This window comes from Zhouia amylolytica AD3, assembly GCF_000511935.2.
GTDB lineage: Bacteria > Bacteroidota > Bacteroidia > Flavobacteriales > Flavobacteriaceae > Zhouia > Zhouia amylolytica.
Map to the genome: position 1 here is coordinate 1 of NZ_AYXY01000002.1, position 115,343 is coordinate 115,343.

General features: G+C 35.3%; 114 protein-coding genes (1 of these 114 running past the window's edge). 55 read left to right on the plus strand and 59 right to left on the minus strand.

The genetic code is table 11. The features are described from left to right. Nucleotides 1–449 precede the first annotated feature (449 nt). Nucleotides 450–1,673: an IS256 family transposase gene (locus P278_RS02595; RefSeq protein WP_200909596.1), complete on the minus strand. Its 1,224-nt coding sequence runs from the start codon at nucleotides 1,671–1,673 to the stop codon at nucleotides 450–452. Between the two features lie 757 nt (nucleotides 1,674–2,430). On the opposite strand from P278_RS02595, the gene P278_RS02600 reads away from it, so the two are divergent. Further along, nucleotides 2,431–3,462: a bestrophin family protein gene (locus P278_RS02600; protein WP_038261937.1), complete on the plus strand. Its 1,032-nt coding sequence runs from the start codon at nucleotides 2,431–2,433 to the stop codon at nucleotides 3,460–3,462. Between the two features lie 39 nt (nucleotides 3,463–3,501). Here the strand turns inward: P278_RS02600 and P278_RS02605 are convergent, their stop codons facing one another. The 4 genes from P278_RS02605 to P278_RS02615 all read right to left on the minus strand — a co-directional run bounded on the left by P278_RS02605 (nucleotide 3,502) and on the right by P278_RS02615 (nucleotide 6,738). Beyond that, entirely contained in the window at nucleotides 3,502–4,341 is an 840-nt protein-coding gene (locus P278_RS02605; protein ID WP_038261942.1) for a hypothetical protein, read from the minus strand. Between the two features lie 18 nt (nucleotides 4,342–4,359). Then, entirely contained in the window at nucleotides 4,360–4,554 is a 195-nt protein-coding gene (locus P278_RS16480) for a hypothetical protein (protein WP_152973875.1), read from the minus strand. A gap of 578 nt (nucleotides 4,555–5,132) precedes the next feature. Further along, nucleotides 5,133–5,234: a hypothetical protein gene (locus P278_RS16880; RefSeq protein ID WP_152973879.1), complete on the minus strand. Its 102-nt coding sequence runs from the start codon at nucleotides 5,232–5,234 to the stop codon at nucleotides 5,133–5,135. A gap of 220 nt (nucleotides 5,235–5,454) precedes the next feature. Then, the gene (locus tag P278_RS02615; RefSeq protein WP_051413370.1) at nucleotides 5,455–6,738 is read right to left on the minus strand and encodes a hypothetical protein; all 1,284 of its coding nucleotides are present in this window, start codon (nucleotides 6,736–6,738) and stop codon (nucleotides 5,455–5,457) included. Between the two features lie 388 nt (nucleotides 6,739–7,126). On the opposite strand from P278_RS02615, the gene P278_RS02620 reads away from it, so the two are divergent. From P278_RS02620 to P278_RS02650, 7 genes are all read left to right on the plus strand, one after another. Further along, nucleotides 7,127–7,558: a hypothetical protein gene (locus P278_RS02620; RefSeq protein ID WP_152973876.1), complete on the plus strand. Its 432-nt coding sequence runs from the start codon at nucleotides 7,127–7,129 to the stop codon at nucleotides 7,556–7,558. Nucleotides 7,559–7,662: 104 nt separating this feature from the next. Further along, nucleotides 7,663–9,891 (plus strand): TonB-dependent receptor, encoded by a 2,229-nt coding sequence (locus P278_RS02625; RefSeq protein ID WP_038261951.1) that lies wholly within the window; start codon nucleotides 7,663–7,665, stop codon nucleotides 9,889–9,891. Between the two features lie 345 nt (nucleotides 9,892–10,236). Continuing rightward, complete coding sequence (locus P278_RS02630) at nucleotides 10,237–10,713, plus strand: hypothetical protein (protein WP_038261954.1); 477 nt, start codon at nucleotides 10,237–10,239, stop codon at nucleotides 10,711–10,713. A gap of 54 nt (nucleotides 10,714–10,767) precedes the next feature. Beyond that, a complete protein-coding gene (locus tag P278_RS16850; RefSeq protein WP_038261957.1) occupies nucleotides 10,768–10,995 on the plus strand; it encodes an SHOCT domain-containing protein in 228 nt (75 codons plus the stop codon). A 152-nt stretch (nucleotides 10,996–11,147) separates the two neighbouring features. Then, nucleotides 11,148–12,215 (plus strand): glycoside hydrolase family protein, encoded by a 1,068-nt coding sequence (locus P278_RS02640; RefSeq protein WP_038261959.1) that lies wholly within the window; start codon nucleotides 11,148–11,150, stop codon nucleotides 12,213–12,215. Nucleotides 12,216–12,327: 112 nt separating this feature from the next. Continuing rightward, nucleotides 12,328–13,719: an alpha-L-fucosidase gene (locus P278_RS02645; protein ID WP_038262244.1), complete on the plus strand. Its 1,392-nt coding sequence runs from the start codon at nucleotides 12,328–12,330 to the stop codon at nucleotides 13,717–13,719. A gap of 7 nt (nucleotides 13,720–13,726) precedes the next feature. Further along, nucleotides 13,727–14,434, plus strand: a complete 708-nt coding sequence (locus tag P278_RS02650) for a GDSL-type esterase/lipase family protein (RefSeq protein ID WP_082436069.1) — start codon at nucleotides 13,727–13,729, stop codon at nucleotides 14,432–14,434. Between the two features lie 23 nt (nucleotides 14,435–14,457). Here the strand turns inward: P278_RS02650 and P278_RS02655 are convergent, their stop codons facing one another. Then, nucleotides 14,458–14,652 (minus strand): helix-turn-helix domain-containing protein, encoded by a 195-nt coding sequence (locus tag P278_RS02655; protein WP_262507895.1) that lies wholly within the window; start codon nucleotides 14,650–14,652, stop codon nucleotides 14,458–14,460. Between the two features lie 151 nt (nucleotides 14,653–14,803). Then, complete coding sequence (locus tag P278_RS02660) at nucleotides 14,804–16,750, minus strand: M1 family metallopeptidase (protein ID WP_038261965.1); 1,947 nt, start codon at nucleotides 16,748–16,750, stop codon at nucleotides 14,804–14,806. 337 nt (nucleotides 16,751–17,087) lie between these two features. Between P278_RS02660 and P278_RS02665 the strand changes: the two genes are divergently transcribed. Both P278_RS02665 and pfkA read left to right on the plus strand, forming a co-directional pair. Then, nucleotides 17,088–17,825, plus strand: a complete 738-nt coding sequence (locus P278_RS02665; RefSeq protein ID WP_038261968.1) for an LOG family protein — start codon at nucleotides 17,088–17,090, stop codon at nucleotides 17,823–17,825. Nucleotides 17,826–18,221: 396 nt separating this feature from the next. Further along, nucleotides 18,222–19,208, plus strand: a complete 987-nt coding sequence (pfkA, locus tag P278_RS02670; protein ID WP_038261971.1) for a 6-phosphofructokinase — start codon at nucleotides 18,222–18,224, stop codon at nucleotides 19,206–19,208. A 64-nt stretch (nucleotides 19,209–19,272) separates the two neighbouring features. Here the strand turns inward: pfkA and P278_RS02675 are convergent, their stop codons facing one another. Then, entirely contained in the window at nucleotides 19,273–19,968 is a 696-nt protein-coding gene (locus P278_RS02675) for a Crp/Fnr family transcriptional regulator (RefSeq protein ID WP_038261974.1), read from the minus strand. A 301-nt stretch (nucleotides 19,969–20,269) separates the two neighbouring features. Further along, on the minus strand, nucleotides 20,270–20,776 hold the full coding sequence (locus P278_RS02680; protein WP_038261977.1) for a nicotinate-nucleotide adenylyltransferase: 507 nt from the start codon (nucleotides 20,774–20,776) through the stop codon (nucleotides 20,270–20,272). Between the two features lie 223 nt (nucleotides 20,777–20,999). Here P278_RS02680 and P278_RS02685 point away from each other — a divergent pair, with 223 nt between their 5' ends. Continuing rightward, nucleotides 21,000–21,680 carry a hypothetical protein gene (locus tag P278_RS02685; protein WP_152973878.1) on the plus strand — a complete coding sequence of 227 codons (681 nt, stop codon included), beginning with the start codon at nucleotides 21,000–21,002 and terminating at the stop codon, nucleotides 21,678–21,680. A gap of 57 nt (nucleotides 21,681–21,737) precedes the next feature. Here the strand turns inward: P278_RS02685 and P278_RS02690 are convergent, their stop codons facing one another. Continuing rightward, a complete protein-coding gene (locus P278_RS02690) occupies nucleotides 21,738–22,574 on the minus strand; it encodes a universal stress protein (RefSeq protein WP_038261981.1) in 837 nt (278 codons plus the stop codon). 145 nt (nucleotides 22,575–22,719) lie between these two features. On the opposite strand from P278_RS02690, the gene P278_RS02695 reads away from it, so the two are divergent. Next, nucleotides 22,720–23,475 (plus strand): SDR family oxidoreductase, encoded by a 756-nt coding sequence (locus tag P278_RS02695; RefSeq protein ID WP_038262254.1) that lies wholly within the window; start codon nucleotides 22,720–22,722, stop codon nucleotides 23,473–23,475. Between the two features lie 20 nt (nucleotides 23,476–23,495). Here P278_RS02695 and P278_RS02700 read toward each other — a convergent pair whose 3' ends face one another. From P278_RS02700 to P278_RS02740, 10 genes are all read right to left on the minus strand, one after another. Then, nucleotides 23,496–24,344: an alcohol dehydrogenase catalytic domain-containing protein gene (locus tag P278_RS02700; RefSeq protein ID WP_262507896.1), complete on the minus strand. Its 849-nt coding sequence runs from the start codon at nucleotides 24,342–24,344 to the stop codon at nucleotides 23,496–23,498. Nucleotides 24,345–24,365: 21 nt separating this feature from the next. After that, a complete protein-coding gene (locus tag P278_RS16650; RefSeq protein WP_200909598.1) occupies nucleotides 24,366–24,527 on the minus strand; it encodes a hypothetical protein in 162 nt (53 codons plus the stop codon). An 8-nt stretch (nucleotides 24,528–24,535) separates the two neighbouring features. After that, the gene (gene ppsA, locus P278_RS02705) at nucleotides 24,536–26,923 is read right to left on the minus strand and encodes a phosphoenolpyruvate synthase (RefSeq protein ID WP_038261985.1); all 2,388 of its coding nucleotides are present in this window, start codon (nucleotides 26,921–26,923) and stop codon (nucleotides 24,536–24,538) included. Nucleotides 26,924–27,020: 97 nt separating this feature from the next. Next, on the minus strand, nucleotides 27,021–27,650 hold the full coding sequence (locus tag P278_RS02710) for a phosphoribosyltransferase (protein ID WP_038261988.1): 630 nt from the start codon (nucleotides 27,648–27,650) through the stop codon (nucleotides 27,021–27,023). Nucleotides 27,651–27,655: 5 nt separating this feature from the next. Beyond that, a complete protein-coding gene (locus P278_RS02715; protein WP_038261991.1) occupies nucleotides 27,656–28,306 on the minus strand; it encodes a dienelactone hydrolase family protein in 651 nt (216 codons plus the stop codon). 311 nt (nucleotides 28,307–28,617) lie between these two features. Then, nucleotides 28,618–29,454 (minus strand): universal stress protein, encoded by an 837-nt coding sequence (locus P278_RS02720; protein WP_038261993.1) that lies wholly within the window; start codon nucleotides 29,452–29,454, stop codon nucleotides 28,618–28,620. A gap of 371 nt (nucleotides 29,455–29,825) precedes the next feature. Continuing rightward, the gene (locus P278_RS02725) at nucleotides 29,826–31,235 is read right to left on the minus strand and encodes a TolC family protein (protein ID WP_038261998.1); all 1,410 of its coding nucleotides are present in this window, start codon (nucleotides 31,233–31,235) and stop codon (nucleotides 29,826–29,828) included. After that, complete coding sequence (locus P278_RS02730) at nucleotides 31,235–32,587, minus strand: HlyD family secretion protein (protein WP_038262001.1); 1,353 nt, start codon at nucleotides 32,585–32,587, stop codon at nucleotides 31,235–31,237. Before P278_RS02730 ends, P278_RS02725 begins: the two co-directional genes overlap by 1 nt. Continuing rightward, nucleotides 32,568–34,265 (minus strand): peptidase domain-containing ABC transporter, encoded by a 1,698-nt coding sequence (locus P278_RS16910; protein WP_038262003.1) that lies wholly within the window; start codon nucleotides 34,263–34,265, stop codon nucleotides 32,568–32,570. The genes P278_RS02730 and P278_RS16910 overlap by 20 nt, the downstream gene beginning before the upstream one ends. Further along, nucleotides 34,265–34,936 carry a TetR/AcrR family transcriptional regulator gene (locus P278_RS02740; RefSeq protein ID WP_038262005.1) on the minus strand — a complete coding sequence of 224 codons (672 nt, stop codon included), beginning with the start codon at nucleotides 34,934–34,936 and terminating at the stop codon, nucleotides 34,265–34,267. The genes P278_RS16910 and P278_RS02740 overlap by 1 nt, the downstream gene beginning before the upstream one ends. 326 nt (nucleotides 34,937–35,262) lie before the next feature. Here P278_RS02740 and P278_RS02745 point away from each other — a divergent pair, with 326 nt between their 5' ends. From P278_RS02745 to P278_RS02790, 11 genes are all read left to right on the plus strand, one after another. After that, on the plus strand, nucleotides 35,263–35,835 hold the full coding sequence (locus P278_RS02745) for an RNA polymerase sigma factor (RefSeq protein WP_394331289.1): 573 nt from the start codon (nucleotides 35,263–35,265) through the stop codon (nucleotides 35,833–35,835). Between the two features lie 2 nt (nucleotides 35,836–35,837). Continuing rightward, on the plus strand, nucleotides 35,838–36,020 hold the full coding sequence (locus P278_RS02750; RefSeq protein ID WP_038262011.1) for a hypothetical protein: 183 nt from the start codon (nucleotides 35,838–35,840) through the stop codon (nucleotides 36,018–36,020). Between the two features lie 21 nt (nucleotides 36,021–36,041). Beyond that, nucleotides 36,042–36,857: a mechanosensitive ion channel family protein gene (locus P278_RS02755; protein ID WP_051413374.1), complete on the plus strand. Its 816-nt coding sequence runs from the start codon at nucleotides 36,042–36,044 to the stop codon at nucleotides 36,855–36,857. Between the two features lie 517 nt (nucleotides 36,858–37,374). Continuing rightward, the gene (locus tag P278_RS02760; protein WP_038262014.1) at nucleotides 37,375–41,028 is read left to right on the plus strand and encodes a metallophosphoesterase; all 3,654 of its coding nucleotides are present in this window, start codon (nucleotides 37,375–37,377) and stop codon (nucleotides 41,026–41,028) included. Between the two features lie 89 nt (nucleotides 41,029–41,117). Continuing rightward, nucleotides 41,118–42,212 carry a sensor histidine kinase gene (locus tag P278_RS02765; protein ID WP_038262016.1) on the plus strand — a complete coding sequence of 365 codons (1,095 nt, stop codon included), beginning with the start codon at nucleotides 41,118–41,120 and terminating at the stop codon, nucleotides 42,210–42,212. Continuing rightward, the gene (locus P278_RS02770) at nucleotides 42,209–43,534 is read left to right on the plus strand and encodes a sigma-54-dependent transcriptional regulator (protein ID WP_038262021.1); all 1,326 of its coding nucleotides are present in this window, start codon (nucleotides 42,209–42,211) and stop codon (nucleotides 43,532–43,534) included. The genes P278_RS02765 and P278_RS02770 overlap by 4 nt, the downstream gene beginning before the upstream one ends. 336 nt (nucleotides 43,535–43,870) lie before the next feature. Beyond that, nucleotides 43,871–45,145, plus strand: coding sequence for a Glu/Leu/Phe/Val family dehydrogenase (locus tag P278_RS02775; protein ID WP_038262259.1), 1,275 nt, complete (start codon nucleotides 43,871–43,873; stop codon nucleotides 45,143–45,145). Nucleotides 45,146–45,162: 17 nt separating this feature from the next. Further along, nucleotides 45,163–45,582, plus strand: coding sequence for a GreA/GreB family elongation factor (locus P278_RS02780; RefSeq protein ID WP_038262262.1), 420 nt, complete (start codon nucleotides 45,163–45,165; stop codon nucleotides 45,580–45,582). A 6-nt stretch (nucleotides 45,583–45,588) separates the two neighbouring features. Then, nucleotides 45,589–45,954 (plus strand): hypothetical protein, encoded by a 366-nt coding sequence (locus tag P278_RS02785; protein ID WP_038262024.1) that lies wholly within the window; start codon nucleotides 45,589–45,591, stop codon nucleotides 45,952–45,954. Nucleotides 45,955–46,138: 184 nt separating this feature from the next. After that, a complete protein-coding gene (locus P278_RS16385; protein WP_082436070.1) occupies nucleotides 46,139–46,279 on the plus strand; it encodes a helix-turn-helix domain-containing protein in 141 nt (46 codons plus the stop codon). Between the two features lie 95 nt (nucleotides 46,280–46,374). Beyond that, nucleotides 46,375–47,430 carry a sialidase family protein gene (locus tag P278_RS02790; RefSeq protein WP_038262028.1) on the plus strand — a complete coding sequence of 352 codons (1,056 nt, stop codon included), beginning with the start codon at nucleotides 46,375–46,377 and terminating at the stop codon, nucleotides 47,428–47,430. A 65-nt stretch (nucleotides 47,431–47,495) separates the two neighbouring features. On the opposite strand, the gene P278_RS02795 is transcribed toward P278_RS02790, so the two are convergent. From P278_RS02795 to P278_RS02805, 3 genes are read right to left on the minus strand one after another with little or no spacing between them, the layout of a single operon-like run. Then, nucleotides 47,496–49,163, minus strand: a complete 1,668-nt coding sequence (locus P278_RS02795) for a sodium:solute symporter (RefSeq protein WP_038262031.1) — start codon at nucleotides 49,161–49,163, stop codon at nucleotides 47,496–47,498. Nucleotides 49,164–49,174: 11 nt separating this feature from the next. Further along, the gene (gene xylA / locus P278_RS02800) at nucleotides 49,175–50,500 is read right to left on the minus strand and encodes a xylose isomerase (protein ID WP_038262034.1); all 1,326 of its coding nucleotides are present in this window, start codon (nucleotides 50,498–50,500) and stop codon (nucleotides 49,175–49,177) included. A 2-nt stretch (nucleotides 50,501–50,502) separates the two neighbouring features. After that, nucleotides 50,503–51,981: a xylulokinase gene (locus P278_RS02805; protein WP_038262037.1), complete on the minus strand. Its 1,479-nt coding sequence runs from the start codon at nucleotides 51,979–51,981 to the stop codon at nucleotides 50,503–50,505. Between the two features lie 256 nt (nucleotides 51,982–52,237). On the opposite strand from P278_RS02805, the gene P278_RS02810 reads away from it, so the two are divergent. From P278_RS02810 to P278_RS02850, 9 genes are all read left to right on the plus strand, one after another. Then, nucleotides 52,238–53,272, plus strand: a complete 1,035-nt coding sequence (locus tag P278_RS02810; protein ID WP_038262040.1) for a LacI family DNA-binding transcriptional regulator — start codon at nucleotides 52,238–52,240, stop codon at nucleotides 53,270–53,272. A gap of 322 nt (nucleotides 53,273–53,594) precedes the next feature. After that, the gene (locus P278_RS02815) at nucleotides 53,595–53,771 is read left to right on the plus strand and encodes a histone H1 (RefSeq protein WP_038262043.1); all 177 of its coding nucleotides are present in this window, start codon (nucleotides 53,595–53,597) and stop codon (nucleotides 53,769–53,771) included. A 354-nt stretch (nucleotides 53,772–54,125) separates the two neighbouring features. Continuing rightward, entirely contained in the window at nucleotides 54,126–55,151 is a 1,026-nt protein-coding gene (locus tag P278_RS02820) for an XdhC family protein (protein WP_038262046.1), read from the plus strand. Beyond that, nucleotides 55,144–55,749: a nucleotidyltransferase family protein gene (locus P278_RS02825; protein WP_051413375.1), complete on the plus strand. Its 606-nt coding sequence runs from the start codon at nucleotides 55,144–55,146 to the stop codon at nucleotides 55,747–55,749. Before P278_RS02820 ends, P278_RS02825 begins: the two co-directional genes overlap by 8 nt. A 135-nt stretch (nucleotides 55,750–55,884) precedes the next feature. Then, nucleotides 55,885–56,292 carry a hypothetical protein gene (locus P278_RS02830; protein ID WP_038262049.1) on the plus strand — a complete coding sequence of 136 codons (408 nt, stop codon included), beginning with the start codon at nucleotides 55,885–55,887 and terminating at the stop codon, nucleotides 56,290–56,292. Between the two features lie 21 nt (nucleotides 56,293–56,313). Beyond that, nucleotides 56,314–57,144: an ATP cone domain-containing protein gene (locus P278_RS02835; RefSeq protein WP_038262052.1), complete on the plus strand. Its 831-nt coding sequence runs from the start codon at nucleotides 56,314–56,316 to the stop codon at nucleotides 57,142–57,144. Further along, nucleotides 57,144–58,526, plus strand: coding sequence for an MBL fold metallo-hydrolase RNA specificity domain-containing protein (locus P278_RS02840; protein WP_038262054.1), 1,383 nt, complete (start codon nucleotides 57,144–57,146; stop codon nucleotides 58,524–58,526). The genes P278_RS02835 and P278_RS02840 overlap by 1 nt, the downstream gene beginning before the upstream one ends. Before the next feature lie 148 nt (nucleotides 58,527–58,674). Further along, a complete protein-coding gene (locus P278_RS02845) occupies nucleotides 58,675–59,619 on the plus strand; it encodes a formylglycine-generating enzyme family protein (RefSeq protein ID WP_161808332.1) in 945 nt (314 codons plus the stop codon). A 27-nt stretch (nucleotides 59,620–59,646) separates the two neighbouring features. Then, on the plus strand, nucleotides 59,647–60,996 hold the full coding sequence (locus tag P278_RS02850; protein ID WP_038262061.1) for a Gfo/Idh/MocA family protein: 1,350 nt from the start codon (nucleotides 59,647–59,649) through the stop codon (nucleotides 60,994–60,996). Nucleotides 60,997–61,037: 41 nt separating this feature from the next. Here P278_RS02850 and P278_RS02855 read toward each other — a convergent pair whose 3' ends face one another. Continuing rightward, nucleotides 61,038–61,487 (minus strand): hypothetical protein, encoded by a 450-nt coding sequence (locus P278_RS02855; protein WP_038262063.1) that lies wholly within the window; start codon nucleotides 61,485–61,487, stop codon nucleotides 61,038–61,040. A gap of 200 nt (nucleotides 61,488–61,687) precedes the next feature. Between P278_RS02855 and trxB the strand changes: the two genes are divergently transcribed. Then, the gene (gene trxB / locus P278_RS02860) at nucleotides 61,688–62,656 is read left to right on the plus strand and encodes a thioredoxin-disulfide reductase (protein ID WP_038262066.1); all 969 of its coding nucleotides are present in this window, start codon (nucleotides 61,688–61,690) and stop codon (nucleotides 62,654–62,656) included. 68 nt (nucleotides 62,657–62,724) lie between these two features. On the opposite strand, the gene P278_RS02865 is transcribed toward trxB, so the two are convergent. Then, on the minus strand, nucleotides 62,725–63,735 hold the full coding sequence (locus tag P278_RS02865; RefSeq protein ID WP_038262069.1) for a dipeptide epimerase: 1,011 nt from the start codon (nucleotides 63,733–63,735) through the stop codon (nucleotides 62,725–62,727). Between the two features lie 266 nt (nucleotides 63,736–64,001). Here P278_RS02865 and P278_RS02870 point away from each other — a divergent pair, with 266 nt between their 5' ends. From P278_RS02870 to P278_RS02880, 3 genes are all read left to right on the plus strand, one after another. Next, nucleotides 64,002–64,583 (plus strand): YceI family protein, encoded by a 582-nt coding sequence (locus tag P278_RS02870; RefSeq protein WP_038262072.1) that lies wholly within the window; start codon nucleotides 64,002–64,004, stop codon nucleotides 64,581–64,583. Between the two features lie 23 nt (nucleotides 64,584–64,606). Beyond that, a complete protein-coding gene (locus P278_RS02875) occupies nucleotides 64,607–65,878 on the plus strand; it encodes a hypothetical protein (RefSeq protein ID WP_038262075.1) in 1,272 nt (423 codons plus the stop codon). A 93-nt stretch (nucleotides 65,879–65,971) separates the two neighbouring features. After that, the gene (locus P278_RS02880) at nucleotides 65,972–66,559 is read left to right on the plus strand and encodes a YceI family protein (protein WP_055725801.1); all 588 of its coding nucleotides are present in this window, start codon (nucleotides 65,972–65,974) and stop codon (nucleotides 66,557–66,559) included. Nucleotides 66,560–66,635: 76 nt separating this feature from the next. On the opposite strand, the gene P278_RS02885 is transcribed toward P278_RS02880, so the two are convergent. The 4 genes from P278_RS02885 to P278_RS16495 form a co-directional block, all read right to left on the minus strand. Next, nucleotides 66,636–67,364, minus strand: coding sequence for a head GIN domain-containing protein (locus P278_RS02885; protein WP_038262079.1), 729 nt, complete (start codon nucleotides 67,362–67,364; stop codon nucleotides 66,636–66,638). Nucleotides 67,365–67,394: 30 nt separating this feature from the next. Continuing rightward, complete coding sequence (locus P278_RS02890) at nucleotides 67,395–69,125, minus strand: PspC domain-containing protein (protein WP_038262082.1); 1,731 nt, start codon at nucleotides 69,123–69,125, stop codon at nucleotides 67,395–67,397. Further along, nucleotides 69,118–69,462 (minus strand): PadR family transcriptional regulator, encoded by a 345-nt coding sequence (locus P278_RS16490; protein WP_038262085.1) that lies wholly within the window; start codon nucleotides 69,460–69,462, stop codon nucleotides 69,118–69,120. The genes P278_RS02890 and P278_RS16490 overlap by 8 nt, the downstream gene beginning before the upstream one ends. Before the next feature lie 63 nt (nucleotides 69,463–69,525). Continuing rightward, a complete protein-coding gene (locus P278_RS16495) occupies nucleotides 69,526–69,996 on the minus strand; it encodes a DUF4870 domain-containing protein (RefSeq protein WP_038262087.1) in 471 nt (156 codons plus the stop codon). A gap of 217 nt (nucleotides 69,997–70,213) precedes the next feature. On the opposite strand from P278_RS16495, the gene P278_RS02905 reads away from it, so the two are divergent. The 3 genes from P278_RS02905 to P278_RS02915 all read left to right on the plus strand — a co-directional run bounded on the left by P278_RS02905 (nucleotide 70,214) and on the right by P278_RS02915 (nucleotide 72,062). Continuing rightward, nucleotides 70,214–70,639 (plus strand): DUF4442 domain-containing protein, encoded by a 426-nt coding sequence (locus tag P278_RS02905; protein ID WP_082436071.1) that lies wholly within the window; start codon nucleotides 70,214–70,216, stop codon nucleotides 70,637–70,639. A 321-nt stretch (nucleotides 70,640–70,960) separates the two neighbouring features. Next, nucleotides 70,961–71,761, plus strand: a complete 801-nt coding sequence (locus P278_RS02910) for a TIGR00266 family protein (protein ID WP_038262094.1) — start codon at nucleotides 70,961–70,963, stop codon at nucleotides 71,759–71,761. Between the two features lie 103 nt (nucleotides 71,762–71,864). Continuing rightward, on the plus strand, nucleotides 71,865–72,062 hold the full coding sequence (locus P278_RS02915; protein ID WP_038262097.1) for a hypothetical protein: 198 nt from the start codon (nucleotides 71,865–71,867) through the stop codon (nucleotides 72,060–72,062). 36 nt (nucleotides 72,063–72,098) lie between these two features. On the opposite strand, the gene P278_RS02920 is transcribed toward P278_RS02915, so the two are convergent. Next, on the minus strand, nucleotides 72,099–73,049 hold the full coding sequence (locus P278_RS02920) for a LysR family transcriptional regulator (RefSeq protein WP_038262099.1): 951 nt from the start codon (nucleotides 73,047–73,049) through the stop codon (nucleotides 72,099–72,101). Between the two features lie 112 nt (nucleotides 73,050–73,161). Between P278_RS02920 and P278_RS02925 the strand changes: the two genes are divergently transcribed. Further along, nucleotides 73,162–73,641, plus strand: a complete 480-nt coding sequence (locus P278_RS02925) for a Dps family protein (RefSeq protein ID WP_038262102.1) — start codon at nucleotides 73,162–73,164, stop codon at nucleotides 73,639–73,641. Between the two features lie 58 nt (nucleotides 73,642–73,699). On the opposite strand, the gene P278_RS02930 is transcribed toward P278_RS02925, so the two are convergent. The 7 genes from P278_RS02930 to P278_RS02960 form a co-directional block, all read right to left on the minus strand. Beyond that, nucleotides 73,700–74,110, minus strand: a complete 411-nt coding sequence (locus P278_RS02930) for a VOC family protein (RefSeq protein ID WP_038262104.1) — start codon at nucleotides 74,108–74,110, stop codon at nucleotides 73,700–73,702. Nucleotides 74,111–74,229: 119 nt separating this feature from the next. Next, nucleotides 74,230–75,561 carry a DUF58 domain-containing protein gene (locus P278_RS02935; protein WP_038262106.1) on the minus strand — a complete coding sequence of 444 codons (1,332 nt, stop codon included), beginning with the start codon at nucleotides 75,559–75,561 and terminating at the stop codon, nucleotides 74,230–74,232. A 5-nt stretch (nucleotides 75,562–75,566) separates the two neighbouring features. Continuing rightward, nucleotides 75,567–76,577, minus strand: a complete 1,011-nt coding sequence (locus tag P278_RS02940) for an AAA family ATPase (protein WP_175496589.1) — start codon at nucleotides 76,575–76,577, stop codon at nucleotides 75,567–75,569. Nucleotides 76,578–76,579: 2 nt separating this feature from the next. Next, complete coding sequence (locus P278_RS02945; protein ID WP_038262109.1) at nucleotides 76,580–77,818, minus strand: DUF4350 domain-containing protein; 1,239 nt, start codon at nucleotides 77,816–77,818, stop codon at nucleotides 76,580–76,582. After that, the gene (locus tag P278_RS02950) at nucleotides 77,815–78,552 is read right to left on the minus strand and encodes a hypothetical protein (protein WP_051413376.1); all 738 of its coding nucleotides are present in this window, start codon (nucleotides 78,550–78,552) and stop codon (nucleotides 77,815–77,817) included. Before P278_RS02950 ends, P278_RS02945 begins: the two co-directional genes overlap by 4 nt. A 5-nt stretch (nucleotides 78,553–78,557) precedes the next feature. Then, nucleotides 78,558–79,484: a hypothetical protein gene (locus P278_RS02955; RefSeq protein ID WP_038262112.1), complete on the minus strand. Its 927-nt coding sequence runs from the start codon at nucleotides 79,482–79,484 to the stop codon at nucleotides 78,558–78,560. Continuing rightward, complete coding sequence (locus P278_RS02960) at nucleotides 79,471–80,448, minus strand: stage II sporulation protein M (RefSeq protein ID WP_038262115.1); 978 nt, start codon at nucleotides 80,446–80,448, stop codon at nucleotides 79,471–79,473. The genes P278_RS02955 and P278_RS02960 overlap by 14 nt, the downstream gene beginning before the upstream one ends. 24 nt (nucleotides 80,449–80,472) lie before the next feature. Here P278_RS02960 and P278_RS02965 point away from each other — a divergent pair, with 24 nt between their 5' ends. Together P278_RS02965 and P278_RS02970 are read left to right on the plus strand one after the other, a co-directional pair. Beyond that, on the plus strand, nucleotides 80,473–81,216 hold the full coding sequence (locus P278_RS02965; RefSeq protein WP_038262119.1) for an RDD family protein: 744 nt from the start codon (nucleotides 80,473–80,475) through the stop codon (nucleotides 81,214–81,216). Continuing rightward, nucleotides 81,216–81,833, plus strand: coding sequence for a trimeric intracellular cation channel family protein (locus P278_RS02970; protein ID WP_038262122.1), 618 nt, complete (start codon nucleotides 81,216–81,218; stop codon nucleotides 81,831–81,833). The genes P278_RS02965 and P278_RS02970 overlap by 1 nt, the downstream gene beginning before the upstream one ends. Before the next feature lie 20 nt (nucleotides 81,834–81,853). On the opposite strand, the gene P278_RS02975 is transcribed toward P278_RS02970, so the two are convergent. Continuing rightward, nucleotides 81,854–82,573 (minus strand): peptidylprolyl isomerase, encoded by a 720-nt coding sequence (locus tag P278_RS02975; protein WP_038262125.1) that lies wholly within the window; start codon nucleotides 82,571–82,573, stop codon nucleotides 81,854–81,856. Between P278_RS02975 and P278_RS02980 the strand changes: the two genes are divergently transcribed. After that, nucleotides 82,572–83,213 carry an NUDIX hydrolase gene (locus P278_RS02980; RefSeq protein ID WP_038262128.1) on the plus strand — a complete coding sequence of 214 codons (642 nt, stop codon included), beginning with the start codon at nucleotides 82,572–82,574 and terminating at the stop codon, nucleotides 83,211–83,213. The two genes, P278_RS02975 and P278_RS02980, sit on opposite strands and share 2 nt — an antisense overlap. Nucleotides 83,214–83,255: 42 nt before the next feature. Continuing rightward, nucleotides 83,256–84,059 carry a lysophospholipid acyltransferase family protein gene (locus tag P278_RS02985; protein WP_038262131.1) on the plus strand — a complete coding sequence of 268 codons (804 nt, stop codon included), beginning with the start codon at nucleotides 83,256–83,258 and terminating at the stop codon, nucleotides 84,057–84,059. Nucleotides 84,060–84,113: 54 nt separating this feature from the next. Here P278_RS02985 and P278_RS02990 read toward each other — a convergent pair whose 3' ends face one another. Both P278_RS02990 and P278_RS02995 read right to left on the minus strand, forming a co-directional pair. Beyond that, nucleotides 84,114–84,731, minus strand: a complete 618-nt coding sequence (locus tag P278_RS02990; protein WP_235444239.1) for a hypothetical protein — start codon at nucleotides 84,729–84,731, stop codon at nucleotides 84,114–84,116. Then, on the minus strand, nucleotides 84,728–85,222 hold the full coding sequence (locus P278_RS02995) for an RNA polymerase sigma factor (RefSeq protein ID WP_038262134.1): 495 nt from the start codon (nucleotides 85,220–85,222) through the stop codon (nucleotides 84,728–84,730). The genes P278_RS02990 and P278_RS02995 overlap by 4 nt, the downstream gene beginning before the upstream one ends. 244 nt (nucleotides 85,223–85,466) lie before the next feature. Between P278_RS02995 and P278_RS03000 the strand changes: the two genes are divergently transcribed. Continuing rightward, entirely contained in the window at nucleotides 85,467–86,744 is a 1,278-nt protein-coding gene (locus P278_RS03000; RefSeq protein ID WP_038262137.1) for an NAD(P)/FAD-dependent oxidoreductase, read from the plus strand. Between the two features lie 95 nt (nucleotides 86,745–86,839). Here the strand turns inward: P278_RS03000 and P278_RS03005 are convergent, their stop codons facing one another. Both P278_RS03005 and xerD read right to left on the minus strand, forming a co-directional pair. Then, nucleotides 86,840–87,541 (minus strand): lysoplasmalogenase, encoded by a 702-nt coding sequence (locus P278_RS03005; RefSeq protein ID WP_051413377.1) that lies wholly within the window; start codon nucleotides 87,539–87,541, stop codon nucleotides 86,840–86,842. A 55-nt stretch (nucleotides 87,542–87,596) separates the two neighbouring features. After that, complete coding sequence (gene xerD / locus P278_RS03010; RefSeq protein WP_038262140.1) at nucleotides 87,597–88,496, minus strand: site-specific tyrosine recombinase XerD; 900 nt, start codon at nucleotides 88,494–88,496, stop codon at nucleotides 87,597–87,599. A gap of 195 nt (nucleotides 88,497–88,691) precedes the next feature. Here xerD and P278_RS03015 point away from each other — a divergent pair, with 195 nt between their 5' ends. From P278_RS03015 to P278_RS03030, 4 genes are all read left to right on the plus strand, one after another. Beyond that, the gene (locus P278_RS03015) at nucleotides 88,692–89,201 is read left to right on the plus strand and encodes a hypothetical protein (RefSeq protein ID WP_316930398.1); all 510 of its coding nucleotides are present in this window, start codon (nucleotides 88,692–88,694) and stop codon (nucleotides 89,199–89,201) included. A gap of 186 nt (nucleotides 89,202–89,387) precedes the next feature. Continuing rightward, a complete protein-coding gene (locus P278_RS03020; protein ID WP_038262145.1) occupies nucleotides 89,388–89,999 on the plus strand; it encodes a porin family protein in 612 nt (203 codons plus the stop codon). 88 nt (nucleotides 90,000–90,087) lie between these two features. Continuing rightward, entirely contained in the window at nucleotides 90,088–90,507 is a 420-nt protein-coding gene (gene aroQ / locus P278_RS03025) for a type II 3-dehydroquinate dehydratase (RefSeq protein ID WP_038262147.1), read from the plus strand. Between the two features lie 71 nt (nucleotides 90,508–90,578). Then, nucleotides 90,579–91,094: a hypothetical protein gene (locus P278_RS03030; RefSeq protein WP_038262149.1), complete on the plus strand. Its 516-nt coding sequence runs from the start codon at nucleotides 90,579–90,581 to the stop codon at nucleotides 91,092–91,094. Between the two features lie 72 nt (nucleotides 91,095–91,166). On the opposite strand, the gene lpdA is transcribed toward P278_RS03030, so the two are convergent. From lpdA to P278_RS03055, 5 genes are all read right to left on the minus strand, one after another. Continuing rightward, the gene (gene lpdA, locus P278_RS03035) at nucleotides 91,167–92,555 is read right to left on the minus strand and encodes a dihydrolipoyl dehydrogenase (protein WP_038262152.1); all 1,389 of its coding nucleotides are present in this window, start codon (nucleotides 92,553–92,555) and stop codon (nucleotides 91,167–91,169) included. Between the two features lie 161 nt (nucleotides 92,556–92,716). After that, nucleotides 92,717–94,138, minus strand: coding sequence for a glycosyltransferase family 2 protein (locus P278_RS03040; protein WP_082436072.1), 1,422 nt, complete (start codon nucleotides 94,136–94,138; stop codon nucleotides 92,717–92,719). 11 nt (nucleotides 94,139–94,149) lie between these two features. Continuing rightward, nucleotides 94,150–95,181: a HEAT repeat domain-containing protein gene (locus tag P278_RS03045; protein ID WP_038262158.1), complete on the minus strand. Its 1,032-nt coding sequence runs from the start codon at nucleotides 95,179–95,181 to the stop codon at nucleotides 94,150–94,152. A 17-nt stretch (nucleotides 95,182–95,198) separates the two neighbouring features. Beyond that, nucleotides 95,199–95,576: a response regulator transcription factor gene (locus tag P278_RS03050; protein ID WP_038262161.1), complete on the minus strand. Its 378-nt coding sequence runs from the start codon at nucleotides 95,574–95,576 to the stop codon at nucleotides 95,199–95,201. Next, nucleotides 95,551–97,545: a response regulator gene (locus P278_RS03055; protein ID WP_051413378.1), complete on the minus strand. Its 1,995-nt coding sequence runs from the start codon at nucleotides 97,543–97,545 to the stop codon at nucleotides 95,551–95,553. The genes P278_RS03050 and P278_RS03055 overlap by 26 nt, the downstream gene beginning before the upstream one ends. 134 nt (nucleotides 97,546–97,679) lie before the next feature. On the opposite strand from P278_RS03055, the gene P278_RS03060 reads away from it, so the two are divergent. Together P278_RS03060 and P278_RS03065 are read left to right on the plus strand one after the other, a co-directional pair. Beyond that, a complete protein-coding gene (locus P278_RS03060) occupies nucleotides 97,680–101,198 on the plus strand; it encodes a PAS domain S-box protein (protein WP_051413379.1) in 3,519 nt (1,172 codons plus the stop codon). 9 nt (nucleotides 101,199–101,207) lie between these two features. Beyond that, entirely contained in the window at nucleotides 101,208–101,618 is a 411-nt protein-coding gene (locus P278_RS03065) for a response regulator (RefSeq protein WP_038262164.1), read from the plus strand. A gap of 44 nt (nucleotides 101,619–101,662) precedes the next feature. On the opposite strand, the gene P278_RS03070 is transcribed toward P278_RS03065, so the two are convergent. The 7 genes from P278_RS03070 to P278_RS03100 all read right to left on the minus strand — a co-directional run bounded on the left by P278_RS03070 (nucleotide 101,663) and on the right by P278_RS03100 (nucleotide 106,530). After that, a complete protein-coding gene (locus P278_RS03070; RefSeq protein ID WP_038262167.1) occupies nucleotides 101,663–102,220 on the minus strand; it encodes a DUF1572 family protein in 558 nt (185 codons plus the stop codon). A gap of 84 nt (nucleotides 102,221–102,304) precedes the next feature. After that, complete coding sequence (gene msrB / locus P278_RS03075) at nucleotides 102,305–102,706, minus strand: peptide-methionine (R)-S-oxide reductase MsrB (protein WP_038262285.1); 402 nt, start codon at nucleotides 102,704–102,706, stop codon at nucleotides 102,305–102,307. Nucleotides 102,707–102,870: 164 nt separating this feature from the next. Next, a complete protein-coding gene (locus P278_RS03080; protein ID WP_038262171.1) occupies nucleotides 102,871–103,386 on the minus strand; it encodes a hypothetical protein in 516 nt (171 codons plus the stop codon). Nucleotides 103,387–103,504: 118 nt separating this feature from the next. Beyond that, a complete protein-coding gene (locus P278_RS03085) occupies nucleotides 103,505–104,002 on the minus strand; it encodes a hypothetical protein (RefSeq protein WP_038262174.1) in 498 nt (165 codons plus the stop codon). 137 nt (nucleotides 104,003–104,139) lie between these two features. Then, a complete protein-coding gene (locus P278_RS03090) occupies nucleotides 104,140–104,676 on the minus strand; it encodes a hypothetical protein (RefSeq protein ID WP_038262177.1) in 537 nt (178 codons plus the stop codon). A gap of 75 nt (nucleotides 104,677–104,751) precedes the next feature. Beyond that, entirely contained in the window at nucleotides 104,752–105,519 is a 768-nt protein-coding gene (locus tag P278_RS03095; protein ID WP_038262179.1) for a hypothetical protein, read from the minus strand. A gap of 150 nt (nucleotides 105,520–105,669) precedes the next feature. Next, nucleotides 105,670–106,530: an alpha/beta fold hydrolase gene (locus P278_RS03100; protein WP_038262182.1), complete on the minus strand. Its 861-nt coding sequence runs from the start codon at nucleotides 106,528–106,530 to the stop codon at nucleotides 105,670–105,672. Nucleotides 106,531–106,693: 163 nt separating this feature from the next. Between P278_RS03100 and P278_RS03105 the strand changes: the two genes are divergently transcribed. The 3 genes from P278_RS03105 (at nucleotide 106,694) to P278_RS03115 (ending at nucleotide 109,524) form a co-directional block, all read left to right on the plus strand. Next, nucleotides 106,694–107,509 carry a M48 family metallopeptidase gene (locus P278_RS03105; RefSeq protein ID WP_038262185.1) on the plus strand — a complete coding sequence of 272 codons (816 nt, stop codon included), beginning with the start codon at nucleotides 106,694–106,696 and terminating at the stop codon, nucleotides 107,507–107,509. 110 nt (nucleotides 107,510–107,619) lie between these two features. Continuing rightward, nucleotides 107,620–108,951, plus strand: coding sequence for an MFS transporter (locus P278_RS03110; RefSeq protein WP_038262188.1), 1,332 nt, complete (start codon nucleotides 107,620–107,622; stop codon nucleotides 108,949–108,951). Nucleotides 108,952–109,035: 84 nt separating this feature from the next. Beyond that, nucleotides 109,036–109,524 carry a DUF6252 family protein gene (locus P278_RS03115; RefSeq protein ID WP_038262191.1) on the plus strand — a complete coding sequence of 163 codons (489 nt, stop codon included), beginning with the start codon at nucleotides 109,036–109,038 and terminating at the stop codon, nucleotides 109,522–109,524. A gap of 99 nt (nucleotides 109,525–109,623) precedes the next feature. Here P278_RS03115 and P278_RS03120 read toward each other — a convergent pair whose 3' ends face one another. The 5 genes from P278_RS03120 to thiD form a co-directional block, all read right to left on the minus strand. Further along, on the minus strand, nucleotides 109,624–110,355 hold the full coding sequence (locus P278_RS03120; RefSeq protein WP_038262194.1) for a head GIN domain-containing protein: 732 nt from the start codon (nucleotides 110,353–110,355) through the stop codon (nucleotides 109,624–109,626). Between the two features lie 24 nt (nucleotides 110,356–110,379). Next, on the minus strand, nucleotides 110,380–111,459 hold the full coding sequence (locus P278_RS03125) for a DUF4097 family beta strand repeat-containing protein (protein ID WP_038262196.1): 1,080 nt from the start codon (nucleotides 111,457–111,459) through the stop codon (nucleotides 110,380–110,382). Between the two features lie 61 nt (nucleotides 111,460–111,520). Next, complete coding sequence (locus P278_RS03130) at nucleotides 111,521–112,084, minus strand: DUF4179 domain-containing protein (protein ID WP_038262198.1); 564 nt, start codon at nucleotides 112,082–112,084, stop codon at nucleotides 111,521–111,523. Beyond that, nucleotides 112,075–112,632: an RNA polymerase sigma factor gene (locus tag P278_RS03135; RefSeq protein ID WP_038262201.1), complete on the minus strand. Its 558-nt coding sequence runs from the start codon at nucleotides 112,630–112,632 to the stop codon at nucleotides 112,075–112,077. The genes P278_RS03130 and P278_RS03135 overlap by 10 nt, the downstream gene beginning before the upstream one ends. A gap of 122 nt (nucleotides 112,633–112,754) precedes the next feature. Next, nucleotides 112,755–113,573: a bifunctional hydroxymethylpyrimidine kinase/phosphomethylpyrimidine kinase gene (thiD, locus tag P278_RS03140; RefSeq protein WP_038262204.1), complete on the minus strand. Its 819-nt coding sequence runs from the start codon at nucleotides 113,571–113,573 to the stop codon at nucleotides 112,755–112,757. A 260-nt stretch (nucleotides 113,574–113,833) separates the two neighbouring features. Here thiD and lon point away from each other — a divergent pair, with 260 nt between their 5' ends. Next, nucleotides 113,834–115,343 carry the 5' portion of an endopeptidase La gene (lon, locus tag P278_RS03145; RefSeq protein ID WP_038262207.1) on the plus strand. It continues 941 nt past the right edge of the window, so the window shows 1,510 of its 2,451 coding nt (coding positions 1–1,510); its start codon is at nucleotides 113,834–113,836; its stop codon lies off the right edge, out of view.

Sequence of the window (115,343 nt, forward strand, 5' to 3'; positions counted from 1 at the left end):
CCAGCTTTGTTCAGCTTAGATGGGCAACGATCCCACTTCAGGATCACCGGAGGTAATCCATCCACTGAAGCTATTCATTTTCTTTGAGAAGGAATTAAAGCGCCAGCTTTGTTCAGCTTAGTTGGGCAACAAACGGATCATGCATAATTTTGTGTTTGTACAAAAATTGTGATTGATTTTTGAAGGAATAATGAATTAAGCATCGCATCACGAGATTGTATGACGAATGAGGAATGACATGTGAGAGTGATGAGTGGAGAGTGGATTCCGCAATAAATGCGGAATGACATTGGTAAAGAACAGAATGGTCTGGTTCCGGTTACTATATTAATGGATTCTGAATCAGATCGATTTAAAATACATATGTAGTGTTCTCTGGTTTGTTTGATGGGAAACCGGATTGAAGTGGGTGATTAGGTTATGTTTAATTAAGTGTGTCATTTTTATTTCTAAGTTATTCCCAGTCTTTCCGGGTAAGTAATGATTAGGATATTAATGACTTTGGTCCAACTTCTGGGTCTCGACCATTTCCTTGTTGTTCTTATGCTTACCAAATATAGTAATTTAAGTAAGGCTCTTTCTGATGGTAATGCTCCCTTGGTTTTAGTAGCCTTTCTTATTTGACGATTAAACCCTTCTATTGAATTGGTAGTGTACATGATGTTCCTTATTTCCGGATGATAATTAAAGAATGTTGAGAGTCCTTCCCAATTGTTCTTCCAGGAACGAACCATCGCAGGATACTTCTTTTTCCACTTATCTTCAAAGTTCTCTAGGGCCAGTTCTGCCTGCTCTAAGGTATTGGCCTTATAGATTGACTTCATGTCCCTGACAACCTCCCTGGAATCCGTAAATGGTACATAACGGATGGCGTTGCGTATTTGATGTACAATGCAAAGCTGTATGTCTGTTGCGGGGAAAACTGCCTGTATGGCTTCTCTAAAACCCTTCAGGTTATCTATACTGGCTATAAGAATATCTTCCACTCCTCGCGCCTGTAAATCGCTTAAAACACTCAGCCAAAAGGTAGCACTTTCACTCTGGGAAAGATAAATGCCCAACAGATCTTTTTCGCCTTCCACATTCATCCCTAAAACCAGATAAGCTGCCATGCTTTTGATCTGGCCATCTTGTCTGACCTTGTAAAACAATGCATCCAGCCATACAAAAGGATACACCTGATCCAAAGGACGACTACGCCATTCTTCGATCTCAGGCCAAATACGGTCCGTAATGGCCGTGAGTTGGGCAGGAGAGAGTTCCATGTCGTACATCTCCTTGATATGCGAGGCAATGTCACGGTAACTCATGCCCATGGAATACAGGCTCAAGATCTTTTGTTCTAGGGCCGGACCGAGGCTTCGCTGTCGCTTGGGGAGTATCTCCGGCTCATAGGTGCCGTCACGGTCTCTGGGGGGCTCAAGGGGAACCTCTCCAAAGCTCGTTTTAACCTTTTTACTGCCTTTGCCATTACGGCGATTGGGCCGGCTGTCTTTTAGGTGAGCATCCATCTCACCTTCCATACTGGCCTCTAGTAATTTCTTTAATAATGGGGTAAACGCCCCATCAGATCCCTCTAATTTCTTAGTGCTTTTGAGCTGCTCCAATGCTCCTTCAAAGAGTTGCTCCAGCTCCTCTTTGTTGAATTTGTTTTTTGCTGACATCGTGATCATAAGATAATTATTTAATTAAAACTTATGACACACTTTTTTAAACAGTCTCGGTGATTAATACTTCGGGCAATATCAGGTATAAGAGGTCTAGAAATAATCCGAATACTATTATTTTTTTGCAAAGATCTTAATCTATTATTCAATTCGCACACAACTTTTGAGATTGATCCCAACAAAACGAATTCAGGATCACGGAAGGTTATGAGAAAGTTTGGAAACATTTTATACTTGATTGAATCTGAATCGATGTGTTCATACTTTATCCATACTTTAACTATGCTTCAACCATGCCTTAACTATGCCTGAAATGGGGTGTTTCCATCCTTGAATATTGATCAAAAACAAAGCTAAGGAAAGAGTTTGTATTTTTTTATATCATTTTATACTTCACGGCAATAAGATGCAAAATCGGCTAAATAAGGATTTTAATTCTTGCAGTTATGAATTATTATTAAGTTAGACGGTATGAAGAAAAGGAAAAGGTGCTATATTTTCAAAAAGCAAATAGTATAGGGTGCAAGTTTTTGGTGATACGCCGGTATGAGCATCCTTAGTTGTACCGATTTTATTTATACAACGATTCAGGATGAAGTAGCTGTCGGGCTAATCTAGGGCATTCTGTATTAAATGTTGAATGAAATTATAGAAGGCTTATTTTCAGAAGTTTTGTAAAAAAAAATTGTCTTAAATTAGAGGGATTGCTTTTTTTCAACACACAATCCAATAAACCTTAGCGGTAAAAAATAATCTATAGAATATGATTGTTACAAAGAATATCAGTTTTTCACGATTAATGAAAATGGCAGGACATCATTTTCTATGGCTTATTCCATTAATGGGTGGTATAGCAGCCTTATATCACTTCAATTTTATTACATTCAAAATACCCTGGGTTCCGGTTTCGGTTATAGGTACGGCGGTGGCATTTTATGTAGGTTTTAAAAATAATCAGTCTTATGACAGGTTGTGGGAAGCACGTAAAATATGGGGAGGTATTGTAAACGATAGTCGTAGTTGGGGGATGATGGTTGATGGATTTATTACTAATCAGTTCACAAAGAACGATATACCAGATAGTGAAATAAAAAGTATCAAGAAAAAACTTATCTACCGACATATTGCCTGGTTGTATGCACACAGAAGTCAGTTATTAGTGCCTACATCCTGGGAACACATCAAGCAATCAGGTCACATTGGTAAGGCAGCAGAGAAATATCAAAAGCAATTTGGAGTAGGCCTTATTGATGATGCTGAAACAAGAAGTAGCCTCGAAACATTTTTACTGCCAGATGAACACGAACGTTTAGTCAATGCAGCTAATACCGCCACACAAATAATTAACGAGCAATCAAGGGATCTTACTCAATTAAGAGGGCATAATCTAATCGATGATTTTCGGCATATGGAAATGGAAAATGTGCTAAGAACCTTTTACGCTCTTCAAGGAAAAAATGAACGTATAAAAAAATTCCCATTACCAAGGCAATATGCTAATATGAGTAGATATTTTGTCGGGATATTTATTGCTTTTTTACCATTCAGTATGGTTCCTGAAATGATTGTTGGGCAACTTGGTTTTTGGCTGTCTGTGCCCATAGTGGCTTTAGTAGGTTGGATATATATTGCTATGGAATTAGTGGGTGATTATTCTGAAAATCCATTTTCAAGTATGGCTAATGATATTCCAATGCTTTCTTTATGTAGAGTAATAGAAATTGATTTAAGAGAAATACTTGGTGAAACAGACTTACCGCCGGCTATTAAAGCTAAAAAAGGTATATTAATGTAATATTTCAAAAAAGTAAAAGGTGAAATTCTATAATTCATATTATGAATCTTTGTTTTTTTCTTTATTTCGATTTTTTCCGGTTAGGTATCCCAAATAAAAAGGTAGTCCGAGAAGTATAACGAGAAAAATAACGGCATATAAAAGAAGTGAAGAAATTGTTTTTCGTAATTCAGACATTCCGTTTTTTACACCGATATCAGCAATGATTTTAGCTTCGTCTGTAAGCGCTTTTCTTTCACGCATAATAATTGAATCTAATGCGATTCTTTCTCTTTCGATCATTAATTCAAGTGCTATCCGGTCTTCGGAAAGACGAATCATAGACTCTTCAATTTCTTGCTGCATACCATAAAACAAGGGATCGAGCTGATTTCTAAATGATATGATGGCAGTGTCGATGGTTTCCGGAGCGTTTTCGGCAACGATTAACAAACGGTTAACTTGATCATCGAAGGCTGCTATACGATTTTGTATTTCGATTGAATCTATTCCTTTTTCTTTAAGATATAACTGTGTGCTCCATTTTAATTGTTTACCCGTGAGGTCTGTTCCAAAATCAATCCTATTAGACATGTCAGCAACCACCTCTGATAGTGAACCCACAGTTTGAATGGCCAGAGAATCTGGTGTATTGGTATATAGAAGGTAATCGTCTCGTATGCTCTGATGTTCAAACTTAAAATCGTTTATGGGGTGTGTTTGGGCATAACGATAGATAAAATCCCTATAATTTTTAAATGCTTTAGGATTATATACACTTGATGCTATTTTGGCAATTTTATCAATATTCTGTTGATTAACTTGTTGTACTCTGATGGTATCAGCGCCTAATAGTATCTTATTGGTGCTTTTATTAAAAAAATCATTTGTTTCTATCATGAACGACCAGACATCACTTCAAGCTAGCTTTGGAGAGGTTTGAAAAGCAAATGATTTAAATCGTTGGGCCGAATAAATTTTCCATTCCAGCATTTTCTTTTGAACATCGAGACTGGGATTTGTTGCAATAATGGTGTCGGCAGTTTTTTCTATTTCAGCTATAGCATCTTTTGCATATTGTTGGGTAAGTAATCTGGTGTTTAGATCACTCACGGATAATGGTGTTTGTGCACTTTCTACACGTACCAAGGAACACGAACTGAAAAATATAAGATTTACAAGTATAAAAAGTACTTGATATAACAGTGTCAAATTGCCCGTAGTTTTAAACATCATTTTGAGAAATCATTGGTAAAATAGCTCGTAAAACCAATTTCCATTTTTATTAAGACTGATAGGTATTACAAGTTGAATGTTAATGGTTTGCTTTATAATATTTGTTGGTTCGGCGGCAAAATCAAAATTTCTAGTGAATAACACGCTATTATAGTTAACTAATGGGGTTTGTAACTGTTTTGCTAATTAATCTAATCCTGACTGTTTAAATACTTGAAATAGCACTAGAAAGATTAAGGTAGTAAATATCCTACTCAATAAAAAATGTTTCGTTGCTTATGTATAAATAATTATAATTTATTTTACTTTTTAATGACTGGTAGTAGCCAATTAATGACTGGTAGTAGCCAAGTACCAGTCATCACCTTTTCCTAAGGATCACAGGTTTTTATGCATAAATAAAAAGGATGTTTTGGAACTGGAAGTTAGTTTCTGGATTATTTATTTTCAGGGTTTTATACTGAATAGTTGCCGGCAATATCGTTTTGTTTATTATACATCGTGATAGACCAGAAATATTTGGCAGTGGGTATTTGATCTTTAGTCCAAAGAATGATATAAGTCTTATTTTTTCAGTTAGCGTAGATGCTTTACTTTTTACATACGCTATGGTCTGAAACCTCAAAGCAATGTTTTATCCATTGATGGAGAAAATTTCAAACTTAATTATTCTAAGTTAAACGTGTTTTCAATAGTAACTCTTTTTAGAATTGATATTCTTTATTATCGAAAATTAATTCTACAATAATGTATTAATAGTAACCATTAAAAAGGTGTTTATTCCCAAGAACCCAGGGATTGGTTTGAGAATGCTTTTAACTCCACATAAGCGGCTTCGATTTCGGAAGTACCGTCACCAACTTTGGTCCAGGCAAACAAAATTTTGTTTCCCGTACGCTCCATTTGAGGGAATCCAGAGCTTCTGGACATATCCATTTTAGAGATGATTATCGGCTCAAATTTTTCCCCAAGTTTGTTTACTTTCATCGCCTTGAGGTAGGTTAGGTTATCAATGGATTCCATCCAGCTTACGATTGCATGGTCTGAATCTGTCATTACAATGTCAACCCTTCCTAGGGTTCCGACATTACTCACCAGGATAGGTTTTAGGAAGGACGCTCCGGCATTTTCAGAAAAAGCGACCTTTACCTGGGCTTGATCATTAGCTGCAGTAAACCATGCTGCGGCCACATCATCACCAATAGCATCGACTTTCGGTCCATTTACAGGGCACCCACCTATTACCCAGCCATCATCATGGATAAATTTAGGGGTGGTCCATTCTCCATCCACCAACCTGGTAATGGCAATATCCCTTATCTCATCATCCGTCCTATCTCTATAAAGTACAATGGGACCATTACTGGTTATGGTTGCTGTAGTTTGGCAACAGGTACAGGTATTACTGTCCAGAATTTGTTCACTTATAACCGTTCCATCTTTATCAATTTCGGCAGCTCTTATACTCATCGTTCCATGGTGACCTGCATGTCCTGATTCTTTTTTAGGATCTGCCGCCATGTTTCTACCATCCAACCAGGTAACAAAAAATGAATGCTCCTTATAAGGAAGCAGGGTCATAAAACCATGTTCGGTTTTAGTTTCGTCTGAATACAGTGGCAACTCGGTTTGCCAGGTTGAATCCTGACTTTTTTGCAAGTTCAATTTGATGTCATAGGCAAAGGTTTCATCTGATGATTTCTTGAGGAAATGAGCCAATAGCGTTCCGTTATTTTCAACAATCATAGGATAATCCGCCCAATTGACGAACCAATTTTGTCCTTGGACAATTTTCTTTGGACTACTCCAATTACCATCTTCAAGGGTTGCATAATTAAGCTGGGATATGGAATCGTTTACTTTTGTCACCCAAGACATCAGGGTCGTTTCATTGGTAGAAACCATATAGGGCAAGGAAATGTTCTTTCCCTGGTCGAAATTAATTTTTTGTACCGTGGTATTGTGTTCTTTATTTTTCTTCTCTTTTGGTTTTGAATTACATGAAATCACACTTATTATGATTGATAATGACAAGCAAAATGTCGGAAATTTTTTTTTCATTGTTTTGATTGGGTTACGTCTTAGTAAAAATTTATTCTCAGTAAATTTTGAGAATGGTTCGCAAAATAAAAAATATGTTTGCCCAAAGGTTAGAAAAAGGCATTTTTTTCTAGCGTGATTGTTGTCCTACCCAATTTAGGACTCAGTTGAATCAATTAGTTTACAAGTCATCACTTCCTTATACCATGTTCTGATCATCCTTGAGAAAAGAATATGAATGTGCTGTATGTTGTGCAGTTTCCTTTTGCCCAACATAAAGATTTAATCATTTTTATGATTAATACTACTTTAAGATTAAATCTTGCGATTACCTTTGCAGGTACTCGCTTTTACCCCGAGATAAAATTAAAATACTATAGCCAGGTTATTTGTCAATATAAGGGATGTCATGTTACGATGGTTGTTAATCATTGTACTCTTTGCCTATCTATTTATGCCTTTAAAAAATCAGGTCATTACTGTAGTCCATAGTTTATCTCATGGAATTGAAAATGTTTTAAACAATCATCACCATCATACTGAAAAACATACTCATGATTTTCAGTTAGAAAAAGATGATTCTCATTATCATGAATCTGCTGATAATCATGATCATAGCCACCTTTCCTTGATAGCGTCTTTGTTTTCTCCAGAAGAAGATCGTAAAAACCAGCAAAAAGAATTTTTTGTATTTGAAATGCTCGACAAGCATTATCCATCGGGTGTTTATAATGTATTATTTAGCCATACGGCTGTTCAGAAAAAAAATAATTGGGGTGTAATCGCTAATTATTTTTCCATTGACCTCCCTATAATTATTCCACCGCCAAGAGCTTTCTAAATTTTTAAAAATAGTTGTCTGCCATTTATATGGTAAGGTAGACTATACATTCAATTTATAAGTTGGGAGGAAACTCTATAATTAATTTTTTTAATCCATTATTAATGAAAAAAATAATAGGAGCAATCGTCATGCTTACTATGAGCATGTCTTATGCTCAAACTTTAAAAGGAAGAGTATTTAATGAATCGGATGAACAGCTATCTGATGTAAGTGTTTTTAATATTACTTCCGGAAGTCATTCGCATTCGAATGAAGTAGGTCTTTTTGTATTAGATAAAACCACTACCGGCGACTCTATTGTGTTTTCCAGATTGGGATATGCTTCAAAATATGTGGTAGTGACTAAAAAGGATTTATCTTCAGAAAAGGATATTATATTAAGTGCCGCTAATATTTCTTTAGATCAGATCGTTTTGGTTTCGGAGGTGAATTCATTAAATAGTTTTGTAGACGTCGATATACAAACCAATCCAATAAAATCTTCTCAAGAGATTTTGAGAAAAGTTCCAGGACTTATCATCGGTCAACATGCCGGTGGCGGAAAAGCAGAGCAAATTTTTTTAAGGGGTTTTGATATAGACCATGGTACAGATGTGTCTATAAGTGTAGACGGGATGCCAGTAAATATGGTTTCACATGCACATGGCCAGGGATATTCGGATTTGCATTTTGTTATTCCTGAAACCCTTGAAGACATAAATTTCGGGAAAGGTCCGTATTATGCTGATCACGGTGATTTTACAACTGCAGGTTATATCGATTTACACCTGCGAAAATCAATAGACCAAAATTTAATCTCTTTAGAAGCAGGTCAGTTCAATACCAATCGTTTTGTCGGTTTGTTTAAGCTTTTAGATACGGATAAGAGCAATGCTTATGTTGCTTCTGAACTGTATTTAACTGATGGTCCGTTTGATTCCCCACAGGATTTTAATCGAATCAATGTAATGGGGCGTTATAATTACAAGCTTAGCAATGATGAAGAATTTTTGTTAACGTTGTCTCATTTTCAAAGTAAGTGGGATGCCTCAGGACAAATACCCCAGAGGGCGGTAGACAATGGAATCATCGATCGATTTGGTGCCATTGATGATACTGAAGGGGGATCGACCAGCAGAACTAATTTTTTACTTAATCATGTTAAATTATTAGACGATAGTAAGGCGGTAAAAACAAAGGCTTATATATCGCAGTATGATTTTGAATTATTCTCGAACTTTACTTTTTTTCTTGACGACCCGGTTAATGGAGATCAAATTCAGCAGAAGGAAAGCAGGTTGATTGCCGGTGCAGAAAGTATCTATGAGGAAGAACGTATATCGCTGACTGAAACCATTGATTTTGCTTATCAGGCAGGCGTAGGATTTCGATATGATAATGTTGATGATGTGCAACTTTCGCATACCTTGAACAGGAAGGAAATTCTGGAAAGATATGCTTACGGAGATGTTGACGAGGTGAATACCTATGGTTTCGTGAATACTGAATTCAAGGTCGGAAAGTGGATGATTAACCCGGCATTAAGGGTTGATTATTTTAAGTTTGATTATCACAATAAGTTAACGGAAGTCTACGATAATAAAAGTGAATCTAAAGTCGCATTAAGTCCGAAGTTGAACACTGTTTATTCTGTAAATTCAAATTGGCAATTATTCTTAAAAACCGGTTTAGGCTTCCATTCTAATGATGCCCGAGTGGTAGTAGCTAATGAGGGAGAAGATATTTTGCCAACCGCCTATGGTGCTGATTTAGGAACGATTTATAAGCCCTTTAATAAGCTTGCACTGAATGCTACTTTGTGGTGGTTGTACCTGGATCAGGAGTTTGTGTATGTTGGTGATGCAGCTATCGTAGAACCTAGTGGAGAAACCAGAAGACTTGGTGTTGATTTTGGTGCTCGTTATCAGGCGCTTCCCTGGCTTTACGTATATGCTGATGTTAATTTAAGTAAAGGAAGAAGTGTGGATGCACCAGAAGGAGCAAATTACATTCCTTTGGCGCCGGACTTCACTTCGGTTGGAGGGCTGCTCATTGATAATCTGGGGAATTTTTCGGGAAGTTTAACCTATAAGTATGTGGACGACCGTCCTGCTAATGAAGATGACTCTATTGTGGCTGAAGGTTACTTTGTTTCGGATTTTAATATTAATTATTCACTGAGAAACTGGACCTTTGGTATTATTATAGAGAATCTATTTGATACCGAGTGGAACGAAACTCAATTTGCCACTGAAAGTCGTTTATTCAATGAACCAGCACCTGTTGAGGAAATTCATTTTACTCCGGGAACACCTTTTTATTTGAGAGGAAAGGTTAGTGTAAGATTCTAATTTTTTCAGTAATATATTTACTATTATAAACTCAGGTAGTCTTTGTGTTACCTGAGTTTTTTTATGGCTGATACATACCGGAATGAGGGAAAAGGTACAAGAATGATGTTTGATACCTGATTTGCCAATCTTCTGATTGTAATTGTTTGGGAAGATAAGTTCTACTCTCCATAATGGGGTTAGTTTTTATCCAAAGAATGAAAAATAATAAAGCATGGGTCATTGATTTTTAGGAATGTTTTAGGATCTTCACCTTATGGAGGTAGTTTTAGTGATGATATAAGTCATTTTAATTCAGGTGTTTAGTTGTTAAATTGTGTTGTTTGAATTATAAAAACAAAGGCAATGAAAACTGAAATCGGATTTTGTTTGGCATTCATTATGACGATGGTTTTGCTGGGTTGTGCTCAGGAAAAAAATGTTCAGGCAGATGAAATGTTAAAAGACGAAACGAAACAAAATGAAATTATGGCAGCTATTGTAGAAGATCATGAAATGATGATGAATATGATGGACCATATTAAAAAGAACGATCATGCCATGCAAATGATGCGTGGTGATTCTGTTATGATGTATGATATGATACAGGGTAACCAAATGGTTGATTTGATGAGAGGAAACCCAAAAATGATGGGAACTATGATGCAGCATATGATGAAAATGGCTACTGAAGATACCACGGCATGCAAGGCTATGGGCAGTATGATGATGGGTAATGAACATATGATGCGTATGATGAAAGACCTCATGCATGAAAATGAAATGATGGGGAATGATAAATCTAGGCAAATGCACATGGAACAACATCACCATAATAATTAAATATGGGATATATGATTGCGTGAGCATTGAATACGTTTATAAAAAGAAATCGTAATGATGAATGACTGGAATTGGCACGGATGGGGGATGCATGGAATCGGTTGGGTATTCTGGATTGCAATTATATTAATTGTTGTATGGCTCAGTTTAAGAAGTGCTTCACAGAAGGGTATAAATAATAGTTCGAATGAAGATTCAGCACTGGAGATTTTGAAGAAGCGGTATGCCCGAGGAGAAATCACCAAAGAGGAGTATGATGAGGCTAAAGAACGAATTTCCTGATATGTTTTTGAGCAATTATGATAGCATCAAAATCGGACTTAGGTCCGATTTTTACGTATTGGTATATATGAATTCTTTCCGAACAGTTTTTCCTGATTATGAAATAGTAATATATTTAGCCTATATCGAAGCTGTAACACAATATCAAGCACATGAAAGCAATTAATTTTTTAAGGTTAATCATATGTATATTAATTGGATCTGTTCATCATTTCCTATGGGCTCAGGACTCATCTCATCAACTTTCTTTTATAGCTAAGAATCTGGAGTGGAAAGGTGTTGCGGTTGAAGATGAAAACTATACACTATGGGGGGCGGCTCCTATTATGGGTGAGGATGGTAAGGTACATCTATATGTTGCAAGATGGCCGGAGAAAAATGTAGATCCGGCATGGAGGAAGTCTTCTGAAATAGCTCACTATGTTGCGGATCATCCCGAGGGACCTTTTGAATTTTCTGATGTGGTTCTTAAGGGAACCGGAAGGGATACCTGGGATCGTTATGCTCCGCATAATCCGGAAATCAGGAAAATTGGTAAAAAATATGTTTTATTATATATCGGTAATACCGATTATCATCAACCTCCACATCCGGCCAATCAGTCAATAGGGATGGCTATTGCAGCATCTCCATACGGACCCTGGAAAAAGGTTGGTAAGGATGGACTTATTTTAAATACCGAAGATGCTTCGAAATGGAATTATAAGTCAGGGAATGGCATAGTGAATCCTTCACTATTAGTTTTTAACAATAAGTATTATTTGTATTTTAAATCTATGGGACCATCAGGTCTCAAATATGGGTTGGCTATTGCAGAAGATATTGAAGGACCTTATGTTATTCAGGACAAGCCGGTGACGGCTAATAATGGAACCCTGGAAGATGGGGTGGTTTTTTATTATAATGATTCAGTTTATTTATTAACCACCGATAATCATGGTCATAATACCGGTGTTGTGGGAGGAGGTACCCTATGGAAATCTCAGGATGGAATAACCTTTGATATTAAAGATGCTTCCATTGGATATTTAAAGATTCCGGACTATTATAAAGGATATGATCCTGACAAGGTTGTTAAAATATACGGATCAGCTCCGAAGCTGGAAAGACCCAAGATACTTATGATGGATGGAAAGCCCGCTTATTTATACGGTCCGAGTGGCTGGAATGTTTATGGTGATGAACGTACTGTTTGTTATGTTTTCAAGATCAACCTTTAATTAAAATTACAATTAATTAGGTCTTTTGTACTAAAATATTTAGTTTGGCCTTTTTAAAGCATTTTATCAATCTTGCTAATTGGATTTAATTGTTGTTATTCAAAAGAAAAAAATGAAGTATAGCGTTTACTTATTATTTGTCATATATTTTATTGTAAGTCAGAATGTTACGGGGCAATCAACAGAGAGTGTTGTTCCTCTACCTAATAAGGCCCAATTGGCCTGGCAGCAGGCTGAGCTTGTGGCTGTTTTTCATTATGATCTTCATGTTTTTGATGGGGAGCAATACAACCAGCGAAAAAACAGGATTACACCAATTCCTGATCATAATATTTTCAATCCTGAAAAGTTAGATACTGATCAGTGGATCAGGGCAGCCAAGGATATGGGGGCTAAGATCGCTATCCTTACTGCCACTCATGAGACAGGATTTGCACTTTACCAATCTGAGGTGAACCCATATAGCATGAAAGCGTTGAATTTTCAGGAAGGTAAGGGAGATATTGTTCGTGACTTTGTAGCTTCTTGCCGTAAATATGGTATACAACCGGGTATTTATATTGGGATCCGATGGAATTCTTTTTATGGTATTCACGATTTTAAAGTTCAGGGTAATAGTGAATTTTCAAAGAACAGACAACAACACTACAATCGCATGTGTGAGGGGATGGTGGAGGAATTAACCTCGAACTATGGTGATCTAGCCATTATTTGGTTCGATGGCGGGGCTCATGGGCCTGAACAAGGCGGACCTGATGTGCTTTCTATCATTGAGCGCAATCAGCCGGGAGCTATTTTCTATCATAATTTAGATCGTTCTGATATTCGCTGGGGTGGATCTGAAAGCGGGACTGTACCTTATCCGTGTTGGGGGACTTACAATCAACCTTCGTGGTTTGCAAATCGTGGAGATGATGTGGGATTCAAGCCTATAAAGCATGGTTTTCCAGAAGGGAAATACTATATGCCGGCAATGAGTGATGCCCCATTAAGAGGATACAATGGGCGACATGAATGGTTTTGGGAACCAAGAGACGAGGCACATATTTTTCCTTTGGAACATTTGATGGAGATGTATTATAAATCGGTGGGTAGAAATTCAACTTTAATTATGGGTCTTACGCCAAATCCGGATGGATTGATGCCTGAACCGGATGTACAGCGATTAAGGGAGTGGGGAAAAGAAATTAAGCGAAGATTTAATGAGCCTTTAGCTAACACTAATGGAACTGGAAAGAAATTAACGATGTCCTTTAAGAAGCCCAAGGAAATCAACCATTTTATAATTAAAGAAGATATATCGAAAGGAGAACGTGTGCGTGCATTTATAGTTGAAGCACAGACTGAACGTGGGTGGGAAATACTCTTTGAAGGATCGGTTATCGGTCATAAGTTTATTCATTCTTTTCACAGGCTCGAGGTTTCTAATATACGTCTTAAGGTTAAAGAATCGGCAGGGGTTCCGCAGATAGAGACTTTTGAAGTTTTTAATATTAATAATTAATTCACTAATGATGAATCCATTAAAAGTAATTGGATGTATTGTGCTATCGATCTTCTTTTTATTTGGAGAGGATGAAACCAAAACTACTAAAGTGGCATGTGTAGGGGATAGTATCACTCATGGTGCTCGATTGGAACAAAGAGATTTACACTCTTATCCTGCCCAGTTACAGACGCTATTGGGAGCGGGGTATGAAGTAGAGAATTTTGGAGTTAGTAGTTGTACGCTGCTCAGAAAGGGAAGGCCTACTGTATGGAATCAGCTATCTAAAATAGAAGCTTCAAATCCGGATGTAATTGTTATAAGTCTGGGCACCAATGATACTTGTGGAATGGGAACTTGTGGTGATCGTAAGTGCTGGGAGTACCAAGATGAATTTGCCGATGACTATCGGGATCTAATTGATCGATTAGAATTATTGCCAAGCAAACCAGAGATTATTATATGTGCTCCAACTCCTATGGTTTTGGAAACTCCCGGGTTGAGTGATACACGAAAAAATGGTTTGATTATAAGGAAACCTCGTCTTCAAACCCTGATAAAGATAATTAAGGGGGTAGCTAAGGAAAAGGATGTGGTGTTCATGGACTTGAATACGCCTTTGCAACATAGACCAGAATTATTTACAGAAAAGGATGGCGTTCATCCCAATAAAGCTGGGTATCTTGAAATAGCCCAGTTGATCTATGAAAAAATAAAATCTATCGGGGACTAATTTTTGACAGGATTATTGCATGCTTATAAATTTTGAAGGTAATTTATAGCTTCTTCAATACCTTTTTTGTGACTCATCTTCTTTAATTCTGAAGGAGATAAACCAAACTCTTGTTTGAAACATCGGGTGAAATATTGGGCATCATTGTAACCCACCATATAAGAGGCTTCGGAAATTCTATACTTTTGATTTAAAATGAGCATCGCAGCTTTCTTAATCTTAGAACCTAAATGCTATGAAGGTCGCTTCGCAAAAAGGTATGATTAAAGAGTAGTAGAAAACAGGCATTATGATACTAGTCTATAATACAAAGTTCTTTATAGGTAACTAAAAAAGAGGCTTCTATTAGAAGCCTCTTTTATGTGTTTATTAATTTCCTGAAGAATTTGATGGCCAACTATCGTTAGCACTATTGATATCAGGTATAAGCCTTTCGGGATCTATCTGGATGCTTTTTATTTCTTTATCTGTTTTATAAAAATAATTCCAGGTATCTCCTCGATGCCAAATTTCTACCGGCATCACCAGGGTTTTATTGGTTCCATCTTCAAACAAAATTTTCATATGTACGGGCATTGGTATTTCACCAAGGTTACTTAAGGATATGATATACCCTCCATTTTGTTTATGGGCACCTGTTATGGCGAGGTCAATATTCCCATTACCATAGAACCATCCTCTCCAAAACCAATTTAAATTTTCACCTGCTGCATTTTCTATAGTATTGAAAAAGTCTGAAGGTTGCGGATGTTTATAAGCCCAGTTTTTAATGTAGGTTCTGAATGCATAGTCAAAACGTTCCGGACCTAAGATGTATTCTCGTAACATATAAAGTCCTAATGCAGGCTTATAGTAAGCGGTATTACCTAAATTTCTGGTATCCACAATATCAGGATACGTATTAATACCTTCTCTCGTTTTTTTAGAAAAGTATGTTAAGTTGGCTCTCGGTTTTCTGGCATTGCCTTTATACTCTCCGTTGTTGAACTCGAGGTGGGCATAGGTGTTAATAAAGCTGTTGAAACCTTCATCCATCCATGGGTATAGTCTTTCATTTGATCCAACGATCATTGGAAACCAGTTATGTCCGAACTCGTGATTGGTAACTCCCCAAAGGCCATTAGTTTTTGCTGTTACTTTACAAAAGCTGAGTCCGGGATATTCCATTCCCCCAACATTCGAAGCAACATTAACGGCATTGGAATATGGGTATTCAAACCACTTATTAGAATAGTGTTCTATGGCGGCTTTGGTGTATTCTGTAGAGCGTCCCCAGGCATCATTACCAGAAACTTCAATTGGATACACAGATTGTGCGACACATTTGTTCTCACTGGCAAGCTCAATTTTTGCTGCGTCCCAAACAAATGCTTTTGAAGAAGCAAAAGCTACATCTCTGGTGTTTTCCATTGCAAAATGCCATGTAATTGTTCCTTCTTGTTTAGGACGTGTATTTGCATAGTCGGTTACTTCTTCAGGTGTAATTATATAAACTGATTTCTGGCTTTTTTCTGCCTGGCGCATTCTGTTTATTTGCGTTTTGGTCATTACTTCTTTTTCGTTGAGTAACTTACCTGACCCAGCCACGATATGGTTGTAAGGCACAGTAATTTTATAATCGAAATCGCCATATTCGCAATAGAATTCTCCAGCCCCTAAGTAAGGTTCGGTATTCCATCCTTTAACATCGTCATAAACAGCAACCCTCGGATACCATTGCGCCAGGGAATAGATAATTCCGTTTTTAGTTTTTTGTTGTCCCATTCTATCCATTCCAGATTCCGGAATTTCATAGGAGAAATTCATGCTAATAGTTGCAACCCCTCCATTGGCAGGTATTGGTTTGTCTAATGTGACCTGCATTCTGGTGTCTGTAATTATGTAGGAATTGAGGGCTTCACTTCGTCCTATTTTTGCCTTAAGGTCTGAGATCGTATAGCCTTTATCGGTATCACCAGAATACCTGTTTCCTTGTATAGGAGTTGTAAGCGTTCCTCTGGATTCTTTCTTGAATCGATTTTGGGATAGGTATAGCCAAATGTAATCTAAGTCTTGGGGACTATTATTTGTGTAGGTTAGTTTTATTTCTCCAGAAATTGTATGTGTTACATCATTTAAGGAAACATCGATTTTATAATCGGCTTCATTTTGCCAATATTCAGGTCCCGGCTCTCCGGATGCCGCTCTATATGCCGATCCTTGCCTATACATAATGGGATCAAAATCTTGCTGATTGTTTTTAACCACTTCTTGTCCTATACCCAAAAGGGGCCAAAGGAGCAAGACAACAATAGCTCTACTTACTATCTTTTTCATATGGATTAATTATTAATAATATTTGTTGGCACACAAATTAAGCTTTCTTGTAAAGACTAAGAAGGAAGACCTACCTCATTAACATATTTAGATCAAAAATCACCTTATTTTAGACGAATCATTCATTGTCTATAGGCCATCGGTTAAATTTTAGATGAGGGTTGAAAATAAAATGATTTATGTACTACTTTGATTATCGGTGCTTCACTTTTTATTGTTGAAGATTTCTTGCAGGGATCCCCAAAATTGAATGAAGTAAAAAGCATGGATAAATGTCATTGAGAATCAGGTTGATTATAAATAACTTAGTTGTTGAAACCATTTAATTTGCGCTGATATGAATACCATACCGAAGAAAACCCTTGTATCCAGTGAATCATTATTTGTTAGAGGTCCTTTATCCCGATTAAGGGAGTTGTTGTTTTCTTTCCGGGTACAATATCATTTTATAAGAGCTTTCCGGGCGATGCATTTTGTAGGGCCTTGTGTGACCATATTTGGTTCTGCAAGATTTAATAAAGATTCTGAGCATTACAAGAATGCTGAGCACATTGGAGCAGCTTTGGCAAAAATGGGTTTTACAGTAATGACCGGAGGTGGCCCGGGGATCATGGAGGCAGCGAACAAAGGGGCTTATCTGGCCGGAGGAAAATCTGTAGGATGTAATATTAAGTTACCGTTAGAGCAAATTCCTAACCCATATTTACATAAATGGATTAATATCCCTTACTTTTTTGTTCGTAAAGTTATTTTGGTCAAATATTCATATGCCTTTGTGGTAATGCCCGGAGGGATGGGTACTCTTGATGAACTTTTCGAGTCTCTTACGCTCATACAGACGAAAATAATTGAAAATTTTCCTGTGGTTATTTTTGATTCTGATTATCACAAAGAGCTATGCCATCATATTCATCGTATGGAAGAGGAGGAGAGTATCAGCAAAAAAGACAGAGAGCTACTTTTTGTAACCGATTCTGTGGATGATTTAATAAGACATATCGATAAGTTTGCAATTAAGAAGTATGATCTAAAGGAGAAACCTGCGAAGCCTAAATGGTGGTTTGGCGAGACGTAATAACATCAAAGTAATCTTTACGAAATTAAATTTATAAAATCACTGAACCAGAATGATCAGAATCACTAATGTATATAATGAATGTCATTGTATTCATGTTATTCTGACACCTATCTTTGATAGTATCAAGTTAGGGATAAAAGGTTGACTAACTCTTAGTCAAGCTAGGTGTTATATTGATTTTTGAAACTTAGGTGTTGTTTTTGCACTTATTGGAATAAGTCTTATGATTCTTAGTTAGATTCTGAAAACACTATGGTTGGATGATGAAGCCATAATAACAGTAGCTTGAAGTTTAAAATCATACTTAAAAGTGAGATTTTAAGTTAAGCGGGAATTTACGAATTCCCGCTTACTGTTTGTATCTGACAAATTGTTTTTGAGACTTTGGTAAAAATGGAGCAGAGAAAACGAAAAATAGCTGTTTTAACTTCCGGCGGGGATGCTCCGGGTTTAAATGCTTGTATCAATGCTGTTGTAAGGACTGCGATATATTATAACTATAGCGTTTTAGGAGTTCGAGATGGTTATGAGGGATTAATTACCGGGCGAGTTATGAAACTTGACCTTACTGATGTAAATGACATCATACACTTAGGAGGGACCATTTTAAAGACTTCTCGTAGTGAACAATTTAAGATTAAGGAAGGTCGATTTTTAGCATATGAGCAACTAAAACAAAAGGACATAGATCATTTAATTGTTATTGGAGGTGACGGGTCGTTGAAGGGAACTAGCATTTTTTCAAAGGAGTACAATGACATTTCCATTATTGGAATTCCCAAAACAATAGATAATGATATTTCGGGTACCGATTATTCCATTGGTTATGATACGGCTTTAAATACGGCTGTTTCAGCAGTGGATAAACTACGTGATACTGCAGAGTCCCATAATCGTATTTTTATTGTAGAAGTTATGGGTCGTGACGCGGGATATATAGCCTATGGAACTGGTCTTGCGACAGGTGCCGAGGGAATTTTGATTCCAGAGACTCATATGGATCATGTTTATTTACTAGATAATCTGAGACGAAATTGGCATGAGAAGAGAAGTTCATTAATCTTAATTGTTGCTGAAGGTGATGAAACCGGTGGTGCAAGAAGGGTGGCAGAGGAAATAACGAACTATTTAGGGAATAAGGAAATCAGAATTTCCATTCTAGGTCATATACAACGCGGTGGATCTCCTACAGCCTTTGATCGTATTCTGGCAACTCAATTAGGTAATATGGCTGTAACCTTTTTAAATAAGGGTGCTAAAAATGTAATGGTTGGTTTTCAAAGACAAGAAATTATCACTATACCTTTAAAGGATGTTGGGAGAAGGAGCATGTCTCTAAATGAAAAAGCCTTGAAGTTGTTGGAAATCATGACTTCATGAAAAAAATGTGAAATATTCTTAAAGGCCAACTTATACAATATTTTTTTCTTGTCAGCTACATCAGTTAATCATATAGATGTGAAATTTCTAAAAGTTTTTTGGCGTTTAAGATATAAATCTTGGTACCATTGGTGTCTATGATACCTTCTTGTCGAAATTCCGAAAGGATCCTGTTTACTGTTTCTTTGACTGTACCGATTAATCCAGCCATGTCTGCCCTGGTCATAAATAAACTATGAGGTATTTCTTCATCTGTACTATCATTGTTTAACTGATTATCTAGGGATAATAATAGTTGTGCAAGCCTTCCTCTCACGGGTTTATACGCCATGTTGGTTGCTTTTTGTTCAATTTTGATAATATGGGAACATAACTGTTGTATAAAATGTTCGAACAGGCCTTCCTGTTTTTTAATAGTTTCTAAGAAATTAGTTTTATGAATAAATAGAACTGTAGTATCTTCTAGTGCTACCGCAGAATTATTATATCGACTGTGATTTAATAAACTGATATGGCCGAACATATGACCATCTGAGGCTATTTTGACTACAAATTCTTTCCCATTACAAGCATTTCTGCTAATTTTTACAGTTCCATTTTTTATTATGAAAATTCCCTGAGGAGAGCTGCCCTGGAAATAGATATACTGTCCTTTTTTAAAATGAAGTATATCATCGATATCCTCAACCAGGTTCCAATTAACGGCCTTAGTCAATGGAGAACTTTGTCCATTAACTGCAAATACATCACTTTTCCACATCACTACTTATTTTTTAACGGCACTTTAATTAATTAACTGGAAAGTAGTGATTTTTGTCATTGGTGAAAATGATATATCTCATGTTTTCTTAATTTAAATTACTAAAAGTGAGGTTGTTGAAACGAATTCGGTCGATTTTATTGATGTGGTCGAAATTAGAATTATATCGATATGGTTTCATAATAAAGGATGATATGAAAAGGGTGTTTTTTGATATTATTTGAATAAGTGTTCAAATTTTTTGTATCGCCTCAATGGTTAAGAAAAGAGACTTCTTAAAAAAACACCCTTTGTGTTTATATTACATGAAATTACCTTTCTCATCTGATTTCACTTTAATGAGTTGGTCGCCATTTTCCAGTTTCAATTTATATATTTTTTTAGAAATCTCTTGTCCCTGTCGATAACTCACCCTGTAAACATCTCCTTTTACTGTCCATCCGGGAAATCTTTTATACAATGCCTGATTTACCTCTTTAGGGAGGTTAATATTTTTAAACCTTTCAATGGTTTTAATAATATTACCATCTTTATCATAAACAGCCACAATGGTACCTTGTGGGATGTAAAATGAAACGGTGTAGGTGTCGTATTCATCACTGTATAATTCTGAACCTTTAAGGTCGTAATGCGCCACTTTTTCTTCCAGTAATTTTACTGGAATAGCCGCATCTTCAGAACCAATACTTTGAAGGTATTTATAGTTAACAGCACTTACTACCACTTCAGATAGTTCAATGTCTTGTGCCCATGTTGTGGTCATACAACCAACAATTGCAATGATCATCCAGCTCCATAAATTTTTCATGATTCCAGGTTTTAATTATTAATAAAATGTTCAAGGATTATATCAAAATTAGCGAACCTAAAAGTTGAAAAAAATGACCTATATCGCTTGATTGATGATTCATATTTTATAGGTAAGTGATTGTTGGAAGTTTATATGGTTTAATGATGATAATCATTTTTTAATCAGTTTGTTGGTTGTAAATTATGTTAAGGTAAATGTACCTCATTTAATCTTTGGAATTATGGGTGAATTTTCAAAAATACAATCACATTACACGTATTATAAGACTATAGTATTGATTAGTTTTACTTTGTTATGTTTTGGTTGTTCCTCGGTAAAAATGACTGGTAGTTGGAGAAATGAATCTTATCGGGAATACACACCTAAAAAAGTCTTGATCATTGGTGTTACTCCTAATTTAACGGCACAAAGGATGTTTGAAGATAAATTGGCAAACGAATTCAGATCGCGGGGTGTTTTAGCAAGTACCAGCACATTAATTTTTCCGGAGAGGTTTATTGAAAACAAGCAATCGGAGGCACAGATTCAGGAAGAAATACAGAACTTATTAGATCGGAAGTTTGATGCAATATTGGTTTCTGCGGTTAAAGGTATAGACGAACGGCAAGCTTATAGTGAGGGTTATGCCAAAACTGATTATTATTGGAGGAGATTTAGGGGATACTATTTTGTTTATCAGGATATTTATTATAACCCTGGTTATTATGAAAAGTATAAGGTTTATCATATCGAGTCTTCATTATTTAGTTTGAATGAAGAATCCGGCGAATCTTCATTAGTTTGGGTTGCAAATTTTGATATGGTGGATCCTCAGGATCTAGGGTCTAGTGTTAATGACTATGTTGAAAGCATGGTAAAAGCCCTTGAAAAAGAGGGTATACTTGTGAGCAAAGGAAATTGATTTGAAATTAAATGCCTTTCGAGCTTCTTATGTTTAATTTTAAACAGATGAAATTAATTATGAATGATGCATTATCAGAAGAGGTATATTACTGTAATGACTAATACCTTTTAATGTTTGTTTTTCCATCAGTCTATAAAAGAAGCTATGTTTTCTGTTTACCAGTGCTATAAGGTCGGCTTCCCGACTCTGAGCAAAACAACTCACTCCTAATGCAGGCTCAATGTTTGTAAGGGCATGAACTGTATATTCCAAACCGCTAAGTTTTTCTTCAAGTAGTTTTTTGTTTTCAATTTGAGTGTTGGATAATTCTTCATTTTCATTGATATGTAAGATTTTAATTGTGGATTCATAGTCTTTGATGAAATCAATAAAGGTTTTTATTTCTCCACTTTTACTGGCAAATTCGTATGATGTTGGGAATACAACTTCTTTTAGCCCTTTAAAATTAGCTTTTTCAGGAACAACGACTACCGGACAATTCATTGTTTTTTCCATAACAGCAACGGCATTGCTGCCGTAAGAAGTACCTTTAATATTTTTTACACCTTTTGTTCCCATAATAATCAAATCAATAGCATTTTGTTCTACGATGTTGTTTATGGCATCTATAAGGAAATTATTTTTTGATTCCAGGATGAAATGATGTCTGGGATTTTCTTTGGACTTCAATTTTTTTAATATGATTTTTAATTTCTCATTGGATTTCTTTGAGGCTTCATCGTATGACGGGTTTCCGGGTTCTGGAGCCATCATGTTGGCTGTTGTAAGGGGGACTGAAAAAACATTGAGAATATAAAATGTACATTTCTTATGCTGCAATAACATTACGGCATACTGAATGGCATTCCATGCGCCATCGGAAAAATCAGTTGGTAATAAAACTCGTTTCATTGGAATATTTAATCATCTATAAATCAGTTCAATAAAATTAATGTTTTGGTTTTTTTGTTTAGGTGATTTAAATCATTCCAGGGCCTTTTTTTAGTCATTTTAATTTTTTGTTAGTCGGATTAAATTGGTCTTTTATAAAATGATAATGGAACTCCTTTTTAAAAATAAAGTGGCTTTAATTACAGGAAGCAGTTTTGGTATAGGAAAGGCCACTGCGGTGGCTTTTGCACAAAAAGGAGCTCAGGTGGTTCTTGTGGATTGTGTAAAGGATGATGAAACTTTGAATTCTATTAAAAAGTTAGGAGGAGAAGCTATTTTTATTGAATGTGATGTAGCTGATGAAAATGCAGTAAAAGCTATGATCGGCAGGGTAGCTAAGGTTTACGGGCAATTGGACTTTGCCTTCAATAATGCTGGTGTCGAGGGAGAACAAGCTAAGACTGCTGATTGCTCCGTTAAAAACTGGAATAAGGTTTTGAATATAAATTTGACGGGGATCTGGTTATGTATGAAGTATGAAATTCCCCTTATGTTGAAACAAAAGAAAGGCTCAATAGTGAATACATCGTCAGTTGCTGGAATGATGGGTTTTATGGGAATGCCAGCTTATGTTGTTTCCAAACACGGAATAATAGGATTGACAAAGACCGCTGCTTTAGAATATGCAAGAGAAGGTATTCGAGTTAATGCAGTTTGTCCGGGCGTGATTAAAACCCCAATGATAGATCGTGTAACCGGAAAAATAAAAGAGGAGGAGGAGAAGTTTGAAAATTTGGAACCTGTTGGAAGAATGGGCCTTCCGGAGGAGGTTGCGGAAGCCGTTTGTTTTCTCTGTTCTGATGCTGCATCTTTCATAACAGGTCATGCCATGGCAGTAGACGGAGGGTGGCTTGCTCAGTAGGAACCAAATAAAAGTAACTTCTATGGGTTGATTTGCAGGACTTTTGAACCTTTTGACGCTCCTTTATAAATTTTAAGGAGTGCTACGTTTGCCTGCTCTAGGGGATAGATTTCATTGGTAGGTTTAATGGCTGCAATACTTGCTATTTTTAAAAAGTCGTTTACATTTTTACCTGTAATGTTAGCAACAGTTTTAATTTCTTTTTCCATCCACATGTGTTTTTTATAAGAAAGTTTGAGTAAATATTCTTTATCTGTATTTTGCTTACGGATAGCATTAATAATGAAACGTCCTCCCTTTTGAAGGTTATCAAGACCTTCAATCACAGGTTTCCACACCGGGGTCGTATCGATGATAGCATTGGCTTTTTCAGGGGCCTTTTCTGTGATATCGCCACACCATTCTGCTCCCATTGATCTTGCAAAGTTTCTCTGAGATTCATTACGTGCAAAAACATAAACTTTTGTTTGTGGATAAAGGTGTTTTACTAATTTCATTACCAAATGTCCGGATGCTCCAAATCCTGTAAGTCCTAAAATTTGATTGTTTTTTACACCACTTAGTAATAAAGATCGATAGCCTATCGCTCCAGCACATAATAATGGAGCGGCATCAGGGTCTGTTAAATTGGATGGAATACTGTAGGTATGTTTTTCATTGGCAGTCATATATTCAGCATAGCCACCATTAACATCTCTTCCGGTAGCCTGAAAGTGATCACATAGATTTTCTTGTCCACTTAAACAGTACCAACATTCACCACATGCATTATAAATCCATGCTACACCCACGCGATCCCCAGGTTTGAATTTAGAGCAATCACTTCCAAGTTTTTCAACCACACCAATTACCTGGTGACCAGGTACTATGGGTAATCGGGGTGGAGAGGTTCATCCCTCAATTTCATCTAACTCCGTATGACAAACACCGCAGAATGAAACTTTAACAAGTAGCTCATCGGGTTTTGGAACCGGAATTGGAATATCAACCAATTCCAGGGGGTTTTGGTTTTCTTCCAGGGAGGTGAGTTCCTTTAAGATCATTGCTTTCATATGCTAAGTCATTCTTTGTTAAGTGTAATCGCCTCGGCTTTGTTAATGTTTTGAATTCCTTGTATCAATGCATCGGGATTAAAGGATATACTATTAATACCAGATTGGACCAAAAACCTGGCAAAATCAGGATAATCACTTGGAGCTTGTCCACATAAGCCTATTGTAGTATGAGATTTTCTCGCTTTTGCAATGGCCATAGCAATCATTTTTTTGGCTGCAGGATCATTTTCATTAAAGAGATCGGATATCAGGGCTGAATCTCTATCTACTCCTAAGGTTAATTGGGTAAGGTCATTGGAGCCAATTGAAAAACCATCAAAAATGGCGGCATACTCTTCGGCCAGGATTACATTGCCAGGAATTTCAAGCATACAATAGATTTCTAATTGGTTCTGTCCTTGTTCAAGGCCATTCTCTTTCATGATTTCAATGACCCTTTTACCTTCACTAAGAGTTCTGCAAAAGGGGACCATAACCTTCAAATTAGTAAACCCCATATCATCACGAACTCTTTTAATGGCTTGACATTCGAGTTTAAATCCCTCTTTATAAGCGTCACTATAGTAGCGAGAGGCTCCACGAAAACCCAGCATAGGATTTTCTTCAGAGGGTTCAAATTGCTTTCCTCCGATAAGATTTGCGTATTCATTTGTTTTGAAATCACTTAAGCGTACTATCACTTCTTTTGGGTAAAAGGCAGCAGCAATTGTTGCAATTCCCTTAGAAAGTTTATCGATAAAATATTCTCGTTTAGAATTATAGCTGCTTGTCATAGTTTTGATCTGTTGTTTTGCAGCTTCATCTTTTATAATTTCAAATGCAATTAATGCCATGGGATGAACCTTGATGAGGTGGGTAATTATGAACTCCATTCTTAACAGGCCTACCCCATCGTTTGGATAGAATGATAACTCAAAGGCTTTATCGGGGTCTGAGAGAATTAGTTTCGCTTCTGTTTTATGTTTATCAATGGTTGAGAAATCAAGATGAGATTCTTCAAAAGGTATAATGCCCGGGTAAATATATCCGGTATGTCCAGAGGCACATGAAACTGTAATTTCCTGATTATCTGTTACAACTTCTGTTGCATTTATGCATCCTACTATAGCCGGCACATCTAATTCACGAGCTACAATAGCAGCATGGCTTGTTCGTCCGCCTTTATTGGTGATTATGGCATTTACTTTCTTTAATAAGGGATCCCAATCTGGTGTAATTGCATCAGTAACGATAACGTCTCCTGTTTGTAGTTTGTATCCTTCAGCCGGGGAAGACAGCAATCTAACTTTTCCATGGACAATCTTTCGTCCAATGGCATTCCCTTTGACCAGCATATTTCCTTTTTCTTTTAATTTATAGCTGGTATAGGTCGTTTTTTGTTGACTTTTATGAATCGTTTCCGGGCGGGCTTGAATGATGTATAATTCATTATTATTTCCATCTTTCGCCCATTCGATATCCATGGGTTTTTGGTAATGATGTTCAATTAAGATACTCCAATGAGCCAGTTGTCTTATTTCTTCATCTGACAATATAAATTCACTTTGTTTTTGAATGGGAGTATCTATGTTAATAGTGGAAGCCTGATCTTGGGAGGTTGCATAGATCATGGTTTTTTCTTTTAGTCCCAGTTTTTTTTGAATAATACCTGAGAAACCCTTTAGTAGTGTAGGTTTATGTATTATAAATTCGTCTGGGTTTACCGTTCCCTGTACCATATTTTCACCCAGGCCCCAAACACCTGAAAGTAATACCACCTTATCAAATCCAGATTCAGGATCTAAGGTAAAACCTACTCCCGAACAACCTTTATCAGAACGAACCATTATTTGAACTCCAACAGAGAGGGCTACATCCTCGTGTTTAAATCCATTATCTTCACGGTATTTAATAGCTCTATTCGTATATAGGGAGGCAAAACATTTTTTTACGGTAATTAATAATTGGTCATTCCCCTTTATATTCAGAAAACTATCGTGTTGTCCGGCAAAACTGGCATTGGGTAAGTCTTCTGCCGTTGCACTACTTCGAACGGCCACTTCAATAGCTTGCTTATTATCGGTAATATCATGATACGCTTTGATGATATCGTTTATAAATTGATTTGAAAACTGACCATTTAAAATAAGTTGACGAGCCTTAGTACCAATTTCGGACAGGTTGGAGTAATTTATTCTATCAAGTTCTTTTAGAGTAATTTCAAGTTTTTTGTTTATTTTATTTTCGCTTAAAAAATTCCAATAGGCCGCTGCTGTAGTCGCAAAGCCATTTGGTACATTCACTCCTTCTTCCGATAACTCATTGTAAAGTTCACCTAATGATGCATTTTTTCCACCTACACTTGCTATATCGCTTAACAATATGTCTTTGAACTTTTTTATGTTGAGGCTCATTATTATTGTTTTTAAATGAATTTTGGTAGTAACTAATTTACTTTCAATTATTTGTGATTAAAATGAGGGATGTCATTCCATAGGGTGTTTGTTATAACTAATTTGAAAATTCTTTGAAAAGTTTGATGGCTTCACTGTCTTTAACCGGACTGAAATCTTTGTAATATTGACCTACTGCATAAAAGTCAGCGGGCTGCTCTAAGGCGATCATTTGATCTACATGAGGTGTATTCTTGATTTTATTGAAAGCGGAAATAGAGGACACAGGTACTGCTATTATTATTTTGGAAGGGCGTTCTTTTGCAATCAGGTTAATTGTAGCTATAATGGTATTTCCGGTAGCGATTCCATCATCTGTTAAAATAACAGTTTTATTGGTTAATGTTTTTCGTTTTATGCCTTGATAATAGGTATCGTATTTTTTTTGTAACGTCTCGCGTAATTGAATTATTTGATTATTAATATAATTTTTAGATACATTATCAGCGTCATGACCTAATACGACACTTTCTAAACTGAGGGCTCCAATTGCAAATTCCGTGTTGTATGGATGTCCTATTTTTTTAGTTAATACAATATCCATTGGTAGTTGTAAGATTTTTGCAATGGTTGCTCCTACGGGGATTCCACCTCTAGGAATGGCTAAGATGATAGTATCCGGCCGCTCTTTATATGACAGTAATTTTTCTGCGAGCATTGTTGCGGCTTCAATTCTGTTTTTAAACATAACAACTATTCTTTAGGTACATAATCAGTAAACCAATAAGTGGCATGTTTGGTTACTTCCTTTAATTTTCCCGGGGCTTCGAATAGGTGATTTGCTCCGGGAATGATTTCTATTTTCTTAATTCCATTGATTGCATGGAAAGCTTTTTGATTTAAGTTGATTACCGTGTGATCCAGACTGCCAATAATTAATAATACAGGTGATCTTACATTATTAAGTTCAGCGTCCAAAACTAAATCCGGTCTACCTCCCCGAGAGACCACAGCACGAATATCGGTACCTAATAAGGCGGTGGCTTTTAAAGCTGAAGCAGCGCCTGTACTTGCTCCAAAATACCCAATGGGTAGTTTAGAAGTTTCTTCTTGATGCTGTATCCACCTGGTGATGATAACCAACCTATCAGTAAGCAAGTCAATGTTAAATCTATTTTCGTATATGGCATCTTCCTCAACGGTTAGCAAATCAAATAGCAGGGTAGCAAATCCGTTATTGTTCAATTCATTGGCAACAAAAGTATTTCGTGGACTTAGCCTGCTGCTACCACTTCCGTGTGAAAATATAATAATCCCTTTTGGGTTGCTAACCAGAGTCAGGATTCCTGGGAGACTAATACCATTTACCGGAATTTGAATATTTTTTTGGTTTACAGCATGCATAATTGAATTTTAAAAAGTTTGATAAAATAAAGCCAGCTTCGTAAAAATTGAGGATGCATTTACCATTAGGAAATTATTTTAAAAAAATGCTTTATTATTGATAATTGTCATAGTTGAAACTTCGTTTTGATATTATATTTGATTTGGTTTTAAGTTGTGATTAAATAAATGATTCTTTCAGGAGAGTAAATGCATTTTTGAAATGGAAAAGCGTACTGTCGACTACTGAGTTGACCTTACACCGAGAAAAAAATGAATTTACATTTCCTGTGGAGCAGGGGTTTTTAAAGCCCCTGCTTTTTTATGAAAATTTATGATGCCTGGTGTATTACCAATAGTGGAGCTTTTGGATGATAATTAACACTCTTAATGGTTAGAGACTCTTTAAATCTTGACCAAAAACTATGTTCTTTACTTATTAGTGCCACTAAATCACCTTGCATGCTCTCAGTAAAGCATTTAATTCCCATGGCTGGATCAATATTAGATAAAGCATGGAATGTATAATGCAAACCTTCTAATTGATCTTCCAGTGCAAATTTGTTAGCTTTTTGTTCTTCTGATAATTCGTCTTTTTCCCGAATATGCAGAATTCTGATATTCGATTGATATCTTGTAATTATATCTTTGATTGGTTTTAACGAATCGTCAGTATAGGCTTCTTCATAGGAGGATGGTAAAATAACTTCTTTGAATCCATAAAATTTAGACTTTTTTGGAATTACTAATACCGGGCATTTTGTTACTTTTTCAATCACTAATACGGCATTGCTTCCAAATCCTACTCCTTTATTATTTCGGGATCCTTTAGTTCCCATAATGATCAATTCGATGTTTTTTTCTTCCACCACATCTTTAACAGCATCTAAAAAGAAATTGTTTCTGGATATTATTTCGAAACTGTGGTTAGGATTCTCTAAAAGTTCTAATTTGTGTAAAGTCTCTTTTAATGAAGCCTGACTTACGCTCATGGCTGTATCAAAGGCAGGGCTCACCTGGTTGGCGCTAACCAAATTTGAAGCATATAAAACGTCAAAAGTGTTTAGTAAACAGAAATGGCATTCTTCATCTTTTAAAAGTTTCAAACCATAATGAATCGCATTCCAGGCACTTTCTGAGAAGTCGGTTGGTAATAAAACACGTTTCATAATCTATTATTTATAAGTTTAATGCTGTTTAAAATTACAACCTTCAATTTCTTATAACTATGATTTAAATCATATAGTTAGCTGATTTTAAGTGTGTTGTGTGTTTTTGGTATGAGGGGGTTGGAAAATATTGTGACGCAAGAAGTGTAAACTTCTAGGTTCCAGGTGCTGTTTTTATATTATAAAAGTGTAATGCTTTTCAAAAATAGTATAGTCCCTGCTTAATATATAAATTTAAGTATAGTTCCAAACATTAACATCATCAAAAAGGGTGTGATTTAAACGATCAATTACTTGCTGAAGGGTATGTTGAAGCTGCTACACTAATTGTGTTTTGTAATCAAGATATTTGAGAATATTCAATGGGGTCTTCAGCCTTCTGTAAATTGAGGTATGATAGCCCACACTCTGAATAATTCAGCTTGAAGTTTTAATAATTTATTGTTTAGTTGAATCTGTTTCATATTGGCTTCTATTAGGTTGTTCTCTCTCGTGTTTATCAGGAACAAGCTACTACCGCCTAATTCAAATTTGCGATTTTCTGCGTTCACCATTGTTTGATGGCTTTTTACTAGGAGCTGCATTTGCTCTATTTGCTTTTTGAGCGTATTGATTTCAATCAATATGCTCTTAATTTTGTTTTCCAGAATAATTTCCGTGTTGATCAAATCGAACTTAGCATTTGCTTTTTTCAGTTTTGCAAGCTCTAATTCTCCTCGTTCTTTTCTTAAAAAGAGGGGAACACTAACCTGAACACCTATCTTGTAATTATCATTTATAAAATAATCCCACTGATTACTTCCGTTTAAAAAATTATACTGAAGATCTATATCCGGTAATAATTTATTTAGTTTTAATCGTCTTTCATATTCCAGGGATTCAATCTTCAACCCAAGAGATTTAATTTTGGGATGATTTTCAATGTTTTCTGATTGTAAAACCTGATTGGTTTCAAGGACCTCCTCTAATTGATCCTGTGATACTTTTGTTGGGTAGATGTTCTCCTTGAGCTCAATAGGTGTATTCTCTTCAGCCCATAAAAAACCAGACAACTTTAGGGAAGCCTTTTTCAAATTTAAATTGGCCTGCTCCAGCTCAAGTAAACGTTTTTGATGACTAATACCTGCTTCTACGGTATCTATGGCAGGTTTATCACCTGCATTGTAGCTCTGAACAACACCTTTTAATCTTACTTCGGCATTCTTAGTAAAACTCTTAAATATTTTTACCTCAGTATAAGTTTGTAGCCAATTAAAATACGTTATAGCTGCATTAAAAAGGATTTCATTAATAGCTATATCCTGATCGAATTTAGCTTGTTCCTGATATAGTTTAGCTTGTTTAAGGGTTGTTGTTCTTTCATTAATTAAAAGGTCCTGGCCTATTGGGATGGCGATTCCAGCGGTTATCATACCGTCGTCCGGCAGGGTGTTTTGAGGATTTAAATACACACCAGAATTTTTATCATAGCTTGCTTTAAGCTCAACACCAAACCAGGTTGGGATTTTAAAACTGGTGTTAAGAAGTTCGTAATACTTTTGATCTTTATATTGTTTTTTAGCCAGACTTCCTTCAATTTTTGGATCGAAGGAACCTCTGGCTTTACGAAGTTTAGCCTTTGCTGTTTCGTCAATGAGTTTTGCTTGTTTAACAATGGGATGATAAGCTTTTACCAATTGAAGGTATTCTTCAAAACCCAGGTATAGCGTATCTTTGGTCTGTCCTTGTACAGACCAGGGGAAGAAACAAAGTGTCGATATAATCAATAATAGATTTTTCATTAACCTTTTTTGGATTCAGATTGTGAATTTTTTGGGGTATAATAATTTGGAGGAAAACCATTTAATTTACGCCATAATTCATACCAGATAGGCACATTTTCTAATAACGCAATGGTGCTGGCTCCGGCTCCGATACGCATTTGTTGAGGCCATTCCTGTTCTTTTTCATCGGGAGCGAGTAAAACACGGTATTTACCATTATCACTAATGTAATTTTCTATTGCGACTATTTTAGCTCCATAGGTACCATAAGATATATTTGGCCAACCACTAAATACTATTGCCGGCCATCCATCAAATCGAACTCTTACCTTTTCTCCTATATGAAGGAGGGGCAAATCTATAGGGCTGATATAAGTTTCCACTGCTATATCATAATCAGCGGGCATAATGCTCACTAATTTTTCTCCTTCTTTGAATGTTTCCCCAATTCCACTTTGAAGAACTTTATTGATATAACCAGACTGTGGGGCTCTTACATAGTACAGATCATTCCTTTTTTGATAATTAGCATAGGAGGTTTCTAATTTACTAACATCTGCAATGGTTTGAAATCGATCTGTTTCGGCTGTTGCACGATCGCTTTCAGCCTTACTTATTTTGTCGTTGTAGGTAGCTGAAATTCTACTGATATCGAGTTCTGCATTAATCAAATCATTGCGACTTGCCAGAAGTTTGTTCTTCTGTGAAATTAATTTAGCCTGAGTCTCTTGAAGCTTTAGTTTCTTATCTTCAACACTGGCAACGGATTTCAATCCTTCTTTTTGAAGTTGTTCTGTACGATTGTATTGACTTTCAGCGATAGACAAATTGGTTTTGGCAGCTTCGAGGTCGATACTGTCACTAACCAACTTTAGCCTTGTTTGCTCAATTTTATTTTTAGCTTGTTTTAGCTTCAAATTTTTCTCGGTAACCAAAGCATTTACCTGTGAACTTAACGATTTTATTTTTTGCTCATAGGAGCCTACAGATTGTTTTTTTGCATCTAATTGTTGCTCTGTCCGATTTATTAGGTTTGGATCAAAGTATTCCTGTTTTACTTCGGATATGAATAAGATGGTATCTCCTTTTTCCACAAAATCACCTTCACTTACAAACCATTCTTCAATTCTTCCAGGGATTGGTGATTGAATGGTTTGTGGACGTTGATTTGGTTTTAAGGTCGTAACGTATCCGGCTCCTGAGACGGTTTGTGTCCAAGGTATGAAAAGGATCATAATAGCCAGGATGCTAAGTATGATCACAAACCTGTTAAATGGTTTGTACTTTCGATCTTTCAAAACCTTTTTACCAGCTTTGAAGTTTCGAAGGTCGACCTTTTCATTTAAAGCATTATGCGTTATATTCAACATGACTTCCAGATGTTTTGTTTAATATTCCATTATCAAGTTCGAAAACCTGATTGCAGTATTTTTCCCAAATCGGGTCTCTGCTAGTTACGATGATTGACCAATTGTGTTCTTTACTAAATAAAAACTCAATAATTCCTTTTTCTTCTTCAAAATCCATTTGATCTAGTGGATCGTCCAAAATAAGTACAGCAGGTTTTCTAAGGATACTTCGGGCCAATACTATCTTTTTTGATACAGAATAAGGAATGCCCAAACCTTCAGGATAAAGTACAGTGTTTAACCCATCAGGCAATTTCCTTACAAAATCAAGTAACCTCATGTTTTTAATTGCCCAATGTATTTCTTCTGTAGTAATGTCTTTATTTCCAAAGGTCAGATTGTCATAGAGGGTACCTTCAAAAGGTGTTTCCTCACTAAGGGATTGACCCAAACGAGCCCTGTAATGGTTGAGATTAATACTATGTTTAGATATATCATTCAGGTATATATCTCCTCTTGATGGTTCTATAAGACCAGCTATTAGTTTTAATAACGTGGACTTTCCAGAGCCATTTTTACCTTGAATAAGTATTTTGTCATTAGGGTTTATTTTTAGATTAATATTTTCCAGGATCGTTTTATTATTAAAGCCTTTGAAAGCTACATTATGAAGTTGAATAGATATAGGTTGATTTATGGCAAACGGAGCTTCACCTTCCTGACTTTCGAGTTCTTTGTCAACCACCTGACCAAGTTTCTCTAACGAGGTTAGTATGTCATAAAATGATTCCAGACCTGTGATCATTTTTTCAACAGAGCTAATAATTAAGAGAATTATAATTTCAGCCGCCACAAATTGGCCGATGTTCATTTGTTGATTCAGCACCAGTATTCCACCAATAATTAGCAATCCTGCGGTTACCAATACCTTGAATCCTATCATTAAGATAAATTGAATCCGTATGATTCTAAAATGACTTTCTCTGGCGTCAAGGTAATGACAGACAAGTTCATCATTTCTATTTATCGCATGATTGGTATTACCGGAAATTTTAAAGCTCACCAATGTTCTGGCAATCTCCTGAAACCAGTGAGCGACCTTATATTTGTACTTACTTTCTACAATGCTCGTTGCCAGTCCTTTTTTAGCTGTTAATCGAAATACCACATAGATAAGAAAGACCATTAGGAAACCGTAAACTATAAAGAGTGGATGATACAACGACAGTAAAATCAGTCCGAAAATTATTTGTACCAGGGCTGCAGGAAAATCCAATACAATCTTTGGTAATGCTTTTTGAATAGTAAGTACATCAAAAAATCTGTTTGCCAGTTCTGGCGGATAGAAATTTTTGAGCTGTTCCATTTTGATTTTTGGAAAACGATATGAAAACTCAAAGGACGCTCTGGTAAATATTTTTTGTTGAATATTTTCTAAAATTCGAACCTGCATCAACTGGAATATTCCAACAAAGGAAACACCGAGTGTTACCAGCAGTATTAAGACAATCCACGAGGTTGAAATTCTGGCGCCTTGTATCAGATTAACAATCGCCTGAATTCCCAGGGGAACAGAGAGACTAAGTAACCCCGCCAGGATCGCATAGTATAGAATTTGCAGGAAATCTTTTTTATCCAGTTTTAATAAACCAGTAAGTCGTTTCCAGGTATTTAGTTTTTGAGAATTATTTTCTTCCATTAATTTAAAATTTTATCAACCATGTCAACAAAAAAGTCAGATGGTTTTTTATACTCCTCGTATTCATGAAGGGATTTAAAATGCGTGATGATAAAGTGTTGATGAATTGATCCATCAATTATGTTACTGGCCAATGAACTAGGATAAGGGTACTTAGGATTTACTTCTAAAATCATTTCCCTTAATCTGTTCACCAGTCTTTTATAGGTTTGGAAATACCCTTCTTTATTTTCTTTGTCTACGTTTTTTGTCAGGAATGATTTAGCGGAATCATTAATAATGATATTATTTAAACTGACCTCGTTAATATGTTCAAATTTATTGTCTTCCTTTACGACTTCACTCAGTACTTCAATGGCCTTAATTAACTTATTTTTGGGGTCGGATATGCTATTTGTTGTAAATACAAGTTGATATTCTTTCCATCCCCAGTACCATGAGGTGAGGTATACCAAGAGTTTATGTTTATTTTCAAAGTAGCGATATAAAGAACTTTCATTAGACTTAATTCTGTTCCCCAGCTTCCTGAAGGTGAAATCTTCAAAACCGATTTCATCTATTAATTCTATTGAATGTTGAATAATTCGTCTTCCAAGATCTGTACTTTGAGGATCTTTGAGATAAATACCTTCATTAATTGAAATTTTTAAGTCTCGTAATAATGTATTCATGGCTCATTTTTTTTGCAAATAAAATACAATTCCTTTAGAAATAAAAGTAACAGTTCTATCAATAATAGTATTACTATTAAATTTATGATAGTTTTATGAAAATTTGTTATTAAAAAGATAAGCATGTGTTTTTCCAAATGCCAATTCAGGGATTAAGCAGCCTACTGCTTTTAGACGCTTCAATACTTAAAAATTAAATGAAAGGAATTTTAGATATCTTGGACTAATCGTTCATACCCTACCCAAAAAATATTTTTCTTAAAGTGACTTAATTAAATCTTATGTGTCAAAATATAGTGATAGCACTATGTTAATAATCCATAAGTTTGGAACAAGCAAAAATTGATAAGAATTTAACGGATGAAGATCTTGTAGGCCGCATTGTTAAAACGAATAACACACATTTATTTGCTATACTTTACGATCGTTATGCTGATGTTGTATATAACAAATGCCTGAGTTTTTCAAAATCAACTGAAGAAGCCCAAGATCTCACTCATGATGTCTTTGTACACTTATTCGTTAAGTTGAGAACTTTTAAGGGTAAATCTAAATTTTCCACCTGGCTGTATTCATTTACATATAATTTTTGTGTCAACTATGTACAAAGGGAACTCAAGAAACGTAAGGAGAAATTTATAAGCTCAGAAGAGATGGGGCACTTTTCCGGGGAGTCTGTTGAGATTAGTGATGAAGATATATTTGATCTTAAATCGGATAAGTTGGAGAAGGCTCTAAAGTTAATAGACCCTGATGCCAAAATGATATTGTTGATGAAATATCAGGATGATTTTAGTATTAAAGAAATAAAAGAATCATTAGATATTGGAGAGAGTGCAGTTAAGATGCGTTTGAGTAGGGCCAAGAGCCGATTGATTGAAATCTATAAAAATCTTTAGTTATGGAAAATCCTTTTAAGAAAGTAATACATAACGAAAAATTACCTGAAGTAATTAAGGATAAGGTAATGAGCGATGTTGCCATGATTAAGTTGACTCTAGACCTGGCCGATTTATTTGCTGTTAAATATCCAGAGTCTTTGGAAGAACTATTAATGATTGCCAGAAGAAATAAAAATAATTAATCCAGTAAAACCTGTTAGATAATGAAAACTACCATTGATTTAAGATTATTAGAGAATTTGTTAGAGAGTATTTATGAAGTTACCCCCAAGTTAATAGGTGGGATTGTACTAATTATTGTTGGCTGGCTTGCATTGAAAATGATATTGTTTGTGATTAAAAAGTCATTGAAATTAACGCGTATAGATGATTTGGCTAAAAAGTTTTACGAAAATAATCCCATTCTATTATCAACGATAAAATTAGAGCCAACCAAAGTAATTCTATTCTTTGCTAAATGGTTTTTAATTTTGGTTTTTGTAATTATTGGGGCTGACATGCTTGGATTAACAATGATATCAAATGAGATCGGAAAATTGATTGCCTATCTTCCAAAATTCTTTAGTGCCATTCTAATATTTGTTTTAGGAATTTATGGAGCCGGACTCCTCCGAAATGCCCTGGCAAGTCTTATTAAGGCATTTGATTTGAATGGTTCAAAAGCCATAAGTCAGATTGTTTTTTATATTTTATTTGTGATTGTTGCAATCATGTCTTTGAGTCAGGCTGGAATCGATACGAGTGTTATTACTAATAACATGTTTTTAATCATGGGTGCTTTTTTGTTGGCCTTCACTTTAGCTTTGGGACTGGGATCGAGAGATGTTATTCTTAGGCTTTTGCTTGGCTTTTACTCAAGAAAGAACTTTCAAATTGGTCAGCGAATAAAGATAGATAAGGTCGAGGGTGAAATTATAGCCATTGATAATATTTGTTTGGTGTTGATGAGCAATAATCAAAAAACAGTATACCCAATTAAACAGGTTGCCAGTAAGAAAGTGGAGATTTTAGAAGGTTAATATGTTTATTAATTGTGTGTTGAGGAATTTGTTAGAATAAAGTTTATAACAATGTGACCAATTCTACTTTTTTGTGTCTTAATAGATATAAGAGAATTAAAAAAACTACAACCCTTGGAAATCGCAATCTTATTAATAGTATCACTACTACAAATAACAGGACTTATTATTTTGATTGTTTTTAGCATAAAAAGCGTTATTGATTATAGAAGACTAAAAGAGAGATATTTGAATATGCAAAGTATCGATATCATAAAACAAAAAGATTTTACTTCGTATTTATAATATTTAAGAGTACATGGTTTTATAACTATGTAGTTTGGTTTATTTGGTTTAAGGCCCAGCGTTTGTTGGGCCTTATTTTTTATGAGTCATTCAATTACAGTTTTTACGAAATTTCCGCTACTTTCTTTTTTTGATGTAACTTTATATAAAATAAGGTACTCTCTTGTTAAAAGTATTCGTATTTCTGACATCGGGAACTTCTAATTTTTTAAGGTTGGTTAAACAATTTTTTATGGCACGTTTTTTAATTGTATTGGCACTTTTAATCCTATCATCATGCGCCACTTATAAGATTAACGCTGAAAAGGATTCTAATAATCATGTTGATCATTATGATGAAATAGCCCATACCTTTTATCTTATAGGCGATGCGGGTTATCCTAAAAATGGTAAAGCACCTGAAGCATTACTGGCAATGACAGAGCGATTTGCATCGGCATCTAAGGAGGATTTTTTGATATTTTTAGGTGATAACATTTATCCGGATGGACTTCCTGGAGATGATAATCCAGAAAGAGATCAAGCGGAATTGGCCTTGAAGCTTCAAACTGATGCAGCAAAAAAATTTCCCGGCAGTGTGTACTTTATTCCTGGAAACCATGATTGGTATAGTGGTGTTAAGGGGTTAAAAAGACAAGAAAAGTATGTAGAGGATGCATTAGGAAAAGATTCTTTTTTACCAGAGAATGGTTGTCCCATCGAAAAGGTGAATATCGATGATAAAACAGTACTGTTAATTGTCGATTCTCACTGGTATATCACAAACTGGGATCGGCATCCTACCATTAATGATGAATGTGAAATAAAGACACGAGATCATTTTTTAGATGAATTTACGAGTGAAATTAAGAAGGCACGTGGTAAGACTACATTAGTAGCTATTCATCATCCCATGTATAGTAATGGACCTCATGGAGGAAGTTATTCTTTTAATGACCATTTAAAGCCAATTCCTATATTAGGAACCTTAAAGAATGTGTTGAGAACCACCACAGGAGTTGTGAATGCTGATATGTCTAACCGTTTTTACAATGACTTGCGTAAAAAATTAATTACTGCGGCACAACACAATGAGAATGTGATTTTTCTTTCAGGACATGAACATAGTTTACAATACATCGCTTCTGATAATTTAAAACAGGTTGTCAGTGGATCGGGTTCTAAAAGTACTCCGGTAAGGAAGCGAAATAATCAAGATTTTGGGTATCCTGCCCATGGTTACGCTATGATGACCATGTACAAGAATGGCTCAATAGATCTAAGGTTTATTGACGGTAGTACAAATTCTATAGTATTTGAAAGACAAATTAAGGAATCAACAAAAGCCTCTACTTTTGATTTTCCACAACAGTATCAGGATTCTGTTATTTCAGAAGTATATAGTAAGGAAGAGACTTCGAAGTCTAAATTATATAAACTTTTCTGGGGTGACAGATACAGTAAATATTTTAGTACCCCGGTTAAGGCTAAAACAGTATTGTTAGATACTTTGTATGGTGGATTGAAACCAACAAGGAAAGGGGGTGGGACACAATCTAAATCATTGCATTTCGAAGATTCTGAAGGAAAGCGATTCGTCATGAGGGCTGTTCGTAAAAGTGCAACCCAATATATTCAGGCGGCGGTGTTCAGTGATAATTATTTGAAGGGGCAATATGAACATACAGAAACGCAAAAGCTAATTGAGTATGTTTTTACAGGTTCACATCCTTATGCCCCGATTGCCATAGCAACTTTGTCTGATGCTGCTGGTGTTTATCATCTGAATCCACAGTTGTTTTATGTGCCAAAACAACCGGCCTTGGGGAACTTTAATTCTGAATTTGGGAATGAGCTTTATCTTTTGGAGGAACATGCTTCGGAGGGGCATTTACATTTGGCTGAAGGAAATTTCACAGGAGACATAATCAGTACTCTTGATGTGATTAAAGAGATACATTCAGATGAAGATGTTGTGATTGATCAGACTAATTACATAAGAGCCCGATTATTTGATATGTTGATTGGAGACTGGGACAGACACCATGATCAATGGAGGTGGATGGAGTTTAAGGAAGATGGTAAAAAGGTCTACAGACCACTGCCACGAGACCGGGATCAGGCCTTTTCTAAAATGTCGGATGGACTTATGTTAGGGGTTGGGGTAAATTTAATTCCAGCTGCACGATTATTACGCAAGTATAGTCCGGATCTTAAAGATGTAAAAGGAGTTAATATGGAACCTTATCCTTTGGACATGGCGTTTTTAACAGATATTGGTAAAGAAGTATGGGATGCTCAGGTAAGGTTTATAGAAGAGAATGTTACTGATGAGGTTATTGAAGAAGCCATGGCCTTTATGCCTTCAGAGGTTCAAGATGAGACGGTACTTGAAATTAAAGAATTGCTCAGGCAACGAAGGGCTAATTTGCAGAAAATAGCCAACCGTTATTATAAGTTAATTAGTAAGTATGGAGTTATTACGGGTACCAATAAAGATGATTATATAGAGATATCCGCTCTGGACAATGGTAATGTGGTCGTTTCCATATTTAGAAAGAAAGATGATACTATCAAAGATCGATTTCATCATAAGGAATATGATCCTGGACAAACTAAAGAATTATGGATTTATGGGTTAGATGATGATGACACTTTTGTTGTAAAGGGAAAGAACCGGCATATAACCATACGGTTGATTGGTGGGCAGAATAATGATGATTATATGGTTGAAGAAGGGAGGAAAATTGTTATTTATGATTACAAATCAAAAAAAAACAATCTCGATAATGCTACCAAAGCTAAGGTGATTTTAACGGATGATTATGAGACTAATGTTTATAATTACAAGAAGCTTAAAGCAAATACGAATCAGATTGTTCCCTTATTGGGGGCTAATCCTGATGATGGTTTAAAATTAGGGTTCGTTGACACCTATACTACCTTTGGGTTTGAGCGAAACCCATTTACTTCGCAACATAGATTTAATGCAGCTTATTATTTTGCTACCAATGGATATGAGCTTAATTATACCGGAGAGTTTGCTCATGTATTGGGTGAATTTAATTTGGGTATTAAAGCCCAATTTAACAGTCCAAATTTTACTCTTAACTTTTTTGGTTTTGGTAATGAAACCGGAAACCCTGACGATGAACTCGGGCTTGATTATAATCGGGTTAAAACTCGAACATTTCGTCTAATGCCACAACTTATATGGAATTCAGAACGCGGTTCTAAGGTAACATTAGGGATTAATTATGAATCTATTGAGGTAGATGATACTGAGAATCGATTTATTTCCGAAATCAATGTATTACCCGTATACTTATTCGACGAAGTACAGTATGCTGGGGTGCATGCCCAATATGATTTTATTAATTATGACAACAGGGCATATCCTACTAATGGAATTAAATTTCATTTGGAAGCAGGTTATAAAAAGAACCTTGATATGAACGATCGTGGTTTTGGGTATTTGATTCCTGATTTGGTATTGGTTCAAAAGGTAGAACATTCAGGAAAACTGGTTTTAGGAACCCGAATGAAAGGACATTTCATATTAGGAGATGATTATGAATTTTATCAGGCAGCTTCGATAGGAGGAACAGATGGTTTAAGAGGGTATCGGAATCAACGATTTACCGGTAAAAATTCCGTTTATCAAAACACAGATCTAAGATATAGTTTTAGTCAGGTGAAAACAGCTTTAGTGCCTGTACGTGTGGGTATTTATGGTTCGTTTGATTATGGACGAATTTGGTTGAAGGATGATGAATCAAGCAAATGGCATAATTCTTATGGGGGCGGTTTTTTCATGAATGCAACAGAAATGATTACGGCCAATTTGGGTGTATTTGATTCTTCGGATGGAATGCGAATTGCCTTTTCATTAGGATTTGGATTCTAATTGATGATCACAGCATCTGATTACGATCTTAATGTTTTTTGGTTAAATTAAGGGCGTATCTTTGTCTAACAGTATACCCTACTTGTTTTATGACTTCAACGGAGGAAAAATTAAAAGAACGGATTAAAGAACTTACCTGTTTATATGAGGTAACATCGATCGTGGCAAATGCTAATTATAATGATATTGAGTCTTCTCTTGAATCTATAGCATTTTGTGTAAAGAAAGCCTGGAGGTATCCTGAGGATACCAGTGTAGAAATAAAAACGGGAGACTATCAGGTAAAAACTGAACTATTTAGTAGTTCGAGTGTTTTCCAACAAATGCCAATAAAGGTTTTTAATAAAGTTGAAGGAGCCATTACCGTTTTCTATCCGTCGGAGTTGTACACTTTGGCAGATTTTCTTCCTGAAGAGGCCCTTTTGCTTCAGAATATAGGTATTGAGATTGGAAATGTTCTTGAGCGAAAACAAATCAAAGAAAATGAGCAAAAGATTCAGCGACAGATCGAGCGAAATGATCGGTTAAGTATTTTAGGAGAAATTACCGCTGGAATTGCTCATGAGCTCAATACACCTTTAGCAAACATATTAGGGTATTCAGAGCTTTTGAAAAACAGAATACAAAATGAACCAGCCTTGATCTCTGATCTGGACAAGATAATCAATAGTGCAATTTTTTCTCGGGAGGTTGTAAAAAAGCTCATGTTTTTTGCCTGCGAAATGCCACAGCAAAAAGATGAGGTAAATATTGTTCCGGTTATTGAAGAAGCCATTGAGCTTTTGAAGCCTGTTTTTGCCAAAAAAGAAATTCGACATCAATTTGATCACAATAATGATCGTATCTATTTGAAGGTTGATACGATTCAATTGACCCAGGTTATTTTTAACCTTGTTCTCAATGCCATTTATTTTTCTCCCAAGCAAGGGTTTATAAAAATAACCTTGGAAGACTATCCAGAAAATATTCAACTAGGTATTAGCGATGAAGGGCCGGGTATAATTGCTGATGCGGAAAAAATATTTGATCCATTTTACACGACGAAGCCGGTAGGTGAAGGATCGGGTTTAGGTCTAAGCGTTGTTCATGGAATAATAAAAAGTCACCAAGGTTCTATTACATATCGGAAGAATCATCCAAAAGGAACTATTTTTGTGGTTGATTTCCCAAAAAGTAATTCATGAGTTTACAGAGAGAAAATATACTTGTCGTTGATGATGATGTAAATATACTTGAAATGTTACAAAGGCATTTACAGTCGCTTCATTATCATACCTATAATGCTATTTCTGTGAAAGAGGCAGTAGCCATATTACGGGAAACGGATATTGATTTACTCATTACAGACTTAAAGATGCCCGGAATAGACGGACATGAATTAGTTAAGTATGTTGCCGAAAATTATCCGTTAATTCCAATATTAGTAGTTTCAGGTTATCCATCTGTAAATGATGCTTTGAATGTTATTAAATCAGGAGCTATAGATTATCTGGTAAAACCATTTACACATGAAGAATTAAAGCAAGCTGTCTTAAAATCATTTAAAGGCAGTAAAAAGATAAAAACTAGCAGTAAGCCCAGAGATTTTAGTTCGAGTTCGAATTATGGGGAGCTCATCGGTGAATCCTCGGAAATTAAAGAAGTTTTTGAAATCATCGATCGTGTTAAGGACAACAAAGCTACAATTTTTATTAATGGTGAAAGTGGTACCGGTAAGGAGCTCGTAGCAAGAGCCATTCATTACTCCGGTAAGTTTTCCCGCGCACCATTTATTGCTGTAAACTGTGGGGCTATTCCTGAAAATTTGTTGGAATCAGAGTTGTTCGGTTATGTAAAGGGAGCTTTTACCGGTGCTGATGCGAACAGGCAAGGTTTTTTTCAGGCTGCAAATCATGGAACTATATTTTTGGATGAAATAGGTAATGCTTCTTTAGCTGTTCAATCCAGACTCTTAAGAGCGCTTCAGGAGAAAGAGATAACCAGAATAGGATCACAAAAGGTAGAGAAAGTTGATTTGCGCATTATAGCGGCTACTAATAGTGATTTGAAGGAATTAATTGCAAAAAATGAATTTAGAGAGGACTTATACTATCGTTTATCAGTGGTACAAATTAATGTACCACCCTTAAGGGAGCGTAAGTCTGATATTTCCTTATTGGTGGATAGATTTATTAAAAAATATGGTCCGGAGTATAAAGACCGAATTACACCAATATCAAAAGCTGCGCTGGAAGTTCTGGAAAGATATGATTGGCCTGGTAATATACGCGAACTGGAGAATGTTGTTCAGAGAGCTATTATTATGTGTGATAAAACAATTGAGGTAATGGATCTTCCGGATCATCTTAAATATAAAATTAACTTTTCACAAGAAGGATGGTTGCCTTTAAGAGAAATGGAAAAGGAATATATTTTAAGAGTCTTGGCTGCAGTCGATAATAATAAGACCAAAGCCGCTGAAATTCTTCAAATAGATCGTAAAACACTACGACAAAAAATACAATAGTTAATAGGGGGAAATCTCCCCACCTGGGGAAATTATCCCCACAACAAGATTCTTTCTTAAAAATAAAATAACACTCAATCGTCTGTTTTTCAGCCGCTTGTGTTTTGTTGTGCCTGAGTTCTATTCTTTATGGCATATAGCTTGCCTTATACATAGAAATAATTTTTAAAGGCCATGCAAAATCAAATTAACATTTGTGCTACTTGTATCAACTTTTCTGATTGTGTGTTTATTCAAGGGAAAGGAATGATTTGGTCATGTAGTGAATTTAATTCAGAAGTCGAGAACAATTAGACACATACTACTTAAAACAAATTGAATAAAAGAATTATTGAAATGGTTACAAAAGAGAAAAAGAAAGGCATGTTTGAGAATGTTATTCAGCAATTCAATACTGCCGCAGATCAGATCAATTTAAATCCGAATATTAGAAAGATTCTAAGTATTTCTAATAACGAATTAATTATACGTTTTCCAGTGAAAATGGATAATGGAGATGTTGAGATATTTACAGGATACAGGGTACAGCATAATAATGCTTTAGGTCCATATAAAGGAGGGCTAAGGTATCATCCAACAGTAGATATCGATGCAGCAAAGGCCTTAGCCATGTGGATGACCTGGAAAACTTCATTGGCCGGATTGCCTTATGGTGGTGCTAAGGGGGGGATTCAAATAGATCCGTCAAAATATTCACAAGCGGAACTGGAGCGAATTACCAGAAGGTTTACCTATGCTTTAGGGGAAAATATAGGACCTGAGCACGATATACCTGCACCTGATGTTAATACCAATCAGCAAACTATGGCATGGATAGCTGATACGTATATGTCTACTAAAGCGCCGTCGGAAAGATCTAAAAATCAACATGTAGTAACGGGTAAACCAGTTGGTTCAGGAGGTTTGGAAGGAAGAGACAGGGCAACAGGATACGGTGTGTTTTTAAATATAAAATTCTGGGCGGAAAAGAATAACCTAAACCTTAGCGGGAAAAAATTTATTGTTCAGGGATTTGGAAATGTAGGATACTGGGCAGCTTATTTTTTAGAAAAGGAGGGAGCACATTTAGTAGGTGTGCAGGATGCTTATGCTACTATTTCTAATGAAGAGGGTATAGATGTTGAGGATTTATTGAATTATTCCAAAAGTAATGACGGGATGATTAAGGGTTATACAAAAGCCTCTACTTTGCTTCAGGATCAGTTTTTTGAAATTAGTGCTGATATCTGTATACCAGCTGCACTGGGAAATCAAATTACTGATGAGAATGCTGATAAAATCAAGGCCTATCTAATAGCTGAAGGAGCTAATGGACCAACTAATTATGAAGGAGAGCAAATGCTCTTAGCAAGAGGGGTTCAGATCATACCGGATGTTCTTTGTAATTCAGGAGGTGTTATTGCCAGTTATTTTGAATGGTTGCAAAACAGGAATGGCGAGTTATGGTTGTTAGATGAGGTTCTTGAGAAGCTAGAAAAGAAATTAAGAACGGTTTTTGAAAATGTATGGGATACTTCTCAAGAAAGAAATATTAGTATGCGTAATGCTGCATTTAGCATTGCGATTGAGCGAATTGAAAGAGCCTATATTCAACGTGGTATATTTCCATGATATATAAAAAAGTAGCTATGAAATATGAGGGTATTGTTATAGAAAAAAAGGAGTTTGTAATTCTGAAACGTCTTTTAAATACGGCAGGTTATGGTCAAGAAGATGCTCGTGGTAAATCTATATACAGATTAAAGCAGGAACTAACAACCGCTTTAGTTTACAGCGAGGAATTTATGCCAGAGGATGTTATTCGTTTTAATTCAGTAATCACTGTTGCCTCAACTGATGGTTGGCAAAAGCAATTTACCCTTGTAATGCCGAGTGATGGTGATTTTAAAACCAATAAAGTATCGATTTTAACGCCTATGGGAGCCGCAGTAATTGGATATGCTAAAGGAGACATCATTGATTGGGAATTTCCAGGTGGGTCAAAGCAAATTACTATCACGGAAGTTAAGCAGCCTTCAGGATTTATAGATGCAAATATTATTTTATAAAAGACAATGAATATTTTAAATACAGAGGACTCTTTTGAAATAGATAGGATTAGAAAAGATTATACTGAAGTCTCTAATTGGATTGAGCATTTAGAATTTATAGCTAAAGAATTAATGACTTTAAAAGACATTGCACAACAATATCTTGTTGAGCATGCCCTGGAATATTCTTTTGATGCCTATTTGGAGGAAAACAGAAGTGATATAAGTGCTTTATATAACTATCGTTTTACTCTGGAAGGGCAGAAGGAGTGTCAGGATGTGGATTGTGATGTTTTTTATAAAGAACATCACGAGTCGATAAGAGAAAAATATCATGAAACTGTCGATAAGTATAAACGATTAAAAAATAAAGTAATTGGTAATCTCTAGGCGAGAGTTAGTTTTAGGTTAGTGACTAAAGTTGTTTTGAATTACCATCAAGCCGGGGTCTTTTTTAAAAAGTTCTATAAATCAGTAGTTTATTGGGTATACTATCTCTTCATATTCAATTACAGGGCCCCGGTATTTTTTTACAAATTACATGAACCAAACCAAACCAAGAAATTAGTCTTCTATGAAAAAGGAACCATATACTATGGATGAAATATTAGCAATGGTTAAGGAAAATAAAGATGGTAAAAGTATTCAGGCTATCGCCAAGAAATTTGACATCGATAAAAAAACTTTATACCATTGGATTGTTACTTATGGGTAATAGGGTTTTATATTGATTGTTTAATACAGCAACTGATATTTGTTATTTTACATTAGTGGATGCCGTAAATATTCCGTGAATGTTTATATTCGAGGATGAACAAACACTTATTATCACTATTATTTATTGCGTTTTCTCAATTTTTTCAGGCACAAGAAATTGAGATACTGCCGGAAGTAAAAATTTTAAAAGAGGGATTTATTTATAACAATTTTCCAATTCCCCAATGTCATTCCTCTACCGTTGTTGAGCTTGAAAATGGTACAATTATGGCGGCATGGTTTGGTGGTACTCACGAGAGGCATGTTGATGTTAGTATTTATAACGCTGTCTTCGATGGATCAACCTGGACAAAACCAGTAAAAGTAGCTGATGGCCTTGTAGATGATACCCATCGTTATCCGACATGGAATCCGGTTTTATTTAAAAACAAATCCGGCGTTTTATTTTTGTTTTATAAAGTAGGGCCATCTCCTAGTGATTGGTGGGGAATGTATAAAACATCGCAGGACGAAGGAAAAACATGGACGGAAAGCAAAAAACTTCCTAAGGGTATTTTGGGACCAATAAAAAATAAGCCATTCCAATTTGAAGATGGGACTATAGTAAGTCCATCGAGTACTGAAGATGGAGCTGTTTGGAAGGTACATATGGAAATTTCTAAAGATGGGGGCTATCATTGGGAGAAGGTATTGGTAGATCAGAAGTCTGACTTCAGGGCAATTCAGCCAACATTATTAAAATTGAATGAAGGAAGTATTAAAGCTTTAATCCGCAGTGATCAAAATGTACTTTTGGAAAGTGAAAGTTTCGATGGAGGTGAATCCTGGTCTCATCTTAAAAAGACCACTGTAGCAAATCCTAACTCTGGAATTGATGCGGTAACCCTGAAAAATGGAGGTCACTTATTAGTATACAATCCTATGGTTAGCGGTAAAGACTGGTGGGAAGGCAGGAATGAATTAAAATTAGCCTATTCAAAAGATGGTGATGTCTGGCAAAATATTTATACCCTAGAGGAGAAAGAGGATGGGGAGTATAGTTATCCGGCTATAATTCAGATGAACAATGGTAATGTATTTATAACTTATACCCATAACAGAACGAAAATCAAATATGTGGTATTAAATTTAAATTCCCAGAAGGAATAATTTATTGAAAAGGCCTCTATAAGTTCAAGAGGCCTTTGTAATATTTAGTTAATTGATACCTTCCTCTAGCCTGTAAAATATGAAAGAATTGAAATCACTATTATTACGAGAATTATGGATAGTATTATATCGATAGTGCCATAACTTGATTTCGTGATTTTTTTATCCTCGAGTGAAAGTGTTCCGAAAGATAATCCTTTAATTAATTGATAGTTAGGTTGGTTTGTGAGTAGTGTGATTGAAATACATAGGATAACAGAAAATATAAACATAAAAATGGCCATGTGTGCAAAGTTTATCGATGCAAAGCCATATAATATTCCAGAGGCGGAATGAGTTCCCGTGCTTTTGAATTGTACAATATCTTGTTGAAAATAAATCTCTGAACCCAAACGAAGTATTAAGAGAAACAGTCCTACCATAAGAGTGGTTATTGCAGCTTTAGAATTCACTCTTTTCCATGTAATACCCAAGAGAAATACTGCTGTTACCGGCGGGGCAATATACGACTGTACATTTTGCAGGTATTGATACATAACTCCACCACCTATTTTTTGCATAATAGGAATCCATATAATACCCAATAGTACTATAATTGCTGTTGCAATTTTACCAATGGACAGTAGTTGACGTTCACTTTTTGCCGGATGAAGTTTTTTATAGATATCAATTGTAAAAATAGTAGAGCACGAGTTAAATACGGAAGCTAATGAACTCATAAGTGCAGCCATTAATCCACCGGCTACAAGGCCTTTTAACCCAACTGGTAGCAATTTGGTGACCAGCATCGGGAATGCTCGATCTGCTTTTTCTAAACCAAATATTTCAGGGTTTTGGATTGATAGCGCAAATGCAATGATGCCCGGAATGAGAAAAATAAATATAGGTAAAAGCTTAAGATAGGCTCCAAATATAGCCCCTCTGCGTCCTACCTTTAAGTTATGTGCGGCCAGGGTTCGTTGTACAATATACTGATCTGTACACCAGTACCAAATCCCCACTATAGTGCCTCCGAAAAGTAATCCGGTCCATGGGAAATCGGGGTCGCTCATTGGTCGCCACATGTTAAAATGTTCAGGACTATTAATTCTAACCGTTTCTGTTAGCTGACTCCATCCACCAACTTCCTGAAGTCCCAAATAAGTTATAATACATGAACCTAAGATCAGGACAATGGTTTGCAATGTTTCGGTGTATATAACAGCTTTCATTCCTCCAATTACAGTATAAAGACCTGTAAATATCACAATACCAATGGCACCATACCAAAAAGGTATGCCTAATAACTCTGAAACTACAATGCCACCTGCATAAATAGTGATTGATACTTTCGTAAGTACATAGGCCACCAAGGAAAAGACAGACAGGAACCATCTGGAACGGCTATCAAATCTTTTCTCGAGAAATTCGGGCATAGTAAAGGCACCACTTCGAATGTAAAATGGAAGAAATAACCATCCTAATAAGAGTACAATCCAGGCGTGTAATTCATAATGCGCCATAGGCATTCCGGACTCAAAACCTGTACCTGCCAAACCTACTACATGTTCGGATCCTATATTCGAAGCAAAAATGGATGCGCCTATTACAAACCAGCCAACATTTCTTCCTGCTAAAAAGTAATCTTCGGTATTCTTATTTTTTTGTAAAACTACCCAAACAGCAACGCCAATTAGTGCTAATAGGTAAATTCCTAAAACTATCCAGTCAGCGGTTTCTAAGTATGATTGCATATGTTTCTATTTTATACGTATTGATTGATGATACTTTCAAATAGTTCTTGTTTACCGCTTTTTAGTTCAAGTTCTCCAAAATCATGGGCAAGATTGTAAAGTTCAGTTAAGTTCAATTTTCCTTGTTCAAATTCTTTTCCTTTTCCTGAATCAAAAGAACTGTATCTATCTGAAACCATTTTTTGGTAGGGTGAATGTTGTAAAATCGCATCTGCCGCCAGCAAGGCTTTGGCAAAAGCATCAGCCCCTGAAATATGTGCGAAAAACAGATCTTCCAGATCTGTAGAGTTTCTTCTGATTTTGGCATCAAAATTTACACCGCCTCCCTGCAAGCCTCCTTCTTGTAGAAATACTAACATGGCTTCGGTGATTTCCAGAACATTATTTGGAAATTGATCTGTATCCCAGCCATTTTGATAATCACCTCTATTGGCATCGATACTTCCCAAGAGGCCAGCATTTGCAGCAACCTGTAATTCGTGTTGAAAAGTATGTTGAGCCAAGGTAGCATGATTCACTTCTACATTTATTTTAAAATCTTCTTGTAAATTATGTTCATTAATAAACCCTACTACGGTTGCACTATCGAAGTCATATTGATGCTTAGTGGGCTCCATTGGTTTAGGTTCAATCAGGAAGTTTCCTTTAAAACCCTGACTGCGACCATAATCTCTTGCAATGGATAAAAATTGTCCCATATGATCTAGCTCCCTTTTCATGTCAGTATTGAGTAAAGACATATAACCTTCGCGACCTCCCCAAAAGACATAGTTTTCACCTCCAAGTTCTTTTGTAATATCCATTGCTATTTTAATCTGGGCTCCAGCTCTGGCTAATACCTTGAAGTCGGGGTTCGTTGCTGCTCCATTCATATACCGAGGGTGAGAAAAGCAATTAGAGGTGCCCCAAAGTAGTTTTATGCCAGTTTCTTTTTGCTTACTTTTTAGGTATTCAACAACTTTTTCCAGGCGTTTTTCTGTTTCCAAAAGGGATGGTGCTTCATCGACCAGGTCTACGTCGTGAAAGCAGTAATATTCGAATCCCATTTTGGTTAGAAATTCAAAACCTGCATCAACTTTGTCGAATGCTCTTTGAATTGGATCTGAACTTTTATTCCATGGTTGAGATAAGGTCGGTGCACCAAAGGGGTCGGTTCCATCTGCACAGAGAGTATGCCAGTAGGCCATTGCAAATTTAAAATGGTCTTTCATTTTTTTTCCGGCTACAACGTGTTCCGGATCATAATATTTGAATGCCAGAGGGTTTGTAGATTCTCTACCTTCGAAAGGAATATGTGAAATATTATTAAAGTAGTTCTTGTTACTTGTACTCATAATAGTTATTTAAGTATGTTAGTAAGTTTATTTTTCCAGTTTTTGTAGGCGTCCTTATAGGGAATATTAGGCGCTAGTAGGTTGTAAGTTTTTATATAATCATTTGCTTTTATTTTTTCAGAGAATTCGTCATATGAGCTGATGGTCATTAAACAAGCCCGGGCAGCACCAATTGCTCCGGTTGTATTGTAGACTTCAATTGGAATATTGGCAGTATGAGCGATAGTATTGGAGAATATTTCCGATCTGAATAAATTATCATTTCCCACTTTTAGTATGTCCATACTTACCCCTTCTTGTTTTAAAATTTCCATACCGTATACAAATGAAAATGCAATTCCTTCCAGTGTAGCTCGTATTAAATGCGATCTGTCATGGATATTAAAGTTTATGTCATGAAAGTGTCCATGTACTTGTCGATTATCAAACATGCGTTCACTTCCGTTCCCAAAAGGAAAGCAACATAGGCCAGCACTTCCAATTTCAGAAGTTGAGGCTTCCTGATTCATTAAAGTGTAATCATCAATATTTAAAATACTTTTCAACCATTTAAACGAAATTCCTGCTCCATTGATATTTAAGAGTTTCCCGATGCGGGATTCTGTGGCTGAATGATTAACATGAGCAAAACTGTTTATTCGTGTTATTTCTTTTGAAGACAGTTGATCTGTTATTGCATAAACAACTCCGGATGTACCACCTGTAGCTGCGGTTTCTCCTGGATTAAATACGTTCAATGATAAAGCGTTATTAGGTTGGTCGCCCGATCTGTAACTTATTCTGGTTCCTGCAACCAGTCCGGTCTCCGCAGCGCCTTTTTTAGAAACTTTAGCGGCACTGGAGAAGGTAGGAACTAGTTCAGGAATCATTGATTCCGGAATTCCATAATAATCCAATAAAAAGCCGGCTATGGAATTATTATTGAAATCCCATAAAATTCCTTCTGATAAACCTGAAGCTGTTGTCTGCATACTACCTGATAGTTTATAGGCTATATAATCACCAGGCAGCATGAATTTGAATGTCTTAGAAAAATTCTCAGGTTCGTTTTCTTTTACCCATCGGAGTTTGGATGCAGTAAAATTAGCTGGTGAATTCAGAAGGTTCAAAGCGCATTTTTCCGATCCCAAGTCGTTTAAAGCTTTCTGTCCAATATCAACGGCTCTACTATCACACCAAATTATTGCATCTCTAACAGGATTTCCATTTTTATCTAATGTAATAAGGCCATGCATTTGATAAGAAATACCGATATCCGTGATGTTCTTTGGGTTGATTTTAGTTTTTTGCAAAATAAGTTTCGTTGCCTGGCATACATATCGCCACCAGATTTCCGGATTTTGCTCGGCCCACCCGATTTTTTTAGCTATAATATCCATTTCCTTTTCGGGTAACTGAACTATCGTCTCACATTTACCAGTTTTGAGGTTAACTAAGGCTGCTTTGATAGATGAACTTCCTATATCGTATCCAATTGCGTACATTATGTGTATTTCAGTAAATTCCTTATAAAATTATTATATAAGTAGAATTAATGCTACTAAAATGAGATTATGGTAACTATTTAAGGTGATTTTAATTTGATGGTATTTTGTTTTGAGATTAACTCTAGGGTGCTGTTAATCAGTAAATTGTGTTTGTTTGTAGGGTTGAGAAGGTCATTTACTAAATCGGTTGAGTAAAAAATGGAATGAAGAGCGTGGGGTTAGTTGTTTCAATTAGAAATTTTATATTTAACATGTGAAAAGATCGATTACTTTAAAGGATATAGCACTGCATTTTAATGTTTCGATTTCAACGGTATCGAAGGCACTAAATGATAGCCATGATATTAGCATTGCACTTAAAGCAAAAATTAAGGAGTATGCAAGAAGTAATAACTATCGCCCTAACCCTTATGCTCGAAACCTTAGGAAGAAAGACAATCGGACGATAGGTGTGGTCATACCCAACATACTCAACTATTTTTTTGCTCAAGTTTTTAGTGGGATAGAAAAGGTTGCTAATGAAAATGGTTATAATTTAATCAGTTGTATTTCAAATGAGTCATTGGCAAAAGAAAAGAATACCATTGAAATACTGGAAAGAGGTTTGGTATCCGGGTTATTGATATCACTATCTGAAGGGACGGAAAAATCTGGGGATTATGAACATTTAAAGTCGTTTGCCGACAACGGCATCCCTATTGTTATGTTTGATAGGGTAACCGATTTGGTTGCATGTGATAAGGTGATTATTGACGACTTTAATGGTGCATTTGAGGCTACAACACATTTGATTAGAACCGGATGTAAGAATATAGCCATTATTTCGCCTCTTGATAATTTAAATATAGGTAAACAAAGACTCAAAGGGTATCTGACAGCTTTAGAGAAAAATGGACTCCCACCTAATCCAAACTTAATCATTAAAATATTTGAAGAAGAACTTTTTGAAGCTGAGGTAAGGGCACTTTTAACAAGAAACAGAGTCGATGGGATATTAGGCCTAGAAGAGTTTAGTGCAATTAATGCAATGAAAATAGCGATGTCTTTGGGGTATGAAATTCCAGAGGATTTATCTATAATTGGTTTTACAAATGGTCAACTTCCGCAATATGTGTCTCCAAGAATTACTTCTGTTAGTCAACATGGGAAATTTATAGGAGAGCAAGCGACCCACAAACTGATACAACGTATTGAAAACAACAAAGAGGATAGTATGGAGGAATTTTCCACTCAAAAACTGAAAACATCTCTTGTAATAAGGGAATCTACAAAACCCTTGAACTTCTAAGAAGTACTCATTTGACATTTTTATGGTGTTAATTTTTGAAGACGTATTTTATAAACTTGTCTTTTATTGGTAAGGTAGTTGATGTGTTACGAGCTATTTTAAGGCCTGAAACGCCTTAAGAAACTTAATATTTTAGCTGGCTTGAAGTAGATAGGGATAAATATGGAGTTGTCTGGGGTATTATTTTTTTTAATATTTTTTTGATAATAAAATAGTTAGCTCCAAGCCTACTAATATTGTTGAAGAATTCTTTTAGATTCAACTCTCAAGAATGCTAAATAAATTTATTTTCGCACTATAAAAATTTAAAACACGTATTTACATGAAAGATTTATTAGAAAAGATTGACTCGGAAATTGAGACTTTTAAAAGTGAAGCAGCATTGCAAGTTGAAAAGGGAAATAAAGCTGCAGGAACAAGGGCTCGTAAATCTGCTCTTGAATTAAGTAAACTTTTTAAAGAGTTTAGAAAAGTTTCTGTAGAAGAGTCTAAAAAATAATTAAAAAGCCGGAATTTAAATTCCGGCTTTTTTTTTAAACTAACCACGTTATTTGAATCTTCAATTAAACGAATCAAAGGCTTTTAATATTTTAATCTAAAATTTGTGCATTTCATCGATACAGAGGCATGCTCATTGATTTTGAAATACTATATTCGAACCGAATAGATTTAATGTTCACTTCTATACGGGCGCCGGGTAAGTTTGGGTAAACATTGCGCCCGTATTTTTTTTTCTTTAATTTAAGGTTATTACCTTTCGGGGGTTTGATCTTTTCCTTCTCAATTTCTTATTATTTCATAATTATGGTTTAATATTACTATCTTAGGGTGATATAATTTTAGATGGTTAAGTATGACTCACGAGTTTCTTCAACTGGTTAAAATAGCCCGAAATAAAAAAGAAAATGGCATTAAATGTGTTTTAGCATCGGTAGTGCATTTAGAAGGATCTTCTTATCGAAAGCCAGGAGTACGCATGTTAATAGATGAACATGGAAATTCTACCGGAGCTGTAAGTGGAGGATGTGTAGAAAAGGAAATATGCAGGAGAGCTCAAAGTGTTTTTCAATCTAACCGATCAAAAGTGATTACTTATGATGGTCGTTATCGGCTTGGATGTGAAGGTGTCTTATACATACTCATAGAACCATTTGATGTTTCGAAATCGTTTTATTCTGAATTCTTAATTCAAATGGAGGCAAGAAATTCATTTCAAATAACTTCTTATTTCAAAAGGCAAGAAGAGGAAATCACCGGAGATTTTGGATCGGTATTGTCCTTTTCGGATCAGCAATCTTTTAAGTTTTCCAAGGAACAAATTTCCATTTCGGATAATGATCTTTTCAAACAGTCGTTCAAGCCAAGATTCAAATTATTAATTCTGGGAGCTGAGCATGATGCTGTTAAGCTCTGTACCATGGCTTCGATATTGGGATGGGAGGTAACCGTTGTTTCATCTATTAAGGATCCAAAGTCAATCTCTGATTTTCCCGGAGCTACCAGAGTACTGGCGGAGAATCCGGAAATGATCGATTTAACTGATTTGGATATGCAAACAGCGGTGGTATTAATGAATCATAATTATGTAACTGATTTACAATATCTAATTAAGTTACATGAGAAAGAATTTTGTTATTTGGGAATGCTAGGTTCTTTCAAAAGATGGGAGCAACTTCAACATGAGCTTTTAAATTACATACCCGATATTTCATTTTCATTTTTAGAGAAAGTCTGTAGTCCAGCGGGGTTAAATATAGGATCTGAGACTCCTGAAGAAATTGCAATTTCAATATTATCCGAAATTTTGAGTGTAACAAGAAACAAGGAATCCTATTCGCTTAAGAAATTGAAATCTAATCAAATTAGTAAAATTGACTGATGTAGCAATCCTTATATTGGCAGCCGGTAGTTCTTCCCGAATGGGTGAGCCTAAACAGTTATTGTCTTTAGGAAAACAAAACCTTATTAATACCGTTATAGAAAATGCTTTAAAATCTTCCGCTAAAAAAGTATTTTGTGTGTTAGGTGCATATGGGAAGGAGATTGAAAATACCGGATTGCCGAATGGCGTAAAGATTTTGTATAACTCAGAATGGCAAGATGGATTGGGAACGAGTATTGCTGTTGGGGTTGAACAAATTTCTTTATTAGAAGAGGAATTTAGTGGTCTACTACTAATATTAGGTGATCAACCAAAAGTTGATTTTAAATATATAAATAAACTTATTGCTTTATTCAAGGAAGATCCTTCTAAAATAATCGCTTCTAAATACAAAAGTGGTAATGGAGTTCCCGTACTATTTCCTTTAAAGTATTTTGGTTGCTTAACTCAGTTAAGTGGTGATAAAGGGGCTAAGCATTTTTTGAAGGAAATTAATAGTGATCATATCGAAGTTATTGATGAAATTGGATTACTGGATGACTTAGATACTCCTGAAGATTATCAAAAATTTTTAAATCATCCTGTTAAATTGTAACTTGATGAAAAATAAAGGCTTAGTTGTTTTTAGGTGAGGAATGTCATACTAAAAACAGTTAAGATGTTTTAATTTTGGTTTGGTAGTTCTATTAAAAATTCACGAATAAATGTTTAATTATAAATCCTTAAGATTATGGCAACGAATATTGGTATATGGGTTGACAAAATGAAAGCATATGTTGTTTACCTAAAGGGTACAGAAAGGAGTATGGAAATTGTTAATTCTGAAGTTGAAAATTTTCATCCTGTAGGCGGATCGAGATCTAAAAATAAATGGGGGCCTCAAGATGTGGTTCAGGATAGTAAATATTCAGAACGAGAAAAGCATCAGTTAAAAAGGTATTTTGATGATATAGTTGAAAAATTAGAGAATGTTGATGCTATAGCTTTGTTTGGTCCTGCTGATACTAATTTGAAATTAGCCAAACATATACAGAGCCATTACAAATCTATGGCTTCCAAAATTAAAGGCGTAGAGAAGGCTGATAGTATGACCGAAAACCAAATTATGGCATTAGTGAATGACTATTATAACTCCTGAAAGGTAATTAATCCTTTTGGTATGGAAACTGAAAAAGTTTTTAAGGTTCAGAAAAGATCAGGTGAAGTAGTAAATTTTTCGTTCGATAAGCTTAGAGCTTCTTTAAAGCATACAGGGGCAGGACACGATCTGATTTCTAAAATAGTAGATACAGTTTACGATGAGCTATATACGGGTATAACCACCGAAGAAATTTATAATCGTGCCTATGCGATGTTAAAAAAAAATAAGGAGGTATATGCATCGAAATATAAATTGAAAAAAGCAATTTATGAATTAGGACCGACCGGATTTCCCTTTGAACGGTTTATAGCAGGAATTCTTACTTATTCGGGTTATGAGTGCTCGGTAGGGTTGATTGTTAAAGGAGCCTGTGTAGATCATGAAATTGATGTTGTTGCATTTAAGAATAATTCGGGGTATTTAGTGGAATGCAAATTTCACTCTGACCGTACTAACAAATGTAATGTTAAAGTTCCTCTTTATATTCATTCACGGTACAATGATGTTAAAGCCACCTGGAAAGATGACCGAACCTTAAGGGAGGGTTGGGTTGTTACGAACACTAGATTTACTACTGATGCAATTCAATTTGGTATTTGTGCCGGGTTATATTTAATGAGCTGGGACTATCCAAATGAAAACAGTTTAAAGGATAGAATTAACCGTCTTGGCTTGCATCCGGTTACTTGTTCTTCTTTACTATCCGGGAGAGAAAAAGATTTTCTTCTGGAACACGGAATTGTGCTATGTCGTGATTTAATTAACCAAGGATTTATGTTAGATCATCTAGGTATTTCTGAAGAACGGAAGGAACGGATTATTTCTTATATGAAACAGTTATGTGATTGATGAAAACTAATAAGGTCAAAGTCCATTTTTATGGTGCCGCTCAAACAGTTACAGGCTCGAAATACTTAATAGAGCTCGATGACTGTATTGTTATGGTAGATTGTGGATTATTTCAGGGTGAAAAGCTATTGCGTGAGGAGAACTGGAAGGATTTACCTTTTAATGCAAGCTCTATAGACTATATATTAATAACTCATGGTCATTTGGATCATGTAGGTTATTTACCCAAGATCGTTAATCAAGGTTTTCAAGGTAAAATACTTGGCACGGAACCAACTTTAGCAATTGCCAAGATAATTCTTGAGGACAGTGCCAAAATACAAGAAGAAGAAGCAGAAAAGGCTAATGAGGAAGGTTATTCTAAACATCATCCGGCCTTACCCTTATATACTCTGGAGGATGTGGGAAATACACTTTCATTATTTCAATCTCAACCAAAGAATAATTGGATTAATCTCGCTGAGCAAGTTTCAGTGAGATTTCGTTATAACGGTCATATTTTAGGAGCAACCTTTGTGGAGCTAGTTATAAATGGGAAGTATTTTGTTTTCTCAGGAGATGTAGGAAGGGAACAGGATGTATTGCTTGATATTCCGGAGAAACCTGAAAAAGCAGATTACTTGTTTCTTGAATCAACATATGGAGACCGATTGCACTCCAGAGAGCCTGTGGAAAATAAGTTGGTAGATCTCATTAATTCAACTATTTATAATAGGGGGAATTTTATAATACCAAGTTTTGCAGTAGAACGAATTCAAACATTGCTTATTATTCTTTGGAGAATGTATAAAAAAAATAAAATTCCTAACATTCCTATTTTTGTTGATAGCCCTATGGGAGATCGGGTGTTGGATGTTTTCCTAAATTACGAGAATTGGCATAAGATAAATGTTTCAGAGTTTAAAGCTATGATTCATCATGTGAATTTTGTTTCCTCCTACCGGGAAACATGGGAGGTTATCGACAATAAGCAGCCCAAAATTATAATTGCAGGAAGTGGAATGGTTACCGGGGGGCGAGTTTTGACTTATTTACAACAACTCATTGACGAGGAAAATACCACTATATTATTAGTTGGCTTTCAGGCAGAGGGTACTCGTGGGAGGGCTTTACAGGAAGGTGTAAAGGAGCTTAAGTTTTTCGGGAAATATTATCCTGTGAAAGCTAAAGTTGAATCGATATCTTCTTTATCTGCTCATGCAGATCAAAACGAGCTTCTTAATTGGTTGTCCAACCTTGAAAAAAAACCCGAAAGGCTTTTCTTAGTTCATGGAGAAGAGGGAGCTATGAAAGTGCTAAAAACTGAAATTCATAAACGGTATCAGTATAACGTTTATATACCTAAATTATATGAATCTGTATCTTTATCGATTGATTCGTAATGTGAAAAATATCTTTTTCTTTTCTAATTAAGTGGTATTCTTTTGAATAATTGCTTTTTTGGTAAAAAAAATGCATTTTTAGATCTTGATTAATCTAAGATCTACTAACAAAATGTTTAAAACTACACTCTCTTTATTAATTTTTTTAATGTTTTGCCATATCTCGTTTGCACAAAATCCTGATGGATACACTCAGGATATTTCAGGTTCTGATTTAAAAATAGATATGATGTCAATCCCGGGAGGGGTATTTGAGATGGGCAGTTCTTCAAAAGATGTTAACGCAAAAGATGATGAATCTCCCAGCCATGAAGTTGAAATTACTTCATTTTGGATGTCTAAATATGAAATTACATGGGATTTATTCTATTTGTATTTGAACAGAGAGATTGATAATGTAGGAAGCATTTCGGAGGATGCGGAAGTGTCAGTAGACATAGATGCTATTTCTGGCGCTACAATTCCTTATGTTGATATGAGTATGGGAATGGGTACAGGGAGTGGTTTACCCATTGTAAATGTTACGCGGCTGGCCGCATCTAAATTTTGTGAATGGCTTTCTGCAAAAACAGGACATTTCTACAGACTGCCTACCGAGGCTGAGTGGGAGTATGCCTGTAGAGCAGGTACAAATTCAGCGTATTCTTTTGGTGCATCTAATGAAAAATTAGATGACCATGCCTGGTATCAGAGTAATAGTGGTGGAAGTTATCATAAAGTGGGACAAAAGGAACCAAATGCATGGGGATTGTATGATATGCACGGAAATGTAGCAGAATTGGTTTTAGACGGATACCAGGAAGAAGCATATAAAAAGTTTAAAAAGAAGAAGGTTGTTGATCCGATTATCTTCCCGGAAGATGAATATCCTACAGTAGTTCGAGGTGGTTCATGGATAGATGAGCCGAACGCGTTACGCAGTGCTTTCCGTCTGGCTTCTACAGATCAATGGAAGCGCAGGGATCCTCAATTTCCGAAAAGTAAATGGTGGCATACAGACGCACCACATGTTGGATTTAGGATCGTTAGAGTGAAAGAGGCGCCTGATACAAAAGATTACGAAAAATTTTGGGGACCTAAAGAGATCGAATAAAATATTAACCACTATAACAATTAAATTATGAGCAAAAGTGATGAATTAATTTTATCTAAACTATCGGAGGGAAACTCCAGAAGAACTTTTTGTAAAAATACTTCTCTTCTTTTAGGAGGGATGATGTTGCCTATGTCGCAAATGCATGGTATGGTTAATGTCCTTAATAATAAAAAGCTAAAATTGGCTCTAATTGGTTGTGGGGGACGAGGTACTGGAGCTGCTGCCCAGGCACTTAAAGCAGATGATAATGTAGAACTTGTAGCGATGGCAGATGCGTTTGAAGATAGATTGCAATCAAGTTTAAGGAATTTATCTAAAGAATTTAAGGAAACAAAAAAGATAAAAGTAAAAGAGAAAAATCAATTTGTTGGCTTTGATGCTGCTCAAAAAGCGATGGATTTGGCAGATGTGGTTATTTTAACTACCCCTCCAGGCTTTAGACCGCAACATTTCGAATATGCTATTAAAACAGGGAAGCATGTGTTTATGGAGAAGCCCGTAGCAACAGATGTTCCTGGAGTAAGGAAAGTATTGGAAACAGCGAGGTTGGCGAAAGAGAAGAAGCTAAACGTTGTGGTAGGATTGCAGCGTAGATACCAAAATAATTATATTGACATGGCCAATAAAATAGCAGAGGGTTCAGTTGGTCAGATAGTATCAGGGCAGGTATATTGGAACGGAGGAGGTGTTTGGGTTCGAAAGCGTAAGCCAGAGCAAACTGAATTGGAATATCAAATGCGTAATTGGTATTATTTTAATTGGTTATGCGGAGATCATATTTTGGAGCAACATATTCATAATATTGATATTGCAAACTGGTTTGTCGGAGATTTTCCGATTTCTGCACAGGGAATGGGTGGACGCCAGGTACGAACAGGAAAAGAATATGGAGAGATTTTTGATCATCATTTTGTAGAGTTTAAATATGCCAATGGAGCGGTTATTTCAAGTCAATGTCGTCATCAACCTGGTACGATGTATAAGGTTGGAGAGGTATTTCAAGGGACGAAAGGATTTATAGAAACAAATGATGCCGGGGCAACCTATATTAAAGGCTTAGATGGAAAAGAGGTCTATAAATATGCCGGTTTCAATGATCCTAATCCCTATCAACAAGAACACAACAGATTATTTGAATCGATACGAAATGGCGGCCTAATAGCGGATGCAGAACATGGAGCAAAAAGTACCATGACTGCGATAATGGGAAGAATGGCTACTTATTCAGGGAAAGTAATTAAATGGGAGGAAGCATTAAATTCTGATTTGGCTTTGGTGCCTGACAATCTAGACTGGAATTCTGAAGCTCCGGTTAAGCCAACGTCTGATGGAACTTATATAATTCCATCACCTGGTAAAACGAAGGTAATGTAGGTATATGGGGATAAGGTACAAGCCTTATCCCTTCTTTTTTTTTAATTAAGACGTTTATAGTTTTCAGAAAAAACGCGCTGCCCATCATCATCTACCGTAATTTGTGTAAAGTGCTCCTTTCCTAATACCAGCTCAAATTTAAATACTCTTAGTGTATCAATAATTCTCATCATAGAATTAGAACCGTATTCTAAAGTTTCTACCAGTTCGCTATCTGTGTTGGTGTATGATCCATATCCAAACCATTCAATGGAGTCTTTAGGGACATAACGGGTCCACATTACCTTACCGGCCTGATACATTTTTATTTGTCTATAACCTTCAGAGGTTGGAACGGTATCAGAAATTTCATTGTCTTCGTTGTAGTTATAAAAGCTTATGAGTTCCCAAGCTCCTTCGAGCGTATGGTTTTGTGGTTGAATTTTTGGACTTGTGGCACTAATTAGAAACAGTGCGCTTAAGATGATAAATGGTAATAGGTAATTTTTCATAGTGATATATTATTAGTGTTCATTATCAGCGTGTTATTCTCTTAAATTTACGGAATTTTTGTTTAAACTTTAAATTTTGGATGTAGCAATTTTATCTATGATTGTTGTTTTCAATAATGAAATAATAACTTTTAATAACTTTTAACATTGCTATATAAACCAAAAAGTTACTTTTGTCCGAGATAGTAAATATTTAAATTATGTCTGAAGTAATTGAAAGAGTTAAGTGTCTTATAATAGGTTCTGGTCCTGCGGGATATACAGCGGCTATTTATGCTGCCAGAGCTAACATGTCACCTGTTTTATATCAAGGTTCTCAACCGGGGGGTCAATTAACAACTACGAATGAAGTTGAAAATTTCCCAGGGTATCCTGAGGGTATTACAGGGCCTGAAATGATGGTCGAGTTGAGAAATCAAGCTGAGCGTTTCGAAACTGATGTTAGAGACGGGTGGATTACTAAAGTTGATTTTTCCGGACCTATCCATAAGGTTTGGGTTAATGAAACTAAGGAAATACATTGTGACACCGTAATTATTTCAACAGGGGCATCTGCTAAATATTTAGGATTGCCTTCCGAGCAAAAATATCTTAAACTAGGTGGTGGTGTTTCGGCATGTGCTGTATGTGATGGATTTTTCTACCGAAACCAAGAAGTTGTTATTGTTGGAGCTGGAGATTCAGCTTGCGAAGAAGCACATTACTTATCGAAGTTATGTAAAAAAGTTACCATGTTGGTGAGAAGAGATGAATTCAGAGCTTCTAAAATTATGGAAGCCAGAGTTCGAAATACCCAGAATATAGAAATTATGTTTAATACCGAAACCGATGAGGTTTTAGGAGATGGACAAGTGGTAACCGGAGTTAGAGTAAAGAATAATGTTACTGGAGAAACACAAGAATTACCAGCTACCGGATTTTTTGTTGCAATTGGACATAAGCCAAATACAGATATTTTTAAGGGTTATATAGATTTGGATGAAACGGGTTATATTATAAATGAACCAGGTACATCAAAGACGAATGTAGAAGGTGTGTTCGTTTCAGGGGATGCTGCTGATCATGTATACAGGCAGGCGGTAACAGCTGCTGGAACTGGATGTATGGCTGCCCTTGACGCAGAAAGGTATTTGGCCGCTAAAGAGTCTTTCGAAGAAGTTGAACGATAATTTATAAGTTTTACCTAATAACATATGAAGTCGCATTTGATTTAAATCAAATGCGACTTTTTTAATAATTAAAGTAAGCTGATTCCACTTCCTCCCAGGGAGGGGAAAATAACTTTTCCATTGTCTGTGATTTGCACTCCTTTAGCAATATCATTTTTAAGTAACATTGCCCCGTCCATATCTACGTAATCTAATTGAGGAAGGAGTTGCGCTATGGCTGATATTCCAACAGTAGATTCAGTCATACATCCTACCATCGTCTTTAATTTTAGTTTTTGGGCTCTTTTTATCATCCTAAGGGCAGGGGTAAGTCCTCCACATTTGGTAAGTTTGATGTTAATTCCATCAAAATGTCCATAACATTTTTCAACATCGTTTTCGGTTATACAGCTTTCATCTGCAATGATAGGCAGAGCACTTTCTTTAAATACTTTTTTATTGCCTGTCCAATTTGAAGCTTCCAAAGGCTGTTCTATAAATTCAACTCCTAGTTTTTTTAAATTCTTCGAGTTATAAATAGTTTCTTCTGCATCCCAGGCACAATTTGCATCGACTCTAAAGGTACTTTTTGTATACTTTCTAAGTGTTTCAACTATTTCCAGATCATTACTAGTCCCTAATTTAATTTTATATAAAGGCCATGGGAAGCTTAACATTTTATCAATCATTTCCTCAATGGGGGCTATTCCTATGGTATAGTTTGTAATTGGATAATTATCAATAGAGGTGTTCCATATTTTATACAAGGGTTTTTGCTGTAATTTACCATAGAGGTCGTAGGCTGCCAGATCTATGGCACACCTTAAAAAATTCGAAAGATTTTTTGAACTAAGCCAATTGTGCAGATCAGAGGGAGTTGAAAAGTTGTAATTCTCCAGATCGTTTTTTAAAGAACCACATTCCTCGATCATTTCATCAACCGTAATATGATAATAGGAATTAGCAGCTGCTTCACCATAACCAGTTTTACCATTTAAACTTAAACATACTATTAAACTCTCTTGATAATCGCGTGATTGCCTTGAAATACCAAATGTATTTTTTAGTTCTAAAACATATTTTTTTAAAACAATTTCCATGAAAAGAGTACTTCTTTTTGATTAAGGAAGATAGCTAAAATTATTGTTCTATCATCCAACTTATTGATTTAGAGTATTAAATTTATTTTGGATTAGCTGTACGTAATCTTCCATAGTTAAGTTTTGAATAAAACAAACCTGAATTTGTTAAAACATGGGTAAACTGACATATATCAGTTCTATCATATTACTGACAAATATCATCTTTTCCTTCACGCATTATGAAAATCTTTGTAGTGTAAATAATACATAAATCTATTAGAGTCATGAAGTACAAAAGCAGCATATCAAAGTTATTAATTCTTTTCTGTTTGATCATGGGAGTTCATTTGGGCGTAGCTCAAGAATACAAAGTTGCAAAACAGACCTCAGCATTAATTGTTGAAGGAACTTCAAATATACATGATTGGGAAATTAAGGCAGAAAATCAATCGGGAGTAATAACTTTTAAGTCCATTGACAATGCGGAAATTGCGAAATTAAATTTCAGTGTTGAAACAGAAAGTCTGAAGAGTGGAAAGTCTGGGATGGATAAAAATACTTATAAAGCTTTAAATGCTAAAAAGTATAAAACTATAAAGTTTAACCTGATTAAAGTAAAAGAAACCACTGCAAAAGGAAATAACAAGTATGACGTAAAACTTGAAGGGGATTTAACCATTTCCGGGACTACAAAGCGCATCACCTTGCCTTTGCAGATGGAAATTAATGCAGGAACTGTAAAATTGACTGGTTCCAAGAAAATAAAGATGACAGATTACAATATTGAACCACCTACAGCCTTATTTGGAACAATAACAACAGGTAATGAAGTAACAATAAAAATAAAAACAACCCTAACCGAATAGTATAAATTAAAAATTAAACATCTATGAAATCAATTATCAAGAATTTAGTCATTGCTGTGCTCATATTAACAGGTGTCAATATGTATGCCCAGAGTAATCGTGATTTAGACAATTTTAGACAACCCGATCAAAGAGGTATTAATGATTTTGAAGCCGTAAAAGATAATAGTACTTCAAATTTTGATGGAGTACACGTAAGAATTGGTGGATCTTCAACTTTACAATTCCAAGCTTTAGATAATGAAAATTCAGGAACGGTACCATTGCAAGAAATTGGAAGCAATTTTAACCTGGCGACTGCAAATCTTGATTTGGATGTAGCTCTTTATGATGGTGTAAGAATGCATTTAAGAACCTATTTATCATCTAGACACCACCATGAACCTTATGTAAAAGGAGGGTATTTTCAAATTGACAAATTGGATTTCATAAAAGAAGGTTTTGCCAGTGATTTAATGGACCATATGAGAATTAAAATCGGACATATGGAGAACAACTATGGCGATGCCCACTTTAGAAGATCTGATAACTCAATGTCTTTATACAATCCATTCGTAGGTAACTTGATTATGGATTCATTTACAACAGAGGTTGGAGCAGAGGTATATTATTTCAGAGGTCCTTGGTTTGGAATGTTAGGATTCAGTAACGGTAAACTAAACCAAAGTGTAAAAGAATCTAACGGTACAACAGGTGGTGCTGCATTTTTAGCCAAACTTGGATATGACAAGCAAATTAATGAAGATTTTAGATTCAGATTAACCGGTTCACTTTATAACACAGGATATGCTCCAAGTGTATATCTTTATACAGCAGACAGAGCTGGTGCCAGATACTACAATGTTATGCAAGCAGAAGGGGCTTCAGGCGATAATTTTAGAGCAAGCCGTTTTGATCCTGGATTTAAAAATAAAATTACTGCCATCATGTTCAATCCATTCTTAAAATATGGCGGATTAGAATTTTTCGGAACCGTTGAATTAACTAATGGACAAGCCCTAGGGGAGACTGATAGAAGAAATACTCAACAATACGCAGGTGAATTATTATACAGATTCGGAAATTCTGAAAACTTTTATATCGGAACTCGTTACAATACAGTGAATGCTGAATTGGCAAGTGGAGATGATGTGTCAATCAACAGATTCAATGTTGGAGGAGGTTGGTTTATGACAAAGAATATACTAATGAAAGCAGAATATGTAACTCAGAACTACAACGATTATCCTACTGGAGATCTTCTTGAGGATGGTAAGTTTAACGGATTTGTTCTTGAGGCTGCTATTAGTTTCTAAAATGGAATTAGTCAGATCCACTTAAATATAACTAGATGCTCCGCAATACTTTAGGCATTGCGGAGCATTCCATAAAATTGTAAATTAACAGTTATGAAAAGTTTACTCTTAATCCCAATAGTTTATTTTGGAATGGCATTTACAACTTTAAAACCTGTGTTGGTTAATGAAAAGGTTGTGAAAATAGCTAACGAGAGTGAATTGACAATTTCAGGGTCAACTAATATAAATAGGTTTGAATGTAACTATAAGATTGAAAAGTTAACGGGTCCAATAACAGTTGTGTATCAAAGAAATCAAAAAAGTTTAGATTTCAGACAAACAGTTCTAAAATTGGATAACAATTGTTTTGATTGTGGGAGTAAACCCATTAACCGTGATTTTAATATTCTGGTGAAATCAGACCAACATCCAAGAATTCTATTAAAGATAGATAAGGTGTTAAATATTGGAGGGACTGAAGCAGATGTTTTAACTGATATAAAGATTGCCGGGATAACCAAGTCTTATAGAGTGCCGGTTGGTATTACAAAATTGAATGGAAATAACTTAAAGGTTTCAGGGGTTCTAAAATTGAACATCAGTGATTTTAAACTGGAACCACCGAAAAAAATGTTTGGTATTATTAAAGTGGATGATATTATAAATATTGATTTTCGACTCATTCTGAAAGACACTTAAACGCTTCATTATATTCAAAAATCAAAAAGGTTGAACCATATCTGGTTCAACCTTTTTTACTTGGTTGGCTATAGTTTTAATTTCCTTGGATATCACCTCCAAAGGATCCCTTTTTATCTATGACTTTGGGATTTCCGTCATAGTGAATATCACCTCCGGAGCTAGATTTCGCATCAAGTAATTCCGTGCAATTTACACTAATATCTGCACCACTACTTGCTTTGGCATATGCATTTAGTGCCGTTAGATTACTTGCTTTAATGTCACTTCCGCTACTGGCATTCGCATAAAGGCTTTCGGTTGAACCGTAGATCTTAATATCTGCACCACTGCTCGTACTGGCTTCTACTTTATTTGCTTTTAAAGTAACATGAATATCTGAACCACTACTGGCATCGAGTTTTATATGGTCTGAGTTTAATTCCCCCTCCACTTCAATATCAGCACCACTTGAACTTTCTAGGGTCGTAACAATCGGTAAAGTGACAATGACCTTTTTTGATTTAGCCCAGCCTACTGGTGATGAAGTATGTATTTTTAATCTGTTATTACTGATTTCTGTTTGTATAAGGTTAATGATGTTTTCATCAGCTTCAACCTTGACAGAAGTGTTATCTCCTTGAATAATGACAACATCAAGTCCTTCCGATGCATCAACTATTGTAAATGACTCTGAAGCAACACGATCTTCATTAACGACATTGCCATTTCCTTTTTCTCCCGATCCTAAATTTAAATCGAATTGACATGATGACAATAGTATTGATAGAATAGCTACTACTAATACTTTAATTAAAATTCCCATGATCTGTTTGTTTTTTGATTGATGAATTGATTAGTTTGATTTAATTTGAACACCAGACTCATCCACTTTCATTTTAAATGAGTCTCCTGATTTATCTTTTACATTGATATCAATGCCTTTGGCATCAATTTTAATTTTGTTAATTACAGTATCTTTTTCTTCCTCCTTCACATCATCATTCTCCTCACAATCGAGACATTCCAGTGTGTCATCATTCATTCTCCAGTAATGTTCTGATATTGCATATCCACTATGAAATCCTTGATCGTTATTATACATTCGGCTTATACCTCGCTTCGTTGTTTTGTCAAAGTATATGGTACTTCCTTCTGGGATATAAATGACAATGTTCACTTCTTGATCTCTAAATTTATTAGCGTAATCGGTTGTTAAAAAGTTGTTCAGTTTTAAGGTATTACCGGATATTGAGTAATCGTATTCAATTGCTGTTGCATTTCGATTAGCATCGTCATAGTTCATTCCATGAGATTCTTTTATTACTTTGATGGTAGCAACCGAATCTGTGGTGGATCTAACCTGAAAGTGTACGTCTTCTGAGTATATCTTTCTTTCAGAGCCATCTCTGATGATGTCGAAATCTGAATTACGGTAATATCTGTTATCGATGTTTTCTGCAACAACCATTTCAACTACCAATGTGTCGGTTGGATCCGTGAATAAAGCTTCATTAATTGTTTCACTACCTGTAACGGTGTGTACCGAAGCGGTTTTTAGTCCAAAAATTGTTAAACCGATAATCGAAATAATCCATAAACCAAGTAAAGTAAACTTTGCAATACTTCCAATTGACTTTACATTACTTACGAGGATTTTTAGGCCTAAATAAAACAAGAAAAAGAAAGGGATGCCTACCGCAAAAAACATCATGGCTGAAATTAACCAGATAGGAGCTTCTACTGATGCCTGAACAAATTCCATCCAAGGTTGTCCCATACCAAACATGTCTATAGTGCCCGCGGTGAATAATCCAATAAATAACCCTATTAATGTAGATGCTGAAATGATTAGCAATAATATACCAATGAGTTTTGCGAAAATCTTAAATATGAACATAAAGACATTTCCTATTGCATCGAAAAAGGTGTCTGTACTACTTTTTACTTTCGTCCCTACTTTTTCATAGTCTACATTTTTAACTTTGTCGGCAACATTATCGAAACCCTCTTTAATTTTTTTTTCAATATTACTAATGTTTACCTCTTCCCCGGTCATAGCTAATTTCTCGGCGGTTGTTTTTGCTTCGGGAACTAACACCCAAAACAGTACGTAAACAAATATAAAAGTGAAGCCTGAGGCGAATGTTAGTAAGATCCATAATAATCGAATCCAAATGGTGTCTATACCTAGGTAATGTCCTAAACCAGAGGAAACACCACTAATGTATTTGTTGTCAGTATCTCTGTAAAGTTTCTTCTGTTCTTTATGTGTGCCTCTAGTTCTAGCCTTAGCCTTAGGAGCATCATCAAAGATCTCTTCATCTACAAGATAATCTTCCGGTTGTCCCATGATAGTTATAACCTCATCCACTTCTTTGGTTGAAATTACCTGGCGGTCGTGTTGCTGACGCTCTGTGAATAATTCAGCTATACGCGCTTCTATATCAGCTATAATTTCATCGCGTCCTTCAGAGTCAGTAAACGACCTTCTTATTGCTTCAAGATATCGCTGAAGTTTTGCGTAAGCGTCTTCATCTATATGAAAAAACGTGTTTGCAAGATTTATGTTTATTGTCTTATTCATTGTCGTGAGTTTTATGGCTAGTTACTAGGTTTACAGCGTTTCGTAATTCGTTCCACGTATTGTTTAGTTCCTTTAAAAAGATTTTACCGTTTTCGGTTAAAGAATAATACTTCCTAGGTGGACCAGATGTAGATTCTTCCCAGCGATAGCTGAGTAATCCAGCATTCTTTAATCTTGTTAGCAGCGGATATATGGTACCTTCTACCACAAGCATCTTTGCGTCTTTAAGAGTACTTAATATTTCTGAAGCATATTTGTCTTCGCCTTTTAAAATGGATAAGATGCAATACTCCAGTACCCCTTTTCGCATTTGTGCCTTTGTGTTTTCTATATTCATGGTTTCATAATGCTTTAAGTTAAACTGTTCGTTTTTTGATTGATGATGTTGTGATTGATGAATTTATTTTAAAAAATTAATAGTTAACGGGTATTTATAAGCTATGCCATCCTTAGCTTTAATGGTAGCCAAAATGGTACAAAATACATCCAGAACCAAAAGTCCCAGAAGTAAACTGCCAATGATGCCAATAAAAAACAAACCACTACCTAGATGAAAGATATTATCCAAATCTATATCGATTTGATGCGTGTTGTGTTCAAATATATCAACGAAATGAACGAACTCCCATGCTGAGAATAATGCTATTATAACAGAAATGGCTCCAAGCGCTAAACTGTATAATAGGATACTGATCTGAAAATTTAATGCTTGTTTGCCATTGTAATCCACAAAATCGGAATCATTTTTATTCGAAGTCCAAAGTACCAATGGAAGAATAAAGTTCCCGAAAGGAATAAAATACTTCGAAAATGTCGACAGGTGGATAATAGCTGACAAGGTTTTTTGATGTTTAGTGATTGATGAGTTCATTAGTTTTTGATTGATTGAATTTATTGTTTTATGGTTTACCTATTAATTTCTTATGCAAATATATATCTAAAAGAAGGTATTATGCAAAACAAAGTACTAAAATTTAACAAAATATTAAGATTTTAGAGATGATAATTAGTTCAATTAAATTCAATACATTAGAGCAATGAAATATTCCAAATAGACTATGACTCCGAGTAAACTAAATACTTTTACAATGTTTAAATTGCCATCAGCCTGGTTATGTGGTATAAGAGTGAAAGAAATAAATGAATCTCATTGCAAAGTACGTGTGAAACATCGGTGGATTAATCAAAATCCATTCAAATCTATGTTTTGGGCCGTCCAGGGAATGGCTGCTGAAATGACCACAGGTGTCTTAGTTATGAACCAAATAAAAGAAAATAAAAAGCCGATTTCAATGTTGGTTCTAAATATGAACGCTAATTTTTCAAAGAAGGCAGTAGGAAGAATCACGTTTACTTGTAAAGACGGAAAATTGGTAAATACCGCCATTAAGGAAGCAATTGAAACTGGAGAAGGTCAGACCATTTGGATGAAATCCATAGGTGTGGATGAAAATGGCGATGTGGTATCAACCTTTAACTTCGAGTGGACGCTAAAGGCTAAAACCAACAAGTAGGGGGAAGGGGATTTAATTAAAAAATAGTCATAGTTTTCAAAAAGGCTTTAAAAGTGTTGGTTAACGCTCTATTCCTGTATTAAATGATTTTATACATTTATTCTGTATAACAGAACATTTATAATGTTAATGAGTCGATGGGTAATGTATTTTGTAAGTTGTTTTACATGTTACTGAGCATAAATTTTTTGCAGGCTTATTACCTATATGTTTTACAATAACAAAATAAAAGTCCATCACCATAGTGTATTGATATGGGCTTCGGTGTAACACCGTCGCTTTTTTGTTGACTAATTGATTATAAACTTTAAAATAATAAACATGACAGCACACGAAATTGATTTTCATATTTATGGAGAAGAAATGCAATTTGTAGAAATAGAACTTGATCCACAAGAAGCTGTAGTAGCGGAAGCAGGCAGTTTTATGATGATGGATAGTGGAATTAAAATGGACACTATTTTTGGAGATGGCTCTAATCAAACGAGTGGGGTTTTAGGGAAATTATTTTCTGCGGGTAAACGATTATTAACGGGCGAAAGTTTATTTATGACTGCTTTTTTAAATGTAGAAAGTGGAAAGAAAAAAGTAAGCTTTGCAGCTCCCTATCCTGGTAAGATCGTACCTATTGATCTTACGAATTATCAAGGGAAGTTTATTTGTCAAAAGGATGCATTCCTTTGTGCTGCTAAGGGTGTTTCTGTAGGGATAGAGTTTTCAAAACGATTAGGCAGAGGGCTTTTTGGAGGAGAAGGCTTTATAATGCAGAAGCTTGAAGGTGATGGAATGGCCTTTGTTCATGCCGGTGGTACCTTGTCTCGAAAAGAATTGGCTCCAGGTGAAGTCTTAAAGGTTGATACCGGATGTATCGTTGGATTTACACAAGAGGTAGATTACGATATCGAATTTGTCGGAGGAATTAGGAATACTGTCTTTGGAGGGGAAGGATTATTTTTTGCAAGTTTAAGAGGACCCGGAGTAGTTTATATTCAGTCATTACCCTTTAGCAGGTTGGCTGGACGTGTATTGGCTGCGGCACCTCGTGCAGGTGGTAAGGACAAAGGAGAGGGAAGTGTTTTAGGAGGTATCGGTGATCTGTTAGATGGAGATAACAGATTTTAGGTTTTTTATTTAACGTATTTTTTAAGCTACATTTTGCAATATTTCGTATATTAGATACGTTAAACTAAATAAACCATTATTACCTAAATCTAATATTCATATCATGCCAAGAGCAATGTATGAGTACACCAAAATGGTGTTACAAAAAGTAAGTTTCGATACGGTTTTGTTCTGTAAAGAATTAGAAAAGGCAGCCTCAAGGTTGCTTCCTTATGAATTGGATGAGTTAAGATTATGGCTCCAACAATTCATTAATGAAAAACCGGAATTATCTCAATGTTTAATCTATTTAAAAGCATAACAAAAGCCCTCTAAAAGAGGGCTTTTAATTTTTTGTTTAGCTGGCTTTTTTGTCAGGCATTGGGCTGATTATTTGTACATTGTGAAATGCTATTGCTCCTCTTATCACCGAGGCAATGACATCGCGCAGTGCGTCAATTATGTGTAATTTTAATTCGCTCTTGTGATATATTAAGCTAACTTCCCTTGCTGGGCTAGGTTCTTCAAAAAAGCGTAATTGTTTACGTTGCTCTCCTTTAATATCCAAGGTGTGTAAATAAGGTAAAAGAGTCATTCCCAAACCTTCGTCAGTAAGCTTAATCATAGTTTCAAAACTCCCTGTTTCTAAAAAGAATTTTTCATCTTTTAGTTTATTTTTGTTTTTACATAAATTGATAACACTGTTTCTAAAACAATGTCCATCTTCCAGTAGTAGTAATTCGTCGGTATTGATGTCCTCTATATTTAATTTTTCTTTTTTGTTTAATTCATGTCCTTGAGGTAAATAAGCAACAAAGGGCTCATAATAAAGTACACGTTCTTTAATATTGTCATTACCGAGTGGAGTAGCTGCAATTGCAGCATCTAAATGACCTTCATGCAAATTTTGTATTATGGTTTCCGTGGTTTGTTCCTCAATTTTTAAATTGATTTTTGGATACTTATTGACAAAGTTTTTTAGAAACATGGGAAGCAATGTAGGTGTTATCGTAGGAATGATTCCTAATTTAAATTCACCTCCTACAAAACCTTTTTGCTGATCAACAATGTCTTTAATTCTGTGAGATTCATTGACAATGTTTCTCGCTTGTTCTACAATTTTCTTTCCTACTTCGGTTAGTTGAATAGGTTTTTTTGTACGGTCGAAAACTTGTACTCCTAACTCTTCTTCTAACTTTTGTATCTGCATACTTAAGGTTGGCTGTGTTACAAAGCTTTTTTCTGCAGCAAGTGTAAAATTATGATGCTCAGCTACTGCTAAAACATATTGAAGTTGTGTAATTGTCATTATATATAGTTTTGAGTGATAAAAATATAAAAACTATCAATTAAACTTATAGCTATTCGCTATTAATATTTGTATTTTTATGTAGAAAATAAAATATAAAAGTAAAGTATTTATGAGCTTAAACAGTTTAGGGTTAAACACACAAAAAACAAATGAATTGGTAATAGATCTAAATAATTTATTAGCCAATTTTCAGGTATATTATCAAAATTTAAGAGGAATTCACTGGAATATCAGAGGAAAGCGATTTTTCGATTTACATGCGAAGTTTGAAGAGCTTTATAATGATGCGCAAGTAAAGGTAGACGAAGTGGCAGAAAGGGTTCTTACATTAGGAGGTACTCCATTGCATACTTTTGAAGACTATGTTAACGCGGCAAAGGTTCCAGTGGGAAAAGATATTCACGAAGATGAGAAATCTGTGAAATTAGTGATAAATTCATTGACTGAGCTGCTAAAAATTGAACGAGTGATTTTAGATAAATCTGATGAGGCCGGCGATGAAGGAACTAATTCAATGATGAGTGACTTTATTACCGAACAAGAGAAGACAGTTTGGATGATGAAAGCATGGTTAGGAGAGAAAATATAAATTCTAAAGATTATTTAATAAAGGGAGCCTGTACAAGCACAGGCTCCTTTTATATTAGTTAAAGACGATTGTCGTTTACTTCTATCCAATACCCATCTGGATCCTTTATATAGATCTGTTTAATTCCATCTGGTCTTGTATTGGTAGTATTCATTTCACCTGGCCAATTTTCAAAATGTATTTTCTCTGCATTTAAGAATTTCATAAAACCCTCAAGGTTATTTATATTTAAAGCCATGTGAACGCCTTTATGAGGTTTGAAGTCTTCTTCACTTTCTATGAGATGAATTTGTACTTTGTCATTTAGCTGATACCATTTAAAATTTTCACCTAATCCGGCGTTATAGATTTCTTTCAGACCAAACACTTTTTCATAAAAAGCAGCACTTACCCGTAAATTTTTAACTTGAATAGCATCGTGGTCCTTGTTGAATGTAAAATCTTTTGAGTTATGTGGTTTTAATTTCATGCCTTAAATATTTCGTATTAATAATACTCCCATATTGTCGTAATGCATTAATGAGAATATAAATCTGTTATGCATTGGAATCACTCATTTTAAATAAGAAGCGATCATCAAGTGTATTACTATAATAATCCTCTGGCCTTAATCTCTAAATATTTATTTATGGTATCTATGGTTAAGTTTTCCGGTGAGGTCAAAATTGAATGGATACCATATTTTTTGAGTTCGTTGACTATCAATCTCTTTTCAAAGGCAAACTTTTCGGCTATTACCTTGTCGTATACCTGTTGTACAGTTTCTGCTTTATTTTCTATTAATTGATTTAATTCTGTGTTCTTAAAAAAGATCACAACGAGTAAATGACTTTTTGCGATTCCCTTTAAGTAGGGTAATTGTCTGTGTAAACCATCCAGGGTTTCGAAGTTCGTATAAAGCAGAAATAAACTTCTTTGAGAAATATTTCTTTTTATACTTCCATAAAGCTTGCTATAATCAGATTCAAAAAAATTAGTGGTTACGTTATATAAACTTTCAAGAATAAGGTTCATCTGGCTATTTCTTCTCTCCGCTACAACAATATTGTCAACTTTTTTAGAAAAAGTAAACATACCTGCTTTATCCTGTTTTTTTAATATCACATTGCTCATGACCAGGGTGGCGTTAATAGCGTAGTCTAACAGGCTTAATTCTTCAAAGGGCATTTTCATTATCCTTCCCTTATCAATAATTGAGTACACAGGTTGCGACTTTTCATCCTGGAATTGATTAACCATTAATTGGTTTTTCTTGGCTGTAGCCTTCCAATTAATAGTTCGGATATCATCGCCTTGTACATATTCTTTAATTTGTTCAAACTCCATCGTATGTCCGATGCGTCTGATTTTTTTTATACCATACTGGTGGAGATTGTTTGTAAATGCTAGGAGGTCATATTTTTTTAACTGTAGAAATGCAGGATAGGTTGGAACCATTTCATCTTCTGAAAATGTATAACGTTTGGCAACCAAGCCTAAAAAAGACTTTACGTAGAGGTTCAATTTTCCAAAATGGTATTCACCTCTTTCCGTAGGTCTTAGATCATATTTAATTGTATATTCTTTTGATGCGGCAAGTTTTCTGTCAATTTTAAAATCTCTTATTTGAAATTGCTCCGGGATTTCATCAATTATTCGTGTAAAAATTGGAAAAGTATATCTGTTCTCTATTTTTATTGTAATAGGGTTGCTGTCACCATTTGAAAACTTTTCTGGAAGTACTCTTTTGGCATAGATTCCTTTATTGGTACTAAAAACGGTAACAATGTCTAGTAGGAAGAAAGTTAAAACAATAAATAATGATAATTGGGCAATAAAAAAAAGCTTAGGAAAAATAAAGCTCAGTACAAAAAGTACTATCACTGCCAGAAAGAAATAATAGCATCTGTTTTCTATGTAAAATGATCGAAGAAACCTCATATTAATTAGCGTGGTATTTCAACAGCCTGAATAATTTGCTGAACAATTTGCTTAGCGCTTACACCTTCCATTTCACGTTCGGGGGTTACAATTATACGATGCTGTAAAACAGGAACGGCCACTTGTTTTATATCTTCCGGTGTTACAAAATCCCTACCGTTCATAGCTGCATAGGCCTTTGATGCTTTAAGAATTGCAATAGAGGCTCTCGGCGAAGCTCCCAGATATAAGAATTGGTTGTTACGTGTATTAACAATGAGTTCTGCGATATATTTTAATAAGTGTGGTTCGACTATTATTTCATTTACTATACTTTGATATCTGGCAACCTGTTCTCCATTTAAAAACGCCGTAACTTTATCTGTTTTTTTAGCTTCCTTTAATTTGTGTTCTCTACTGATAATTTCCACTTCTTCGTCTACCGATGGATAATCTATATCTATTTTGAAAATAAATCGATCTAATTGGGCTTCTGGTAAACGATAAGTGCCTTCTTGTTCCACAGGGTTTTGGGTAGCTAAAACCATAAATGGTGGCGACATAGGAAATTTTTGTCCGTCGATAGTTATTTGTCGCTCTTCCATTACTTCAAATAATGCTGCCTGTGTTTTGGCAGGAGCCCTGTTAATTTCATCGATTAAAATCATGTTGGCGAAAATCGGACCTTTTTTAAATTCAAATTCAGATTTCTTGAGATCGAAGATCGAAGTCCCCAATATATCTGATGGCATTAAATCCGGAGTAAACTGAATGCGGCTGAAATCTACCGTTAATGCCTTGGCCAATAATTTGGCAGTAATTGTTTTAGCTACTCCAGGCACACCTTCAATTAGTACATGCCCATTGGACAAAAGCGCCGTGATAAGCATATCGATCATTCCTTTTTGACCGACAATTACTTTTGATAATTCGGACTTTATCTTACCTACCGCTTCTTGTAATTCTGAAAGATCGATTCTGTTTTCAAACTGTACATTAGCGTTATCTATTGATTTTTTATCTTCTTGATGTTCCATAATTAGTTGGTATTGTAAAATTCTTCTATCTGTTTATTCAATTCAAGTAAATGTGCCTCGCTATGTGAACCTCTGGATTTTAAATACTTAATAAGCCTTACAAGTTTAAGCATACTTTCTTTGTTTTTTCCTGCTTTTAAAGCCAGGTTTTTGGCAAATTTGTCATCCAGATTATCTGTGTCGATAAAATAATCAGTTCTTATTTTCTCAAGGAAATAGGTTATTTTTTTATTAATAAGGTTTGAGTGGTCTTTTGTTTCGTAATATAAATTGGCTACTGTTTTTGTAAAGTCAACTGTAGTGTTTGGTAAAGCCTTTATGATTCTAATGGTTCGTTGTTTTCTTTTAGCATTAAAGACCATAAATGTTATCAGAACAATTAAACAGATATACCATGCCCATTTCAAGGAAGGTTCTGATAGAATAAACCGAAAGGGTGATGAGCCTAGTTCTTTTCCTTCCTTATTTACGGAATCAAATAGAATTGTTTGATCGGGGAGGTAAGACATTACATTCTCTATATATTTAAAATTATTTTCTTTCAAAAGATAATAATTAGTGAAGGCATAGGGTTGAGTATGTAAATAAAACGTTCCACTCTTGTAGTTAATTTTAACGAAGTTGATATGATCTTTTAAGGCCTCTTTTTGATTAATGTCCAAAATGTCAGCTTCGTTTGAAATCGAATGAAATCCCAGTACAATAGTTGTCAGAGAATCCAGTTCCTTAAAATAAATATCCTGGGCATTTTTGTCAATGGTAATACTGTCACGACTAAATTGTGGATTTGCAAGTGTTAAGGTTGCTTTACCACTAAAACTATATTCGTATTTTATTTTAAAGTCTAAAGAGTCTTTAAGGGTTTGTGGGAATTGTGTGGAGGAAATAAAAATGGAATTACCTTCACCGGCAAAATCCAATAGTTTTTCGGCAGATACTTCATCTACCATATAATCATCGTGAATATATAGATAGGAACCTTTTATACCATAGGTTGAATCGACCTGATCAAATGTATTATCAAAATATTCAAAAGGAGTAATGTTTATATCTAATAGCTCCTGATTTTTAAAAAGGGAGGGGAGCTCCTGATAAAGTACTTTTAGCCCATAAGGTTTGGTGTGTTTTTCGTTGAAGGTTGGCGACCAATCAATCGGAGTTGGTTTGGTTATTTCTAAAACAAAAATTCCAATAATTAAGAGAATTAAGACTCCAATGTACACTTTTAAGGTTTTGTTCATGAGGAAACAGAATTAATAAGTTGCACAAAATTCCTGGAAACTTTTTCGAAATCTTCCTTACTTACTTTAAACTCCCCATACCAAATGTAATTGTATAAATAAGAAGCATAATTAAAATTAGCCTTTATTTGTTCATTGGTTATTTCATTTAAGTAATCACTATTGGTTTTTTCTACATCATAGGTTATCAGATGATAGTTAGTAAGCTCTTTCAAGAGCCATAAGTAATAATAACGTACTGCTAATCTATAATTCGTTTCATTAACAGCGTTAAAAATTAAAGTATTAAAATCGGTGGTGTGAATATTATTCTCAATATCGTCAACTTTTAGAATGGATTTATTAGCTGATTTACCAAAAACCCATCTACCTTCTTTATTCATTATTAACTTTACAATAATAAAAATGACAGCAATGATGATGAGTACATAGAATGTTTTAATAACCGAATCGGCTAGACTCTCAGCATCTGTACCTTGATCAATATCAAAAAGATTACTCAACGATTCTGCCAACCATTCTTTAAACCTGGTAAACCATCCTTTGCTGGCTACAGCCTCTTCGTAGTCATAAGCCTTACCCGTGTATTTTTCTTTAAATCCGTTTTCAAAGTTTCTTGAAGAAACAATACTCTGATCTATGCTTAGCGTATCCTTTAGACTAACATTGGCACTTTGAGGATATAAACAACTCAGATTTAGAATTATTAAAAAGAAAAATAAGTGGTTCTTCATAAAAATTATTCAGTAGAGGTTCCGATTTGGTCAATAACACTTTTAGTATTGATATTTTCTTTTTCTTCCTTAAGACTATAAAAAACGATCCCCTGGTTAAGTTGAATAAAGTTATTTGCAATGATGGCTAATATTAAAATCAGTGCATAAACAATTAATAATATCACCAGGAAAGTTATATTGCTGCCAGGGTTTTGATCAAGATTCTGCTCTGTTAAAACAGAAACGATGACAAAGAAGTAAAGGAATAAAAAGGGTATAAGCATGACAATACCGATCATTAAATAAAACAGCCAGATAGCTCCTGATGCATGCCAGAATTTCTTGCCGAAAATCAGGCTCATACTATATCCAAAACTTTCAAAAACCCCTTTTTTACTATGAATGTATTCAAGAAAAGCACCATTATAAATAAACATAATAATACCAACCATCCAATATACGCCCACAAAAGTGAACATTAATATTATATAAGGTATTGCGGCTACTATTGCAGTGGGAATCATTAAAAGAATACATACCAGAAAAAAGAGAATGACCTTTCCAATGTTTTCCTTGTAAGTAGCTATTATGTCTTTCGTGGAAAAGTTTTTACCATTGGCCTCATAAAGTTTTAAATAAAAAGGCGTAAATGTATAATTTACAACTGATATGATGGTAACTATTATAATTAGCAGACTTATTAGCAGGATAAAAACTCCGGCATTTTCATTGGCAAAGTTTTCAAAGTCAACACTGGAAGCCTGTACCCCTGATAAACCCAGAAAGTCACCAAAAAAGTAGAATCCCATGAATAATACTGCTATGAAAGCAAGGATAAACACACCGTTAATTATAAAGTACTGTTTAAAGAAATGTTTCCCATTTTGTTTAAGAAAAGCAAAAGTATCAGAGAAAAAATCTCCAAAAGTTCTCGACTTATATAGTTCCATGTTCTAATTTAAGTTTTCGGGTTACAATGGTTGGATAAATTAAGTAATAAAAGGATATGGCAGACAATGTAATAAGAATGATTCCAATAGAGAGCCAGTTTGTCATAATATTCGAATACCTGGTGACATAACCTTCAAGGAATCCTGCTGCAATTGTAAATGGAAATGTGCTGATTAATATTTTAACTCCGTCTTTTATACCTGTCTTAAAAGAATTGAATCGACTGAATGTTTTGGGAAATAAAATACTGGCTCCCAAAATTAATCCGGCCGCACCCTCTATCATAATGGCAAAAATTTCCATAGATCCATGTATCCAAATACCCCTAACGCTTTCCCATAAAACTCCTTCACTGTGAAACATATATTGAAAAGCTCCTATCATAATACCATTAAAACATAGCACTAAACCAGTACCTAATCCACCGAAAACACCAAATAAAAAGGCTTTAATTCCAACATAAAGATTATTTAGGGTGATGCCAATAAAGCTTCCCCAATTACTGCCACTCTTGTATACAGCCACCGGATCGCCATTTTTAATGTTTTCCTGAGTCATATTCACATAGTGATCTCCTAAAATTAACCTTACAAAGGTATCATCATGAGCTGCAGATACAGCTCCTATAGCCATAAACGTAATGAATATAAGAAAGGAGTATAATATATATCTTCGATACTGATATACGATTAAAGGAATCTCTGTTTTCCAAAAATGAACAAATCTGTTCGTATCTTCTCTTTTTGTTTTGTAAATTTTTTGAAAGGCTTTGGCTGCTAATTGATTGAGGTAGGTAGTTACCTTACTCTTAGGGTAATAGGTCTGAGCGTAAGACAAATCATTTATGATGTGCACATACAGGGAAGCCAGTTCGTCTGGATCTTTTAATTGATTTTTAAAAATGGCTTTTTCAAAATCTAGCCATTTTTCTTTATTTTGCTTGATGAACGCAACTTCTCTCATGGCGAGCTAAGGTAAAAAAATAAAATGACAGAACTACAAATAAATACTACCCAAAATGTAAATATAAACTTTACGGCGGCTTCTGTTGGAGAGCGTATACTGGCCTATGCTGTAGATCTGATTATAAAAATAGCATATTCAGTCGTTGTATTTCAATTGCTGTTTAATTTGTTTAGTGTAGAGCGGTTCATGATGGGGTGGGATGATTGGTCAAGAATAGCTTTTATATTGATTTTTTTCCTGCCGGTAATATTTTATACCTTGGTTTTTGAATCTTTGTTAGAGGGTCAGACCTTAGGCAAACGATTGCTAAAGATAAAAGTAGTGAAGATAGATGGGTACCAAGCCTCTTTTGCAGATTATATTATGCGGTGGTTCTTTAGAATCATTGATATTAATATGATGGGTGGAATTATTGGTTTGGTAACTGTAATTGTTAATGACAGAAATCAACGTTTAGGGGATATTTCGGCTGGAACTGCTGTGATCAGTTTGAAAGACAAAATAACCATCAATCACACTATATTAGAGAAATTATCCGATAAGTATGTCCCTACCTATCCCTCAGTTATCAATCTCTCTGATAATGATGTGCGCATCATTAAGGAAACCTTGCTAACTGCGAAAAAATCATTAGATCATGTTACTTTGATGAAATTAAAATCAAAGGTTGAAGAGGTGATAGGTGTGAAGGCTGAAGGATACGACACTCAGGTTTTTATAGACACCGTTTTGAAAGATTATAATTATTATACTCAGTCCATGTAATGTTTTATTATATCGTAGATATTTTAGGAACCATAGCCTTTGCTATTTCAGGGGTTTATGCAGCAATGAATAAGAAGCTCGATCCGTTTGGAGTTTTTATTATAGCATTCGTAACCGCAACGGGAGGAGGAACCATCAGGGATATAATTATAGGTAAGACGCCTGTTTTTTGGCTTATCAATTATACCTATATGTATGTAATAGTGGGATCAGTGATTTTTGCCATTCTATTTAGAAAACAATTACGATATCTGCGAACTTCTCTTTTTCTTTTTGATACGATTGGTATTGGCCTGTATACGGTAGTAGGAGTTGAAAAGGGAATGGAAGCCGGACTTAATCCTTTTATGTGTGTTGTTCTCGGAACTATAACCGCTTGTTTTGGAGGGGTAGTGCGAGATATACTATGTAATGAGATCCCGGTTATATTTGAAGGAAAAGAAATTTATGCCACTGCCTGCATAATTGGAGGTATTAGTTATTTTGTTCTGAATGAACTTCCTATCAAGTCGGATATAATCTATGCTGCACCTATAGCCATAGTAATTATTATTCGATTATTGGCGGTTAAGTATAAGTTAGCCCTACCTTCTATAGAGAATAAAGAAAAAGATTAAATTAATAATGCTAATTGAAATTATTCAATAATCTCTACAGTCATCGAAGCGTTTTCTAATGGCCATTCACCAGCATCTGTAGGTAGATTATTAATTTTATCAACCACGTCCATACCTTCAACCACCCTTCCAAAGGCGGTGAAATCACCATCTAAATGATAAGATCCAGGATTGCTACATACAATAAAGAATTCATATGGTGAGGCAAATTTATGTGGATTGTCAACTTCACTACTCGGCATGGAGACAACTCCTCTGTGGTGCTTGAACCCCTTTTTGGTGTCTGGAGGGAGTAAATAACTACCGATTTCTTTCCTTCTGTTAGCAATCTCCCATTCATCAGAATTACCACCCTGAATTATAAAATCTTTTACCACCCGATGGAAATAGGTGCCATTGAAATATCCTTTTTTGGTAAGGTAAATAAAGTTGGCTCTATGATAGGGGGTTTCTTCAAAAAGGTCTATTATAAAACTTCCATATTGAGTGGTTACCTTTACTTTATCTTCTTTATGTTTTTTAGAATATTCAAAGAAAAATTCAATAGCGTTTTCATCAGTAAGTTTAAATGCCTCTTCTTCTTTTGCAATGGAATCTAACCTTGCTTGTTCCAAAGCTGCCGAATCTATGGCTACTTCATTGGCGGAAGCTTTAGATCCCTCTTTTTTTTCTTTATTCCCGTTGCAGGCACTTAGAATTATTAGTAGTAATATTGTAATAAAGCTATTTTTAAGCATCATGAAATTTGAAGATTTTAATCAGTTGGTACCAAAAATAACAAATCTGAAACTTCCTGGCGAAGTATCTCATTATAAAATGGCTCCTCTCCTTCGTAAGAAAGAGTTGGAGGCACTAAAATTTGATGAGCAAAATCCCAGAAGGGCAGCAGTACTTTCCCTTTTTTATCCTGATTATAATGGTGTAACAAATTTCATTTTAATATTACGTAAAGAGTATAAAGGTGTGCATTCAAATCAGGTGGGCTTTCCTGGTGGTAAAGTTGAATTAATAGATGAGAATTTACAAGCCACGGCTTTACGTGAAACAGAAGAGGAAGTAGGAGTAGATGCAAAAAAGGTAAAGGTTTTTAAGGAGTTATCTGATGTGTACATACCCCCGAGTAACTTTTTAGTAACTCCATTTATGGGCATTACCCACGAAACTCCAAAATTTGTTTTAGAAGAACAGGAGGTGGAAGAAATCTTAGAAATCCCAGTGGTCGATCTTTTAAAAGACGAGACAGTGTTCAACAAGAACTTAACTACCTCATACGCCAGGAATATAGATGTCCCTGCATTTAAACTCAATGAATATACCGTTTGGGGAGCGACTGCAATGATGCTAAGTGAGGTTAAGGAAATTATTAAATCGGTTTATTAAGAATAAGTTTAGTAGCTTTGCCCTAAGATAAAAGATGGTGTAATGGGGATGTTCAAAAAGAATCCTTTCGGACATATATTGTTTTTAAAAAAATGGCTTATACGAATCGCCGGTGGGTTAACTCATCAACGGTATCGAGGCTTTAATCAATTGCAAATTGAAGGATCAGATGTTTTAAGAAACTTACCGGAAAACGGTGTGTTGTTTGTTTCGAACCATCAAACTTATTTTGCAGATGTGGTAGCGATGTTTCATGTTTTTAATGCCTCATTATCCAATAGAACTGATTCTATAAAAAATGTAGGGTACCTATGGAATCCTAAGCTCAATATTTATTATGTAGCTGCTAAGGAAACAATGCGCTCCGGATTATTACCTAAAATTTTAGCCTATGCAGGCGCGATAACTGTTGAGCGTACCTGGCGGGAGAAGGGCAAGAATATAAAAAGAGATGTCAATCTTCAGGATACCGAAAATATAGGTGTAGCCCTGGAAGACGGTTGGGTGATCACTTTTCCACAGGGAACCACTAAGCCTTGGAAGCCTATCAGGAAGGGTACTGCTCACATTATTAAACAGTATAAACCTATTGTTGTTCCTATTGTAATAGATGGTTTCAGACGTTCCTTTGATAGAAAAGGTTTAAGAGTTAAAAAGAAGGGGATATTACAATCCATGGTCATAAAGGAACCGCTACAAATTGATTACGAAAAGGAAACCGTTGAAGAAATTGTTGAGAAATTAGAATACGCAATTGAACAACACCCATCGTTTCTCAAAGTAATTCCTGAAGAAGAATTACTGGCATACGAGGAAATGAATAAAACCCGTCAATTCAGGTATTAAAAGCTATAATTATTAAAATTAATCAGTATTTCGTACAAACCTGAGGCTGTGAGCTTATACCTCTATTTTCTTTATTTCTTTGTAATTATTTTTTAAACGCTTCATTAAAATTCCATATAACAGGAAATAGATAAGTAAGAAGATGCCGAGTACAAGTACCGTGGCAATTACCGCTACCATGGCAATCAATAGGTAGTCATTGGTGTGTGCGTTTTCATTGAAACTTTCCCATCCACCTTTTTGATTTATGTAGGTATAAACAGAGGCTATAATAGAGGCAATTCCACCGAGGGACATCATAATAATAATATAGGTTTTTACCGTTTTACGAGCCTTCATAATCGCATCTAAAAGACCTTTAACAGTGGAGGCAGCGGAAACTTTTTTATAATTGAGGTAAAATCTAATCATATAGTACACGGCTACAATCATGGAGCCTTTAGTGATAATATCTACAATTTGCGGTAATTTAAATTCATCCCTGGCCGGGTGATAGAATACCGTAATGAGAATACCGACCAAGAACTCTATGGCACTTATAATGAAAATCCATTTAATATTAGAAGAAGATTTCTTCCATATCATTTTATATATATCATCATGTGAAAGCCTGGGAAGATCCTTTTCCCTGCTTTTCCAATCTTTTTTTAACAAATCTAATTCGTCCATCATGGGTTCAAAATGGTTTTTAATTTTGTTTTAATCCTGTTCATCTTCACACGTGCGTTAACTTCGCTTATCCCCAGAGTATCTGATATTTCAGCATAGTTTTTGTCTTCTAAGTATAGGAACACCAGTGCCTTGTCAATGTCGTTTAATTGCTTTATAGCTTTGTACATTAACTTTAGCTGCTGTTCTTCCGTATCGTCGTATTGCTCGAATTTTATTTTATGAGATACGCCCTCAAAATCTTGGGTTTGAATCGATCTCTTTGATTTTCTATAAAGTGTTATAGCCGTATTTAGGGCTACCCGATACATCCAGGTAGTAAATTTAGCTTCCCCTCTGAACTTAGGATAAGCCTTCCATAACTGAATAGTGATCTCCTGAAATAAATCATTATGTGCCGCTTCATTATTGGTATAGATTCTACATACCTTGTGAACAATATTTTGATTCTTTTCTAAATGAGTAACGAAGCTATGTTCAAGTTCTTTGGTCACTGATTCGGTTTCATGGTTTATAAAGTTAGTAGCTCAATATAAATAAATGTTACAATAGTAAGTGTAAAAACAAATATTATTCCTTAAAATAGTTCGTTGAGAATGTATTGAGAGCCTTCTTTAGAAGTCTTATTTGCCTTTAAATTAACCGGTTATGGATGGGGTGTCATCGCCTGAAAAATAAACGGATTCCTTTTCTTTTAATACCGTATTCTTTAGTATTTTTATATCACAAGAAAACCGTATGAATATTCCCAAAACAAGTACCCCTCGTATCGTAATAATCGGAGGAGGTTTTGCCGGGATTTCACTGGCAAAAAAGCTTTCAAAAAAAGATGTCCAGGTCGTGATGCTCGACCGACATAATTATCACACTTTTCAACCTTTATTATATCAGGTATCTACCGGAGCTCTGGAACCAGATTCGATAGCTTATCCCATTCGGAAAATCTTATCTCAGTATCGCAACTTTTATTTCAGGTTAGCCGATGTTGAAGAAGTACTTCCGGAGCAGAAAAAGGTAAAAACAGATATAGGAGAGTTATCCTATGATTATTTGGTGATAGCTACAGGCTCCAAGACCAATTACTATGGAAATCAGTCTATCAAAGAGAATGGTATGGCTATGAAAACGATCCCTCAGTCTTTAAACCTGAGAAGTCTTATACTTGAGAATTTTGAGCAGGCTTTACTGACCGATAGTATTGATGAACAAGATATGTTGATGAACTTTGTCATTGTCGGAGCCGGACCAACAGGTGTTGAACTTGCAGGAGCATTAGCTGAAATTAAAAAAGGAATTTTACCTAAAGATTATCCCGATCTTGATACCAGGCGTGTTCAGATCAACCTTATACAGGCGTCTGATAGGGTTCTACAAGAGATGAGTCCGGTAGCCTCTAAAAAAGCGGAACAGTTTCTGGAAAAACTAGGTGTCCATGTTTGGAAGAACGTATTAGTTACCGGTTACGATGGAGAAACCGTTTCCACCAAATCAGACCTTTCCTTTAAAACAGCTACGCTTATTTGGAGTGCGGGTGTAATGGGAGCTACAGTGAAGGGGATGAATGCAGAAGATTTGATAGTTAAGGGAAATAGAATTAGAGTGAATCAGTATAACCAGGTCGATGGTTACGAAGATATTTTTGCCGTTGGGGATATCGCAGCTATGAGTACCGAGAAATTTCCGGATGGTCATCCGATGATGGCTCAACCTGCTATACAACAAGGAAAGCATCTTGGTATAAATTTAGAACGTCTGTTGAGTAATAAACCGATGAAGCCCTTTAATTATTTTGATAAAGGGTCAATGGCTACGATTGGTAGAAATAAGGCGGTTGTAGATCTTCCGAATTTTAAATTTCAGGGAGTTTTTGCATGGTTTGTATGGATGTTCATTCATCTTTTCTTTTTGATTGGGTTTAGAAATCGAATGGTCGTGTTTATTAATTGGGCCTATAATTACATTCGATTTGACAGAGAAGCTCGATTAATTATCAGGCCTTATAAAAAGTCTACTTGATTTTTGTGAGATGATTTAAATGCTTTAAAAGATGGCACCTGAAGAATTGAGAAGTGTTTTTTAGGTTTATCGTTTTAAAAAGATAAATTCAGTTTTTATGAGCTGGTTTGTCGCTGAAAATATTTGAATAAGCTTTGTTTGTTTCTTTTTTCAAAAAGGGCCCCGTTAATTATTAAGAACTGGGCGATTCCGTAGGTGCTCATAACTAAAAGATTGATGTGTTGAATCTCAAAGACAAATTTATTGATGGCCAAGAGGGAATCTGAGATAAGAAACAAGGTTGCACCAGAGATGGCTAGTTTATAGCTCAAAGGATTAACATATCCTTTGCGTAAATACATGGTCTTTACCATAACCATTAACACAATCACATAAAGAACAATATAGGGAAGTAAACTTCCCGCATTTGGGATTATTAAATATAGCATAGGAGTAGCGAATGCCAAGAGAATAGCTGTAATGGTTAAAAATCTTCTGAAATTAAAAAACTTCGTTTTAAAGAAGGCACTTATGTACATGATATGTGCAACGAAAAAAGCAAGAAGTCCTAAAATAAAATAAGACTCATTCATCAACAGGAAAACATCTCCAATAAGTGAAAATAGAAGGGCCAGCAATATAAAGTTTGACAAATGACTATATAGCCTTTTGTTTAAAATAACATAAAAGCCAAGGGAAATAGTTAGAAGGGGCTTGGTTATATATCTAAAGGAATAAAATTCATCCAAAGTACCGGCAATGAGTTCTAATGTTAATAAGATAAAATAGATGACTGTGAATACAACAGCATTCTTCATAGTGTTATGGTAATAGTTAAAGGACGATTCTAATATACCTTAAATTCATCAAAAATCAATGTTTCCTTGGATGATATTGATTTAAAATCTTACTCAGATCACTTTTATCAAGGTGCATATATATTTCTGTTGTGGTAATACTTTCATGACCTAGCATTTGCTGAATGGCTCTCAGATCAGCACCGTTTTGTAATAAATGCGTTGCAAAAGAATGACGAAAAGTATGCGGACTCACTGTTTTTTTTATGCCGGATTTTTCAACCAATTGTTTAATGATAGTAAAAATCATAGCCCTGGTTAACTGTCTTCCACGTCGGTTCAAAAAGACAAAATCTTCATGACCTTTAACACTAGGTTGATGCACCCGAACTTCAGAGATATAAATGTTGATATATTTAATACACGAATTTGAAATAGGGACAAAACGTTGCTTATCTCCTTTTCCGGTAACCTTAATAAACCCTTCTTCAAAAAACATATCCGAAAGTTTTAAATGAGTTAGTTCAGAAACACGCAGACCACAACTGTAAAGTGTTTCTAACATGGCTTTGTTTCTGGTACCTTCAGTTTTGCTCAGGTCAATGTAATTAATCAATAAATCGACCTCTTCGATTGAAAGGGTATCCGGTAGTTTTCTTCCAACCTTTGGAGCTTCGATAAGCTCGAGAGGATGATCTTTACGGTAATCTTCAAAAATCAGATAGTTAAAGAAACTTTTGAGCCCTGATATAATTCTTGCCTGTGACCTCGGATTTACCTTTTTTGCAGTTTCATAAATGAACTGTTGAATAATTTCTGAATCAATGGCTATTGGAGAAACAGTAATATGATGCGCCGATAAAAAGAGTATGAGCTTTTCAACATCCAAACAATAGTTATTGATAGAATTGTCCGATAAGCCTCGTTCCAGCTTTAAATAGTTCCTGAAATCATTGAGTGCATGTTCCCATTTCATGTGTTAAATATAGTTGATTCTTCAGGAATTCTGATAATTCCCTGAACAGTATCTGATATATTATTGAGATTCAATATTTTAAAGAAATAACTTACAATTTTTTAGTGAAAATGCATTGGTGTTCTGCTTTTGTATGTAAATTTGCCCCGTTAAACATTAAATACAAAATTCAAAAAGATGAAAAAATTATTATTCGTGGCAGTTGCTGCATTAGGTTTTGCTTTTAATGCGAATGCACAGGATGGTTCAGCTACTTCTAAAGGTTCTATTTTAGTTGAGGCTAATACTAATTTTGGAACTGGTCATGCAGCAAACACTGGTTTTACATTTGCTTCTAGAGATGGATTTACTGAATGGAACATAGGTGCTGAAGGTGGCTATTTTATCCAGGATGACTTAGCAATTAAAGTTGGTCTAGGTTATGGTGATACTGACATAGACGGGGTTGAAACCAATGGTATCTTTTCTTATAAAGCTGGTGCAAAATATTATATCAATAGTATGATCCCTGTTCAACTAGACCTTAATGGTTTCTCTACTGATGGATTTAGCCCAATGTTTGTTGGTCTTCAAGGAGGGTATGCATGGTTTTTAGCTGACAATATTGCTATAGAGCCTGGAGTACGTTACGACTTAGATTTGAATGACGATGCAGAAGGGGGAGATACATTTTCATTAAACATCGGATTCTCTCTTTTCTTTTAATTGAATGAGAATTATAAACGATTTGAAACGGAAGCTTTTGCTTCCGTTTTTTTTTTGGAAGATTTCACCGGTTGGTGTGTTTTGAAGATGTTGTTAATAATGACTTAATTAGTATAAAATTAAGAATTAGACTACTTTAATTGTGTAGGTTTGATTTCAATAACTTACATATTAACAACAATAATTATGAAAAAAATTTTATGTGTAGCATTTGCTGCTTTTGGGTTTTTATTTACCTCTCAGGCACAAGAAGTAGAATTTGGAGCTAAGGGAGGTCTGAATCTTTTTAATAGATATGGCGATAACGTAGGTAATACTGATTTCAGAACTTCTTTCCACGTTGGAGGTGTCGCCGAAATTAAATTTACTGAAAAGTTTTCGTTGCAACCGGAATTGTTATTTTCATCTCAGGGATCTAAATATGACCTTATTTTGGATGGGTTCTCCGAAATTAATGCTCCTGAGGGTACAAAAGCAACATTAACCGAGAAGTTAAATTACATAAATCTACCTGTAATTGCTAAATACTACGTAGCAAAAGGACTTAGCTTAGAGGCCGGACCACAATTGGGGTTTCTGGCATCGGCTAAACGCGACCTCGAGTTTTCCGGAGATACCATGGACTTCGATGTAGATGATGAATATGACAGTTTTGATTTCGGATTGAACTTTGGATTAGGATATAAGCTGGATAATGGTTTATTCTTTAATGGCAGGTATAACCTCGGACTTACAAATATTACTGATAATAACGTAAGAAATGAAGGTTTTCAATTTTCTGTTGGATTTATGTTCTAATACACATCAATAGTTATATATTGCATACGGAGGTTAGATCCTCCGTTTTTTTGTGCTTAAATTTTATATTTTTACCAAAAGAAAAACCATGAAGTTTATTATCATTAACGGACCTAACCTGAACCTTCTTGGAAAACGAGAACCAGAAATTTATGGTTCAGAAACTTTCGAAGACTATTTTAATACACTTAACAATAAATACCAACAACATCAATTGGATTATTATCAAAGCAATGTTGAAGGGGAACTGATAAATAAACTTCACGAGGTAGGATTTGATTATGATGGGATTATTCTCAACGCAGGAGCCTATACACATACTTCAGTGGCTATAGGAGATGCTATTAAAGGAATACAGACGCCAGTCATTGAAGTCCACATTTCCAATACGTTTTCAAGAGAAGATTTCAGACATGTGTCATATATCTCACCCAATGCAAAAGGAGTGATCCTGGGCTTTGGAATGCAAGGATATGATTTGGCGCTGAAAAGTTTTATGACAGACTAGAATTTTGGGTTCTGGAGTAGGGCTTAGTATAGTATTCATTATATTTATAATGAACTATTTATTAAATATAAGTGAAAAAGAAACTTTGTGTTTTAATTCTCTTTCTTTTTGGTATTTCTTTTGGGGTCAACGGGCAACAGAGAATTAAAGTTGACTTATATGGAGGTGTTGCCACTACAGATGACTTTACCTTCAATATAGGAATTGATGCTTATTATATGTTTCAGCTCAATGAAACAATAAACCTTGGGCTATACGCGGGATATTCACATTTTTATAGTGACTTTCTAGGAGTGTTGGAGGTTTTTGGGGCAGATTTAAAAGACTTCTCCTTTATGCCCATTGCTTCCAGTTTGCAATTCGTTTTTTGGGACCATCTGTTATGTGCAACAGATGCCGGATATGCAATTGGGTTAGGGGGTGATCAGAATGACGGTGGATTTTATTATCAAGGAAAATTAGGATGGACAATGCCGAAATTTGAAGCTTTTGTATATTATAAGGCTATTGAATATGAGGTAAAAGCCGCTTCTGCAGGTATTGGAATAGCTTATGTTTTTAATTTAAAAAAGCGAGTTAGCAAATGACATTTAAACAAAAAAGCGAATGTATTAACATTCGCTTTTTTGATCTGAATTTATAGTGCTTAGTTATAAAAACTATAAATGTATTACTTCATCGTATGCAGCAGCAACAGCTTCCATAACTGCTTCACTCATAGTTGGGTGAGGGTGTACTGCTTTTAATACTTCATGACCGGTAGTTTCTAATTTACGAGCAACCACTGCCTCAGCAATCATATCGGTAACTCCTGCGCCAATCATGTGGCAACCTAACCACTCACCATATTTAGCATCAAAAATTACTTTTACAAATCCATCAGGTGTTCCTGCCGCTTTGGCTTTACCACTCGCAGAGAAAGGGAACTTACCAACTTTGATGTCGTATCCTTTTTCTTTAGCTTGTTTTTCAGTAAGACCAACAGAAGCAACTTCGGGAGTACAATAGGTACAACCAGGGATATTGCCATAATCTAAGGCTTCAACATGCATTCCCTTTATCTTTTCAACACAAAGAATACCTTCAGCACTTGCCACGTGTGCCAATGCTTGTCCGGGAACTACATCACCGATAGCATAATAACCCGGTATGTTAGTCTGGTAATAATCATTTACCAATATTTTATCTCTGTCGGTAGCAATACCTACATCTTCCAAACCAATATTTTCAATATTACTCTTGATACCAACTGCCGATAGAATTACATCAGCTTCTAAAACTTCTTCTCCTTTTTTAGTTTTTACAGTAGCTTTAACCCCTTTACCAGAAGTATCAACTTTAGTAACTTCAGAAGAAGTCATTACCTTAATACCAGATTTCTTGAAATTACGCTCTAATTGTTTAGATACCTCTTCATCTTCTACAGGAACCACATTAGGTAAAAACTCTACAATAGTAACTTCAGTTCCCATTGAATGATAGAAATAGGCAAACTCGACACCAATAGCACCACTACCTACAACAATCATTTTCTTAGGCTGCTCAGGTAAGGTCATAGCCTCGCGATAACCAATTACTTTTTTACCGTCTTGAGGTAAGCTAGGCAATTCGCGCGAGCGAGCACCTGTTGCAATGATGATATGATCTGCGCTGTATTCAGTTGTCTTGCCATCGTTGGTTACATCGATTTTCTTTCCAGCTTTTAATTTACCGAAGCCTTCAATTACATCAATTTTGTTCTTCTTCATTAAAAACTGAACTCCCTTGCTCATTCCTTCAGCTACCCCACGACTTCTTTTGATAACAGCACCAAAATCCTTGTCTACATCATTTACTTTTAACCCGTAATCGTCAGCATGCTTTAAATATTCAAATACCTGTGCCGATTTTAATAAGGCTTTCGTAGGGATACATCCCCAATTTAAACATACACCACCAAGGTTTTCTTTTTCAACAACAGCGGTTTTAAAACCTAGTTGTGACGCTCTGATGGCAGTTACATATCCACCTGGGCCACTTCCTAAAACGATTACGTCGTATTTACTCATATCGAAGATATTTTATTAGTCTTTAATAAACGGCTACGAATTTACGCATAATGTTTCTAAAGGCTAAATTTTTTTGGATTTACTCACATATCGATAATTAATTGTTTTGATGAATACTTATATTCATGTAATTATTAATTAGGTGACTCTAGAAATGGTTTTTAGGTCTTTTTTGTGTTGCCTAATCCCGTCCTACTCATATTACCCCAGCTTTTTTTTCCCCTGATTAGGTCTATATTTCCTTTAATTGCCGACCACATAATAAAAGGATGATAGATAAAAGGTTCAAGCATCGCCGTTCCGATAAGCTTAAAGATATATTTGGGTTTTTTATATTGTTGAAATGAGAACTCTTCAAATAATAGCGCCGTTACAGAGAAGAGTAATGAAAAGCTATAGATAACTCCAAAGAGAATAAGAAATGTAAAGAGGTTTAATTGTCCGATGATAGCAAAAATAATAATAACCACAATTCCTGTAAACTCGATAATGGGTGCAAGCCATTCAAAAAATAACCAGTAAGGCATACTTAAGATACCCAAAACTTTGTATTTCGGGTTAAACAACATTTTTTTATGTAAGAGTAAGGTCTCTATGGTTCCCCGTGTCCATCTGTTCCGCTGTCTGTAAAGTATGTTCCAACTTTGGGGAACCTCTGTCCAGCATAGCGGATCGGGTACAAAACTCACTTTGTAATCTGTTTTTTTGTCTCTCATTATTCGTCGCATTCTGACCAATAATTCCATATCTTCACCAACGGTATTAGGATTGTAGCCTCCAGCCTCAATAACAGTTTGTTTATCAAACATTCCAAAGGCTCCGGAGATCAATAATAAACCATCAACTTTAGACCACGCCATCCTTCCCATAAGAAATGCCCTGAAATATTCAAGGATTTGCGCTCTGGCAATATACGTTTGCGGAAGCCGGACCTCCATGATTTTACCATCTTCTATAATACACGAATTTGCAATTCTTATGATGCCACCTGCGGCAATAACCTTCTTTGTGTTGTTCAAAAAAGGCTTTGCTAGTTTTAGTAATGCATCGGGTTCTAATACACAATCCACATCGATAGCACATATAATTTCATTTGAACAAATGTTTATTCCAGCGTTAAGCGCATCCGCTTTGCCACCATTAATTTTGTCGATAACCTTAAAATTTTTTAGAGATTTGCTGGAAGAGGTATAAATGCCCTTGATTGATTTTGTCTTTATGGATGGGTAAAATGGCTCTTCAGATCTTTTTAATTTGAAGGCATCAATAAGCTTCTGTAAGGTTTCATCTTTACTGCCATCATTAATGATTACAATTTCAAAAGAAGGATAATTGAGTGTCAGTAATGATTTAACGTTTTCAATTACGTTGGCTTCTTCATTAAATGCAGGAGCAAGTATCGATATACTTGGTAAATTGTTTGCCTGTAGTAGGGCCATTTCATTAGAGAAATTATGCCTTCTTTTGTAATCTCTCAATTCAAGATATGAAAATAGGGCAGCCAGGATATATCCGGTGAGTACCACTAATCCATAAATAAAAAAAATAAGACTGGTAATTTCAATAAAGGCATTGATGTCCAAACTAAATGGGTTTATAATTGATTAGGTGTATTAAGGCCATAGGTACTATGAGGTCCTGAATATGAAGTTGGGTTTAATAACTGATAGGAATTAGCAAATAATAGTTTTAATCTCAGATCTTCATTTATGAAAGGCTTTAAAGAGTTTAATGAGGTAGAATCACCGAACTTCTGTACATAAATTAGAATTTCTTTCTTTACAGCGGGTGTTTCATTTTTAAAAGCTCTAATTAATTCTGGTAAAATATTTTTGTATTGAAGCTTCGCAAAGGCAGCAATGGTGGTGCTGCGAATTTTTTCATTTTGATTTTTTAGAAACGGCAGTAATTGTTTAATATGCTCAAACTGATTATACATTGCAATTAAATGAATGGAAAAACTGACAATACTGGGTTCATTATGAGTTAAATTTATAGAAAAGTCTGGGGTTGGTCCACTATACCATAGCTTCAATCCGTTCTCTATATATGCCTGTTGCCAAAGGGTTAAAGGCTGATTCATTTTGGCTAAAAATGAAACCGGGTCATTTTCAGCCGTTTTCAAACAATATAATAAGGATTGTTCTTGCACTTCAGGTCTTTTATGATTCAGGCAGTTTTCTATAATCTCTTCCTTAGCTTTTAATTTTACAACTCCTGCTACATAAAGAGCTCTGGCTTGTAAGTGCCATTTTTTACTTTTCGTGAGTGATTGAATGTAGGTGTCAAGTTCAAGGTTTCTGAACAAATGTGAAAGCTGAGAAAGCGATTCACCTTTAAAGTTTTCGTAATAGCCCAGAAACTCTTTAATAGTGATTTTCTTTTCAAATTTTGTTTTTAGCTTATTGGAACGAAATTCTTTTATTAGGACATCCTTTTCCAACTCTTCGTTAAAAAGGTAATTATTAACAAGTTCTCCTATTGCATCTATTTGTTTAATTTTTTTCTGATTTTTATGAGTCTTGTAAAGCCTCAAAATAACAATAAGCCCTATCAGGAAAACAATGGCAGATATAATAATTATAAGCGCATATAAACTGAATGTGATAAACTTGTCTTGAGCCATTTTGTTTACCTGAACTTTTAAGTGATATCCTGAAAACTTTTCACAGTTCGCTTAACCCTCAGACTTAATTCCTGTGGACTAAAGGGTTTGGTGATAAAATCATCGACACCCATATCAAAAGCATTGGTAATGATATCTTCCTGAGTCGATGTGGACAGTACTATTATAGGGGTATTTGGATGATTTTCCTTGGCATATTCTATTAATTCTTTGCCAGAGATGAAGGGGAGCATCAAATCAGTTAAAATAAGATCAAACTGAGTGCTTTTTATAAGAGATAATGCTTCTCTTCCGTCTTTAGCGACTGTTACATCATATCCGTCTTTGGTTAGTTTGAACTCGATGGTTCTAACTACCATTGGATTGTCTTCAATAACCAAAATTTTCTTTTTCATAATCTCTTAAGTTTGGGAAATCATTTTTTATCGCTTCTTTTAAGCGATGGTACTCCTCCTGTAATTTTGTTATTAGACCAGGTATTTCTTCTTCTTTCGCCTTGTATATAATATCATTACAAAGTAAACTGCCTTCAACACTTTCCACCATTTCGAAAGAAGGTTTAATAGCGTGAACTACATTTTTAAGGTCATCTAATTTTTGCGACTTTAAATGAGTGTAGGCTTCTATAAGTTTTTTATCTACCCAGGTTGTAAACATGCTAAGAGAATCTAAGATTACCTGGTCATCTCCTTCAGACAAAGTTTCTAAATAGTTTAAGTTGTATAATTGTCTTTCAGTCTTAGTAGTGAGACTGTTCTTTATAGAAAGGTGTTGGTATAATGCCTTTTTCAGGGTTTCATAATCAACCGGTTTGGTTAAATATTCATCCATTCCACATTCAAAACATAATTTTTTTTCCTTTTCAAGTACTCTGGCTGTGAGTGCAATTACGGGAATCCTGTTACCTGGTTTTTCTAGTTTCCGTATTTCTTTGGTAGCCTCATATCCACTCATTACCGGCATTTGTATATCCATTAAGATAATATCAAAAGCATTGTTTTGATAAGCCTCTACTGCTTCCATACCATTATCACAGATGGAGAGAATGGCCTGAGGGAATATTTTCTCGAGTATGGTTTGAACCAAAAACTGATTTATAGGATTATCTTCAGCTATTAAAATTTTATACGAGGTGTTATAAGAATTAATGTTAGTCAAAACATTAATTTCATTGGTAACGTTACTTTCAAGAGGTGATGCGGTATCTTGAACTTTATCAAAAGTAATCTCAAAAGAAAAAGAACTTCCTTTTCCCGGAGTGCTTTCAATTTTTAAACGGCTCTGCATTAACTTCAATAAAGAGTCAGTTATGGCCAACCCAAGTCCCATACCTTCCTGTGATCTGGTGAGTGAAGGATCTTCTTGATCAAAAGCTGTTTTGATTTTTTCAAGATTTTCAGGAGCGATTCCAAGACCGGAATCAGTAACTGAAAATAAAAGGGTGTAACTGTTCGGTTTATCTGAAACTTCAGTAACTGTTAAGGTTATATCACCTTTATTGGTGAATTTGGTTGCGTTAGAGAAGAGGTTAAGTAGTATTTGTCTAAGCTTATATGCATCTGCACTTACTATATATTCGGGAGTTATTTCACATTTGTAATGAATCTGTATATTTTCATTAATCTGTTGGTTGTCTATGAATTCAGTGATTTCTTTACACAGGTTGTATAGCTTGGTAGGTGTTGGTTCTAATTTAATTTTGCTAGCCATTAAATGGTTGTATTCCAACATGTCATCTATGAGCTCTTCCAATTTGCAAGCCGAATTATAAATCGTGTCAGCAAATGTATTTTGAATAGGAGTGAGATCACTTTTTAATAATAAATCTGTAAATCCTTTAACACCATTAAGTGGCGTTCTTAATTCATGACTAATATTTCCTAAAAATGCAGCCTTATATTCTTCGAATAACACCGAATCATTAGGCCATTTTTCATCAGCTTTTACGGTGTTTTCTTTTTTTTCTAAAAATGCGATTACAATTCCGGTCAATTCATTGGTTTCATTTCTAATAGCACTGGAAATAATTTCGTATAGGATTTTATCATCATCTTTTGTTAGAAGAGTAAAGGTCCCTTTATTGCTGTACTTTAAATCTGGGTTGTTGACAAAAATCGATTTGAGCTTTAGAAAATCTTTTGAATTGAAAGTTTTATTGGTAAGTAAAAGAGGTTCTTCCTCTTTTAGGTCATAATATCCTATTAATTTCCAAAAATCTTCACTGACCCAAATTGCACTTCTTGGTGAAGGTTCCCAATAACAATAACTGGCAACCTCTTTTTTTAATAACCATGAAAACAGTTCTTTGTCTTCTTCAAGTAAATTAAAAAAGGTTCTTTTTATGGCAGGTTCGAATACAGGCATGATTGGGTTCATAAATATTTATGAAATTATACATTTACATTAAGATACACAAGCTAAATTGCTATATAAAGAATAGTTTAGGATTATAACGATTATTTTTGCAATTTTACGCGAATCTATTCCGGTTTTACCCAATGAAAAATGTAAACACCCTCTTTTCTTACGATAAATATTATAGGTACATTAGAATCGTAGCAAGTGTTACTACTGGTGTGAGTTTAATTGTGATTTGGGGTTGGATATTAAAGATAAAGCTGTTAACTTCTTTTTTGCCTGACTTGCCCACCATGAAGTTTAATACCGCCTTATGTTTTTTTCTGGTTGCTGTTGGATTGCTTTTTAAAACTTCAAAACGATTGCCAAGATACCAGGTATATGCCGGGATCATTAATGTTACCTTATTAATTTTAGCTGGTATAACATTATTAGAGCATATTACGGGTGTTAATTATGGAATAGACCAATTATTTGTTAAAGATTATTTTTCTATATATTCCCTACCTGGTAGAATGTCATTAGGTACGGCATTAAATTTCTTTTTCCTGGGGTTGGGGTTACTTTTTATTGAATGTAAAACTAGATTGGTGGCACAAGTTTGTCAATACTTGTTTCATATCATAACTCTGATCTCTGTAACCTCATTTTTAACCTACTTATTTGGCGTGGGTATTGAAACTAAATTGGAGTTCATCACTTCAATGGCCATACACACTGCAGTATTGTTTATAGCTTTATCCGGAACTTCTTCATTAATTCGGATTGATCTGGGAATTACAAGTGTCTTCTCAAAACATAGCATAGGAAGTATGATGGCACGTAAATTATTTTTGCAGATAGGAGGAATGGTGATTGTTTTGAGTTACCTAAAAATTTTAGCAGATCGATATCAAATAATTGAATTGGAGTTTGGAACTACGTTGTTTGGCGTTTTATTTCTGGTACTATCATTGTCCTTGATCTGGTTTGTTGCTTCAAAACTGAATGAAATAGAAAGGCAGCGTCAAAAAATAAACCATAATCTGTCAATCGCTCAAACCTTTTTAAATTCCACGCCAGATCCCATAATTATAGTGGATCAATCTGCCAAAATAATTTTATTTAATGAAAGAGCGGAGGAGGTGTTTGCCTACACAGAAGATGAACTCAACGGGTTAGATCTGGATATCATTATTGACAAAAGGAGTTTAAGTAAGTTTCACAAAAGGTTTAAAAAACACTTAGTAGAGAAGGTTAAAAAAAATAAGAAGAAGCCTTTAGAGCTAAAAGCAGTAAAGAAAACCGGAGAAAAGTTTGAAAGTGAAGTCTCTTTTTCAAGGATAACGTTATTAGAGGGAACTTTTATTTTGGTTTCCTTAAAGGATATTACCGTGCGTAAATCTTATGAAAAGGAATTAAAAAAGATTACAAAAAAGTACAGTGCCGCCAATGAGGCAGCGGTAGTTGGAGTATGGGAATACGATATTGTTAAGAATTATCTCGAATGGGATAATGTAATGTATATGCTACATGGCCTTAATAAAGAAGACTTTAATCATGCATATGATGCCTGGGAAAAAGTTTTACATCCTGAAGACAAACAAAGAGCTACAGAGGAGGTAGAGAAGGCATTAATGGGTGAAGAGGAATTCGATACCTCCTTTAGAATCATTAAACCGGATGGAGAGATAAGGCATATTCGGGCCAAGGCATTAGTTTATAGAGATAATGAACAGCATCCAATACGAATGCTTGGTACCAATTGGGATATTACCAAAGAAAAACAAGCGGAACAAGCTTTACAAAATAGTTTTAGACAAAACCTGATCTTTGTTGAACAAGCTCCGAGTGCTATTGCTATGTTTAACAGGAACATGGAATACATAGCCGCATCCCAAAAATGGAAAGAAGATTATGGGTTATTAGAAATGGATATATTAGGTAAATCGCATTATGAGATCTTTCCGGAAATAGGTGATGAATGGAAAAAAATTCATCGCGAGTGTTTGGAGGGGGCTGTCAATGTATGTGATGAAGCCTCTTTTGAAAGGGAGGATGGAAGTGTTCAATGGATATCCTGGGATGTGAGACCATGGTATAAAGCAGAAGGAGAAATAGGTGGTATTGTAATGCATACCGCAAACATAACCCAGTTTAAAGACAGTGTTCGAGAGCGATTAAAAATTGAAAATATTCTTAATAAAACCAATGAGATAGCACGCATCGGTACATGGGAAGTCGATCTTGGAAAAGAAAAAATTAGCTGGAGTAAAATTACCAAAGAAATACATGAAGTACCTGATGATTATAGACCTCAATTAGAAAAGGCGATCGATTTTTATAAAGAAGGAACCAGTAAAAAGTCGATTCAATCGGCTGTTACAAATGCTGTCAGATCTGGTAAATCTTTTGATTTGGAGTTAGAAATGACCACCTATCAGGGTAATAATATCTGGGTACGATCAATAGGACAGGTTGAAATGTTTGAAGGAAGAGCTAAAAGGCTTTATGGGATATTTCAAGATATAACCGAGATTAAGAATTATGAAATTTCATTAAAGGAGACCAATGAAAAACTCAATGCCATTCTTAACTCGAGTTATGTTTCAATTATAGGAACTGACAAAAATGGATTAATCACCCATTTCAATAAAGGTGCAGAAACATTTTTACAATACTCTGCCGAGGAAATGATTGGTAAAGAAAGTCCTGTGATTATCCATTTGCCTGAAGAAATTGAGAAAAGAGGAAAAGCGTTAAGCAAGCAGTTAAATAAAAATATTCAAGGTTTTGACGTATTTGTAGAATTACCAAAACAGGGTGATTATGAATCTCAGGAATGGACGTATGTGAGAAAGGATGGATCCACTTTTCCGGTTCAACTGGTAGTTACCCCAGTCAAAGATGACCAGGGAGAAATTGAAGGATTTCTTGGGGTCGCAGCAGATATCAGCGAACTTAAAAATGCTGAAAAAGAAATTAAATCCTTATTGTCGATTACTACCGAACAAAATGATCGATTAAAGAATTTTGCCCACATTGTTTCCCATAATTTGAGATCTCATTCAGGAAATTTTGAAATGTTGTTAGATGTTTTTGTAAGTACCTATCCAGAGTTTCAAAAAGAAAAAGCAATAGAGTTATTGCAACTGGCATCTCGAAACCTAAAAGAGACCATTCAGCATCTTAATGAGGTGGTTGTAATCAATACCGAGATTGATTTTAAAATGGAAAATATTAATCTCCGAAATGCAGTTTTGGCAACATATAACTCCATATCAAGTTTAGCTTCTGAAGCCCAGGTAGAAATTATTAATGAAGTTCAGGAAGATGCATTAATTAAGGGCTTGCCAGCTTATGTAGAGAGTATTTTACTCAATTTTATAACAAATGGAATAAAATACAGATCTCATGACAGAAATAGCTTTGTAAAACTTTCTTCCTATCAACAAAACGGATATACCATTTTGGATGTTGAAGATAACGGCCTTGGAATAGACCTGAATAGACATGGTGATAAACTGTTTGGGATGTATAAGACCTTTCATCATAATAAAGATGCCCGAGGAATAGGACTTTTTATCACAAAGAATCAAATGGAAGCTATAGGAGGTAAAATAGAGGTAGAAAGTAAAGTCAACCAGGGTACTAATTTTAAATTGTATTTTAAAAACTAACCAATATAAATGAAGTCAAATAACGCAATTAATCTAACTTGCATCATAGATGATGATCCTGTTTTTGTATTCGGTGCAAAAAGAATTATGGAAATGGCCGAATTTTGCAATAACTTTTTAGTTTTTCAGAATGGTGAAGAGGCTTTAACTAATTTAAAACCCATCGTATTATCCGGTGAATCAGTCCCCGATGTAATCTTACTGGATTTGAATATGCCTATAATGGATGGTTGGGAGTTTTTGGATAATTTTATAAAACTAGAGGCCAAAAGAAAGATACTCATTTATATCGTCTCTTCATCCATAGATCCTGCGGATATTATTAAAGCTAAATCATATAAGGGATTGAATAACTTTATTGTAAAACCAATTACACGAGAGGTTTTAAGTGAAATTATGAGAGATGCAGTGAAGCACTAACTTAAAGGAAAGCTAGATAGTTTATACTTAAACATATAAAAGAATTAAATGGCGTCATCTGTAAAGTGACGCCTTTCTTTATTTTGATTGAACTTTTCTTTGTTAAAATCCTTAGAAGCTCCTTTGGGGATAGTTAAGGAATTCCATTGGTCTCCTTTTAAAAGCTTACCAATAAAAACGATCTGTCCGACGTGATACGCGTAATGTGCCATTTGCCTGTTTAATGCTTCCAGCACCGTATGACCTTCATTTCTTATATAAATAATGCGCTCTAAATCTTTTGGTGAAAGATGGTCCATGGAATTGAAGAGGCAATTCCATCCTTTGTCCCAATAGGTAATCATTTCGTCTTTTGTAGCGAGGGTATCTTCAAACTCATCATCTCGATTACGCCAATCCTTTTCTCCGTCCTCACTTAAAAAGTTGGTAAAACGACTCAGCATATTACCAGCCATATGTTTTACAAGAGTTACAATATTGTTTTGGACTTCAACCTTCCGCCAATGAATATCATCATCGTTTAAAACAACGAATGTTTTATCAGCCAGACTTTTGTAATAACGGAATTGTTTGCGGGTACTTTCCAGGTAATTGCTGTTCAAAATATTTAGCGTTAGAATGTTATATGTATAAAATTAAAAAACCTTCTCAAATTTGAGAAGGTTTTTAGGTATGTTTAGGAGTTTTTATTGATCTTTAAAATCTATACTAACTGAATTTACACAATAACGTTTCCCGGTAGCAGTCGGACCATCATTAAAGACATGGCCAAGGTGTCCGCCACACTTACTACAAAGTATTTCAGTACGAACCATTCCAAAAGAGGTATCTTTTTTATATGTTATGGTGCCTTCAATAGCCTTGTCGAAAGATGGCCACCCACAATCACTTTCAAATTTCATGTCACTTTCAAAAAGGGGAGTTCCACATCCTTTGCATTTATAAGTGCCTTCTTCAAAATGAAGGTTATATTTACCTGTATGTGGTCTTTCTGTTCCTTTAAGTCGTAATACCCGATATTCTTCTTCAGAAAGCAAAGCTCTCCATTCAGCATCGGTCTTTTCAAGGGATTGATTATTTTGCTCCATCTTCGTAGTTGATTTTTGCTGGTTACTTTTTTTATTGTCTTTGTCCTGGGCATTTGAATTACAACTGACCATCAGCGCAATTAATATTGCAAGAAATAAAGATCTCATGATATTGTTTTTTTATTTGGACGTAACAATATATTAAACATAACAATAAAGAAGACTTAGTTTAAAGATTTAATCTCTTTTATATTTAAAGTCTGCATAATAGAATCGTAATTGGTAGTGTCAACTCCTTGTATTAATTCAGTAGGTATAATAACATATCTGAAAATTAAACCTGCATTCATTTCTTCAGTCATATGGCTTCTCCAATCATTAGATCCGTCAATGAAAAATGAGATGACTGCAGGATCATAATCATAGAGATAACTGTAGGTGTAAGAATTACCGAATAATATCCTTGGAAGTGGTTCCCATATATATTCTCCATTAACTCCATAAACTACTTTTTGAAAGGCCATAATAACATCCGATTCTTCGACAGAAACACCATCAGGATATTCCAGGAATTCATAGTATCCATTGACACCACGCAAGTCAACAGTTACCTCGACAGCCTGAGGTTTAATCATTTGGCCGTCTTGACCATCCTGACCATCTTGCCCCGGAGGTCCTTGTTCACCTTCACAAGAAATTATAACAAAAGAAAATACGACGAGATAAAATAATTTTTTCATTTAAATGTGCTTTTTGAGTTATTTTAAAAAAGAGCACAAAAATAGAAAACTCCGATTCAATATCGGAGTTTTACTACGAGTAGTCGATGTTAAATATATGTTATATGTAAGTTCTGGATTAATTTAACTTTCTCACATCTTCAATGTTCAAGGCTTGTATGACGTTATTGTAATTAGAAAAATCAATTGATGCGTCTACATTATCTGCCGGTACGACGACCACTCTAAATACTTGGTTTTGTGTCCATTCGCTTCCCAGAGAATTTAAGTCGATGGTGCCGTCTAGAAATATACGTACATCTTCCTGAGTGAAATCGAAATTATAAGTCAAAACGCCATCATTGAAAAATACATCTTGAGGAATCAATCTCCAAATTTCCGTACCGTCTACCTCCCACAGAATATAGGTTAGAACAACATCATATGGGAACACCTCAAACCCATATGGTTCTACAATTTCGAAGTTGTTTGCTTCGGTAAAATCAACTTCAATTTCGAATGCGTCAGCTACAATAAGCCCTCCATCTTGCCCTGGAGGTCCTGGAGGTCCCGGATCGCCATCACATGAAACAAAGGCTAGCGAGACCATGGTCAGTAAATAAAATATTTTTTTCATAATTATCAGAGTTTTTATTATCAAACAATAGTACAATTATCAGGCCATAATAAATTTTACAAAAAAAATAGTCCGGTTTTATGACCGGACTTGAAAGTTTTAAGGAGGAACTTTGATGATTTTTCGCAAGCATTTTATTATTGTAACTCGTAGGATTTTATTTTTTGCGTATCGTATTCTTTTATATACTGGCTAATGTTCATCCCTTCATTGTTGCTAAGAAACTCTGCTGGTATTATGGCCACTCTAAATAAATTATTTAAAGTGAATTCATCATCCAGAGTGCCCAGATCAACATTACCGTCTATATAAAAATTAATATCTAAAAAAGTGTGATCGAAACTGTAGGAAATAATGCCTGTGCTAAAATATACGAGGTGTGGCATGGCTTCCCATATATCGACTCCGTTGTCTACCCCGGCAAAATGATACGCTACAACCAAATCAGATTCGAACACTTCTATCTCCTCCGGGAAAACAAATAATAGCGCATAGTCGTTTTCGGCTAAAAAGTCTACTTCAACCTCAAATACCTGGGGTAAAAGGATGCCTCCATCGACACCGGGAGGACCTTCCGGCCCAGGAGGCCCTACATCTCCCATGGGGCCTTGATCACCCTCACAAGATATTAATGTTACTAATAGTATGGCAAACGTGTAAACAATTGACTTCATAATAATACATTTAATAATTCAAAGGCAGGGGGAGAGCCTGGGTTACCAGGCTCAAAAATCTTAAGAAAGTAAACTTTAATTTACTTTTACTTCTGCAGTTCGTCCGCTTAATTCAGGAGCCAGAATCCATAACTCTCTTTCGGAACCATTGGTGAGTTCATGCCAGGTTTTAACATCTCTTTCAAAACTTCCGGCACCATTAACTTCATCATAGTTGGAGATCCAGTTGTCATCCTGCTCTCCAAGTTTGGCTGAGTTTTCGAAAAAATCTACGAAGACAATATCTTTTCCTTCTTTGGTACTTCCAAATTCATTGGTGTAAATCCCATAGACTTCATTAGGATATTTCTCCTTATTCATTTTGGTGATTTTGGCTACAATGGCTTTAATCTTATCAAAATTACCCCACCCTCTTTTAATGTCGTAATAGGTGAGTCTTAATTTATCAAGCTTAAAGTCATTAGGGAAGTTAGAAAGTTCCGGGTGTGATCGCCAATAGGTTGCATTGGCCATAGGAAGTAATGTAGGCATTACCATATTATTCCAATGTTCATCATGCCCCCCTTGTGCTGGTCGGCTATCCACAGAAGACCATGGAATTGGCCCCATCGACCATACATACTTACCGGTATTCGGGCCGGTGACAATGGCGTATACCCGACAACCATAAACATCATCTGCATGATATTTTTTATTATGGTCCGCCATGTGTTTTTTGAAATCACCCATCTTGGCAGGATTGGGCGTAATAATAACATTTTCAAATACTACATACTCTCCGTTGTTTTGCCCGGATACAGTCCAGGCCAATAATACAACGATTAATAACAATAATTTTCTCATGACAATATATTTAGCTGGTTAATAAGCTATTGAATAATTGCTATTAATCAAGAGAAAAGATGTAGTGGTAGTGGTGCAAATATAGTTATAATTAATTGAAAATTAACATTATGGGGTATTATTTATCTGTGTGTACTTCAAAGATTATTATTACTGAATAAATTTACTGATTTGAGTAATTACCTCATCATTTCCTAAAATTCTACGATGTCCCAAACCATTGGTAACTATCAAATCCGAGTTTTGTAGGTGCTTATGTATGTTTTCAGCCGAGCTTAGTGGTACATCAAGATCATTTTGATCATGGATAATAAGCGTTGGAGTAGAAACATGGTCTGCCGCTTTACTAGCCGATAAATTATTAATGTCTTCCCCGAGAACCTGATCGAATTGTTTTTTCATTTTCATTCCTACATGATCTTTCAACCCTAATTTTCTGGTAAAATCGAGAGCAATATCAATGATTTTGTCACCACAACCAATTATAACCAGTTTCTTCAGGTGTAAGCCCTGGCTAATAGAGTTTAATAAAGTCATACCTCCTAAAGAATGACCAATACCAATGTCAAAGGGTCCATATAGTTTGGTAAGATGTAATACCACGTCTATAAATTCAGACATATTAGTTTTTGAACCCGGAGCCTTACCATGAGCCGGGGCATCAAAACTAATGGTCATATAACCCTGTTTAAGAAGCTCATCTGCGATTTTAAATAATTGGGTGCCGCGTCCAGACCAGCCATGAACCAATAAAGCTTTCTTAGTTGATTTCCCATATTCATAAACGACCACCTCTTTGTTAATAGATGGGATCTTTACCTGAGTTTGAATCGTATGCTGGTCCATTGAGTATTCTCGTTTAGGCATTTTATGTTTTATCGGACTCATAAATAGACTGCCGGCAAACTTGCTGGCCAAGAGCGGAGAAATAAATTGTAACGTTTTAGCGGTGTATACTATAGGTTTAGGAATCTCAAGTGTATTTCTATATGTTTTCTGATCTTTTGTCATGCCAATACTTAATTTAGATGCAAGGTATCCATTTTCATAGAATGAACGTAATAATTACTTTTTAGAATAGAAGGTTTTATAAAAGTTCTTTCAACTTTAACTTTTAAGCCTTACAATTATTAAAGTTTTGTAAATTTGATCTGTAAAAGAAAATTAACTCAAAATGAAAAAACACATTTCACTTGTTCTATTCTCGGTTTTATTTGTTGCCTGTGCTACAAATCCGTTTACAGGCAAGAAAACAATGGCTTTGGTGTCTAATGACGAATTATTCGCATCCTCTTTTCAGCAATACGATAAGTTTTTAAATGAAAATAAGGTTATAAGTGGTACGGCAGATGCGCAACGCGTAAAAAGAGTTGGACAACGAATAGCGGTTGCTGCAGAGAAATGGTTGAATGCTAATGGATACGAAGGATATTTAAAAGATTATAAATGGGAGTATAACCTTGTGAATGATAAACAGGTGAATGCATGGTGTATGCCTGGAGGTAAAATAGTGGTGTATACAGGTATATTGCCTATAACAAAAACCGATGCCGGTTTAGCAGTGGTAATGGGGCATGAAGTAGCACATGCACTGGCAAATCATGGACAACAACGTATGAGTGCAGGAGTTTTACAACAAGCAGGTGCTGCTGGTGTAGCAGTTGCAACAGGAGGCCAGAGTTCGACAACTCAGGAATTATGGATGACGGCATATGGAGTAGGCTCTCAGGTAGGAGGAATGCTTCCATTCAGTAGAAGTCATGAAACCGAGGCCGACAGAATAGGTATTCAATTAATGGCTATTGCCGGATATAACCCTGATGAAGCGGCTAAATTGTGGGAACGAATGAGTGCTAATTCAGGAGGAGGAGCTCCTTCGGAAATATTAAGTACACACCCTTCTAATGATTCCCGAATCAGTAATTTAAGAGCATGGTCGCCTGCTGCTAAAACCGAAGCTAAAAAGTTCGGTGTAACCAGCTTTCAATAACAATGAAAGAAAAATAAATAGTATATTCGAAGCTGTTCAAATTATGAGCAGCTTTTTTTATGAATAATAAGATAAACAGGCCGTGATGCCCTAACAAAATTTGTTAATATATGACGCGAATTGCACTTCAAAAAGGAAGTAAGAAATTATTGAATGCTTGGGCATTTTACGATTGGGCAAATTCAGTGTATAGTTTAGTGATATCTTCGGCCATTTTCCCGATTTTTTATGGTGCTTTATTCAGGGTTGCGGGTATAGAAAAAGTAACCGTTTTTGGAGGTGAAATTGCTCGGGCGCCTTTAATCAGTTATGTTACTTCAGCGGCATTCGTTTTTATTGCCATTGTTACACCATTGATATCGGGTATAGCAGATTACCTGGGGAATAAGAAAGTGTTTATGAAATTCTTTTGTTACCTGGGAGGCGTTTCATGTATAGGTTTGTATTGGTTTTCACTTGAAAATATTTACGTTGGTTTATTATGTTACTTCTTTGGATTGGTTGGATTTTGGGTGAGCTTTGCAATCAACAATTCCTACCTTCCGGATATAGCCTTTCCCGAACAACAAGATAGAATAAGTGCAAAAGGGTTTTCCATGGGGTATATTGGAAGCGTTATTCTTTTAGTGCTGAATTTAGCGATGGTGATGAAACCTGGTATTTTTGGAATTACTTCCGATGCGGGTGAGGCTGCTGAAATTCTCGCCATGAAGTATTCCTTTGTTTCTGTGGGTATTTGGTGGATACTATTTAGTCAGTATACTTTTTACCATTTACCTAAAGGGAATAAGAAAGCGGGGGAGAGAAAAAATATCATTCTCAACGGTTTTAAAGAATTGAAATTAGTCTGGCACCAATTAAAAGAACAACCTGTCCTGAAACGGTATCTGGGTGCCTTTTTTGTGTATAGTATGGCGGTGCAAACCGTTATGTTGATTGCAACCTATTTTGGAGAAGAAGAAATAGCCTGGGGTTCGGCCGACGAACGTACCATGGGGTTGATTGTTAGTATTTTAGTCATACAGTTGGTTGCAATTGTAGGAGCTACGCTCACGGCACAGGCATCTAAGAAATATGGTAATATAAACACATTAATGGTAATTAATATTATGTGGATTATGATCTGTGTTTATGCATATTATTTAGAAACTCCAACAAATTTCTACATAGCCGCAGCTTGTGTCGGATTGGTTATGGGAGGGATTCAAGCTTTATCCCGATCTACCTATTCGAAGTTTTTGCCGGAAACAACAGATACTACCTCCTTTTTTAGCTTCTATGATGTTGCTGAAAAAATTGGAATTATCATAGGCACTTTTATGTATGGTTTAATAGCTCAGGTCACGGGAAACATGCGGAATTCAATAGTGTTTTTAGGAATTTTCTTTGTCATGGGGGTATTTCTTTTGTTTAGAGTACGAAAAATTAAATCGTTACCATAACGTATAATTAAGCACTTTGCCGATTTATAATTAATTCATATGTAGTCTGTTATATATTTATATCGCATTACAAAAGTATGGAATATGAAACCTATTAAAATTCTATTCCTACTATGCTATATTGCAACTACCCCAATAATTCTTTCATGTAGCGCAGAAACAGAAGACCCTGATGTTTCTACGGATATTTTTGAGGCATATATCAACGATACGCATTTTACTGCGAAAGACGTTGTTTTAATGCTTAGAGGTGATTATATTGATATCATCGGAAATGATACAGAAACAGATCAATCAATCTTCATTACCCTGAAAAGAGCTAACAAGGAACGCTATGTCTTTGGGAAATCTTCAATTAATGGAGAAGGAAATGAGGCTGCTTTCTATAATCGAAATAACAGTGATGAGTTTACCACCTCGTTTGTGAATAAAAATTGTGGAGAAGTTAAACTTGATATTTCAAAATGGAGCGAAGGAATGATTTCCGGAGAATTCTATTTTGAGGCTTCTAATGATGAAAATAAAGTTATCCAGGTGTCTCAGGGACGATTTGAAAAGAACTTCTATGAATAAATAAGCTTTTGTCGATTAATAAAAAATGCTCGGGGAATACCTCGAGCATTTTTAGTTTTGGTTGATTACTGGTTTTGGCTGACCACGATTTATAGTTAATTAGATCTTAGTTACATCGCCACTTCCAACAATTTTATTGTCAGTGCTACCTGGGTTACCTTGATATTTTACATCTCCGCTTCCTACAATCCTTGTTTTAAGCTTACCACCATTACAATGAACTTTGGCATCACCCGATCCGGATATAGAAACCGATACGTCTTTTGCTTTTAAATCATATGCATGAATATCTCCAGACCCTGAAATAGCACATTCAAAAGAAGAAGTGTATCCCGTAACACTAATGTCACCTGACCCGGAAACATTTGCCTCAACAGTATCGCTGTTAAGACTTAATTTAATGTCGCCTGATCCTGAAAGACTTGTTGTAAAGTTTGTAGCTTTAATTTCATTTTTTGAAACAATATCGCCGGATCCGGATAAATAAACCCCGGAGATGTCTTCAAAAGGAACGGTAATTAGAATTTTTTTACCTCGGCTGGTCGAAAGATTATATCCTTTTTCCGTTTTTATTTTAAGTTGATCACCATCAACTTCGGTAACAATATATTCGAGTAGGTTTTCCTCCGCCTCAATAGTAATCTTACCTTCAGAACCTTTCACGAGTACAACATCAAAAAAACCTGCCATACTTACAGTGTCATAATCACCTACCTTTCGGGTTTCTGTGGTAACCTTACCATTACCGTTTACTTTTTTACTACCCCACCATTGAGCACTTGCTGCTGAGGTAATTGTAAGGGCAAATAAAAATAAAATTGATTTTTTCATTTTAGTTGTTTTGAGATTGATGAATTAGTTTTTATACAATTTAACACTACCGTAGTCTGAATTGATAGATAATTTGTTTTTACCCTTTGAGCCGTAATAGCCTTCATAATGTTTTTCAGTAGATTTTTCTGTGCTATGACTCATATTAAGATCTTCCTTTCCGCTTAACCCGGCATATTCTAATTGAATATTAAAATCGAAATGATAATTTGGGTCATAACCAATTCTTATTCCGGCGTAATCACTTCTGATTTCAACATTACCGGCATTTGAAGAAAGGTTGTCAATTTTTATAGATCCATAATCAGATGATAGAGATACATTTCCATGAACATCACCGATTTTAGTAGTTAAATAATCTCCATTTGCTTGCAGGTTATTAACGGCACCAATTTTTATAGATCCATAATCGCATGAAAACTCGAGATTACCTGCCTCTCCAATTACGGAGGTTGTGTAGTCGGCACTAATAATAAGATTACCTGCTTTGTCAATTTCATAGCCTGAATAATCGGCACTGATTTTACCGCTTTTCATATATCCTATCGTAGACTTAGAGGTGTAATCAAAGCTTAATGTATTATTATCCGCATTGAGTTCTCCAATATTCATTTTACCGTAGTCACAACTTATTTTGGCAACACCGTCTAATGCATCTAAATTGATTCCACCGTAATCGTTGCTGAGGTCTACACTGTTTGTAACCGGCATCTTAATGGTGTAATTGATTTCCATACTTACATTATTGCTTCCCCAACTCCAATTCCAGCCACTACTTTTTTTGAAAATGGTTTTAGCAGAAACCATAGCGTTTGAAGCCGAAAAATCAACATCGATCTCATCTAGTTTCTTCTGAACTTTATCTTCATTGTTACCACTGGTTTTAATATGAACCTCAATTTCTATACGGTTCTGATTCCAGGTAGTTATGTATAAATTTCCATAACTGTTATCAACCTTCAATAAGGCATTAGCGTTTACACTATACTCTTTATTTATCTTTTTTTCCTTGGTGTATTTTCCGGTATGGGAAGGATTGGTTGCAAGCAACATAGCTGGCAACAAAAGAAGGAATAGTGTAATTTTATATAACATAGTTTTCATCTTTTTAAGATTTAATTGTTATGAAAGGTCATGCATTGTTTAGTAAGACCTATACCTGGTTTTAAACCTGATTAGCAGGCAATGCATTTTCCTTGTCTTTTAATTGTTTTACTTCTTCGATCTGATTTAAAACATCTTGTAATAAATCAATTCTGGTTTGAAAATTGGTAATCATTGCATGCAGTATTTTTTTAGTATTACCATTTTCTTTAAGATCTTGTTCTAGTTTTTTATAATCATTATCTAATTTTTTTATCTGAAGCATGGCGTCATCGACCATCTTCTGGGTTTCGGGGGTAACTTCTTTATTTATTTTTTCTATTTCCTGCTCTAGTAAAGAGGCAAAATAGAACTGTGTCTTTTCAACTTCCGGAGCAACTTTTGATGTCTTTTGAGTATTTACAAAAACACCAGCTCCTAAAGCAATTAGTATGGCCAGCGATGCAGCAATAGAAAGTGGTTTCCACCAGGATCTTTTTTTAGATGGCCCTTCAATATTTAAAGTGGACTGACTATTCAAGCGTTCTAAAAATCGCTCTTCATGACCAGCTGTTGGCTCTTCAATGTCAAATTGACCATGAAGTTCCTCGAAAAGTGCATCAATATTATCTTTCTTTAAGTCCATACTTCAGTTAATTTTTTTCTTAAACTCGCTTTTGCTCTTGAAATGGTTGTTCTGCAATTAGCATAACTCATTCCCATTATTTCACTTATTTCCTCATAGTCATAACCTTCTATTAAATGTAAGGTCAAAGAAACTCTGTAATTGTCCTTCAGCGTTTTCATGGTTTCTAACACTTTTTGAGCCTTCATGTTTTTGAAATCATGATCAGGATCAATGCCATCGTTGTCTTCGACCCTGTACATTACATCATCTAACGGAACGTCATCATTTTTTTGTTGTTTTCTGTAATGATAGATACTGTTGTTAACTACAATACGTTTTAACCAGGCTCCAAAAGTGGTGTCTCCCCTGTAGGAATCTAATTTCGTAAATGCACTTAAGAAAGATTCCTGCAGAACGTCTTCTGCCTCGTAGGGATCATGGACAATTCGTACTGCAATGTTATACATCGCTTTGAAGTATCTCTTATATACTTCCATCTGGGCTACTTTGTCCCCCTTTTTGCATAATTGCAATAATGCTTCAATATCTAAATTACTTCGGCTCAAAAAGTGATTGTTTACTATAAAGATGAAGATTAAGGTTCAATTGTTACAGTTTGAAAAGATATTTTTTTAAAAGATATTGATTTTGTGAGTGTTATACCAGTGTGCAGCTTCCTGAAGTATAACTATTTATTAAGGCTCCAGAAATGATGTAGAGGTCCATTTCCTTTACCAGCCTTTAGTAGGTCTGCATTTTGGATAGCCCCCTGAATAAATACTTTAGATTTTTTAATCGCGGAAACTAAGTTGTATCCCTTTCCTAAATAAGAAGCTATTGCTGAAGATAATGTGCATCCTGTGCCATGAAGATTACCGGAATTGATTTTTCTGGATTCAAAACTGATATGCTGGCTTTGCGTAATATCATATAAGGTGTCAATAGTATAATTACCACTTAGGTGGCCGCCTTTTAATAAAACGGAAACTTCAAATTTGTCTGCCAATTTTTGCGCAAAACCGGCAAGATCGTTCTCATCAATTTTTTCGCCCAGTAATGTTTCAGCTTCCGGAATATTGGGAGTTATTAAGGTGCTCAAGGGAAATAGCCTGGCAACAAGATTTGATACGGCCTCCGGTGCTAATAACTTTTTTCCCGAACTGGAAATAAGTACTGGATCTAATACAATCAACGGGGAAGGATGCATTTGCAAACAATCTGCAACTCCTTCAACAATAGCCGCATTCGCCAGCATTCCTATTTTGATAGCATTAATTTCAATATCTTTAAGGATTAGGTTGAGTTGCTCCTGAACAAATTCGTAAGGTAAGGTCTGAATTTGCGACACACCTAAAGTGTTCTGGGCAGTAAGCGATGTGATTACTGAAGTAGCATAACAACCGCAGGCGCTAATGGTTTTAATGTCGGCTTGAATACCCGCTCCACCACTGGGATCACTCCCTGCTATCGTTAAAATATTTGGAATACTTTGTTTTTCTTTTTGCATTTGTTGAAAACGAGGATTGCAGTACAATTAATACGAATTCCTGAGTCAAAAATAACAATTTTTAAATGTTCGCTCTATAAAAGTTATTTCAGCTCCATAAATTTAAATCTTGGCATGGCTATTGTCTAAATACAATAGAATAACTGGAGCTTGTTTTTATTGTAAAAAACTGGTGTTTAGTTGTTTGTGTTAAAGTGAGTATTGTTAGAAAAGATAAAAAAACAGCTCATTCTGGATGACAGAATGACTTAAAAGTGATTATGAGTAAAACAAAACTTTTAAATATTGACAGTTTGTCATTGCAAAACTTTGATGAAGATGCAGAGTTAATTCCATTAATGACACCTGAAGATGAAGAAGAGATTAATAACGAATCCCTGCCGGAATCTTTACCAATTCTTCCTTTGAGAAATACGGTATTATTTCCAGGGGTGGTTATTCCTATTACAGCCGGACGAGATAAGTCTATTAAGCTGATAAAGGAAGCTTCTAATGGAGGTAAGATTATTGGAGTAGTTTCGCAAAAGGATGAAACCGTTGAAGATCCTACCCCTGAAGATATTAATATGGTAGGAACGGTAGCAAGGATACTGAGGGTGTTACAAATGCCTGATGGGAACACTACGGTTATTATTCAGGGTAAAAAGAGATTTGAAATTGATGAAATTACATCTGAAGATCCTTACTTCAAGGCAACTATTAAAGAGGTGCCGGAAGCTCGTCCTGAGAAGGAAAATAAGGAGTTCGATGCGATTATTGATTCCATCAAAGAGTTAGCGCTTCAGATTATCAAAGAAAGCCCGAATATTCCTTCGGAAGCATCATTTGCCATTAAGAATATTGAAAGTTCTTCATTTCTTATCAACTTCATTTCATCAAACCTAAATCTCGATGTAAAAGAGAAGCAGGCATTGCTTGAAACGAATGACTTAAAGGAAAGAGCCCTGGCTACCCTGAAGTTTATGAATGTTGAATTTCAACGTTTAACACTTCAAAAAGATATTCAATCTAAGGTAAAGCTGGATCTCGATCAGCAACAGCGCGAATATTTCTTACATCAGCAAATGAAAACCATTCAGGAGGAACTGGGTGGAAATTCATCGGAAACGGAGATTGAAGAAATGCGTGAACGTGCTAAAAAGAAGAAGTGGAGTAAAAAAGTTCAGGAGCATTTCGATAAAGAACTGAGTAAGATACAGCGTATGAATCCTCAGGTTGCAGAGTATTCCATACAACGTAACTACCTCGACCTCTTTTTGGAGTTACCTTGGAATGAATTTTCTAAGGATAGTTTTGATTTAAAGAGAGCGCAAAAAATTCTGGATAGAGACCATTATGGTCTCGAAGATGTTAAAAAGCGAATAATAGAATATTTGGCAGTTTTAAAACTCCGTAACGATATGAAATCGCCTATTTTATGTCTTTATGGACCTCCGGGAGTTGGTAAAACCTCATTAGGTAAGTCCATTGCAGAAGCTATAGGAAGAGAGTATGTTCGAATGTCTTTAGGAGGTCTGAGAGATGAGGCTGAGATTAGAGGTCATAGAAAAACATACATTGGTGCAATGCCGGGTAGAATTATTCAATCGATCAGAAAGGCGGGTAAATCAAACCCTGTATTTATTCTGGACGAAATTGATAAGCTTTCGGTTAGTCATAGCGGAGACCCTTCTTCAGCCATGCTTGAAGTTTTAGATCCGGAACAAAATCATGAATTTTATGATAACTTTCTTGAGGTAGGGTACGACTTGTCTAAGGTAATGTTTATTG

Coding starts and splice junctions, on each gene's coding strand:
- P278_RS16490 (WP_038262085.1), bottom strand. CDS start 69,462: ATGAATATAGAAAACACAAAGGCACAAATGCGAAAAGGGGTACTGGAG.
- P278_RS02675 (WP_038261974.1), bottom strand. CDS start 19,968: ATGTGGAAAAGTGATGTATTTGCAGTTAATGGACAAAGTTCTCCATTG.
- P278_RS02905 (WP_082436071.1), top strand. CDS start 70,214: ATGTTTAAATTGCCATCAGCCTGGTTATGTGGTATAAGAGTGAAAGAA.
- P278_RS02950 (WP_051413376.1), bottom strand. CDS start 78,552: ATGAAGAACCACTTATTTTTCTTTTTAATAATTCTAAATCTGAGTTGT.
- P278_RS02720 (WP_038261993.1), bottom strand. CDS start 29,454: ATGAAACGTGTTTTATTACCAACCGACTTCTCAGAAAGTGCCTGGAAT.
- P278_RS02645 (WP_038262244.1), top strand. CDS start 12,328: ATGAAGTATAGCGTTTACTTATTATTTGTCATATATTTTATTGTAAGT.
- P278_RS02750 (WP_038262011.1), top strand. CDS start 35,838: ATGGAAAATCCTTTTAAGAAAGTAATACATAACGAAAAATTACCTGAA.
- P278_RS02830 (WP_038262049.1), top strand. CDS start 55,885: ATGGCAACGAATATTGGTATATGGGTTGACAAAATGAAAGCATATGTT.
- P278_RS02985 (WP_038262131.1), top strand. CDS start 83,256: ATGGGGATGTTCAAAAAGAATCCTTTCGGACATATATTGTTTTTAAAA.
- P278_RS02650 (WP_082436069.1), top strand. CDS start 13,727: ATGATGAATCCATTAAAAGTAATTGGATGTATTGTGCTATCGATCTTC.
- P278_RS03100 (WP_038262182.1), bottom strand. CDS start 106,530: ATGACAAAAGATCAGAAAACATATAGAAATACACTTGAGATTCCTAAA.
- P278_RS02940 (WP_175496589.1), bottom strand. CDS start 76,577: ATGGAACATCAAGAAGATAAAAAATCAATAGATAACGCTAATGTACAG.
- P278_RS02685 (WP_152973878.1), top strand. CDS start 21,000: ATGGGTGAATTTTCAAAAATACAATCACATTACACGTATTATAAGACT.
- msrB (WP_038262285.1), bottom strand. CDS start 102,706: ATGGAGCAAAATAATCAATCCCTTGAAAAGACCGATGCTGAATGGAGA.
- P278_RS02845 (WP_161808332.1), top strand. CDS start 58,675: ATGTTTTGCCATATCTCGTTTGCACAAAATCCTGATGGATACACTCAG.
- P278_RS02620 (WP_152973876.1), top strand. CDS start 7,127: ATGTTACGATGGTTGTTAATCATTGTACTCTTTGCCTATCTATTTATG.
- P278_RS03085 (WP_038262174.1), bottom strand. CDS start 104,002: ATGAAAAAAATATTTTATTTACTGACCATGGTCTCGCTAGCCTTTGTT.
- P278_RS02970 (WP_038262122.1), top strand. CDS start 81,216: ATGTTTTATTATATCGTAGATATTTTAGGAACCATAGCCTTTGCTATT.
- P278_RS02850 (WP_038262061.1), top strand. CDS start 59,647: ATGAGCAAAAGTGATGAATTAATTTTATCTAAACTATCGGAGGGAAAC.
- P278_RS02815 (WP_038262043.1), top strand. CDS start 53,595: ATGAAAGATTTATTAGAAAAGATTGACTCGGAAATTGAGACTTTTAAA.
- P278_RS02690 (WP_038261981.1), bottom strand. CDS start 22,574: ATGAAACGAGTTTTATTACCAACTGATTTTTCCGATGGCGCATGGAAT.
- P278_RS03090 (WP_038262177.1), bottom strand. CDS start 104,676: ATGAAGTCAATTGTTTACACGTTTGCCATACTATTAGTAACATTAATA.
- P278_RS02640 (WP_038261959.1), top strand. CDS start 11,148: ATGAAAGCAATTAATTTTTTAAGGTTAATCATATGTATATTAATTGGA.
- P278_RS02990 (WP_235444239.1), bottom strand. CDS start 84,731: ATGATGGACGAATTAGATTTGTTAAAAAAAGATTGGAAAAGCAGGGAA.
- P278_RS02880 (WP_055725801.1), top strand. CDS start 65,972: ATGAAAAGTTTACTCTTAATCCCAATAGTTTATTTTGGAATGGCATTT.
- P278_RS02630 (WP_038261954.1), top strand. CDS start 10,237: ATGAAAACTGAAATCGGATTTTGTTTGGCATTCATTATGACGATGGTT.
- P278_RS02945 (WP_038262109.1), bottom strand. CDS start 77,818: ATGAACAAAACCTTAAAAGTGTACATTGGAGTCTTAATTCTCTTAATT.
- P278_RS03045 (WP_038262158.1), bottom strand. CDS start 95,181: ATGGCTCAAGACAAGTTTATCACATTCAGTTTATATGCGCTTATAATT.
- P278_RS02740 (WP_038262005.1), bottom strand. CDS start 34,936: ATGAATACATTATTACGAGACTTAAAAATTTCAATTAATGAAGGTATT.
- P278_RS16385 (WP_082436070.1), top strand. CDS start 46,139: ATGAAAAAGGAACCATATACTATGGATGAAATATTAGCAATGGTTAAG.
- P278_RS02605 (WP_038261942.1), bottom strand. CDS start 4,341: ATGATAGAAACAAATGATTTTTTTAATAAAAGCACCAATAAGATACTA.
- trxB (WP_038262066.1), top strand. CDS start 61,688: ATGTCTGAAGTAATTGAAAGAGTTAAGTGTCTTATAATAGGTTCTGGT.
- P278_RS02975 (WP_038262125.1), bottom strand. CDS start 82,573: ATGATGCTTAAAAATAGCTTTATTACAATATTACTACTAATAATTCTA.
- P278_RS03005 (WP_051413377.1), bottom strand. CDS start 87,541: ATGAAGAATGCTGTTGTATTCACAGTCATCTATTTTATCTTATTAACA.
- P278_RS03125 (WP_038262196.1), bottom strand. CDS start 111,459: ATGAAAACTATGTTATATAAAATTACACTATTCCTTCTTTTGTTGCCA.
- P278_RS02760 (WP_038262014.1), top strand. CDS start 37,375: ATGGCACGTTTTTTAATTGTATTGGCACTTTTAATCCTATCATCATGC.
- P278_RS02600 (WP_038261937.1), top strand. CDS start 2,431: ATGATTGTTACAAAGAATATCAGTTTTTCACGATTAATGAAAATGGCA.
- P278_RS02730 (WP_038262001.1), bottom strand. CDS start 32,587: ATGTTGAATATAACGCATAATGCTTTAAATGAAAAGGTCGACCTTCGA.
- xerD (WP_038262140.1), bottom strand. CDS start 88,496: ATGAAATGGGAACATGCACTCAATGATTTCAGGAACTATTTAAAGCTG.
- ppsA (WP_038261985.1), bottom strand. CDS start 26,923: ATGAGCCTCAACATAAAAAAGTTCAAAGACATATTGTTAAGCGATATA.
- P278_RS02865 (WP_038262069.1), bottom strand. CDS start 63,735: ATGGAAATTGTTTTAAAAAAATATGTTTTAGAACTAAAAAATACATTT.
- P278_RS02625 (WP_038261951.1), top strand. CDS start 7,663: ATGAAAAAAATAATAGGAGCAATCGTCATGCTTACTATGAGCATGTCT.
- P278_RS02840 (WP_038262054.1), top strand. CDS start 57,144: ATGAAAACTAATAAGGTCAAAGTCCATTTTTATGGTGCCGCTCAAACA.
- P278_RS02595 (WP_200909596.1), bottom strand. CDS start 1,673: ATGATCACGATGTCAGCAAAAAACAAATTCAACAAAGAGGAGCTGGAG.
- lpdA (WP_038262152.1), bottom strand. CDS start 92,555: ATGAGTAAATACGACGTAATCGTTTTAGGAAGTGGCCCAGGTGGATAT.
- P278_RS02680 (WP_038261977.1), bottom strand. CDS start 20,776: ATGAAAAATTTATGGAGCTGGATGATCATTGCAATTGTTGGTTGTATG.
- P278_RS02725 (WP_038261998.1), bottom strand. CDS start 31,235: ATGAAAAATCTATTATTGATTATATCGACACTTTGTTTCTTCCCCTGG.
- P278_RS16495 (WP_038262087.1), bottom strand. CDS start 69,996: ATGAACTCATCAATCACTAAACATCAAAAAACCTTGTCAGCTATTATC.
- P278_RS02955 (WP_038262112.1), bottom strand. CDS start 79,484: ATGGAACTATATAAGTCGAGAACTTTTGGAGATTTTTTCTCTGATACT.
- P278_RS03115 (WP_038262191.1), top strand. CDS start 109,036: ATGAAACCTATTAAAATTCTATTCCTACTATGCTATATTGCAACTACC.
- P278_RS02665 (WP_038261968.1), top strand. CDS start 17,088: ATGAATACCATACCGAAGAAAACCCTTGTATCCAGTGAATCATTATTT.
- P278_RS02660 (WP_038261965.1), bottom strand. CDS start 16,750: ATGAAAAAGATAGTAAGTAGAGCTATTGTTGTCTTGCTCCTTTGGCCC.
- P278_RS02930 (WP_038262104.1), bottom strand. CDS start 74,110: ATGAAATTAAAACCACATAACTCAAAAGATTTTACATTCAACAAGGAC.
- P278_RS02780 (WP_038262262.1), top strand. CDS start 45,163: ATGAAATATGAGGGTATTGTTATAGAAAAAAAGGAGTTTGTAATTCTG.
- P278_RS03000 (WP_038262137.1), top strand. CDS start 85,467: ATGAATATTCCCAAAACAAGTACCCCTCGTATCGTAATAATCGGAGGA.
- P278_RS03060 (WP_051413379.1), top strand. CDS start 97,680: ATGAAAAATGTAAACACCCTCTTTTCTTACGATAAATATTATAGGTAC.
- P278_RS02770 (WP_038262021.1), top strand. CDS start 42,209: ATGAGTTTACAGAGAGAAAATATACTTGTCGTTGATGATGATGTAAAT.
- P278_RS02710 (WP_038261988.1), bottom strand. CDS start 27,650: ATGTTTAAAAACAGAATTGAAGCCGCAACAATGCTCGCAGAAAAATTA.
- P278_RS02835 (WP_038262052.1), top strand. CDS start 56,314: ATGGAAACTGAAAAAGTTTTTAAGGTTCAGAAAAGATCAGGTGAAGTA.
- P278_RS02915 (WP_038262097.1), top strand. CDS start 71,865: ATGCCAAGAGCAATGTATGAGTACACCAAAATGGTGTTACAAAAAGTA.
- P278_RS02765 (WP_038262016.1), top strand. CDS start 41,118: ATGACTTCAACGGAGGAAAAATTAAAAGAACGGATTAAAGAACTTACC.
- P278_RS16910 (WP_038262003.1), bottom strand. CDS start 34,265: ATGGAAGAAAATAATTCTCAAAAACTAAATACCTGGAAACGACTTACT.
- P278_RS03080 (WP_038262171.1), bottom strand. CDS start 103,386: ATGAAAAAATTATTTTATCTCGTCGTATTTTCTTTTGTTATAATTTCT.
- P278_RS02875 (WP_038262075.1), top strand. CDS start 64,607: ATGAAATCAATTATCAAGAATTTAGTCATTGCTGTGCTCATATTAACA.
- P278_RS02785 (WP_038262024.1), top strand. CDS start 45,589: ATGAATATTTTAAATACAGAGGACTCTTTTGAAATAGATAGGATTAGA.
- P278_RS03055 (WP_051413378.1), bottom strand. CDS start 97,545: ATGCCTGTATTCGAACCTGCCATAAAAAGAACCTTTTTTAATTTACTT.
- P278_RS02885 (WP_038262079.1), bottom strand. CDS start 67,364: ATGGGAATTTTAATTAAAGTATTAGTAGTAGCTATTCTATCAATACTA.
- P278_RS02965 (WP_038262119.1), top strand. CDS start 80,473: ATGACAGAACTACAAATAAATACTACCCAAAATGTAAATATAAACTTT.
- P278_RS16650 (WP_200909598.1), bottom strand. CDS start 24,527: ATGAAAGCAATGATCTTAAAGGAACTCACCTCCCTGGAAGAAAACCAA.
- P278_RS03130 (WP_038262198.1), bottom strand. CDS start 112,084: ATGGACTTAAAGAAAGATAATATTGATGCACTTTTCGAGGAACTTCAT.
- P278_RS02960 (WP_038262115.1), bottom strand. CDS start 80,448: ATGAGAGAAGTTGCGTTCATCAAGCAAAATAAAGAAAAATGGCTAGAT.
- P278_RS02615 (WP_051413370.1), bottom strand. CDS start 6,738: ATGAAAAAAAAATTTCCGACATTTTGCTTGTCATTATCAATCATAATA.
- P278_RS02755 (WP_051413374.1), top strand. CDS start 36,042: ATGAAAACTACCATTGATTTAAGATTATTAGAGAATTTGTTAGAGAGT.
- P278_RS02890 (WP_038262082.1), bottom strand. CDS start 69,125: ATGAATAAGACAATAAACATAAATCTTGCAAACACGTTTTTTCATATA.
- P278_RS03095 (WP_038262179.1), bottom strand. CDS start 105,519: ATGAGAAAATTATTGTTATTAATCGTTGTATTATTGGCCTGGACTGTA.
- P278_RS03065 (WP_038262164.1), top strand. CDS start 101,208: ATGAAGTCAAATAACGCAATTAATCTAACTTGCATCATAGATGATGAT.
- P278_RS03020 (WP_038262145.1), top strand. CDS start 89,388: ATGAAAAAAATTTTATGTGTAGCATTTGCTGCTTTTGGGTTTTTATTT.
- P278_RS03105 (WP_038262185.1), top strand. CDS start 106,694: ATGAAAAAACACATTTCACTTGTTCTATTCTCGGTTTTATTTGTTGCC.
- P278_RS02790 (WP_038262028.1), top strand. CDS start 46,375: ATGAACAAACACTTATTATCACTATTATTTATTGCGTTTTCTCAATTT.
- P278_RS02920 (WP_038262099.1), bottom strand. CDS start 73,049: ATGACAATTACACAACTTCAATATGTTTTAGCAGTAGCTGAGCATCAT.
- P278_RS02715 (WP_038261991.1), bottom strand. CDS start 28,306: ATGCATGCTGTAAACCAAAAAAATATTCAAATTCCGGTAAATGGTATT.
- P278_RS02870 (WP_038262072.1), top strand. CDS start 64,002: ATGAAGTACAAAAGCAGCATATCAAAGTTATTAATTCTTTTCTGTTTG.
- P278_RS02820 (WP_038262046.1), top strand. CDS start 54,126: ATGACTCACGAGTTTCTTCAACTGGTTAAAATAGCCCGAAATAAAAAA.
- P278_RS02795 (WP_038262031.1), bottom strand. CDS start 49,163: ATGCAATCATACTTAGAAACCGCTGACTGGATAGTTTTAGGAATTTAC.
- P278_RS03110 (WP_038262188.1), top strand. CDS start 107,620: ATGACGCGAATTGCACTTCAAAAAGGAAGTAAGAAATTATTGAATGCT.
- aroQ (WP_038262147.1), top strand. CDS start 90,088: ATGAAGTTTATTATCATTAACGGACCTAACCTGAACCTTCTTGGAAAA.
- P278_RS02935 (WP_038262106.1), bottom strand. CDS start 75,561: ATGAGGTTTCTTCGATCATTTTACATAGAAAACAGATGCTATTATTTC.
- P278_RS02980 (WP_038262128.1), top strand. CDS start 82,572: ATGAAATTTGAAGATTTTAATCAGTTGGTACCAAAAATAACAAATCTG.
- P278_RS02805 (WP_038262037.1), bottom strand. CDS start 51,981: ATGTACGCAATTGGATACGATATAGGAAGTTCATCTATCAAAGCAGCC.
- P278_RS02910 (WP_038262094.1), top strand. CDS start 70,961: ATGACAGCACACGAAATTGATTTTCATATTTATGGAGAAGAAATGCAA.
- thiD (WP_038262204.1), bottom strand. CDS start 113,573: ATGCAAAAAGAAAAACAAAGTATTCCAAATATTTTAACGATAGCAGGG.
- P278_RS02695 (WP_038262254.1), top strand. CDS start 22,720: ATGGAACTCCTTTTTAAAAATAAAGTGGCTTTAATTACAGGAAGCAGT.
- P278_RS02855 (WP_038262063.1), bottom strand. CDS start 61,487: ATGAAAAATTACCTATTACCATTTATCATCTTAAGCGCACTGTTTCTA.
- P278_RS03050 (WP_038262161.1), bottom strand. CDS start 95,576: ATGAAAAAGAAAATTTTGGTTATTGAAGACAATCCAATGGTAGTTAGA.
- P278_RS02925 (WP_038262102.1), top strand. CDS start 73,162: ATGAGCTTAAACAGTTTAGGGTTAAACACACAAAAAACAAATGAATTG.
- P278_RS16850 (WP_038261957.1), top strand. CDS start 10,768: ATGATGAATGACTGGAATTGGCACGGATGGGGGATGCATGGAATCGGT.
- P278_RS03120 (WP_038262194.1), bottom strand. CDS start 110,355: ATGAAAAAATCAATTTTATTTTTATTTGCCCTTACAATTACCTCAGCA.
- P278_RS02775 (WP_038262259.1), top strand. CDS start 43,871: ATGGTTACAAAAGAGAAAAAGAAAGGCATGTTTGAGAATGTTATTCAG.
- pfkA (WP_038261971.1), top strand. CDS start 18,222: ATGGAGCAGAGAAAACGAAAAATAGCTGTTTTAACTTCCGGCGGGGAT.